Annotated in this window: 93 protein-coding genes and 1 tRNA gene (1 of these 94 cut by a window edge); 46 read left to right on the top strand and 48 right to left on the bottom strand. The window is 65.0% G+C overall.

The window, feature by feature from the left end:
- Positions 1 to 175 precede the first annotated feature (175 nt).
- The 3 genes from E5Z01_RS01330 (at position 176) to metK (ending at position 3,372) form a co-directional block, all read left to right on the top strand.
- Positions 176 to 655: a fasciclin domain-containing protein gene (locus E5Z01_RS01330; protein ID WP_135227712.1), complete on the top strand. Its 480-nt coding sequence runs from the start codon at positions 176 to 178 to the stop codon at positions 653 to 655.
- Positions 656 to 660: 5 nt separating this feature from the next.
- Positions 661 to 1,932 (top strand): VanW family protein, encoded by a 1,272-nt coding sequence (locus tag E5Z01_RS01325; protein WP_240738119.1) that lies wholly within the window; start codon positions 661 to 663, stop codon positions 1,930 to 1,932.
- Between the two features lie 228 nt (positions 1,933 to 2,160).
- Positions 2,161 to 3,372: a methionine adenosyltransferase gene (gene metK / locus E5Z01_RS01320; protein WP_135227711.1), complete on the top strand. Its 1,212-nt coding sequence runs from the start codon at positions 2,161 to 2,163 to the stop codon at positions 3,370 to 3,372.
- A gap of 78 nt (positions 3,373 to 3,450) precedes the next feature.
- On the opposite strand, the gene E5Z01_RS01315 is transcribed toward metK, so the two are convergent.
- The 7 genes from E5Z01_RS01315 to E5Z01_RS01285 all read right to left on the bottom strand — a co-directional run bounded on the left by E5Z01_RS01315 (position 3,451) and on the right by E5Z01_RS01285 (position 8,836).
- A complete protein-coding gene (locus E5Z01_RS01315) occupies positions 3,451 to 3,993 on the bottom strand; it encodes a DUF402 domain-containing protein (RefSeq protein ID WP_135227710.1) in 543 nt (180 codons plus the stop codon).
- A 118-nt stretch (positions 3,994 to 4,111) separates the two neighbouring features.
- Entirely contained in the window at positions 4,112 to 4,675 is a 564-nt protein-coding gene (locus tag E5Z01_RS01310; RefSeq protein ID WP_135227709.1) for a ribonuclease FAU-1 family protein, read from the bottom strand.
- Entirely contained in the window at positions 4,672 to 5,250 is a 579-nt protein-coding gene (gene purN / locus E5Z01_RS01305) for a phosphoribosylglycinamide formyltransferase (RefSeq protein ID WP_135227708.1), read from the bottom strand. The genes E5Z01_RS01310 and purN overlap by 4 nt, the downstream gene beginning before the upstream one ends.
- On the bottom strand, positions 5,247 to 6,608 hold the full coding sequence (locus E5Z01_RS01300) for a dipeptidase (RefSeq protein ID WP_135227707.1): 1,362 nt from the start codon (positions 6,606 to 6,608) through the stop codon (positions 5,247 to 5,249). Before E5Z01_RS01300 ends, purN begins: the two co-directional genes overlap by 4 nt.
- A 68-nt stretch (positions 6,609 to 6,676) precedes the next feature.
- Complete coding sequence (gene mobA, locus E5Z01_RS01295) at positions 6,677 to 7,237, bottom strand: molybdenum cofactor guanylyltransferase (RefSeq protein ID WP_135227706.1); 561 nt, start codon at positions 7,235 to 7,237, stop codon at positions 6,677 to 6,679.
- Between the two features lies 1 nt (position 7,238).
- Positions 7,239 to 8,066, bottom strand: a complete 828-nt coding sequence (locus E5Z01_RS01290) for an EamA family transporter (RefSeq protein ID WP_135227738.1) — start codon at positions 8,064 to 8,066, stop codon at positions 7,239 to 7,241.
- 212 nt (positions 8,067 to 8,278) lie between these two features.
- Complete coding sequence (locus E5Z01_RS01285; RefSeq protein WP_135227705.1) at positions 8,279 to 8,836, bottom strand: hypothetical protein; 558 nt, start codon at positions 8,834 to 8,836, stop codon at positions 8,279 to 8,281.
- A gap of 100 nt (positions 8,837 to 8,936) precedes the next feature.
- Between E5Z01_RS01285 and E5Z01_RS01280 the strand changes: the two genes are divergently transcribed.
- The 10 genes from E5Z01_RS01280 (at position 8,937) to E5Z01_RS01235 (ending at position 18,316) form a co-directional block, all read left to right on the top strand.
- Complete coding sequence (locus E5Z01_RS01280) at positions 8,937 to 10,007, top strand: branched-chain amino acid aminotransferase (RefSeq protein ID WP_167757702.1); 1,071 nt, start codon at positions 8,937 to 8,939, stop codon at positions 10,005 to 10,007.
- A gap of 139 nt (positions 10,008 to 10,146) precedes the next feature.
- On the top strand, positions 10,147 to 12,042 hold the full coding sequence (gene glgB / locus E5Z01_RS01275) for a 1,4-alpha-glucan branching protein GlgB (RefSeq protein ID WP_135227703.1): 1,896 nt from the start codon (positions 10,147 to 10,149) through the stop codon (positions 12,040 to 12,042).
- Entirely contained in the window at positions 12,039 to 12,296 is a 258-nt protein-coding gene (locus E5Z01_RS01270) for a hypothetical protein (RefSeq protein WP_135227702.1), read from the top strand. The genes glgB and E5Z01_RS01270 overlap by 4 nt, the downstream gene beginning before the upstream one ends.
- Before the next feature lie 131 nt (positions 12,297 to 12,427).
- Positions 12,428 to 13,378: an FAD:protein FMN transferase gene (locus tag E5Z01_RS01265; protein WP_135227701.1), complete on the top strand. Its 951-nt coding sequence runs from the start codon at positions 12,428 to 12,430 to the stop codon at positions 13,376 to 13,378.
- 49 nt (positions 13,379 to 13,427) lie between these two features.
- A complete protein-coding gene (locus E5Z01_RS01260; RefSeq protein WP_135227700.1) occupies positions 13,428 to 14,009 on the top strand; it encodes a DUF2271 domain-containing protein in 582 nt (193 codons plus the stop codon).
- On the top strand, positions 13,987 to 14,631 hold the full coding sequence (locus E5Z01_RS01255; protein ID WP_135227699.1) for a PepSY-associated TM helix domain-containing protein: 645 nt from the start codon (positions 13,987 to 13,989) through the stop codon (positions 14,629 to 14,631). The genes E5Z01_RS01260 and E5Z01_RS01255 overlap by 23 nt, the downstream gene beginning before the upstream one ends.
- Positions 14,632 to 14,826: 195 nt before the next feature.
- Entirely contained in the window at positions 14,827 to 16,248 is a 1,422-nt protein-coding gene (gene trpE, locus E5Z01_RS01250; RefSeq protein WP_135227698.1) for an anthranilate synthase component I, read from the top strand.
- Positions 16,249 to 16,397: 149 nt separating this feature from the next.
- Positions 16,398 to 17,036 (top strand): anthranilate synthase component II, encoded by a 639-nt coding sequence (locus E5Z01_RS01245; protein ID WP_135227697.1) that lies wholly within the window; start codon positions 16,398 to 16,400, stop codon positions 17,034 to 17,036.
- A 58-nt stretch (positions 17,037 to 17,094) separates the two neighbouring features.
- Positions 17,095 to 18,099, top strand: coding sequence for an anthranilate phosphoribosyltransferase (gene trpD, locus E5Z01_RS01240; RefSeq protein WP_119761872.1), 1,005 nt, complete (start codon positions 17,095 to 17,097; stop codon positions 18,097 to 18,099).
- A gap of 127 nt (positions 18,100 to 18,226) precedes the next feature.
- Positions 18,227 to 18,316: transfer RNA gene (locus tag E5Z01_RS01235), tRNA-Ser, on the top strand.
- Positions 18,317 to 18,396: 80 nt separating this feature from the next.
- Here E5Z01_RS01235 and E5Z01_RS01230 read toward each other — a convergent pair.
- Complete coding sequence (locus tag E5Z01_RS01230) at positions 18,397 to 20,232, bottom strand: alpha-amylase family glycosyl hydrolase (RefSeq protein ID WP_240738118.1); 1,836 nt, start codon at positions 20,230 to 20,232, stop codon at positions 18,397 to 18,399.
- A gap of 336 nt (positions 20,233 to 20,568) precedes the next feature.
- Positions 20,569 to 21,024 carry a universal stress protein gene (locus tag E5Z01_RS01225; protein ID WP_135227695.1) on the bottom strand — a complete coding sequence of 152 codons (456 nt, stop codon included), beginning with the start codon at positions 21,022 to 21,024 and terminating at the stop codon, positions 20,569 to 20,571.
- A 115-nt stretch (positions 21,025 to 21,139) separates the two neighbouring features.
- Here E5Z01_RS01225 and panD point away from each other — a divergent pair, with 115 nt between their 5' ends.
- The 3 genes from panD to E5Z01_RS01210 all read left to right on the top strand — a co-directional run bounded on the left by panD (position 21,140) and on the right by E5Z01_RS01210 (position 22,587).
- Complete coding sequence (gene panD / locus E5Z01_RS01220; protein ID WP_135227694.1) at positions 21,140 to 21,502, top strand: aspartate 1-decarboxylase; 363 nt, start codon at positions 21,140 to 21,142, stop codon at positions 21,500 to 21,502.
- 177 nt (positions 21,503 to 21,679) lie between these two features.
- Entirely contained in the window at positions 21,680 to 22,009 is a 330-nt protein-coding gene (locus E5Z01_RS01215) for an ArsR/SmtB family transcription factor (protein ID WP_135227693.1), read from the top strand.
- A gap of 80 nt (positions 22,010 to 22,089) precedes the next feature.
- A complete protein-coding gene (locus E5Z01_RS01210; protein ID WP_119761865.1) occupies positions 22,090 to 22,587 on the top strand; it encodes a LeuD/DmdB family oxidoreductase small subunit in 498 nt (165 codons plus the stop codon).
- A gap of 10 nt (positions 22,588 to 22,597) precedes the next feature.
- Here E5Z01_RS01210 and E5Z01_RS01205 read toward each other — a convergent pair whose 3' ends face one another.
- Positions 22,598 to 22,960 (bottom strand): hypothetical protein, encoded by a 363-nt coding sequence (locus tag E5Z01_RS01205; RefSeq protein ID WP_135227737.1) that lies wholly within the window; start codon positions 22,958 to 22,960, stop codon positions 22,598 to 22,600.
- A gap of 105 nt (positions 22,961 to 23,065) precedes the next feature.
- Here E5Z01_RS01205 and E5Z01_RS01200 point away from each other — a divergent pair, with 105 nt between their 5' ends.
- From E5Z01_RS01200 to E5Z01_RS01180, 5 genes are all read left to right on the top strand, one after another.
- A complete protein-coding gene (locus E5Z01_RS01200; protein WP_135227692.1) occupies positions 23,066 to 24,133 on the top strand; it encodes a DUF1517 domain-containing protein in 1,068 nt (355 codons plus the stop codon).
- A gap of 311 nt (positions 24,134 to 24,444) precedes the next feature.
- Positions 24,445 to 24,864 (top strand): DUF3197 domain-containing protein, encoded by a 420-nt coding sequence (locus E5Z01_RS01195; RefSeq protein ID WP_135227691.1) that lies wholly within the window; start codon positions 24,445 to 24,447, stop codon positions 24,862 to 24,864.
- Positions 24,865 to 24,960: 96 nt separating this feature from the next.
- On the top strand, positions 24,961 to 25,575 hold the full coding sequence (locus tag E5Z01_RS01190) for a septum site-determining protein MinC (RefSeq protein WP_135227690.1): 615 nt from the start codon (positions 24,961 to 24,963) through the stop codon (positions 25,573 to 25,575).
- A gap of 206 nt (positions 25,576 to 25,781) precedes the next feature.
- On the top strand, positions 25,782 to 26,666 hold the full coding sequence (locus E5Z01_RS01185) for an NAD(P)-dependent oxidoreductase (RefSeq protein ID WP_135227689.1): 885 nt from the start codon (positions 25,782 to 25,784) through the stop codon (positions 26,664 to 26,666).
- A complete protein-coding gene (locus tag E5Z01_RS01180) occupies positions 26,663 to 27,520 on the top strand; it encodes a DegV family protein (protein WP_135227688.1) in 858 nt (285 codons plus the stop codon). Before E5Z01_RS01185 ends, E5Z01_RS01180 begins: the two co-directional genes overlap by 4 nt.
- A 27-nt stretch (positions 27,521 to 27,547) precedes the next feature.
- Here the strand turns inward: E5Z01_RS01180 and E5Z01_RS01175 are convergent, their stop codons facing one another.
- Together E5Z01_RS01175 and upp are read right to left on the bottom strand one after the other, a co-directional pair.
- Complete coding sequence (locus E5Z01_RS01175) at positions 27,548 to 28,999, bottom strand: glycoside hydrolase family 3 protein (RefSeq protein WP_338069120.1); 1,452 nt, start codon at positions 28,997 to 28,999, stop codon at positions 27,548 to 27,550.
- 64 nt (positions 29,000 to 29,063) lie between these two features.
- The gene (upp, locus tag E5Z01_RS01170; protein ID WP_135227687.1) at positions 29,064 to 29,687 is read right to left on the bottom strand and encodes a uracil phosphoribosyltransferase; all 624 of its coding nucleotides are present in this window, start codon (positions 29,685 to 29,687) and stop codon (positions 29,064 to 29,066) included.
- 134 nt (positions 29,688 to 29,821) lie between these two features.
- Here upp and E5Z01_RS01165 point away from each other — a divergent pair, with 134 nt between their 5' ends.
- Positions 29,822 to 30,625 carry a [LysW]-aminoadipate kinase gene (locus tag E5Z01_RS01165; RefSeq protein WP_135227686.1) on the top strand — a complete coding sequence of 268 codons (804 nt, stop codon included), beginning with the start codon at positions 29,822 to 29,824 and terminating at the stop codon, positions 30,623 to 30,625.
- Positions 30,615 to 30,911: a hypothetical protein gene (locus tag E5Z01_RS01160; RefSeq protein WP_240738117.1), complete on the top strand. Its 297-nt coding sequence runs from the start codon at positions 30,615 to 30,617 to the stop codon at positions 30,909 to 30,911. Before E5Z01_RS01165 ends, E5Z01_RS01160 begins: the two co-directional genes overlap by 11 nt.
- A gap of 132 nt (positions 30,912 to 31,043) precedes the next feature.
- On the opposite strand, the gene E5Z01_RS01155 is transcribed toward E5Z01_RS01160, so the two are convergent.
- From E5Z01_RS01155 to E5Z01_RS01145, 3 genes are all read right to left on the bottom strand, one after another.
- Entirely contained in the window at positions 31,044 to 31,415 is a 372-nt protein-coding gene (locus tag E5Z01_RS01155) for a hypothetical protein (RefSeq protein ID WP_135227685.1), read from the bottom strand.
- 98 nt (positions 31,416 to 31,513) lie between these two features.
- The gene (locus E5Z01_RS01150; RefSeq protein ID WP_119761844.1) at positions 31,514 to 33,046 is read right to left on the bottom strand and encodes a B12-binding domain-containing radical SAM protein; all 1,533 of its coding nucleotides are present in this window, start codon (positions 33,044 to 33,046) and stop codon (positions 31,514 to 31,516) included.
- 203 nt (positions 33,047 to 33,249) lie between these two features.
- Positions 33,250 to 34,362: a Gfo/Idh/MocA family protein gene (locus E5Z01_RS01145; RefSeq protein WP_135227684.1), complete on the bottom strand. Its 1,113-nt coding sequence runs from the start codon at positions 34,360 to 34,362 to the stop codon at positions 33,250 to 33,252.
- A 79-nt stretch (positions 34,363 to 34,441) separates the two neighbouring features.
- Here E5Z01_RS01145 and E5Z01_RS01140 point away from each other — a divergent pair, with 79 nt between their 5' ends.
- Genes E5Z01_RS01140 through E5Z01_RS01130 form a run of 3 tightly spaced genes read left to right on the top strand, consistent with a single transcriptional unit; the run spans position 34,442 to position 36,167 of the window.
- Positions 34,442 to 35,005 carry a GNAT family N-acetyltransferase gene (locus E5Z01_RS01140; protein ID WP_135227683.1) on the top strand — a complete coding sequence of 188 codons (564 nt, stop codon included), beginning with the start codon at positions 34,442 to 34,444 and terminating at the stop codon, positions 35,003 to 35,005.
- 42 nt (positions 35,006 to 35,047) lie between these two features.
- Positions 35,048 to 35,590 (top strand): GNAT family N-acetyltransferase, encoded by a 543-nt coding sequence (locus E5Z01_RS01135; protein ID WP_135227682.1) that lies wholly within the window; start codon positions 35,048 to 35,050, stop codon positions 35,588 to 35,590.
- Between the two features lie 13 nt (positions 35,591 to 35,603).
- Positions 35,604 to 36,167, top strand: a complete 564-nt coding sequence (locus E5Z01_RS01130) for a hypothetical protein (RefSeq protein WP_135227681.1) — start codon at positions 35,604 to 35,606, stop codon at positions 36,165 to 36,167.
- 145 nt (positions 36,168 to 36,312) lie between these two features.
- Here E5Z01_RS01130 and E5Z01_RS01125 read toward each other — a convergent pair whose 3' ends face one another.
- Both E5Z01_RS01125 and E5Z01_RS01120 read right to left on the bottom strand, forming a co-directional pair.
- Positions 36,313 to 37,188, bottom strand: a complete 876-nt coding sequence (locus tag E5Z01_RS01125) for a phosphotransferase family protein (protein WP_167757701.1) — start codon at positions 37,186 to 37,188, stop codon at positions 36,313 to 36,315.
- A gap of 103 nt (positions 37,189 to 37,291) precedes the next feature.
- Entirely contained in the window at positions 37,292 to 38,512 is a 1,221-nt protein-coding gene (locus E5Z01_RS01120) for a toxic anion resistance protein (protein ID WP_119761833.1), read from the bottom strand.
- A 184-nt stretch (positions 38,513 to 38,696) separates the two neighbouring features.
- On the opposite strand from E5Z01_RS01120, the gene glgP reads away from it, so the two are divergent.
- From glgP to E5Z01_RS01105, 3 genes are all read left to right on the top strand, one after another.
- Positions 38,697 to 41,213, top strand: a complete 2,517-nt coding sequence (glgP, locus tag E5Z01_RS01115; protein WP_135227679.1) for an alpha-glucan family phosphorylase — start codon at positions 38,697 to 38,699, stop codon at positions 41,211 to 41,213.
- Positions 41,214 to 41,296: 83 nt separating this feature from the next.
- Positions 41,297 to 42,031, top strand: coding sequence for a peptidylprolyl isomerase (locus E5Z01_RS01110; RefSeq protein WP_135227678.1), 735 nt, complete (start codon positions 41,297 to 41,299; stop codon positions 42,029 to 42,031).
- A gap of 47 nt (positions 42,032 to 42,078) precedes the next feature.
- On the top strand, positions 42,079 to 42,771 hold the full coding sequence (locus tag E5Z01_RS01105) for a phosphatidylserine decarboxylase (protein WP_135227677.1): 693 nt from the start codon (positions 42,079 to 42,081) through the stop codon (positions 42,769 to 42,771).
- On the opposite strand, the gene E5Z01_RS01100 is transcribed toward E5Z01_RS01105, so the two are convergent.
- The 4 genes from E5Z01_RS01100 to E5Z01_RS01085 form a co-directional block, all read right to left on the bottom strand.
- Complete coding sequence (locus E5Z01_RS01100; RefSeq protein ID WP_135227676.1) at positions 42,752 to 43,357, bottom strand: hypothetical protein; 606 nt, start codon at positions 43,355 to 43,357, stop codon at positions 42,752 to 42,754. The two genes, E5Z01_RS01105 and E5Z01_RS01100, sit on opposite strands and share 20 nt — an antisense overlap.
- A gap of 174 nt (positions 43,358 to 43,531) precedes the next feature.
- Complete coding sequence (locus E5Z01_RS01095) at positions 43,532 to 44,839, bottom strand: Glu/Leu/Phe/Val family dehydrogenase (protein ID WP_135227675.1); 1,308 nt, start codon at positions 44,837 to 44,839, stop codon at positions 43,532 to 43,534.
- An 89-nt stretch (positions 44,840 to 44,928) separates the two neighbouring features.
- Positions 44,929 to 46,173 carry a Glu/Leu/Phe/Val family dehydrogenase gene (locus E5Z01_RS01090; RefSeq protein ID WP_119761821.1) on the bottom strand — a complete coding sequence of 415 codons (1,245 nt, stop codon included), beginning with the start codon at positions 46,171 to 46,173 and terminating at the stop codon, positions 44,929 to 44,931.
- A gap of 144 nt (positions 46,174 to 46,317) precedes the next feature.
- Entirely contained in the window at positions 46,318 to 47,307 is a 990-nt protein-coding gene (locus E5Z01_RS01085; RefSeq protein WP_135227674.1) for a polyprenyl synthetase family protein, read from the bottom strand.
- Positions 47,308 to 47,449: 142 nt separating this feature from the next.
- Here E5Z01_RS01085 and mqnP point away from each other — a divergent pair, with 142 nt between their 5' ends.
- Genes mqnP through E5Z01_RS01070 form a run of 3 tightly spaced genes read left to right on the top strand, consistent with a single transcriptional unit; the run spans position 47,450 to position 49,149 of the window.
- A complete protein-coding gene (gene mqnP / locus E5Z01_RS01080; RefSeq protein ID WP_135227673.1) occupies positions 47,450 to 48,334 on the top strand; it encodes a menaquinone biosynthesis prenyltransferase MqnP in 885 nt (294 codons plus the stop codon).
- Positions 48,316 to 48,633, top strand: a complete 318-nt coding sequence (locus E5Z01_RS01075) for a hypothetical protein (protein WP_240738116.1) — start codon at positions 48,316 to 48,318, stop codon at positions 48,631 to 48,633. Before mqnP ends, E5Z01_RS01075 begins: the two co-directional genes overlap by 19 nt.
- A 42-nt stretch (positions 48,634 to 48,675) precedes the next feature.
- The gene (locus E5Z01_RS01070) at positions 48,676 to 49,149 is read left to right on the top strand and encodes a hypothetical protein (protein WP_240738115.1); all 474 of its coding nucleotides are present in this window, start codon (positions 48,676 to 48,678) and stop codon (positions 49,147 to 49,149) included.
- 88 nt (positions 49,150 to 49,237) lie between these two features.
- On the opposite strand, the gene E5Z01_RS01065 is transcribed toward E5Z01_RS01070, so the two are convergent.
- From E5Z01_RS01065 to E5Z01_RS01050, 4 genes are all read right to left on the bottom strand, one after another.
- Positions 49,238 to 50,461: a Gfo/Idh/MocA family protein gene (locus tag E5Z01_RS01065; protein ID WP_135227672.1), complete on the bottom strand. Its 1,224-nt coding sequence runs from the start codon at positions 50,459 to 50,461 to the stop codon at positions 49,238 to 49,240.
- Positions 50,458 to 51,507: a dipeptide epimerase gene (locus E5Z01_RS01060; RefSeq protein ID WP_135227671.1), complete on the bottom strand. Its 1,050-nt coding sequence runs from the start codon at positions 51,505 to 51,507 to the stop codon at positions 50,458 to 50,460. The genes E5Z01_RS01065 and E5Z01_RS01060 overlap by 4 nt, the downstream gene beginning before the upstream one ends.
- The gene (locus E5Z01_RS20295) at positions 51,504 to 53,063 is read right to left on the bottom strand and encodes an HAD-IA family hydrolase (RefSeq protein WP_338069119.1); all 1,560 of its coding nucleotides are present in this window, start codon (positions 53,061 to 53,063) and stop codon (positions 51,504 to 51,506) included. Before E5Z01_RS20295 ends, E5Z01_RS01060 begins: the two co-directional genes overlap by 4 nt.
- Before the next feature lie 108 nt (positions 53,064 to 53,171).
- Complete coding sequence (locus E5Z01_RS01050; protein WP_135227670.1) at positions 53,172 to 53,852, bottom strand: phosphatase PAP2 family protein; 681 nt, start codon at positions 53,850 to 53,852, stop codon at positions 53,172 to 53,174.
- A gap of 60 nt (positions 53,853 to 53,912) precedes the next feature.
- On the opposite strand from E5Z01_RS01050, the gene E5Z01_RS01045 reads away from it, so the two are divergent.
- Together E5Z01_RS01045 and E5Z01_RS01040 are read left to right on the top strand one after the other, a co-directional pair.
- Positions 53,913 to 54,179 carry a hypothetical protein gene (locus E5Z01_RS01045; protein ID WP_135227669.1) on the top strand — a complete coding sequence of 89 codons (267 nt, stop codon included), beginning with the start codon at positions 53,913 to 53,915 and terminating at the stop codon, positions 54,177 to 54,179.
- Positions 54,180 to 54,286: 107 nt separating this feature from the next.
- Positions 54,287 to 54,493, top strand: a complete 207-nt coding sequence (locus E5Z01_RS01040; protein ID WP_135227668.1) for a hypothetical protein — start codon at positions 54,287 to 54,289, stop codon at positions 54,491 to 54,493.
- Here E5Z01_RS01040 and uvrC read toward each other — a convergent pair whose 3' ends face one another.
- Complete coding sequence (uvrC, locus tag E5Z01_RS01035; RefSeq protein WP_135227667.1) at positions 54,494 to 56,341, bottom strand: excinuclease ABC subunit UvrC; 1,848 nt, start codon at positions 56,339 to 56,341, stop codon at positions 54,494 to 54,496.
- A 299-nt stretch (positions 56,342 to 56,640) separates the two neighbouring features.
- Between uvrC and E5Z01_RS01030 the strand changes: the two genes are divergently transcribed.
- Positions 56,641 to 58,050, top strand: coding sequence for an aspartate kinase (locus E5Z01_RS01030; RefSeq protein WP_135227666.1), 1,410 nt, complete (start codon positions 56,641 to 56,643; stop codon positions 58,048 to 58,050).
- Between the two features lie 91 nt (positions 58,051 to 58,141).
- On the opposite strand, the gene tpiA is transcribed toward E5Z01_RS01030, so the two are convergent.
- From tpiA to aspS, 5 genes are all read right to left on the bottom strand, one after another.
- Positions 58,142 to 58,876, bottom strand: a complete 735-nt coding sequence (tpiA, locus tag E5Z01_RS01025) for a triose-phosphate isomerase (RefSeq protein WP_135227665.1) — start codon at positions 58,874 to 58,876, stop codon at positions 58,142 to 58,144.
- A gap of 1 nt (position 58,877) precedes the next feature.
- Positions 58,878 to 59,906: a GNAT family N-acetyltransferase gene (locus tag E5Z01_RS01020; protein ID WP_135227664.1), complete on the bottom strand. Its 1,029-nt coding sequence runs from the start codon at positions 59,904 to 59,906 to the stop codon at positions 58,878 to 58,880.
- A complete protein-coding gene (locus tag E5Z01_RS01015; protein WP_135227663.1) occupies positions 59,903 to 61,072 on the bottom strand; it encodes a phosphoglycerate kinase in 1,170 nt (389 codons plus the stop codon). Before E5Z01_RS01015 ends, E5Z01_RS01020 begins: the two co-directional genes overlap by 4 nt.
- A 68-nt stretch (positions 61,073 to 61,140) precedes the next feature.
- Positions 61,141 to 62,142 (bottom strand): type I glyceraldehyde-3-phosphate dehydrogenase, encoded by a 1,002-nt coding sequence (gene gap / locus E5Z01_RS01010; protein ID WP_135227662.1) that lies wholly within the window; start codon positions 62,140 to 62,142, stop codon positions 61,141 to 61,143.
- Between the two features lie 400 nt (positions 62,143 to 62,542).
- Positions 62,543 to 64,282: an aspartate--tRNA ligase gene (aspS, locus tag E5Z01_RS01005; RefSeq protein WP_135227661.1), complete on the bottom strand. Its 1,740-nt coding sequence runs from the start codon at positions 64,280 to 64,282 to the stop codon at positions 62,543 to 62,545.
- 181 nt (positions 64,283 to 64,463) lie between these two features.
- On the opposite strand from aspS, the gene E5Z01_RS01000 reads away from it, so the two are divergent.
- Positions 64,464 to 65,489, top strand: a complete 1,026-nt coding sequence (locus E5Z01_RS01000) for a hypothetical protein (protein WP_135227660.1) — start codon at positions 64,464 to 64,466, stop codon at positions 65,487 to 65,489.
- Between the two features lie 48 nt (positions 65,490 to 65,537).
- Here E5Z01_RS01000 and hisS read toward each other — a convergent pair whose 3' ends face one another.
- Positions 65,538 to 66,836, bottom strand: coding sequence for a histidine--tRNA ligase (gene hisS / locus E5Z01_RS00995; RefSeq protein ID WP_135227659.1), 1,299 nt, complete (start codon positions 66,834 to 66,836; stop codon positions 65,538 to 65,540).
- Between the two features lie 288 nt (positions 66,837 to 67,124).
- Positions 67,125 to 67,508 (bottom strand): IPT/TIG domain-containing protein, encoded by a 384-nt coding sequence (locus E5Z01_RS00990; RefSeq protein ID WP_135227658.1) that lies wholly within the window; start codon positions 67,506 to 67,508, stop codon positions 67,125 to 67,127.
- Positions 67,509 to 67,542: 34 nt separating this feature from the next.
- Between E5Z01_RS00990 and E5Z01_RS00985 the strand changes: the two genes are divergently transcribed.
- The gene (locus tag E5Z01_RS00985; protein WP_420810822.1) at positions 67,543 to 68,499 is read left to right on the top strand and encodes a diacylglycerol/lipid kinase family protein; all 957 of its coding nucleotides are present in this window, start codon (positions 67,543 to 67,545) and stop codon (positions 68,497 to 68,499) included.
- 109 nt (positions 68,500 to 68,608) lie between these two features.
- Here E5Z01_RS00985 and E5Z01_RS00980 read toward each other — a convergent pair whose 3' ends face one another.
- Positions 68,609 to 68,902 carry a hypothetical protein gene (locus E5Z01_RS00980; RefSeq protein WP_135227656.1) on the bottom strand — a complete coding sequence of 98 codons (294 nt, stop codon included), beginning with the start codon at positions 68,900 to 68,902 and terminating at the stop codon, positions 68,609 to 68,611.
- A gap of 52 nt (positions 68,903 to 68,954) precedes the next feature.
- Between E5Z01_RS00980 and E5Z01_RS00975 the strand changes: the two genes are divergently transcribed.
- Positions 68,955 to 69,995, top strand: a complete 1,041-nt coding sequence (locus tag E5Z01_RS00975; protein WP_240738114.1) for a tyrosine-type recombinase/integrase — start codon at positions 68,955 to 68,957, stop codon at positions 69,993 to 69,995.
- A 123-nt stretch (positions 69,996 to 70,118) separates the two neighbouring features.
- Here the strand turns inward: E5Z01_RS00975 and lnt are convergent, their stop codons facing one another.
- Positions 70,119 to 71,561, bottom strand: coding sequence for an apolipoprotein N-acyltransferase (gene lnt, locus E5Z01_RS00965; RefSeq protein ID WP_135227654.1), 1,443 nt, complete (start codon positions 71,559 to 71,561; stop codon positions 70,119 to 70,121).
- Between the two features lie 72 nt (positions 71,562 to 71,633).
- Here lnt and E5Z01_RS00960 point away from each other — a divergent pair, with 72 nt between their 5' ends.
- Positions 71,634 to 72,338: a metallophosphoesterase family protein gene (locus tag E5Z01_RS00960; RefSeq protein ID WP_135227732.1), complete on the top strand. Its 705-nt coding sequence runs from the start codon at positions 71,634 to 71,636 to the stop codon at positions 72,336 to 72,338.
- A gap of 21 nt (positions 72,339 to 72,359) precedes the next feature.
- Here E5Z01_RS00960 and E5Z01_RS00955 read toward each other — a convergent pair whose 3' ends face one another.
- From E5Z01_RS00955 to fsa, 8 genes are all read right to left on the bottom strand, one after another.
- Positions 72,360 to 73,523: an alanine--glyoxylate aminotransferase family protein gene (locus E5Z01_RS00955; protein WP_135227653.1), complete on the bottom strand. Its 1,164-nt coding sequence runs from the start codon at positions 73,521 to 73,523 to the stop codon at positions 72,360 to 72,362.
- Positions 73,524 to 73,632: 109 nt separating this feature from the next.
- Positions 73,633 to 74,409 carry an alpha/beta fold hydrolase gene (locus E5Z01_RS00950; RefSeq protein ID WP_135227652.1) on the bottom strand — a complete coding sequence of 259 codons (777 nt, stop codon included), beginning with the start codon at positions 74,407 to 74,409 and terminating at the stop codon, positions 73,633 to 73,635.
- A 23-nt stretch (positions 74,410 to 74,432) separates the two neighbouring features.
- Positions 74,433 to 75,167 carry an alpha/beta fold hydrolase gene (locus E5Z01_RS00945; RefSeq protein ID WP_135227651.1) on the bottom strand — a complete coding sequence of 245 codons (735 nt, stop codon included), beginning with the start codon at positions 75,165 to 75,167 and terminating at the stop codon, positions 74,433 to 74,435.
- A gap of 75 nt (positions 75,168 to 75,242) precedes the next feature.
- On the bottom strand, positions 75,243 to 75,851 hold the full coding sequence (gene pdxT, locus E5Z01_RS00940) for a pyridoxal 5'-phosphate synthase glutaminase subunit PdxT (RefSeq protein ID WP_135227650.1): 609 nt from the start codon (positions 75,849 to 75,851) through the stop codon (positions 75,243 to 75,245).
- 112 nt (positions 75,852 to 75,963) lie between these two features.
- A complete protein-coding gene (gene pdxS / locus E5Z01_RS00935; RefSeq protein ID WP_119761777.1) occupies positions 75,964 to 76,851 on the bottom strand; it encodes a pyridoxal 5'-phosphate synthase lyase subunit PdxS in 888 nt (295 codons plus the stop codon).
- Between the two features lie 85 nt (positions 76,852 to 76,936).
- Positions 76,937 to 77,329, bottom strand: coding sequence for a response regulator (locus E5Z01_RS00930; RefSeq protein WP_240738113.1), 393 nt, complete (start codon positions 77,327 to 77,329; stop codon positions 76,937 to 76,939).
- 31 nt (positions 77,330 to 77,360) lie between these two features.
- Complete coding sequence (gene rho, locus E5Z01_RS00925) at positions 77,361 to 78,635, bottom strand: transcription termination factor Rho (protein ID WP_119761775.1); 1,275 nt, start codon at positions 78,633 to 78,635, stop codon at positions 77,361 to 77,363.
- Positions 78,632 to 79,372, bottom strand: a complete 741-nt coding sequence (fsa, locus tag E5Z01_RS00920; RefSeq protein ID WP_135227649.1) for a fructose-6-phosphate aldolase — start codon at positions 79,370 to 79,372, stop codon at positions 78,632 to 78,634. Before fsa ends, rho begins: the two co-directional genes overlap by 4 nt.
- 693 nt (positions 79,373 to 80,065) lie before the next feature.
- Here fsa and E5Z01_RS00915 point away from each other — a divergent pair.
- The 3 genes from E5Z01_RS00915 to bshA all read left to right on the top strand — a co-directional run bounded on the left by E5Z01_RS00915 (position 80,066) and on the right by bshA (position 85,070).
- Positions 80,066 to 80,395: a DHCW motif cupin fold protein gene (locus E5Z01_RS00915; protein ID WP_135227648.1), complete on the top strand. Its 330-nt coding sequence runs from the start codon at positions 80,066 to 80,068 to the stop codon at positions 80,393 to 80,395.
- A 95-nt stretch (positions 80,396 to 80,490) separates the two neighbouring features.
- The gene (gene ileS / locus E5Z01_RS00910; RefSeq protein WP_135227647.1) at positions 80,491 to 83,685 is read left to right on the top strand and encodes an isoleucine--tRNA ligase; all 3,195 of its coding nucleotides are present in this window, start codon (positions 80,491 to 80,493) and stop codon (positions 83,683 to 83,685) included.
- 233 nt (positions 83,686 to 83,918) lie between these two features.
- Complete coding sequence (gene bshA / locus E5Z01_RS00905; RefSeq protein ID WP_135227646.1) at positions 83,919 to 85,070, top strand: N-acetyl-alpha-D-glucosaminyl L-malate synthase BshA; 1,152 nt, start codon at positions 83,919 to 83,921, stop codon at positions 85,068 to 85,070.
- 677 nt (positions 85,071 to 85,747) lie between these two features.
- Here the strand turns inward: bshA and E5Z01_RS00900 are convergent.
- The 3 genes from E5Z01_RS00900 to sucC all read right to left on the bottom strand — a co-directional run bounded on the left by E5Z01_RS00900 (position 85,748) and on the right by sucC (position 88,493).
- Positions 85,748 to 86,308, bottom strand: a complete 561-nt coding sequence (locus E5Z01_RS00900; RefSeq protein ID WP_135227645.1) for a cupin domain-containing protein — start codon at positions 86,306 to 86,308, stop codon at positions 85,748 to 85,750.
- Positions 86,309 to 86,425: 117 nt separating this feature from the next.
- A complete protein-coding gene (gene sucD / locus E5Z01_RS00895) occupies positions 86,426 to 87,331 on the bottom strand; it encodes a succinate--CoA ligase subunit alpha (protein WP_135227644.1) in 906 nt (301 codons plus the stop codon).
- 1 nt (position 87,332) lies between these two features.
- The gene (gene sucC / locus E5Z01_RS00890; RefSeq protein WP_135227643.1) at positions 87,333 to 88,493 is read right to left on the bottom strand and encodes an ADP-forming succinate--CoA ligase subunit beta; all 1,161 of its coding nucleotides are present in this window, start codon (positions 88,491 to 88,493) and stop codon (positions 87,333 to 87,335) included.
- Between the two features lie 282 nt (positions 88,494 to 88,775).
- On the opposite strand from sucC, the gene E5Z01_RS00885 reads away from it, so the two are divergent.
- The 4 genes from E5Z01_RS00885 (at position 88,776) to E5Z01_RS00870 (ending at position 91,667) form a co-directional block, all read left to right on the top strand.
- A complete protein-coding gene (locus E5Z01_RS00885; RefSeq protein ID WP_135227642.1) occupies positions 88,776 to 89,822 on the top strand; it encodes a M24 family metallopeptidase in 1,047 nt (348 codons plus the stop codon).
- Positions 89,819 to 90,190 (top strand): septal ring lytic transglycosylase RlpA family protein, encoded by a 372-nt coding sequence (locus E5Z01_RS00880; RefSeq protein ID WP_240738112.1) that lies wholly within the window; start codon positions 89,819 to 89,821, stop codon positions 90,188 to 90,190. The genes E5Z01_RS00885 and E5Z01_RS00880 overlap by 4 nt, the downstream gene beginning before the upstream one ends.
- Positions 90,191 to 90,306: 116 nt before the next feature.
- Positions 90,307 to 90,762 carry a YbjN domain-containing protein gene (locus tag E5Z01_RS00875; RefSeq protein ID WP_119761753.1) on the top strand — a complete coding sequence of 152 codons (456 nt, stop codon included), beginning with the start codon at positions 90,307 to 90,309 and terminating at the stop codon, positions 90,760 to 90,762.
- A 122-nt stretch (positions 90,763 to 90,884) separates the two neighbouring features.
- Positions 90,885 to 91,667: a nitroreductase family protein gene (locus E5Z01_RS00870; protein WP_135227641.1), complete on the top strand. Its 783-nt coding sequence runs from the start codon at positions 90,885 to 90,887 to the stop codon at positions 91,665 to 91,667.
- Positions 91,668 to 91,799: 132 nt separating this feature from the next.
- Here the strand turns inward: E5Z01_RS00870 and secA are convergent, their stop codons facing one another.
- Both secA and E5Z01_RS00860 read right to left on the bottom strand, forming a co-directional pair.
- Positions 91,800 to 94,409 (bottom strand): preprotein translocase subunit SecA, encoded by a 2,610-nt coding sequence (gene secA, locus E5Z01_RS00865; protein WP_135227640.1) that lies wholly within the window; start codon positions 94,407 to 94,409, stop codon positions 91,800 to 91,802.
- Positions 94,410 to 94,639: 230 nt separating this feature from the next.
- On the bottom strand, positions 94,640 to 95,048 hold the final stretch of the coding sequence (locus tag E5Z01_RS00860; RefSeq protein WP_240738111.1) for a S8 family serine peptidase. The gene runs 1,691 nt beyond the window's last position; 409 of the gene's 2,100 nt are visible here — the last part of the coding sequence; its start codon lies off the right edge, out of view; its stop codon occupies positions 94,640 to 94,642.

Raw genomic sequence — 95,048 nt, 5'->3', positions numbered from 1 at the left:
TGAACCTGAAAGGCAATCAGCGTTGCGGCCTGGGGGATGGGCATTAAACTGTAGTCGGGATGAGGCGTCAACACCTTCATCCCTTTGCCATTCTGGACACGAAATGTCAACCCCTAATCGCCGTGAAGAGCCTGTGCGCTTCCTGGGACACCCTGCACTTGCTCAAGGAGCCTCCATGAAACGTTTTGCACTGCTGAGCGCCGCCCTCCTGACCACCACTGCCCTCGCTGGTTCCGGCAGCATGGTGCCTGGGCGCACGACTATCGCCGGGATCGTGGCCAACGACCCCAACTTCAGCACCCTGCTGTCCGCCGTTCAGGCGGCCGGTCTGGTCGATACGCTGAACGGCGCCGGGCCGTATACCGTCTTTGCCCCCACCAACGCGGCTTTCGCCAAGGTGCCCCAGGATCAGCTGAACGCCCTGCTCAATGACCGGGCCAAGCTGCGTGACCTGCTGCTGTACCACGTGGTGCCGGGGCGCGTGACCTCGGGACAGGTGGTCAAACTCTCGAACGCCACGGCCGCCAACAACGGCACGCTGCGGATCAGCACCATGAACGGTAGCGTCATGATCAACGACGCGCGCGTGACCCGCGCCGACATCATGGCCCGCAACGGCGTGATCCACGTGGTCGACAGCGTCATCATGCCCTGAGTACATTGAGACACCTTCTGTACAAGTTGGTGCTGGCGAGCCTTCTCGTCAGCACTTTTAACTCCTGCCAGCGCCCCAGGGTTGTGACCGGGCCAGCGGGAACGACTCAGCCAGCCCCGGCGCAGATGGACGCGGCGCAGCTCGGCGCAGGGCAGGCTGTCTGGCAGCGTCAGGGCCGCCGCCTCTCATTGACCTGGGAAGTCCCGCACATCGTCGGCTTCGGGGGCCAGGTGGAGCGGCGTTACGTGGCCAGGGGGGCGACCCTCGACCTGTCACCGCCAACCCTGGCGGCCCTCCAAGACGGCACCTTAACGGCCCTGCGCCCGCAACTAAACGCGGTTTACCGGCAAATTGAGGCCCATCGACCACGCGACGCCCGTTTCGTGCGGGCCGAACGTGGTTGGGAGATTCAGGCCCATGCGGGTCTCATCGTCGATCGCCGCGTCACAGAAACAGCCTTGAAAAACGCGCTCCGAGGAGGTCGCCAGCGCGTTTTCCTTACTCTCAAACTCGTTGCCCCGGCGCAATCGGTGGCATCGCTTCAGGAAAAAGGGCTGGTTCACCTGGGCAGCGGCGAGACGACCTTTACCGGCAGCCCCGAGTTCCGTGTCCACAACATCGTCACCGGGGCGGCCGCGCTGGACGGCGTGTGGGTCGTGCCGTACCAGGCTTTCGACTTCAACCGGCTGCTGCGCCCGGCCCGCCTGAGCGGTGCCTTTCGGCCCGGTTACGTGATTAGCGGCGGGGGCCTGGCGACCGAGGACGGCGGCGGCATTTGTCAGGTCAGTACCACGGTCTTTCGCGCCGCACTCCAGGCCGGGCTGCCCATCCTGGAGCGTCACCCCCACTCGCATCAGGTCGCGTACTACGGTCAGCCGGGGCTGGACGCCGCGGTGTACGCACCGGTCAAGAACCTGCGGTTTCGCAATTCCGGCCGCCTGTCGCTGCTGGTGCAGACCGAGTGGGACGTCGGGCGCGAGGTGCTGCGCGTTCACCTGTTCGGGGCCCCGCCCGTGTGGCAGGTCAGCGTGCTGCCCCCGCAGCAGACGGACGTGCGCCCGGCGCTGGCGCCCCAGTTTCTGCTCGACCGCGGTCTGAAGCGGGGCGAGGCGGTGCGCATTGACATGCCGTCGGCGGGTTCCAGCGTCAAGGTGATCCGGGAACTGCGGGACGCGCAGGGCCGGGTGGTGCGCCGCGAGGTGTTCCGCAGCCGCTACGCGCCGTGGGGCGGGGCCTTCGCGGTCGGCCCAGGCGACCCGCGCCTGCGCGGCCGGTAGGCTTTCCGGTGGCCCAGGCGCAGCCCCGCCCCTCACCGCGTCGCCTGTTACCTTAGCCCCCGGTCTTCGCCCAGTCTTCGCTCGCCGACCCTGACCTTTGACTCTCTTGCCCCCAGACTCTACCCTTCACATGACGCCAGCGGCGTCGATGCGAGCGGGGACACAGTGCGGCACTCCTTTGCAGGTTTGTTCTGTGAAACGCAGCCCCACCATCTCGCAGGAGTAGGCATGAGGAAGTACTACACATCGGAATCGGTATCGGAAGGCCACCCGGACAAGCTGGCCGACTTCATCTCGGACAGCATCCTCGACGAGTTTCTGCGGCAGGAACCCACCAGCCGCGTAGCGGTGGAAACCCTGCTGACCACCGGCATGGCCGTGGTGGCGGGCGAGGTGACCGCAAAGAAGGCCCGCGTGGATGTTCAGAAGACCGTGCGTGACGCCGTGATGAAAGTCGGCTACACCCGCGCCAACTACGGCTTCGATGCCGAGTACAGCGCGGTGCTGGTCAGCCTGCACGAGCAGTCGCCGGAAATCGCCGGGGGCGTCAACCACAGTGAAGAATGGCGCGGCATGACCGACGCCGAACGGGCCGACCCCGCCAACAGGTACAGCGAAATTGGCGCGGGCGACCAGGGCCTGATGTTCGGGTACGCCACCAATGAAACGCCGGAACTCATGCCGCTGCCCATCTCGCTGGCACACAAACTGACGGGCCGCATCGCGGAGCTGCGCAAGAATGGCACCCTGACCTACCTGCGTCCCGACGCCAAAGCGCAGGTGACGGTGGTGCGTGACGGCGAACCGCACGAAGCCACCGAGACTTACGTGGACACGGTGGTCATCAGCACCCAGCACAGCGAGAACGTCATCAACGACGAGATTCGCGCCGACATGCTCGAACACGTCATCCAGGCCGTGATTCCCGCCGAGTACCTGCGCCCCGAAACCAAATACTTCATCAACCCCAGCGGCCGCTTCGTCATCGGCGGGCCACACGGCGATACGGGCCTCACCGGGCGCAAGATCATCGTGGACACCTACGGCGGGGCAGTGCCGCACGGCGGTGGGGCGTTCAGCGGCAAAGACCCCACCAAGGTCGACCGCAGCGCCGCGTACTACGCCCGCTACATCGCCAAGAACATCGTGGCCGCCGGCCTGGCGAAACGCGCCCTGGTGGAGGTCGCCTACGCCATTGGGCGCGCCAACCCCGTGAGCCTGCGCGTCGACACCTACGGTACCGGAACCGTCAGCGACGAGAAGCTCGCCGAACTGGTCACCCAGCATTTCGATGCCCGACCGCAAGCCATCATCGCGGAACTCGACCTGCGCCGGCCCATCTACGCGCAGACCGCCGCTTACGGCCACTTCGGCCGCCCCGAATTTCCCTGGGAACAGACCGACAAGGCCGAACGCCTGAAGAAAGCCGCGCAGGGCTGAGGGCAACCAGACAGGAGGCCGGGGATTTCACGTCCCCGGCCTTCTTCTGGCTGGAAAGGAGGGGTTTCAACTGCGGGCTCAACTGTGGGTCAGGTAACTCCGGATGATCTCCAGCGCTGGGAAACGCCCGGTGCTGAGCATGTCCACCACTCGCCGCGCCTCTGCCCACGCCGCCGCGTGCTGGTTAGGGGAGAGGAGGCCCGCTGCCAGCGCTTCATCCAGTTCGTGCTGGTCAACAATTTCCGGTTCACCCAATCGCCATTTGCCATCAGAGGTAAGTTCCACCCAGGCCAGCACATCCAGAAAAACGTCGTCTATGGCCGGAACCCCGTCCGGATCGAGGCGGTTGCCCTGCGTGATGTCCACGTAAACCTGGAGCGGCACATTCGCTGCGTCCAGTACCAGGATCACCGAGTGCTGCTGCGCCAGCGGCGTGAAGTATACCCAGCGGAACCCGACATCGAAAATCGTGCGCCCCTCGCCCCTTACCGTGGACACGAAAGGCGCATGCACTTCGGAAATGCGAAAATCCACGATCACCCCGTCCGGCACCTGCAACACCTGGAAGGAACCGTCCTTCCAGCGTTCCCAGCGCTGAAGTTCGTGCCGTCGCCACCTCATGGCTGAGACCACTTTGAAAACGAGAAGGTAAATTTCCTTCTGTTCCTCTGAGCGGACGCGAGTGAAAGCAAAGAGGGCTTTGAACGGCGCGCAGCGAATCGGGGTGATGTTCTCGGATTCATGGAGGAGAGTTCAAACCCCTCTGATCGCGCAGGTAGGCCCGAATGACGTCCAGGGCGGGAAAGGCATTCGCGTTCAACTGTCCTTCCACGCCTTTCGCTTCGGCCCAGGCCAGCTCAAACTGTGTTGGGGTGATTTTCCCGGCTGTCAGCGCCTCATCCAGCTCGGCCAGATCGATGATTTCCGTTGCCGTCACGTGCCACGTCCCGTCCGCCTGCACCTCGCACACGGCCAGGACATCCAGATACAGGTCATGCGTGAACGGCACGCCGTCCGGGTCGATGCCGTGGCCGTCGCAGATGTCGACGTAAATCTGAACGGGTTCAAGGTGCTGGTCTAGTTGCACCGTCACCGCGTGATTCGCGCTGACTGGCGCAAAGTGCAACCAGCGGTAGCCGCTGTCCAGAATACGGAGGGTGCGCCCACGAAACTCCACGTCGAGCGGCCGCACCACCTCGCCCGCCACGTAATCCACCATGACGCCACCGGGAACGTGAAGAACAAGTTCCTCATCCGACACGACTCTGGGCCAGCCCTTCCGACCGGCCCGCTTTAACTTCATGGCCGCGCCAGTTCCTGCAAGGCCCGCAGCATCAGGTCACCTTCCACCGCCTGCACGCGGGCTTTCAGGGAGGCGAGGTCATCACTGGGCAGGACGGGTACGCGCGACTGGGCCAGCATCGGCCCCTCGTCGATGCCGGCGGTGACGAGGTGAACGGTCGCCCCACTCTCCGTGTCGCCCGCCGCCAGCACCGCCTCATGAACGCGGTCGCCGTACATGCCGCGCCCACCGTGACGCGGCAGCAGGCTGGGGTGAATATTCACCAGTCGCCCCGCGAAAGCGTTCAGGACACGCGGGCCAAGTTCACGCATGTAGCCACTGAGCACCAGCGTGTCCGCGCCCGAATCCAGCAGGAACGAGCAGATCCTTTCATCGAGCTCGCCGGCGTCCGGGTATCGGGCGCTGCTCAGGTGGGCCGTCCGCAACCCCGCTGCCCGTGCCCAGGCCAGCGCCGCAGAGGTGCTGTTGTTGCTGACCAGGGCCACCGGCACGGCGTCCAGTGCCCCCTCGCGGCACGCCTGAACCAGATGTTTCGCGGCACTTCCACCATGTGAAGCGAGAAAGGCGAGTTTCACGAGTTCCCCAGTTCCTCCAGCAGGTACGCCGCCGTCAGGATGCCGTTGAAGTAGTCTTCCTGCGCGAAGCTCTCGTTGGGGCTGTGGGGGGCGTCCTCGTTGAGGCCGTAGTCCACGAACAGCACTTCGGTGCCCAGAATTTCGCTGAAGGCGGCCACAATGGGAATGCTGCCCCCGGTACGCGCGAAGGCGGCGTCACGCCCGTACACGCGGTGCAGGGCGCGGTTGGCGGCCTGAATGGCCTGGCTGTCGGTGGCGAATTTCACGGGTTGCCCGCCGTGGTGGTCGATGACTTCGACGCTCACGCCAGCCGGGGCGATTTGCGGCACGTACTCCTGAATCAGTTTCGTGATCTTCTCGGGGTTCTGGCCGGGAACCAGGCGCATGCTGACTTTCGCGCCGGCCTTGGCGGCAATCACAGTTTTGCTGCCCTCGCCCTGGTACCCGCCCCAGATGCCGTTCACGTCCAGCGTGGGCCGACCCCAGATGCGTTCCAGCGTGCTGTAACCTTCCTCGCCGGGCAGGGCCTTGACGCCGATGCTGTTCATGAAGTCCTGGTCACTGTGCGGCAGGCTGGCCCACATCTTGCGCTCGTCGTCGGTGAGGGGAATCACGTCGTCGTAGAAGCCGGGAATGGTGATGCGGCCCTGGTCGTCTTTCAGTTTGGCGATGATCTCGCACAGGGCATTGATGGGGTTGGGGGCGGCCCCGCCATAGCTGCCGCTGTGCAGGTCACGGTTGGCGCCCTGTACGTGAATTTCCACGTAGCTCAGGCCGCGCACGCCGTAGGTGATGGTCGGCACGTCCTTCGCGAAGCGGCTGCCGTCGGAAATCACGATGACATCGGCCTTCAATTCGTCCTTGTGGGCCTGAAGGTAGGGCACCATGCTGGGGCTGCCGATTTCCTCCTCGCCCTCGATGAAGAATTTGACGTTCACGGGGAGTTCGCCTTCTTGCAGCAGCAACTCCACGCCCTTGATGTTGGCGTAAGCCTGCCCCTTGTCGTCGGTGCTGCCGCGGGCGTAGATGCGGCCGTCACGCACGGTCGGCTCGAAGGGCGGGGTTTTCCACTCCTCGGCCGGCGCTTCGGGCTGCACGTCGTAGTGACCGTAAATCATGACCGTCGGCTTGCTGGGGTCGACCAGACGCTCGGCGTACACCACCGGGTGCAGCGGCGTCTCGTCCAGGCGCGCCGTGAAGCCCATGCCCTCCAGTTTCGCCCGCACCCACTCGCCGGCGCGGCGCACGTCGGCCCGGTACGCCGGGTCGGCACTGACGCTGGGAATACGCAGCAGATCAAACAATTCCGCCTGGGCTTGGTCACGGTTCAGCTTGCTGGACAGGTCACCTGTGGTCATGGGGCTGATGATAGAGGTTGTGGGGTGGGGATGGTCGGGGGTGGGAAAAGTGGGGTGGGAGGAGGTTTTCAGGATTGAAGGCTGTTCAGGTCGTCGGGGGTGTTCACATTCACGAAAGAGCGTTCAGAGAGGCCGGACACCAGGGCGGTGCGGCTGGGTGGGGCGGCCTGCCGTAACCGGCGCTCCCCGGCGTCGAGCATTCTCGTGAGATCCGGCAGCAGCGAGACGTGGTACAGCGCCGCCAGCGGCTGCGGGCCGCGCGCCGGGTGAACGGCCTGAACGCTCTGAGAGTCAGGCGTGCGCGCTTGCAGCAACGTTTCCCAGTAGGCGGGCGTCAGCAGCGGCAGATCTACCCCCGCAAACGCCACCCACCCGGTTCCGGCGTGCTTCAGGGCGGTTTCCAGCCCCGCCAGTGGCCCCTGGCCCGGACGCCCGTCGGCCACGGCCTCCCAGCCGGGCAGCAAGTATTTCCCCGGCGGCGCGATCAGAATCCGGCGCCCGGCACGGCTCAGGCTGCCGGCGACCCGCTCCAGCAGCGTCGACCCCGCCAGCACGGCCCGCGCCTTATCGGCCCCGAATCGCCGCGACTGTCCGCCCGCGGTAATGACGGCCGTGACCTCCGTCCACACCCTAATTCACCGGTTCCGGCTCGGCGTGCGGCTCGGCCTTGCCCGTCAGCGTGATGCCCGCGCTGGCGATCATGACCGCAAAAAGGCCCGCCCACTGGCCGGGGCTGAGGCGCTCGTGCAGGATCACCAGGCCGCTGAGGGCGGCGATGGCAGGTTCCATACTCATCAGCACGCCGAACACTTTGGCGTTCAGGGCGCGCAGCACCTGAAGTTCCAGGGTGTACGGCAGGGCGCTGGACAGCAGGGCCACTGCCAGTCCCGCGAGCAGCACGTCCGGTTGAAAGAGGGCGCTGCCCGCCGACACCAGCCCGAATGGCAGGCTGACGAGGGCCGCCACGAGCATGCCCGCGGTCACGGCCACGTTTGGAGGCAACCGGCGGCCCACGCGCCCGCCGATCAGGATATACGCCACCCAGAACGCGCCCGCCAGCAGCGCCAGCGCCGCCCCGGCCAGGTTGAAGTGGGCGCCGCCCGTGTGCGGCACCATCAGGAAAATGCCCAGCCCGGCCAGCGCGACCCACAGGTAATCGGCCGGGCGGCGCGACAGGTACAGCGAGAGCAGCAGCGGGCCCATGAATTCCAGCGTGACTGCCAGCCCCAGCGGCAGCAGGCGCAGCGACAGGTAAAACGACAGGTTCATGAGGCCCAGGGCCAGCCCGTAAGGTATGAGCAGTCGCCAGTCGGCCCGCGTCAGGGTGCGCAGATTCGGGCGAAACACCGCCAGCAGCATCAGGGCCGCCAGCGAAGTTCGGAGGGTGGTGGTGCCCAGCGGGCCGACCAGCGGAAACAGCGTCTTGGCGAAGGCTGCGCCCCCCTGAAGAATGACCATTGCCAGGAGCAGGGTCGGAATGGGCGGCAGGGTGGGGCGATCCGTCTTCACGTTGAGGCCGAGTATGCCGCAAGGTTCGTGGGCCGGCGCTCAGGTGTCTGAATCGGGTGTCCGCACGAAAAAACAGCCCGGACACGGGTGGTCGGGCTGCTGGAAGCTGTTGGCAGGTATGCAGGTGGCCGTGGCGCTTACTGCACCTACTTGTGCTGCACCTACTTCACCTTGACACGCACGCTGCATTCCCCGTTCTGACCGGCGGCCAGATCCGGCAGCAGCAGGCGCACTGCGGTGTAATCGGCGGGGGTGGCGTTCACTTCCTTCTTCACATTCGCGCCGTTCTCCTTCACAGTCACGGTCTTTTTCAGGGGCGCGTCGCCAAATTTCTTGAGGTTCATGTTGATGGCCTTCGTCTTGGCGTCATAGACGTGCGGGTCAATGCTGTACTGCGCCTTGAACCCCGTCGCGGAGCAGGTGTGAGACAGGTACGTCACCTGGGCTGGAATGGGTACGTTGATGCTCAGGCCCGGCAGCGGCAGCGAGCCGGGGTTCTCGATCCTGTAGCTGAATTGCAGGGTGTCGTTCGGCATCGCCCCCGCGCCCCCGACCAGCTTCTCCACGAGTTTGTCGCCTTCCTTGACCGTCACGACCTTGTAGGTGGCGGCCGTGAGTTGGGGAGATGCCGGTTTGGCAGGTGACTGGGCGGAAGATTGGGCGTAGGCGCTTCCGAAGGCGCAGGCGCTGAGCAGCAGGGCAATGTTCAGTTTGGTCATGGTCAACTCTCCTTTTGACCAGACCAGCCTAATGGATTCCTGTTACACAACTCTGAAAGCCGGGTTTTACATGCTCCCGCCAATGGGGGATAGTGAAGGCATGACCGTGAACACCGTGACCCCCGACGCCCGCAAGCGCAGCGAAGTCAACATCGACTGGGCCAGCCTGGGCTTCAGTTACATCCGCACCGACTACCGCTTTCTGGCGCACTGGAAAGAAGGCGCGTGGGCCGCGGGCACGCTGACCGAGGACAACATGCTGCACATCGCCGAAGGTTCGACGGCGCTGCACTACGGCCAGCAGTGCTTCGAGGGCCTCAAGGCCTACCGCTGTCAGGACGGCAGCATCAACCTGTTCCGCCCGGATCAGAACGCCGCCCGCATGCAGGCCAGTTGCCGCCGCCTGCTGATGCCCGAAGTCCCCAGCGAGATGTTTATCGAGGCGTGCCGGCAGGTTGTCCAGGCCAACGAGCATTTCATTCCCCCTTACGGCACGGGCGGCAGCCTGTACCTGCGGCCCTTCCTGATCGGCGTGGGCGACAACATCGGTGTGCGCCCCGCGCCCGAATTTATTTTCAGCGTGTTCTGCGTGCCAGTCGGCCCTTACTTCAAAGGCGGCCTGACCCCCATGAACTTCATCACCACGCAGTTCGACCGCGCCGCGCCGCATGGCACCGGGGCCGCCAAGGTCGGCGGGAATTACGCTGCCAGCCTGCTGCCGCACGAGGAAGCCGCTCACACCCGGGGCCGCACCTTCGCGGACGCCATCTACCTCGACCCGGCCACCCACACCAAAATCGAGGAAGTCGGGGCCGCCAACTTCTTCGCCATCACCAAAGACGGCAAGAAATTCATCACGCCCAAGTCGCCCAGCATCCTGCCCAGCATCACCAAGTACAGCCTGCTGCACCTGGCCGAAAAACGCCTGGGCCTGCAGGTCGAGGAAGGCGACGTGTACATCGACCAGCTCGACGGGTACAGCGAAGCGGGCGCGTGTGGCACCGCCGCCGTCATCACGCCCATCGGCGGCATTCAGCACGGCGAGCACTTTCACCAGTTCGGCGTAGAAGGTCAGCCCGGCCCCCTCACTCGCCGCCTCTACGACGAGCTTGTCGGCATTCAGTATGGGGATAAGGACGCGCCCGAAGGCTGGATCGTCAAGGTGCAGTAAGAGAGCAAACAGCTATCCCCTCAGAGACCAGCTCCCCTTCAATGCGGGGGCTGGTTTCTGTGCTGCTGTGCCTTCATCTCTCCTTTGCCTTCCTGGGCGTTCTCCGGTCGGCAGGAGGAGGGCCGGCTAGACTCGGTTCATGAGTGTCACTTTGCCGCTGGATCATGGTCATTTGCAGAAGCTGGTCACGGCTGACCTGGTGCGTCCCGATCAACTGCTGGGCGCCCACGTCACCACCGAGGGGGGCGCGGCGGGTGTGCGCTTCGCGGTGTGGGCACCCAACGCGCAGCACGTGAGCGTGGTGGGCGACTGGAACGGCTGGAATGGCTTCGACCACCCGATGCAGCGCCTGGAGTTCGGGTACTGGGGCGCATTTGTCGTGGGGGCGCAGCACGGGCAGCGCTACAAGTTCCGCGTGACCGGGGCGGATGGTCGCACGGTGGACAAGGCCGACCCCTACGGCGCGTTCTTCGAGACGCGTCCGGCCACGTCCAGCATCATCTGGGATCAGGACTATACATGGTCGGACGAAAACTGGATGAAGGGCCGCTCGCAGGGCTTTGATCAGGCGGTCAGCATCTACGAGTGCCACGCCCCCAGCTGGCGCCGGCGCGAGGACGGCTGGTTCCTGAATTACCGCGAACTGGCGCACGAGCTGGGCGAGTACCTGACCGACCTGGGGTACACGCACGTGGAACTGCTGGGCGTCATGGAGCACCCGTACGACCCGTCGTGGGGATATCAGGTGACCGGGTACTACGCCCCGACCTCACGCATGGGTTCCCCGGAGGACTTCAAGTATTTCGTGAACCACCTGCACTCGCTGGGGCTGGGCGTCATTCTGGACTGGGTGCCGGGCCATTTCCCCACCGACGACTTCGCGCTGGCGCACTTCGACGGCAGCCCCCTGTACGAATACGCCGACCCGCGCAAGGGCTACCACTACGACTGGAACACCTACATCTTCGACTACGGGCGCAACGAGGTGGTGATGTTCCTGATCGGCTCGGCGCTGAAGTGGCTTCAGGACTACCACGTCGACGGCCTGCGCGTGGACGCGGTGGCCTCCATGCTGTACCTGGATTTCTCGCGCACCGACTGGGTGCCCAACATTCACGGCGGGCGCGAAAACCTGGAAGCGGTGGCCTTTTTGAAGCGCCTGAACGAGGTCGTTCACCACATGGCCCCCGGCTGCACCATCGTCGCGGAGGAAAGCACCGCGTTTCCCGGCGTGACCACCCCCACGCCCTTCGGCCTGGGTTTCGATTACAAGTGGGCCATGGGCTGGATGAACGACAACCTGCACTACATCGGCCTCGATCCGGTGTACCGCAAGTTCGACCACCACAAGCTCACCTTCTTCAACGTGTACCGCACCACCGAGAACTATGTCCTGGCCATCAGCCACGACGAGGTGGTGCACGGCAAAAGCGCCCTGGTCAGCAAATTCCCCGGCGACTGGTACGCCCAGCGCGCCGGTTACCGCGCCTTCCTGGCGATGATGTGGACGACGCCCGGGAAGAAGCTGCTGTTCATGGGCCAGGAATTCGCGCAGGGCAATGAATGGAACGAGGCCGTGGGGCTGCCGTGGCACATGCTGGACATTCCCGAGCACCGGGGCGTGCTGAACCTGGTGCGCGACCTGAACCGCCTGTACCGCGAGCGCCCCGACTGGCACGTGGGCGACAACCGCGAGGACGGCATGCTGTGGATCAGCGCGGACGACACCGAGAGCAGCGTTTATGCCTACGTGCGCCGCGATTACCTCAGCAACCACTGGAGCCTGGTGGTCAGCAACATGACGCCGGTGTACCGTGAAAACTACACCATCGGCGTTCCGCAGGGCGGCGAGTACCGCGTCATCCTGAACACCGACGACGGCCAGTACGGCGGCTACGGCACCCAGCAGACCAGCCTCACCGCCGTGGAGGAAGGCTGGCACGGCCAGACCCATCATCTGTGCCTGAACCTCGCGCCGAATAGCGCCCTTGTCCTGGAGGCCGTCCGCGACGTTATCGTCAGCGAAGAAAGATGAACAACGGTCGACCCACGCCAGACCTGCCCACCATCCTCAGCTTCATGATGCTGGGCCTGCTGGGCGTCTTGCTGTTCGTGCCGATTCTCGGCGGGCCGCTTCCCAGCCCGTTCCTGATCGGCGGCCTTCTTCTCGTGCGCCTGGCCCTGCAAATCTGGCGCGCACAGAGGGACGAACGCCTCAAACGCCCCGCCAGCTGGGCCCTGGACATTCTCCTTATCGGGCTGATCTTCTACGTGGCCAGCAACCAGTGAAGTAGGGCGGTGAGGGATGGAGGGTCAGGCGTCATTGGAAAAAACACGGGTGGAATAGTCTTTTTCTCGACTTCTTGAGCCCTCAGTCTCCTTTAACCGTCGTCTCTCTCTCCTCGGGCAAAGTGGGCAGCATGTCTCTCGCTGCCCGGTTGCTGTCCCGGTTTCGTCCTTACCGTCTGCACAGTGTGTACGAGCGGCTGCTGGGAACGGAAGTGGAGCTTCAGGTGGTGGCCGGCAGCCGTCTTGAGGCGGAAGCGGCGGAAAGGGCGGCGCTGGGTGAGCTGGAACGCCTGACGCTGGTGCTGAACCGTTTCGACGAGCGCAGCGAACTCCGGCAGTGGCTGAGTTGCCCCGGGGAGCGCGTGCCGCTGGGCGCGGATCTCCGGCGGGTACTGCAACTGGCCGACGAGTGGCGCCAGGTTTCTGGCGGGGCGTTTCACCCCGGTGCGGATGCCCTGGGGGCGCTGTGGCAGCAGGCAGAGGCGGAAGGTCGGCCGCCCGGTGCGCGTGACCTCCAACTTGTGACCGCGCAACTCGAGGCTGAACCTTGGACGCTCCACGACGACGGCACAGGCACACTTCACACGACTTTGCCGCTGGGCCTGAATGCCCTGGCGAAGGGCTTCATCGTGGACCGCATGGCGGAAACGGCGCACGCGCAGGCGGGTGTTCAGGCGGTGCTGGTAAATGCGGGCGGTGACCTGCGCACGCTGGGCGGGAAAGGCGTCAACGTCACGGTCGCCAATCCCTTCACGGCGCGCGACGACGCCAGGCCGCTGGGCAGGGTTCACGTGAAGGACGGGGCGCTGGCCACCAGTGGCCGGGCTCACCGCGGCTACCGGGTGGGGGAGACGTGGTACTCGCACGTCATCGACCCGCGCAGCGGGCAGCCCGTGCAGGGCGTGCCTGGCGTGAGCGTCAAGGCGCCCACCTGCGCGGCGGCGGACGCCCTGGCGACGGTTCTGAGCGTTTTGCCCCTTCAGGAAGGCCTGGCGACCGTTGACCGCATGGCCGGTGCGGCGGCGTTGATCGTGACGGCGGACGGAGAACCGCACCGCTCGGGCCACTGGACTGCATTTTAACGTTGAGCTAACCCCTTGCCGGCAACATACCCTCAGAGGAGAACCCCCCATGCCCAACAACGACACCCGCAACGAAACCCGCCGCAGCTTCCTGAACAAACTGGGCCTGAGCGCCGCTGCCCTGACCGCCAGCCGCCTGCTGCCCGGCGGACTGGCAGGGGCCGCCGCCAGCACCGGCAAGAGCTGGACGAAAGGCATGGCCCTCGACATTCAGTTCACGGTGGCCACGCAGGCCTCCGGGCGTGTGAAACGCCCCTACGTGGCGGTGTGGATCGAGGACGCCAGCGGCAAAACCGTGCGCAATCTGGTGGTGTGGGTGCAGCAAAACCGCAGGAACCCCCGCTGGCTGGCCGAACTGCGCCGCTGGACGCGCGAGAACAGCAGCCTGCTGGATACCGTCAGCAGTGCCACGCGCAACCCCGGCACCTACGCCGTGGCCTGGGACGGCAAGAACGACAAGGGCACGCAACTGCCCCAGGGCGATTACTACGTCTGCATCGAGGCCACCCGCGAACACGGCCCGTACAGCCTGGTGCGCGAGAAGGTCAGCATCGGCAGCACCAGTTTCAAGAAAACCCTGACTGCCGACAATGACATCGAGGCCGCCCATGTCAGCTTCAACAAAGCCTGACGGTCCGGTGGTGACGCGCCCGGCGGCCCGCCCCCGCAGCGCCAGGGCGCAGTGGAACGTGTGGCTGCGCTGGCTGCACACCTACACCAGCATGATCAGCCTGCTGGTGGTGCTGTTCTTCGCCCTGACCGGGGTGACCCTCAACCACCCGGACTGGGTGTTCGGCACGAAAGAAGTGCAGCGGGAAGTGACAGGAACCCTGCCGGCCGGCTGGATCAGGAACGGCGAGGTGAACTGGCTGACCGTCGCCGAGGAACTGCGCGCCCAGCAGGGCCTGAAGGGCCGTGTGGGCGATACCCGCGCCGACACGCAGGAAGCCGACATCAGTTTCGCCGCGCCGGGGTACAGCGCCGATGCTTTCATCGACGTCAAGACCGGCAGCTACAAGGTCAACGTGCTGGAACAGGGCGGCGTCGCCATCCTGAACGACCTGCACAAGGGCCGCGACGCCGGCACGGGCTGGAAGTGGGTCATCGACCTCAGCGGCGCGGTGCTGACGCTGGTGTCCGTCACCGGCATCGGCATCCTGCTGCTGCTCAAGAAAACCCGCAGGCAGGCCCTGACGGTCATGGGCATCGCCAGCGTCGTCACCGTGCTGCTCGCGCTGCGGGCCATCACCTGAAGGCAACGTGGACTGGTGGCAGTGTAGTCAAGTTGTGAAGCGCCTCCCGGGGCGCGTTATTCTTCAGACATGATTGCTCACAGTGCGTGGTGGTGGCCTGGGTTCGCCTAGGGTCACGCACTGCTGTTGCTGTTTGAACGCTGGCGCCTGGGTGGACGAAAACCACCGGGTGCTTTTCTTTTTGCCGGGAGAACCATGACTGAAACGCTGCAACAAAACAAGACCGCCGTGGCCGTTCAGGAACTGAACGCCGACCTCGACACCCCCGTGACCGCCTACCTGAAAGTCTCGCAGGGCGAAGCGCTGTCCTTCCTGCTCGAAAGCGTCGAGGCCGGCGAGAAGCTGGGGCGCTACTCCTTTATCGGCGTGGGTGAACAGGGCAAATTCGAGTACCGCGCCGGGCAACTGACCATGAGCGGGGTGTTCGGCGAGTTTGCCGGGCCGGAAGCTGACCCGCTGGCGCGGCTTTTTCACGCCACGCGCCGCCCCGTGGACGTTCCCGCCGGACTGCCCGGATTTATCGGCGGCGCGGTCGGGTACGCGGCCTACGACATCATCCGCGCCTACGAGCATCTGCCGGAGAGCAATCCGGACGAACTGAACGTCCCCGACGCGCTGTTTATCGCCCCGCGCGGCATGGTGATCTTCGACCACCTCAAGCACCGCCTGATTGCCGTCGCCAGTGCTGAAACGCCGGAGCGGGCCGGGGCGGAAGTCGCCCAGCTCGTTCAGAAGCTGCGTGGCCCGCTGCCTGGCGTTCCCGGTCAGACGCCCGCGCCCACGCCGACCTTCACCAGCAATTTCACCCCCGAGGGCTTCAAGGCCGTGGTCGAGAAGGGCCTGAAGTACATCGGGGCCGGGGACGTGTTCCAGTTTGTGCCCTCCCAGCGCTTCTCCGCCGACCTGACCGTTCACCCCTTCGCGCTGTACCGCGCCCTGCGCCGCGTGAACCCCAGCCCCTACCTCGGTTACCTGCACCTCGGCGAGGTCACGCTGGTTGCCAGCAGCCCCGAAAGCCTGCTGAAAAGCGACGGCCTGAACGTCACCACCCGCCCCATCGCCGGCACCCGTGTGCGCGGCCAGACGCCCGAAGCCGACGACGCCCTCGCTACCGACCTGCTGCAAGACGAGAAGGAACGCGCCGAACACCTGATGCTGGTCGACCTGGGCCGCAACGACCTGGGCAAAGTCAGCGAGTACGGCAGCGTCCGCGTCCACGACGCCTTTTCCATCGAACGCTACAGCCATGTCATGCACATCGTCAGCGGGGTCAGCGGCACCCTGCGGGAGGGCCTCACGCCGCTGCATGCGCTGGCCAGCGTCCTGCCCATGGGCACCGTCAGCGGCGCCCCCAAAATCCGCGCCATGCAGATCATCGACGAACTCGAACCCGTGCGGCGCGGCCCCTACGGCGGAGCGTTCGGTTACATCGCCTTCGACGGCAGCATGGACATGGCCCTGACCCTGCGCACCATGGTCGTGACTGGGGGCCGGGTTCACATTCAGGCCGGCGCCGGCATCGTGGCCGACAGCGACCCGGCCGCCGAGGAGCAGGAAACCCGCAGCAAAGCTGCCGCCATGATGAAAGCTGTGGCGATGGCCGCCGAGGGACTGTAGGGGAGTTGGAGGTCGGGGCCTGCCCTCCTGGAATTTTCCTGCCGATCCAGGTTTACTGAACCACACCGAAGAGACGAGGGCTTGACTGCTCTGAAGCAACCCACGCGCCGACTCTCCAGCTTCATTCAACACCAGGAGAAAACCGTCAAATGACATTCCCTTCTTTGCCCACCCGCCACCAGCCACCCGCCGCCCGCCTCCTGCTGATCGACAACTACGATTCGTTTACCTACAACCTGGTGCAGTATTTCGGTGAACTGGGGTGCGAGGTGACGGTGTGGCGCAATGACGCGTTCTCGCTGGAGGACGTGCGGGCGCTGAACCCGGAGGCGATCGTGGTGTCGCCGGGGCCTTGCACGCCTTCCGAGGCGGGGCGGAGTGTCGAGGTGGTGCGCGAGCTGGGGCCGGAGATCCCGGTGCTGGGCGTGTGCCTGGGGCACCAGAGCATCGCCGAGGCGTTCGGGGGGCAGGTGGTGCGGGCGCGGCAGCCGGTGCACGGCAAAACCTCGCCGCTGCGGCACGCGGGCGCGGACCTGTTCGCCGGCCTGCCGGACGGGGTGCGGGTGACGCGCTATCACTCGCTGCTGGTGCGTGACCTGCCGCCGGAACTGCTGGCGACCGCCTGGACGACCGATCCCGAGGAGGAGGTCATCATGGCCCTGCGCCACCGCGATTACCCCATTTATGGTGTTCAGTTCCACCCCGAGAGCATCGAGACGCCGGCGGGTATGGACATGCTCCGCAATTTCCTGACGCTGGTGCGCGACTATCGGGGAGAGACCGCATGACCATGACCTGTCCCCGAGCCCCGAGCCCCAAGCCCCGTTCGCACTGCCGGATGCACCCATGATTCACGCCCGCCTGATGAACGGAGAGGTGCTGTCGGAGGCCGACGCCGAGGCGTTCATGAACGAGGTCATGACGGGAGAGATGAGCAGCACGCGCATGGCGGCGGCACTGGCCGCGTTGCGGGTACGCGGGGAAACCCCCGGCGAGATTGCCGGATTCGCGCGGGCCATGCGGCGCAATGCGCTGCGCCTGAACGTGCGCCCGCGTGAGGTGCTGCTGGACATCGTGGGAACCGGTGGGGACGGGGCGCACACCTTCAACGTGAGCACCACGGCGGCCTTCGTGATTGCCGGAGCGGGGGTGGACGTGGCCAAGCACGGAAACCGGGCCGCGAGCAGCCGGGCCGGCAGTGCGGACGTGCTCGAAGCGCTGGGCGTCAACCTGGATGCTGCGCCCGAGGTCATTCAGGACGCCATCGACGGCATGGGTGTGGGCTTCATGTTTGCCCGCAACTATCACCCGGCCCTGCGGTTTGCGGCGTCGGTGCGTTCCGACCTGGCGACCCGCACGGTGTTCAATATCCTGGGGCCGCTGGGAAATCCGGCGGGGGCCACCCACCTGGTCGTGGGCGTCTACAAGCCCGAGTTGACGCACGTCCTGGCCGAGGTCTTGCGCCTGCTGGGCGCGAAGGGCGCCACGGTGGTGTACGGTGACGGCCTGGACGAGTTCACGGTGTGCGGCCCCAACACGGTGTCGGGTCTGCGGGGCGGTGAAGTGATCGACCGCACCATGCACCCCGAGGACTTTGGCGTGAGCCTGCACCCGCGCCAGGCCATCGTCGGCGGCACGCCTGCCGAGAACGCCGAGATCACCAGGACGCTGCTGACGGGTGGGGGCACGCCGGCGCAGCGGGACATCGTGGCCCTGAATGCCGGGGCAGCCCTGCGCACGGCCGGGCGGGTTGCCACCATAGCCGAGGGGGTGTCGGTGGCCCGCGAGGTCATGAAGGGTGGACAGGGCTGGGAGAAATTGCAGCAGTACGCCGCTCTCACGCAGCGTTAGGCCCTGCACCCGGCGCGAGTGGCCCCGTCGGCTGATTTGGGCGGGAGCAGGCGCGTGGGATGGCCGGCGAGGTGCGGGCGCTCGCAGCTTGCTTTTCTTGGGGGTGTCCGCTAGTCTGTCTGCCGCTGGAACGGTGCCCGAGTGGTTGAAGGGGCACGCCTGGAAAGCGTGTGTACGGGCAACCGTACCGAGAGTTCGAATCTCTCCCGTTCCGCCAGCAGAAGCCAGTGCCCCCCGGAGTATTTGCCGGGGGGGCCGCTTTTTGTTCCCTGCTGCACTGGTTTTTGGGGCTGGACTTCAGGGGTGCAGGAGCAGGCGGCCGCCACAGGCGTCCAGCGTCACGGTGCCGCCGGGAACGGCTTCACCCGTCAAAGTGTCGCGCCACGGGCCGCCCGGAAGGTGCAGGGTAACGGGGTGGGTGTCGGCGCGGCGGCTGGCCAGGGCCACCGCCCGCTGGGGTCGACCCTGGGCATCGGTAGTTTCACGCAGGAAAGCGATGGCGTCGGCCTCCGCGTGAATGAAGCGCAGGGCCCCGCTGTGCAGCACAGGGGTGTCGAGACGCACGCGAATCAGGCGTTTTACCTGTTCAAGCAGAGGCTTGTCCCAGCGGCTTTCATCCCAGGGCATAGGTTCGCGGCACCACGGCATGGTTCCGGCACGGCTTTGCGTGACGCCCACCTCCGAGCCGTAGTATGTGCAGGGTACGCCCGGGTAGGCGCACAGCAGCGTGAAGGCCGCCAGAAACTTGCGGCGGCTTTCGCCCAGGCGCTGATGGGCGCGGCCGATGTCGTGCGATTCCAGCAGGTTGAACATACTCAGCGCCACCTGCGGCGGCAGGGCGTGGTAGGCGTCCCACAGGATGTCCACCAGTTCCTCGCCGGCCAGGCGGCTGGGTTCGCCGAAGATGCTCTGGCCGCTCAGCCACTGCATGACCGGCAGGCCGAACCCGTGGTAATTCATGCTGCCGTCCTCGCCCTGGCCGTCCAGCGCCAGTTCCGGGTCGTAGAAGCGCTCGCCGAACACGTAGGCGTCCGGGCGTTCCTGGCGGGCCGCGCTTTTCAGGGCGCGGTGCAAGGTCAGGTTCTCCTGATCCGTGCCGGACACGCCGATCATGTGCGCCACGTCCAGCCGCCAGCCCGCCGCGCCGCGCCGGAGCCAGTGGCGCACCACGCTTTCCTCGCCGCTCAGAAACTCCTGCACGGCAAATTCGTTGCCGTAATCTATTTTCGGCAGGGTCGGCACGTCGAAGAAGGAGTGGTAGGGGGGCTTGCCGGGTTCGTCGCGCCAGGTAAACAGCTGTCGTTCGGGGGCGTCGCCCTGGGCCAGCGCTGCCTGAAACAGCGCGTTCTCGTTGCCCATGTGGTTGAACACGCCGTCCAGCACGATCCGGATGCCGGACTGGTCGGCGTGCGCCACCAGTTCGTCCCAGGCCGCCTGACCGCCCAGGTGCGGGTCGATACGGCGGTAATCGGTGATGTCGTAGCGGTGGTTGCTGGGCGAAACGAAAACCGGCGTGAGCCATAGCCCCGTGATGCCCAGGTCGCGCAGGTACGGCAGGGCCTGCGTGACGCCGTTCAGGTCGCCCCCGTAATGCGCGTGAATATCCCCGCGCCGGTCGATAGGGGTGTCCCAGGCCACGTGCTCGACCGGGCGGCCCTGGTACAGATATTCGCCGGTCTGCACGTCGTTGGTCGGGTCGCCATTGCGGAAGCGATCCGGAAAGATCTGGTAGAAAAATGCTTCCCATGCCCAGGTGGGCGGCTGGCAGCCCGTCAGGTACTGAAACCAGTTGCGAAAGCCCCGGCGGCTGTGGTGCAGGCCCAGACTCGTGAAGTTGAGGTGGTCATCTGCAAAGTTCAGCTGCCAGGCGTAACGCATCCGCGCCTCGTGCAGGGGCAGGGTCGCCTCGAACCAGCGGCTCTGCCCGTCCAGACTGGCGATGGCGTGGGCCGGCACGGTCTCGATTTCGCCCACGTGGACGAACTTCAACTTCACGTCCGTCACGTCCAGCGTGGTGCGCAGGCGCACGCGCACGGTGTCGCCCCGTGGGGCACCCAGCTGCTCGGTGTAGGCAGGCGTGTGGTCGTGTTGAACTTCAGGGGTTATGCGGGCGGGCGGGGGGGTGGTAGGCACGGTTTTACTCCTGGGGGTATTCCGGCGGTCAACAGCCTTGCGGCACGACAGCTCCTGAACGTTTGACAAGACTTCCGGCCCCTCAGTTATGGAATAACTGGGCAACACGATTGGAAGGAGCAGGAACAAAAAGCGTCCCGGACGTGAAGTCAACCCTCCGGTGATCTGCCGGAGGGAGAACGCAACAAACAGGACGCTTATCAGGAAAGGTCGTGCCGCAATTCGGCAAGCGTTGCCTCCAGATTTAGGGGTCATTGTGCGGCCCGCCGGCCAGCCGGCTCAAGCCCCTGTGCAGGCAGCCCCCGGGGCCTGGCTGTTCTCTCGCCGGGCCACCGTTTATTCAGGCCACTGGGCCACAGGTTGCTCTCCTTTGACCAGCAGCACCGGAATGGTCGCACCGTGCACCACGGCCTCGGCCACGCTGCCCAGCAGCACGCGCCCCAGGCCGCTGCGCCCATGCGTGGTCATCACGATCATGCTGGCGCCCTCGGCCTGCGCGGCGTCCAGGATGGTTCGCGCGATGCTGCGCCCGCCGGCACGTTCGGTCATGACCCGCGTGCCCTCTGCCACCTGCTCCAGCGCCCGCTGCAACTCGCGGTCTTCCTGCTGCATTTCCTCGGCGGTCACGCTGACGGGCGCGTAGGCGAACTCACCGGCCATGCCCGCCGCTGGATCCGGTTGCACGCTCAGCAGCACGAGTTCGGCTCCCAGGGCGCGGGCCAATGCCCGGGCGTGAGGCAGGGCCGCGTCACCCAGCTTGCTGGTGTCGGTCGTCACGAGAATCTTCGTCATTTTCCCCTCCTTGAAGCTGACTGTACTGTCGTTCCAGGCCGTTACCGCCACATTACCGCGCGAGGGGGTTTGGCCCCGGCCACCCTTCAGTCAATTGCACGTACAATCCTAGGTTGTGGAACGCATCATGTTCAGGGCCAAAATTCACCGGGCCACCGTCACGCAGGCCGACCTGGATTATGTCGGGAGTGTCACCATCGACCAGGACTTGCTGGACGCCGCCGACATCCTGCCCAACGAGAAGGTCGACATCTGGAACATCACCAACGGCAACCGCCTGCACACCTACGCCCTGAGCGGCCCGCGCGGCAGCGGCGTGATCGGCATCAACGGTGCGGCCGCGCACCTGATGCGCCCTGGCGACATGGTGATCATCGCCGCTTTCGGCAACTTCAGCGAAGAGGAAGCCCGCACGCTGGAACCCAAAGTGGTGCTGGTGGACGCCAGAAACCGCCTGCTGGACTTTCAGCCGGTCTGATCCGGCGCTTGCCCCAGGCCAGGCGGCGCGCTGCGCAGGGGTAAAGAGCAGCGCGCCTCCGCTGAGGTCTGGTATTCACTGACTTTTGAACGGAACGATCTTTAAGAAATCCGCTCTGCATCTACACTTCAGCTCAGGTAAGGTGGTCTTCACGCTCAGCGAACGGAGAACCAGTCCATGAAGCAAGGAATTCACATCTACAAGGCCAACCTCTTCAAAGCCCTGGCCCACCCGCTGCGCCTGGCCATTCTGGACGCCCTGCGCGACGGCGAAAAGACAGTCACGCAACTTCAGGAACTGACCGGCGGCGAGCAGGCCAGCATGAGCCAGCACCTGAAAGTCCTGCGCAACCACCACTTTGTCACGTCGCGCCGCGACGGCACCCTCAGCTACTACCGCAACGAAGACCCGGACGTCTACAAGTTCCTGGATCTGGGCCGCCAGATCTACGAGCAGCAGGTCACGCGCCGCAAGCACGAGCTGGACACCATCAGCCAATTCGAGTAAACCGCAAGACCGCCAACTGGCCGGGAAACTTTTGGTTCCGGGCCTGTCTTTTGTGCGGGTCTTGCGGCACAATTCAGGGTATGGCCCGCATCTGGAAGTTCGGCGACAGCGTCAACACTGACGATATTCTCCCCGGCAAATTCGCCCCCTTCATGGCGGGCGAGGACGTGTTTCAGACGTTCGCGTTCCATTATCTGCGTCCGGAGTTCGCCGCGCAGGTGCAGCCCGGCGACGTGCTGATCGGTGGGCGCAACTGGGGCCTGGGCAGCAGCCGCGAATACGCTCCGCAGGCCCTCAAGAAACTGCGCGTCGGGGCCATCGTCGCGCCCAGTTTTGCCCGCATTCACTACCGCAACCTGTTGAACCTGGGTATCCCGGCCTTCGAGTACGATCTGACGGCCCTGCTGCAGGACGGCGATCAGGTGGAACTGGACGTGAACTCCGGCGTCCTGCGCCACGCAGGCGGCAGCGTGCAACTGCCCCCGCCGCCGGAATTCCTCCGTGAGGCGCTGGCCGAAGGCAGCATCCTGGCCTTCTTCAAGAAGCACGGGCGTTTCCCCGGCGAGAAAACCAGCTGAGGGGACGCCCTCAGAGCAGCTGCAGGCGCCGGGCCAGGTCTTCGCCCACCAGCCACTCCTCGCGCTCGTCGGTGCCTGTGACCTGAATCAGGACGCAGCCGCGCTCCAGGTAGAAGGCCACGATCTTTTGCCAGGCTTCCTCCTCGTTCCCGGCACTCTCCTCGATGTCTTCCAGCGTGCCCCACACGTCACCGTCCACCTCGGCGCTGTGCATGGCCTCGGCATGGGCGCTGAATCCGTAGGCGTCCACATCCTCCAGGGGCGGATAGGTTTCGCCCGCCCGGCGAAGCTCCAGCCGGTCATCCCGCTCGTACAGCCCGGCCAGGAACGCCTCCCAGTCTGCGGCGCTCAGTTGCTTGACGGCTCCATGCATGTTCACGTCCGGCAGTGTACGACGCCCACCTGCTGCCCTCATGGAAGGCTGACGTGAAGTTCATGCGTGGACCCCGCCCGGCCCCGCACCGTACACTTGGGGGACATGCAGCGTGACTTTTTCCCCCATCCTTCCAGCGCGCTCCGCTCCGCCGTGCGCCCAGCTCGATTGCGCCGTGCGGTGACCACGTTGGCCCTGCTGGGCCTGCTGAGTGCCGGCAGTGTCCACCTGCCCCAGCCTGGCTTTGCCATGAGCGACTTCTCGCTGGGCAGTGTGGCCTCGGCCCAGTCGGGGGGCGGCTTCGGCGGGCGCAGCTCGGGCAGTTCCGGCGGGGGCCGCTCGGGTGGCGGCTACAGCGGGGGCGGGTACTCCGGTGGGGGCTACAGTGGCGGTGGGTATTCGGGCGGCGGGTACAGCGGCCCCATCATCATCAACAGTGGGGGGTACGGGGGCGGGTACTACGGCGGAAGCGGCGGATTCGGCCTGGGCCTGCTGCCGCTGCTGCTGTTCGGCGGCGTGATTTTCCTGGTGGTCATGAGCATGCGCCGGTCTATGCTGGGCGGCGGCCTTCAGGGCAGCAGGGCGCTGGGTGGCCTGAGCGGCACGGCCCAGGCGGTCAACGTGCAGATCCTGATGGCCGAGGGCGATGAGGTCAAAAGCGCCCTCCAGCGTGTGGCGCAGACCGGCGATCCGGACACCAACGAGGGCCTGACGCGCATGCTTCAGGAAGCGGCGCTGGTGGCCCTGCGCCACCCCGAGCGCTGGGTCTACGCCAACGTGGAACGCGCCCAGGGCGCTGCGAACGCCGCCGACAGCCAGGTGGGGGCCTGGGCCACCGAGGCCCGCGCGGCCTTCAGCACGCAGACCACCAGCAACTACCAGAACAAAGACCCGAACAGCGGGTACAACCGCAATACCAACTACTCGTACAGCAAGGACACCGGGGACATGTATCTGGCCGTGACCATCGGCGTGGCCGCCTATGCCCTGGGCAACCTGCCGCCCGCCGGCGTGACCAGCCAGGCCGAGGTGCGCGGGGCCCTGGGCGCCATCAGCAGCGTCAGCCCCGACGACCTGATCCGCGCCGAGGTGATCTGGAGCCCCGACGTGGAAGGCGAATTCCTGTCCGAGGACGAAGCCATCATGAAGTACCCCAAACTCACGAAACTGTGAGGCGACCGGCTCAACGAGCCTGAAAGAGAAAAAATAGCGGCTGGGCGGGCTCATCTCCATGATTGCCCGCCCCACGCGTTTGACAGAGAGCTTTTCACGACCCCCCTTGACCCTTTCCTGCTTTTCCGGCGGGTCATAAGCATTCCGAACCCTCCGTGATGCAGTCACTGGGAAGGGTCGAGCGGACTTGCAAAGCTGCAAAGCAGAGCGAACAGGAGCCACAAGTTTCCCGAACGTGGAGTTCTCCCGCTGGCGTTTTTCTGGGGAAGAACGAAACCAACGGCAGGCGGATAAGTCGCTACACTGACGCCATGAAGATTGATGAGCCGCTGGGCGTTCCCGGAGCGCCGTTCGACACGTTACAAGCCGTTCAGGAGGTGTTCACCAGTGAAAAGGTGGCTGGGGGGCAGTTGATCATGATCACCGATCAGCACGGGCGGCGGGATCAGGCGCAGTACGCCGCGCTGATTCGTGTGCCGGGCCACGCGGCGGAGTTGACCGCCCCGGCCTTCGGGCCGCAGTTCGGGGAATCGGGGGTGCTGGCCCTGCGCGACCTGGCGCTGTGGGCCGACACGCACGGGCTGGTCATCAAGGAAACGGTGCTCAGCCCGGGGGATTTCACGCGTCTGGTCGGCGAACCGGACGAGGCCGAGGTGATGCGCCTGATCGCGGCAGCCAACCCCTCGGACGTGGGCATCTACACCACGCTGCCGAAAAAACAGGACGACTGAACGCGGCTTTTGGGGGCCAGGCGGCAGCTCGCCTGGCCCTTTTCGTGTGTCGCCCGGCGTTGCAGTGTCGGCGCATGATTTTGTTAGCATGCCTTCATGAAGCTTCGCGGCACGTTCGGTGGCCTGAATATCCTGCTGGAACCGGGCGACACGCCCGCCAGCGTCAAGCGTGCCCTGACCCTTCAGGCCGAGCGGCTGTCGGACAGCGTGACCATCGAAATCAGCGGGGACACCCACCCGGGGGCGCTGGAAGTCGCCATGAACGAGGTGCGGGCGAGCGGCGGCACGCTGGGGCGCGTGCGGGCTCCACGTGTCACCGTGAATGCCGGGAGCAGCCCGGCGGAACCGGAGCCTGCCGCCCTTCCCGAAGAGCAGACCGTGATCATTCCGCACACCGTGCGGGCCGGTTTTCGCGGCGATTACCAGGGCAGCGTGGTAGTGCTGGGAGACGTGAACCCCGGCGCAGAACTGGTGGCCAAAGGCGACGTGATCGTCACGGGAGCCCTGCGCGGCCTGGCGCACGCCGGCTTCGGCGGGCACGAGCATGCCATCGTGTGGGGGCGGCCCATTGCCAGCCCGCAGATTCGCATCGGCGACGCGCTGGCCCGCTCGCCGGAAGGCAACAGCAACATGAAGAAAATGGAAGGCAACGAACGCGCCGAACGGGCTTTCCTGCGCGACGGCCAGATCGTCATCGACGCGCAGCGCTGAGCTTAAAGTATTTGACAAAAGAACGAAGTGCCTTTTGTCCGACCAAAGCGAGTGAATTCAGACGACAGGACGAAGAATAGAGCGATTCAGGGCGCCCTTCCACGTCTGACGGAATTCGGAGACCTGCTCTGGGCGCCGGGGCCCGGAAAACTTAAACCCGGTTCAGTTTGAGACTGTGGCGGGTGGTCATGCCCTAGCCTGACAGCATGACGACCACTGCATTCATCGGATTAGGCGCAATGGGCTTTCCCATGGCCGCTCACCTGGCGCGGCAGGCCCAGCAGCAGGGGGGGGCTGCCCTGGTCTGGAACCGCACGTCCGGCAAAAGCGAGGCCCACGCCGCGCAGTACGGCACAGTGGCCGCCAGCCTGCCCGAAATTGCCCAGGCCGACCTGCTCTTTACCTGCCTGCCCACCAGCGCCGAGGTGGACGAGGTCATGGCGCAGCTGACCCCCCACCTGAAACGCGGCCTGATCTGGGTGGACTGCACCAGCGGTCATCCGGACGCTGCCCGTCGCCAGCAGGCGCAGCTGGCCGAGCGGGGCGTGAGCTTCCTGGATGCCCCGGTCAGCGGCGGCACCGGCGGCGCGGAGGCTGGAACATTGACGGTGATGCTGGGCGGCCCCGCCGGGGAGGTCGAGGCTGTGCGGCCCCACCTGGCATTTGCCGGAAAGGCCGTGCATGTGGGCGATACCGGCGCGGGCTTCGCGGTGAAAGCCATCAACAACGTTCTGCTGGCCGTGAACCTGTGGGCGGCCGGCGAGGGCCTGGCCGCGCTGGCCCGCCATGACGTGAACGTCAGCGCCGCGCTGGAGGTCATCAACGCCAGCAGCGGGCGCAGCAACGCCAGCCAGAACCTGATTCCGCAGCGCGTGGTCACGCGCGAGTTCCCCTGCACCTTCGCGCTGGGCCTGCTCGCCAAGGACTGCGGCATCGCCGTGGATGTCGTGAATGGGGTGGGGGGAAGCACCCCGCTGCTGGCCCAGACGGCAGCCCTTTTCCGCGCCGCCGCCACCGCCATCGGGGCTGGGGAAGACCACACCGCCGCCCTGAAACTGATCGAGCAGATGAATGCACAGGAGATCAAATGACCGCCCCCCAGTTTGCCGTGGTCACCGACGGTGGCCTCGACGCCTACACCGGCCTGAAGAACAACGTCCCGGTCGCACCCTTCTCGGTCATTTTCGGCAGCGAATCGTTCCGCACGCACGACATCGCGCGCACGGAACTGTACCGCCGTCTGGAGGCGGGCGGCCCGCACCCCACCAGCGCCCAGCCCACCCCGCAGGACTGGTTGCAGGCCTACGAGCAGGCTGCTCAGCGCAACGTCCTGGCGGTGACCATCAGCAGCGGGCTCAGCGGCAGCCTCAATTCCGCCGAGCAGAGCCGCCGCCTCTTTCCAGGGAAACTGACCATTCACGACTCGCGCACCCTCAGCGCCGCGCAGGCTTTTCAGGTGCACGCCGCGCAGACCGCCGCCGAACGCGGCGAGAGCCTCGAGACGGCCCTGCAGTGGATCAAGCAGGTGGCCGACGAAACCGAGCTTTACTTCACCATCGACACGCTGGAGTACCTGCGCCGGGGTGGCCGCATCGGGCGGGTGGCGGCCACCCTGGGGGGCCTGCTGAACCTGAAACCGGTCATTCACGTGGACAAGACCACCGGCACCTACGAGAACGTGGGCCGCGCCCGCAGTTACCGCGCCGCCATCGAGGCCGTGGTCGCGCAGATCACCCGGAAGTACGGCGAGGGCACGCCCCTGCGTGTGGGATTCCTCTACGGCAACATTCAGCAGGACGCCGACGTGGCCCGTGAACTGGTGGCGGCCCATCACCCCCTCCTCTGGGACGGCCAGGCCCCGGTGAACCCGGTGCTGAACATTCACACCGGCCCGCGCGCGCTGGGCATCGCGGCCGCGCCCGGCCCCTGGCCCTGGGAGAAGTAAACCTGCCAGGACTCAGAAGGCTGGAGCTCAGAAGGGCCGCTGACCGGCCAGGGTTCGGTGGCCCCTGAGCCAGTCCAGCAGGGCCGTTCTGGCCTCGGGGCGAAAGCCGTAGGTGATGACGGCCGGCGCGTCCACGTCCAGCACGGCGTAAGGGTTGTACAGCGCCAGGTGCAGGTCAGGCGCCACGTCCCTGAAGGCGGGCTGGCGGTGGCGGAAGGTGGTCGCCAGAATGACTGGCCGGCCCCACGCTTTCAGGCCCGGCCAGTCGATGTCCTCCGGTTGCTCGAAGGCCACCAGCTGCACGTCGTACACCTGGCCCAGTTCCCGCGCCAGGGTGTCGGCATCGGCGGCGGCCTCGCTGACCGTTTCGCGCTGCGGGGTGCGGTGGGCCACCAGCACCACTTCTGAACCGGGCGCGGGGGCCACAGGATCGCGGTAAGCGGTCAGGCCGCGTGCCCAGGCATCCACGCAGGCGGCGGTGTCAGCTGCTGTATCCACCACTGCATCCGGAACCGACGGATAACGCTGCGCCAGGTTCTCCAGCCGCTGTACGCTGGCCTGCACGTCCAGCGTGGGCAGCGCAGCCTGGATGGCCTGCAGGGTCGCCTCCTGCGCTTCAAGGCGGCCCAGCGCCATCACCAGGTCGGCGCCGGCCCTCAGCGCCAGGACGCCCGCCTCGCCGCGCCCGTAGTGGTCGTCGATGGCTTTCATGCCCATGCTGTCGGTCACGATCACGCCGCCGTAGCCCCACTCTTCCCGCAGCAGGCCCCCGAGCACGGCGGGCGAGAGGGTCGCCGGATGCGCGGCATCGAACGCCGGGTAAACGATGTGGGCGGTCATCACCGCGGGCGTCAGCGGCAGGTTCTCGCGGAAGGGCCGCAACTCGCCGCGCTCCAGTTCGGCGCGGGTTTTCGCCACCTGCGGCAGGTCGTGGTGGCTGTCCAGCGCGGTGTCGCCGTGACCTGGAAAGTGCTTCACGCACGCGGCCACGCCTTCCCGGTGATGCCCGCGCAGGGCCGCCGCTCCGTGCCGACTGACCAGCGCCGCGTCCGCCCCGAAGGCCCGCTCGCCGATCACCGGGTTGGCCGGGTTCACGTTCACGTCCAGCACCGGAGCGAAATTCCAGTTGATGCCCACCGAGCGCAGTTGCCGCGCCAGCACCGCGTTCATCTCCTCGGTCAGGTTCACGTCGTCGGCCGCGCCCAGGCTCATGGCGCTGGGCACGAAGGGCCAGAAGGTCGGGCGAATGATCGCGCCTCCCTCGTGGTCCAGCGCGATCAGCGCGTGCGAACCCATCACTTCACGCAGATCGACGCAGAGTTGCCGCAACTGCTGCGGCGACTCCACGTTCTTTCCGAACAGGCACACGCTGCGAATGCCCCAGCGTTTCAGATGCGCGGCAGTGTCGGCGTCCAGCACCGGGCCGGGAATGTCCACCATTACGAGCGCCCCGGCGGAAACTTCAGGCAAGTTGGTCACGGCGTCAGGGTAACGCAAAGGCCCCCGGCGAATGGCCGGAAGCGGACTTCTTTTTGCAGTTCGCTTACTTCGTGCCGTAAATCCGGTCGCCGGCGTCCCCCAGTCCCGGCACGATGTAGCCGTGGTCGTTCAGCTGCTCGTCGACGGCAGCCACCACGATGCCCACATCCGGATGATCGCGCTCGATCACGGCGATGCCCTCGGGCGCGGCCAGGATGCTCATGAGTTTAATGCTGGTGGCCCCGGCATCCTTGAGGCTCTGAATGGCGACGCTGGCACTGCCGCCGGTCGCCAGCATGGGGTCGGTCAGGAACACGCGTCGCTCGGCGATGTCGCTGGGCAGTTTGTTGTAGTACGCGACAGGTTGCAGCGTCTCAGGATCACGGTACAGGCCGATGTGCCCGACTTTCGCGGCAGGAACGAGGGTGACCATCGACTCGGCCATGATCAGGCCCGCCCGCAAAATGGCCACCAGCGCCAGTTTGCGCCCGCTCAGCACCGGGAAGTCCCCCTCCTGAATGGGGGTGCGCAGGCGCAGCGGTTCGGTTTCCAGGTCGCGCATGGCCTCGTAAGCCAGCAGCAGGCTCAATTCGCCCGCCAATTCGCGGAATTCCTTGACTCCGGTGCGTTCGTCACGCATGATCGAGAGCTTGTGCTGCACCAGGGGATGAGAAACGACCGTGACCATGGTTCAACCATAGCGGATGGCCGGCGCTTCAGGCTGGAGCTGACGTCCGGACACCGGGAAAACCGGCCCACTCCAGCTTTTTCCGCCTTCCACGCGCTGCGCTCCACGCTCTTTTTTCCGCTAGCATGGCGGTCATGATTGTGGTGAAGGTGGGCGGAAGTGCGGGGATTGACTACGACGCGGTGTGCGCGGATATCGCCGGGCGCCACCAGGCCGGCGAGCGACTGATTCTGGTGCACGGCGGCAGCGGCGAGACGAACCGCGTGGCCGAGGCGCTGGGCCACCCGCCGAAGTTCGTGACCAGTCCCAGCGGCTACACCAGCCGCTTCACCGACCGCGAGACGCTGGAAATTTTCGAGATGGTGTACTGCGGCAAGATGAACAAGGGCATCGTGGAGCGCCTGCAACGCCTGGGCGTGAACGCGGTGGGCCTGAGCGGGCTGGACGGGCGAATTTTTGAAGGCAAACACAAGGACAGCGTGCGGGCGGTGGAGAACGGCAAGGTGAAGGTGCTGCGCGGCGACCACACCGGCACCGTGGAGAAGGTGAACACCGGCCTGATCGAGTTGCTGCTCTCGGCCGGTTACCTGCCGGTGCTGACGCCCCCCGCCAGCAGTTACGAGGGCGTGGCCATCAACGTGGACGGTGACCGCGCCGCCGCCGCGCTGGCCGTGGCGCTCAGGGCCGAGGCGCTGCTGCTGCTCTCCAACGTGCCGGGCCTGCTGCGCCACTACCCCGACGAAAGCAGCCTGATCCGCGAGATTCCCGCCGATGACGTTGAACGTTACCTGGAGTTCGCGCAAGACCGCATGAAGAAAAAAGTGCTGGGGGCCGCCGAAGCGGTTCGGGGCGGAGTGCGCCGCGTGATCTTCGGGGACGCCCGCGCCGGGAAGCCCGTCAGCGAAGCCCTGAACGGTGCGGGTACGGTTGTCTCCTGACGCCCACCTGGGTACCGCTGAACTCCTAGCCTTCCTGCGGGGCCGCGGCGGGCAGGAGTTCAGTGCCGTGGCCTGCCTCACGCACGGCCAGGGAAAAAGGCAGCGCGTCACCGATCAGGGCCTGTACCACTTCACGGCGCGCGGTGAGGTCATCGAAGCCACCGGCCCGAGTGGGCAGCCCCGCACCCTGACGCCCGCTCGCTTTCAGGAAGTGTTCGGCAGCCACCAGTTTCACAGCCTGCGCCCCACCGGACGCCTGACCGATTTGGGGCCGCTGTTCGCCTGACGGGCGCTGTCGCGGCTGTTTTTTCCTGTCATCCAGGGTAGCCGAGTCAGGCCGGCTTCATCCGATTCTTGCACAGCCAGAATAGCGCTGCAGTTTCCTTCTCTGTTGTCGTCGGCTCACCACTCTCCGGGGTCAAGTGGCGAGGAAAACCCGCGCGATCAGCAGGACAGCAGCACAACAGGCAGAGGCCAGCCAGGAAATCAAAACGGCATTCCAGGGCAGGGGTTTTTCCTGCACCTCGGTGGCCCTACTGTAAATCGCACCGTAAGACCGCTCATTGAACTGACCTGTGCCCAGCCCGAAGGTGAGCAGTAGCGCCACCCCCAACAGCGCCCAGGTTCCCCACGTCAGCCCGTCCAGCGCGGCGGCTAAAGTTCGCGTCCCCAGGGCATACCCGGCCCCGGCGGCCAGCACACTGCCCAGCAGCCCCCACCCCAGCCCGAATCCCAGCACCTGCAGCGTCACGCTGGCGCGGGACTGCACCTGCACCTTTCTGTCCGGCATGTTTCCTCCCTTGGTGTTCTGTACGGGATTTCGGGCCAAAAAGTTGCGAACGCCGGGTGGGCGTCCGCCTGATTGCAGGTTGTCGTGATGAAGTGGGTTTAGACCGCCAGGCCCTGGGCGTGGGCGCTGACTTCCCTCGACTCGTACTGGCCGGGCGGCAGGCCAATGCTGGGAACATTCGCCTCGAACTCGTCCGTCCAGCCGACTTCCTCCAGTGCCTTTTTCCACGCCCCGATGCTCTCGTTGCGGTAAATCTGGTACGCCGCCAGGCCGACTTCCGGGCCGCCCCGCGCGATCACCGACTCCACCCAGGCCCACTTCGCTGACACGTTGCGCAGCTCGGCGGTGGTGCGCAGTTCCTTCTGGATGCGTTTCAGGCGCTTCTCGATGGTCTGCACCCCCGCGAAGGGGTCGGCGAAGTGCGGCGTATGGCGCTTGGGCACAAACGGAGAAATCCCCAGCGCGATGCGGTTGATCTTCGCCAACTCTTTGGTAAAGGCGATCAGCTCGGTGATGTCGTCGTCCGTTTCGGGCCCCAGGCCGGTCATCATATAGACCTTGAGGCCGCTGAAGCCCAGGTCGCGGCTGATGTGCGCGGTTTTCAGCAAGTCCTCGGTGGTGATGCCTTTCTTCAGCCAGCGGCGCAGGCGTTCACTCGGCGCGTCGGACGCCACCGTAAAGGTGCGCAGGCCGCCTGCTTTCAGGATCTCGGCCAGTTCCTCGTCCACCGTGTCGGCGCGGATGGAGCTGACGCCCAGCTTGATTCCGCGCTCGGTCAGGGTGCGGCCCACGAACTTGGTGTGCGGAAAGTCCGACAGCGCCGCGCCCACCAGGCCCACTTTCTCCACCCACTCGGGAATCACGTCCAGCAGTTCCTGGGCCTGGTTATTGCGGTTGGGGCCGTACATGGTGCGGGCCAGGCAGAAAGTGCAGGGGCGCGGGCAGCCGCGCTGCGCTTCGACCAGGAACATGTTGCTCAGTTCGCTGTGCGGCGTGACGATCTGGCTGTAGGCCGGCAGCAGTTCCTTGGGAGCGGTGGCCCAGTGCGGCTCGTGGGTATGGCGCGAGGGCAGGAAAATGCCCGGCATTCCGTCCACCAGATCGTAAAATTCCTCGCGGGTGGCCGACTCGCGCAGCGCCTCGCTGACCACCGGCACGATCTGCTCGCCGTCCCCGATGATGATCACGTCCGCAAACGGCGTCAGGGGATAAGGGTTGGAACTGGTGAACGGCCCGCCGATCATCACCAGTGGGTCGGTGTCGTCGCGCTCTTCGCGTAACGGGCGCATGCCGGCCACGTCCAGCAGCCGGATGATGTTGGTCAGGTCAAGCTCGAAACTGACGCTGATGGCAAAGAGTTCGCAGTCGCCTGCCGCCCGCCCGGACTCGACCGTCGGCAGGGCCTGTCCCGCCTTCTCGAAGGCTTCCACGTCATCCGGCAGGAAGGCCCGCTCGCACGCCACCCCGTCCTCCTGGTTAAACATGCGGTAGATGACCTGGTAGCCCAGCGAGGCCATGCCCACGCTGTAGCGGTTGGGAAAGGCCAGCGTCACGCGCACCGGGGCCTGTTTGAAGAGGGTGCCCGTCTCGGCGTCCAGCAGCGGTTTCAGTTGATTGCGCCAGTAACTCAAAGTTCCTCCGGGCAACGCGGTGGCCCGGTGAAATTCCCACTGAAGTTCAAGGGGTGGCCTGGCGCGTCACAGCCACCCAGTGTACTGCAAAACAGGAAGCCAAATGCGGGGTGGGTCACGTCGGCGAGGCTCCCGGGGTGGGGGCCTCCAGCCTTGGGGCGGTGGTCATGACTGGCGGCCCTGGCGGTTTGGACGGCAACAGCTTACTTCCCCTGCCCAGGCAGTCTGGGTTTTTCACCCCGGAAGGCGTCCCGTTTCTTTTGCGGTTTCGGCAATTTGACGACCTGTCCTGAGCGCGCACTCTGGTAGAGGGCGTCCATGATCACATGATCCTGCACGCCCTCCTCGCCGGGCGTCCAGGGGGTCTTGTCCCGACGAATGCACTGCGCAAAATGGTCGAATTCCAGCCCGAACTGGTCGTAGTGGGGGAAACTGGGCGTCGTCTCGCCCCGCTCGTCGGAAACCGTGAGCTTCAGGCCCTCGTAAGGAAAGGCCGGGTCCATCAGCAGTGACCCCTTGTTGCCCATGACGCGCAGGCTGGTGGTCTTGAAGGCGTCGTAACTGGTCAGGGCGTTGGCCATCACGCCATCCGGGAAGCCCAGCATGAAACTGACGGACTCCTCGACCTCCCTGAACCGCGGGTCGTTCTTGGGCTGGTGCTGCTGCGCGAATACCCATTCGGGTTCCTGGCCCAGCACGAAGCGCAGGATGTTCAGGCTGTACAGGCCGATGTCCGGCAGGGGGCCGCCGCCCGCGTACTCCTTTTTCAGGCGCCAGGCGGTCGGGTCTTCCTCGACCTGCACGTGAATGCTGTCGAGCACCTTCACGTCCCCGAGTCTGCCGCCCTGCACGGCGTCCCGCGCGGCCCAGTGGTGCGGGGTGTACTGGCAGCGGTAGGCGGTCATGAGTTTCACGCCGGCTTCGCGGCAGGCGTCCACCATCGCCTGCGCGTCCTCGGCGTTCACGCCCAGCGGTTTCTCGCACAGCACGTGCTTGCCCATCTTCGCGGCGCGTTCCACGTACTCGCGGTGCAGGGAGTTGGGCAGCACGATATACACCGCTTCCACATCCTCCCGCTCGCCCAGCTGCTCGAATTCGTCGTAACTGTAGACGTCCTGGTCGGTCAGGTCGAAGGCGCGGGCAAACGCCTCGCCCTTGTCCTCCTCACTGGTCACCAGCGCCGCCACGTAGGCGTCCTCACTGGTGCGCGCTGCCGGAATGAGTTGCTCGGCGGTCAGTTTCCCGATGCCCACCAGGGCGAACCCCACGCGGCGGGCCTCGGATTTGGGTTGGTCGATCTTCGGTTTCAGCGGCATGCCTCACCGTAAGCCGCGCCGGCTCGCCGGGGGCTCGGACGGTCTTCAACTGTTCTTCACCAGCGGCCATAATGCGCGGGTGTCCGTCACCGTTCGCCCCGCCCAGGTTTTCGACGCCGGTTTCGCCGCGCCCCTGATCCAGCAGACCATCGGGGCCATCGGCCAGGCCCTCACCGGCAGCGCCAGCGACGACGAGGCCGCGCACGTCATTTCCCAGTTTTTTCCGCTGCGCGGCCACCGCCTCAGTTTCACGCAGACGCTGATTGCCGAGCTTGATGGTCGGCCCGCCGGCCTGGCGGTGCTGTACCCCGGCGAGTTCGCGGTGCACCTCGACCAGCCATTCCGCGACTTCCTGAAGTCCCGCGGCCTGCCGGATCAGGTCGTCAGTGAGGGCCTGCCCGGCGAACTGTACCTGGACACCCTGGCCACCCTGCCTGATGTGCGCGGGCAGGGCGTCGGAACAGCCCTGCTGCGGGCCTGTTCCGAGAAAGCCAGGCAGCAGGGCTTGCCGCTGGGCCTGCTGGTCGAGGAAGGCAACCCGGCGCAGCGCCTCTATGTCCGGCACGGGTTTGCCGCCGCCGGGCAGACGCAACTGGCTGGGCACCGCTACCTGCGCCTGCGCCAGCCCTTGCCCGAACTTTAACGGGGCCGCGCACGCCGCCTGCCGTTCTGGCATACTCGCGCCGTGCCCGACCTGAAGACCCTGCCCGTGGTGCTGCGTGACCGTCAACCGGGCGACCTTCCCGAAATGGCCCGCTGGCTCACCGACCCGCAGGCCGCGTGGCGCCATTGGGACTCTCCCTACATGCCCGCCGAGCAGACCACCCAGACCATGCAGGCTTATCTCCGCTTTCTGGAAGCGACCCCCCCCGAAGCAGACGAGCGGGTGATCGACGTGAACGGCATAGTGGTCGGTATGGTCAACCGCGACGAGGAGGAGCCGGGCGGGGGCGGCTGGTGGGACCTGGGCATCCTGATTTTCAACCCGGCGTACTGGGGGGGCGGTGTAGGGGGCCGCGCCCTGAAACTGTGGGTGCAGGACACGCTGGACTGGACCGACGCGCACACCCTGACCTTCACCACCTGGAGCGGCAACGAGCGCATGATCCGCGCCGCCCTGCGCCTGGGCTTCCGCGAGTGCGCCCGCGTGCGCGAAGCCCGACTGGTGGGCGGTCAGCGCTTCGACAGCGTGCGTTTCGACCTGCTGCGCCGCGAGTGGCACCCGTGAACAGGGCGGGGGGGTGAACCGGGGCACGGCCCTCAACCCGCCGGGGTTCCTGGCCACCCAGGATCTGAAAGACCGGGGCTGGACGCCGGCCCTGATTCGCCGCTTTCTGGGCGAGCACGATTCCACCCGCCCCAACGGCCTGAAGATGGGCCGCCGGCGCCTGCCCCCGGTCAAGCTGTACCGCGAAGAACGCGTGCACGAGGCCGAATCCGACGACACCTTTCTGGCCGCGCAGGCCAAAGCCGCCGACGCCCGTGAACGCGCCGAGCAGACCAGGGCTGCCCGCCTGGCCAGACGCCAGGCACAACTACAGGACGCGGTAGACAGCTTCACGCCCATCATCGACCCCGTGCCGCTGCGCAAGGGAGCCACCCGCAAGGCCCGCGAGCCCTACCTGCGCCTGCTGGAGCAGGTGCAAGAACGCCTGGAACGTGAACTTGAGAACGTGACCGAAAAGGAATCCGAGCAGCTCCGCGAAGGCCTGCTGGAGCGCCTGGACGCCGCGCTCTCGCAGGTGTACGCCTGGTTCCCCGCGCCGGGCCGCCACGACAGGGAAAAAGGCAGCGGCAAAAGCTAGGCCAGGCCCAGCGACTGGCGCACCTGGGACTGGGACTGATCCGGCTTTCAATACGCTGGTGGTCGGCGCTTTCTTCGGGAGAATTCTTGGAGCAATGCCGGAGTGTGCAGGGCGCTATGGCAGGCGTTGCACAAGCGCAAGGTCGTCAGCAGGGCGAATCTTCCAGGCGTTCCAGGCACGAACGGGCAAACGCAGCCGCTTCATCGGTGCGTTGTGGGTGGTTGTCTCTGGCCGCGCGACTGGCGCGGTGAAAGGCCAGCAGCAGCCCGAACAGCGCCACTTCCCGGCCCAGTGGCGCACCGGCCAGTTCCGTCGCCTGCGGCCAGCCGTGAAAATACGCCAGGCTGGCCCAGTCCCACGCCACCGGGCCGACGCTGGCGTCCCCGAAATCCAGCAGGGCGACCAGTTCGCCCCGCCGCCACAGCCACTGGTTGAGGTGCAGGTCGGTGTGACACACGCAGGTGGGCAGTTCGGCCAGGCTCAGCAACTCATCTTCGAGGGCCGCCAGCGCCCCTTGCAAGTCCGGCGCGGCCCACACCAGCGGCTGGGCCGCGAGTGGCCCCTCTGCGAAAGGCCAGGGCTGGTGCAGGCGAGAAAGCACCCCCTCGGCCGGCGTCCGGCCCGAACCGCAAAGACTGTCCGCCCGGTCTTCCAGCAGGCCGAATCCGCAGCATTCCAGCGTGTGCAGCGCCTTGATCGCCCTTGAAAGCTGCCGGACTCCCTCGGGGGTGGGCGGCAGGTCGTCCCCGCGGATCAGCGCCTCGATGCTGTAAGCCCGCCCGTCCGGCAGCACGCCCATGTCCTCGGTCAGCGGCGTGGGCACACCCAGGGCATGCAGTTTTCGCCGCACCTGGGCATCCACCCGGAAGCGCGACGCTTTGGCGGGGTCCGGGTCAGACAGGCGCACCACTCGCGCCCCATTGGTGAACACCGTGCAGGTGGCCCCCCGCGCCAGAAAGCGCACCCGACCATCCAGAAGCGTGGCGGCGAACGTCTGGTCGACGGCAGTCGGATTGGTCATGAGAGGCGCATTGTACGTCATTGCCCAGCAGGAAACGCCAGCCGCTCCGGTTTTCCACAGAGTGACTGACGTTCTCTCTTCAAATGCTGCTGAATCCCATCCCTTACAGCTTCAGTTCGCCTTCCTGCGTGACTTTCACATTCTGCGCGAGTTCGCGCGCGGTGCTTTCCCGTTCGCGGTCGAGGTACGTTTCGGCCTGCGCGACTTCGCGGTCGAGCACCTGAATGGTGTCGTTGAAGCGTTCCAGCGCCTGGGCGCGGTAGGTGCTGATGGCGTCCAGTGCGCCGTACACCTCGCGGAAGGCCGCCTGAATAACCTGCGGGTCGACGGTGGCGCTGCCGGCCTGCTGCTGAATCTGCGTGGACTGCTTGTTCAGCAGTTGCGCGGTGCTGGAGATCATCTTGCCGGTGGTTTCGTTCACGGCGTTCACCTGCCCCAGCACCGCCTGCTGGGTGCCCAGCGCCTGGCTGACCATCAGGGCCGTTTTCAGGGCGCTGACGGTGGTGGTGGTGGCGCGGTCGACGCCCTTGATCAGTTCCAGGTTGTTGCGACGCACCAGGTCGAGTGCCAGGTAGCCCTGAATGCTGACCGCCAGTTGCGTCAGGATGTCGGTGACGCGCTGGCGCACCGCGAACAGCAGTTCCTCACTGACCACACGGGCTTTTTCCGGGTCAGTCTGCTGGAGTTGCGCCAGTTCCGCCGTCAGCGCCGCGTCCACCGATTTGCCCACGTGCGCGTACTGCCGCAGCTTCTGCATGGTGTCCCACAGGTGAACTTTCTCGGTTTCGATGGTGGCGTTGTCACGGCGCAGTTCGTCCTGGCCGCGGTACAGGCTCTCCAGAATGCCGTTCAGGTGCGCGTTGGCGCTCTGGTACTTGTCCATGGCGTTTTGCACTTTCTTGGCGCCGGGCAGCATGCCGAAGAAACGGCGCGGCGTGGGCGTGCGGTTGGGGTCGAGGTCTTCCACGGTGCGGCGCAGGTCGGTCAGGCCCTTCAGGATATCGCTGCCCTCGGCCAGGGCGCCGATCTTGGTGGCCCGCAGGGGCCGGTCGAGCATGCGGTTGCTGCTCTGGGCGGCGGCCCGCTGCTCGGGCAGGCCCAGGTCGTGCACGGCGTCGAGTTTGCGCCGGAACTCGGGGCTGTTGGTGCCGGCGCTCAGCACGTCCTGCGCGAAGCTGCGGGCCATCTGTTCCAGGCGCGTCTGTTCCTCGGGGGTCAGCGGCACCATTTCCGGGGCTTCCTGCGCCCGCACGGGCTGAACGGCCTCCGGCGCTTGCAGGGTGGACTCGGGCGGGGTCAGGTGCTGGAGTTTGCCATCAGTCATGCCCCTTATTACGCAATAAAAACATGAAGAGTTGCATCCGGCGAAAGGGGGAGAAGGGCCAAGCGGCCCTCACCTCTTCCATAACCGGAGTTAAGCGACCAATTTTGGCGGATAAGTGGTCCTAAAAGGACTGTGCAAATGAGCTCATCCCCCCATTTCACCGGCTGCGCTAAGCTACCTGACGATGAACATCATTGGTAAAGTCACCGTGCTGCCGCAACTTCCACCGGAGATTGCGCGGCTTTCCGAACTGGCTTACAACCTGTACTGGTCGTGGACGCCCCACGCGCAGAGCCTCTACCAGGAACTCGATTCCGAAATTTGGGAGCGCTTCCAGCATAACCCGGTGCGTACCCTGCTGGAAGTCTCGCAGGAGCGCCTGAACTCGGCTGCCGTCGACCCCACCTACCTGGCGCGTTACCGGCAGGTCATGGCCGACTTCGATGCCTACATGTGCCAGAAGGACACCTGGGTCAGCAAAAATGCCTCTAGCATGCAGCCGGTGGCTTACTTCAGCATGGAGTACGCCTACCACGAATCGCTGCCCATCTACTCCGGCGGCCTGGGCGTGCTGGCGGGCGACCATTGCAAAAGTGCCTCCGACCTGGGCCTGCCCTTCACGGCGGTGGGCCTGCTGTTTCACCAGGGCTACTTCCGGCAACTGTTCGACAAGGACGGCTGGCAGAACGAGGCCTACGATGAACTCGACCTGACCACCCTGCCCATCACCGTGGCCCTCAACAGCGCCGGTGAGGAAGTGCGCCTCAAGGTCTGGATCGGGGATCACGACGTGCAGGTGCGCGTCTGGAAACTCCAGGTGGGCCGCATTCAGGTGCTGCTGCTCGACACCAACCTCCCCGAGAACACCGAGGACGACCGCAAGCTCACCGCCCGCCTGTACGGCGGCAACCAGGAACTGCGGGTGCAGCAGTACGTCCTGCTGGGCGTCGCGGGCATTCGCGCCCTGCGCGCCCTGAACGTTCCCGCCAGCGTGTACCACATGAACGAGGGCCACGCCGCCCTGATGAGCCTGGAACGTATGCGCGAGTACGTGGCGCAGGGCCTGGACTTCAAGACCGCGCTGGAAACGGCGGCCAGCAGTACCCTCTTCACCACGCACACACCGGTGGCTGCCGGCAACGACGCTTTTACCTTCGAGCTGATGGACCGCTACATCGGCCGCTGGCCCGGCGTGCTGAACACCACCCGCGACGACCTGTACGCCCTGGCCCGCCACGACCAGAACTGGGACGGTCAGGTGGTGCCGGCCTTTTCCATGACCGTGTTCGCCCTGCGCATGAGCCGCGCCGCCAACGGCGTGTCCGAACTGCACGGCGAAGTCAGCCGCAAGATGTGGAACTTCCTCTACGAGGGCGCCAACCCCGAGGAAGTCCCCATCGGGCACGTGACCAACGGCGCGCACAACCTGACGTTTACCAGCCAGCCCATGCGCGACCTGCTTTCCACCGTGCTGCCGCAAGGCTGGACACAGCGCCTGGAAGACGAGGAGATGTGGAAGGCCGTCGAGAACCTGACCGAGACGCAGCTCAGCGACGTGCAGCGCGAAATGAAGCGCCAGATGATCGCTTTCGTGCGCGGACGCATGAAAGAACAGCTGCTGCGCAACGGAGCCAGCGCCGCCGACGTCGCCCACACCGACACCCTGCTCGACGAGAACGCCCTGACCATCGGCTTCGCCCGGCGCTTCGCCACCTATAAACGCGCCACGCTGCTGTTCCGCGACAAGGCCCGCCTCAGCAAAATTGTCAACAACCCTGAGCGCCCGGTGCAATTCGTGTTCGCCGGCAAGGCCCACCCCGCCGACAACCCCGGCAAGGCCCTGATTCAGGAGATCTTCCGCGTCAGTCAGGAGCCCGAATTCCGCGGCAAGATCGTCATTCTGGAAAACTACGACATGAACGTCGCGCGCCACCTGGTGCAGGGCGTGGACATCTGGCTCAACAACCCCCGCCGCCCGCTTGAAGCCTCCGGCACCAGTGGCATGAAGGCGTCTTTCAACGGCAGCCCCAACTTCAGCGTGCTGGACGGCTGGTGGCGCGAAGGCTACGACGGCGACAACGGCTGGAGCATCGGCGAGGAACGCGAGTACGCCGACCTGAACGTGCAGGACGACGCCGACGCCTACAGTCTGTACTCCACCCTGGAAACCCAGATCGTTCCGCGCTACTACGGCGGCGCTGCCGGTGAGGCCAGCTGGGCGCACACTGTCCGCGACAGCATCGAGACCGTCAGCCCGCGCTTTTCGATGCAGCGACAGGTGATCGATTACGTGCAGCAGTACTACCTGCCCATCGCGCAGCGGGCCGCCCGCGTCAGCCAGGATCACTCCAGGGAAGCCCGGCAGATCGCCGAGTGGAAAACCTGGGTGCGCCAGCAGTGGCCCTACACGCAGATCAGCGCGCAGGCCAATATGCCCACCACCGCCCACCCCGGCCAGACCGTGACCGTGACCGCCAACGTCAACCCCGCCGGCATCAACCCCGAAGAACTGAACGTCGAGGCCGTCCTGATGCGCGGCGAGCACCAGACCCGCGTGCCCCTCCGGCACCAGCAGGGCAACGTCTACAGCGGCGAAGTGCCGCTGGCCGACAGTGGCCTGTACTCGCTGGGCGTGCGCATGATTCCGGAGATTGACGGCCTCAGTCACCCGCTGGAGACCGGACTGATCAAGTGGGCGTGAGCGGGATGCAGTTGGTCTGCCACTCACTTGCCGCTGCGTCTCGTCGATCCCACGCCTCATGTCAGCGTGGGATACTTGAGCACATGAAAAAAAGCCTGAGTTTGCTTCCTGTGACACTGCTGCTGTTCTCGTGCGCCCCGGCCGCCCAGACCACGAAAACGCCTGCTCAACCTGCCCCTGTCGTCCCCGCTCCAGCCCCCGTTCCCGCCAGGGCGCCCGCCGCGCCCGCTGGGTACACGCTCATGGCGCCGCTCAGCACCGCGCCTGTGCGTCAGTTCGATAAGGCCGCGCAGATCATCGACCCCGCCAGGTCCTACCGCGCGGTCATGAACACCAGCAAAGGCACGATCACCATCGACCTGAACGCCAAGGCCGCGCCGGTCGCCGTGAACAACTTCGTGTTCCTGGCCCTCAATCACTTCTACGACGGCACGCGCTTTCACCGCGTGATCGATGGGTTCATGGCGCAGGGCGGCGATCCTGGCAGCGCCGATCCTGCCCGCAAGGCCGAATGGGGCACCGGCGGGCCCGGCTACCGCTTCATGGCCGAGAACAGGAATGGGCTGAAATTCGACCGCCCCGGCGTGCTGGGCATGGCCCGCGCCGCCAGCCTGGATTCGCAGGGCAGCCAGTTTTACCTGACGCTGGCCGCCGCCGACTTCCTGGACGGGCAGTACACCGTGTTCGGGCAGGTCGTGGACGGCATGGCCGCCCTGAACAGCCTCACCAAGACCTCGCAGACCGGGGCGTTCGGGGAGCAGCCCATTTCCGGCGCGGAGGCGGACGTGCTGAACTCCGTGCAGATTTACGTGAAGTAACCGGAGGCGCAGTCACCGGAGCGCCGGGCAGGGCTAGACTGGGGGACATGAGAGTCCCCCGCCGTCTGGCCCTGCTTGCCCTTGCCGGAGCGGGCACCGCTTATCTGCGCAAAGTCCACCGTTACCGCGACCCGGTGCGCTTCAGTGACCCCCGGCCCGGCGAACTCTTGTGCCCGGCCGACGGCCTGGTGTCCTTCGTGCGGCGCATTGAGTGGGGGCAAGTCGTGCAGGGGCAAGCCTCGCACGGACATACCGAGGAGCTCGACTGGCCTGTCAGCGAACTGTTCAGGGATGAGGTGCCGCAAGAAGGCTGGCTGGTGGGGCTGCTCGTCAGCCCGCTGGACGTGCTGTACACCTCTGCGCCCGCCGAAGGTGAAGTCAGGGCAGTGCGGCATGTTCCCGGCAGCCGGCTTCCCCTGGGCGGCAGACACCTGCTGCAAATGGCCGCCCGGCAGCCCGTCGACCTGCTGGGGGCGCCCGGCACCCGGGCCAACGAACGCCTGATGCTGACCTTCCAGACACTTGCAGGAGACATTCATGTGGCCGCCATCGGCTCGCGCCGGGGCCTGCAAGGTACGGCTTACCTGAACCAGGGCGACACCGTCCGCGCCGGTCACAAGGCCCTGTTTCTGCCCGAAGGCGGCCTGGTGGTCGTCTATTTCCCCCTCAGCGTCCTGCCGCAAGTGGGCGTGGGAGATCGGGTACAGGGCGGACAGACCGTCATGGCCCGGTCAGCGTGAAAGTCACTATCTCCGCCTCCTGTACGGCGACACGCGACTGATCTGGCACACTGACCAGCAGGGGAGAGGAAGCGAGTTCCGCCGCCGCGTTCAAGAGCGGCACGTCCACCGCGCCGTCCAGGGTGCCCCATAAGTGCGCCTGCCCCTCGCGCCAGAGCAGCGCCCCCAGCGTCTCTGAAGCGCCGTAAGCCAATAGCAGCACGCTCTGAATGTCCCCTTCGAGTTTCTGACCCAGGTGCCTGGCGATGGGCCCGGCCCACGCCGGTGTATCGTACGCCTCCGCCAACACGCCCGCCCAGGTGGCGAATTGCAGGCGCGACACCTGCTCGACCACGATCTTCGAGTCCTCTGGCCGGGGTTCGTAGACGCCCACGCGCAGCCCACCCACATCCCGACCCGGCAACACCTGCGTCCCCACCAGCAGGGGCGAACGCGGCTGGGCCGGACAGCTGGCCTCACAGTAAGTCGCATTCAGCGCCAGAATGTTCGTCTCCGGCGTCAGCAGCGTCACCCCCCCGGCGTCACGGTGAACCTCCGAGGCCAGCGGCGTGAAGTAGGCGAGCAGGCTGGACAGGGCGCGAGACATCACCCGCATTCTGGCAAAAGAAAGCCTGAAAACCAGGAGGTCGCGGCTCGGAATGGAGCCGGTCTACGGTTAATGATCGCTCCACGGGGCCTCTGAGAGGGCCACCTCTGATTTTCCTCTTCTGATCCATAAAAAAGGGCCACCACACGGGCAGCCCTCTTGTTATCTGGTTGCTTAAGGGTACAGACCACGCAGGGCGCGGGCTTCCAGCACGCGGGTGCACGAGACGATGTACACGGCGGTGCGCAGCGTCACGTTGTGCCGTTCCTTCACGTCCCACAGGCTCAGGAACGCTTCACGCATGATGCGGTCGAGGCGGTTGTTGATTTCCTCTTCGGTCCAGAAGAAGGAGGAGAAGTCCTGCACCCACTCGAAGTAACTGACGGTGACGCCCCCGGCGTTGGCCAGCACGTCCGGCACCACCGTGACGCCCTTCTGCGCCAGCAGGTCGTCGGCGGCGGGAATGGTGGGGCCGTTGGCGCCTTCCACCACCAGTTTCGCCTTGATCTGGTCGGCGTTGGCCAGCGTGATCTGCTTCTCCAGGGCGGCGGGAACCATCACGTCGCAGTCCACGCTCCAGAATTCGTCGCGCTGGATTTCCTCGGTGCCTTCCAGGCCGGTGATTTTGCCGGTGGTGCGCAGGTGCGCCAGGGCCTGCGCCGGGTCGATGCCGCGCTCGCTGGCAATGGTTCCGGTCACGTCCTGAATCGCCACGATCTTCGCGCCGTGGTTGTGGAAGATGCGGGCGGCGGCCTCGCCCACGTTGCCGAAGCCCTGCACGGCGATGCGCGCGCCTTCCATGGGCATGTTCAGCTTCTTCATGGCCTCGGCCCCGGTCACGAACACGCCGCGCCCGGTGGCGTCACTGCGCCCCAGCGAACCGCCCAGGCTGATGGGTTTGCCGGTCACGACGCCGGTGGCGGTGCGGCCCACGTTCATGGAGTAGGTGTCCATCATCCAGGCCATGGTCTGCGGGCCGGTGTTCACGTCCGGCGCCGGGATGTCCTTTTCCGGCCCGATGATCAGGCCGATCTCGCTGGTGTAGCGGCGCGTCACGCGTTCCAGTTCGCCCTGGCTGTACTTGCGCGGGTCGATGCGGATGCCGCCCTTGCCCCCGCCGTAGGGGAGGTTCACGGCGGCGTTCTTGACCGTCATCCAGGCCGAGAGTGCCATCACTTCGGAAAGGGTCACGTCCTGGTGGTAACGCACGCCGCCCTTGGCCGGGCCGCGCGAGGTGTTGTGCTGCACGCGGTAACCCTCAAAGTGCGCGACCGTGCCGTCGTCCAGGTGCACCGGCACGTCCACGATCAGGATGCGTTTGGGCCGCTTGAGGGTTTCGGTCCAGTAGGCCAGCTTGCCCAGGTATGGCGTGACGCGGTCGACCTGTTCCAGAAAAATCTCGTAAGGGCCGATGTTGTTGGGATCGAGGTAGGTGGGGATTTCGTGAGCGACTTTGTTTCCGCTGATCGGTTCGGCAGTCATGATGGGGGACTCCTTGGGAGGGTTGGTGGGCGGTCGGGCTGGAGTGGCCGGCAGGGCAGATGAGCTCAGAGCTTTGCCGGCGACTGGTCTTATGGGTACACGCCGCGCATGGTCGTGGCGTTCGTCAGGCGATTCAGGGCCACGGCGTAAGCGGCGGTGCGCATGTCCACCTGGCGCTCATGCATGAAGGCCAGTACGCCGTCCAGCGCAGCATTGACGCGCACGTCGATGGCCTTCAGGATCTCCTCTTCGGTCCAGAAGAAGTTACTGGCATCCTGCACCCACTCCAGGTAATTCACGATCAGGCCGCCCATACTGGCCACCAGGTCCGGCAGCACCTGCACGCCCTGCTCCTTGAGGAAGCGTTCGGCTTCGGGCAGCACGGCGCGGTTGGTGGCTTCCACCACGTAGCGGGCGCGCACGGCGTGGGCGTTACCGGCATTGATGGCCCCGTAATCGTAGGCCAGCATCAGCACCTCGACGTCCAGTTCCAGCAGCTCGTCGGGGCTGATGGGCGTGCCGACGCCCGCCAGCGTCCCGTGCTGCTGGCGGTGCGCGTCGAGCGCGTCCAGATCGAGGCCGCCGCTGTCGTAGATGGCGCCCTGCGCGTCACTGACCGCCACCACCAGGGCGCCGGCCTCGGCCAGGGTGCGGGCGGCCTTGCGGCCCACCTCGCCGTAGCCGTGCACCGCCACCGGGGCGCGGTTCAGGCGGCGTCCGCTGCCTTCCAGCACGCGCTGGGCCACCAGCGCCGCCGTGCGGCCACGGGCGTCCTTGCTGCCGTAACTGCCGCCCAGCGGAATGGGCTTGCCCACCACCGCGCCGTTCTCGGTTTCACCGACCATCTCGCTGTAGGCATCGAGCGTCCAGGCCATGATCTGCTGGTCACTGCCCACGTCCGGCGCCAGGATGTCCTGCTGCTTGCCGATCAATTCGACCAGCCCGGCGGCGTAGCGGCGCGTCACGCCCTCCAGTTCGTGCGGGCTGAGGGTCGCGGGGTCGACGTCGATGCCACCTTTCGCGCCGCCCAGCGGCAGGTCGGCCACCGCCGCCTTGAGCGTCATGATGGCGGCCAGCACCTCGCATTCGTGGGCGTTCAGGCCCGCTTTCAGGCGCAGGCCGCCCATGCTGGGACCACGCGCGGTGCTGTGCACGCAGCGGTAGCCCTTGAACACGCGAACCGTCCCGTCGTCCATGCGAACCGGCAGGTTCAGGCTGACGGTGCGGGCCGGGTACTTGAAGTAAGCCAGGGACGAGTCCGTCACCTCGGCGTAAGGAAGGGCCTGATGAAGTTGTTCCATCAACCCCTGCCAGTTGAGTCCTGATGCCCTCATGAAATTCTCCTTGCTGAAAAGACTTTTGTCATGCCGAGAATACACGCATAGACAGGACAAAGGCACCCCTACTCCGGCTCGTCTTTGCGCATTGGACAGCGTGCGTCAGGGGTTGACTTTTCAGCCTTTTGTTGCTTGGTCGCTTCAGGCGTCGCGGGTCGCCAGCACTTTCATGGTCTGTAACAGCGCCTCGGTTGCGTGCTGGTTCGGTGCCCCGGCCAGTGCCTGTGCCAGCGCCGCCAGCCCCCGCTGCGCCTCGCGGTTCGCGAACTCCTGCGCGGCCCGGACACTGCCACTCTCCCTCAGCCATGTCAGCAACTCCTCCATCTGCCCGGCATTCTTTTCGGTTCGCGCCCGGTTCATGCGCTCCAGGAAGACTGTTCTCTGTTGCGCTGAGGCGCCCGCCAGCCAGTGCAGCACGATCAGCGTCCGTTTGCCTTCCAGCAGGTCCCCGCCAATTTCCTTGCCGTACTTCGCCGGGTCGCCGATCAGGTTCAGGACGTCATCGCGGATCTGAAAGGCCGTACCCAGCGCCAGCCCCGCCGCCTCGAACTCCGCCGACGGCTCATGCCCTGCCGCCAGCGCCCCCAGTCTCAGCGGGTAGATCACCGTGTAGTACGCCGTTTTCAGGCGCACCATACGCAGATAGTCCTCGGGCGTCAGGTTCCATTCCCGCGTCTCAACCCAGGCCAGGTCGAGGTGCTGCCCCTCGGCGGTCTTCAGCACCATAGTCATGAATTCGTCCAGTGCCGGGTCGACCCTCGAACGCCGCACCGCCATCCACATGTAGACGTGCAGTGCGTCGCCCGCGTTAATGGCCAGCGGCACGCCGTGCAGGCGGTGCAGGGCCGGCCGGCCGCGCCGCTCCTCGCTGTCGTCCTCGATGTCGTCGTGGATCAGCACCCAGTTCTGAAACAGCTCCAGCGCCGCCGCCAGCCACAGCGCCCGCTCCCACTCCGGCGAACCCTCGGCCACGCCGTAGGCCCGCGCGGTGCCCAGCAGCAACTCCGAGCGCAGCCCCTTGCCGCCGCGCTGCGGATAATCCCTCAGCATCGCCGCGTAGCGCTGCAGTTCCGGCAAGTCCCCCCCCGTGGGGAGCAGCGATTCGATCCGGGCCAACAGTTCAGCGCGCATGCCGCACAGTCTAGGCAGGAATGCGGCGGGGTGCGCGTCGGAAGGGCTGAAGTCTGTTCGGAGAGGGGGTCGGGTGCCTCAACCGAACCCGCTTCTGTGCATTTCCGTACCGCCCACCGCCGCCGCGCTATCCTGACTTCTCGTGAGTTTCGCCGCCCGCCTGAAAACCTATTACGACCTCGTGAAATTCGAGCACACCGTGTTCGCCCTGCCGTTCGCCTACGCCGGGATGCTGCTGGCCAGCATGCAGCACAGCGGCAGCGGCTGGCCGGGGTGGCCTGTGCTGTTCTGGGTCACGGTGGCGATGGCCTCGGCCCGCACAGCGGCGATGGGCGCCAACCGCGTGATCGACCGCTTCATCGACGCCCGCAACCCGCGCACGGCCAGCCGCGAGGTGGCCAGCGGCAAAGTGACGCCCATGCAGGCCTGGACACTGGTGGTCGTGAGCCTCGTGGTGCTGGTGGTCGCGGCGGCGCAGCTCAACCCGCTGTGCCTGGCGCTGCTGCCGCTGGCGGTGGTGTTCCTGATCGGGTATCCGTACACCAAGCGCTTCACCTGGCTGTGCCACGCCTGGCTGGGCATCACCGACGGCGCGGCGGCGGCGGGCGGCTGGATCGCGGTGACCGGCCACTTCGCGCCGGCCACCTGGGCCCTGTGGGCGGTCGTCATTTTCTGGATGATCGGCCTGGACGTGATCTACGCCACCATGGACTACGGCTTCGACCTCAAGAACGGCATCAAGAGCATCCCGGCGCGCTTCGGCATTCCGCGTGCCCTGAAGATCGCGGCCGTCAGCCACGCCCTCACCTTCGCGCTGCTGCTGCTGGTCGGGTGGCTGTCTGGCGCAAGCATTTTCTACTATCTGGCGGCGCTCGCCATGGGCGGCATCCTGCTGTACGAGCACCGCCTGGTGAACCCCAACGACCTGACGAAAGCGAACGTGGCGTTTTTCGACGCCAACATGTGGTTGGCCCTGACCATGCTGGCGGGTGTGGTGGTGGACGTGGCGTGGCGCACCCTGACCTGACCCCTGATTTGACCCCTGGCCTGAACTTTGTGCCGCTGGAGGCCGCCCGGGCGTTTGCCGATGGGCAGGAGTTCCAGGCCTTGACCCTGCTGCGCCGCGCGCAGGTGGCCTACAGCGACCAGAGCGTAGCGTGGGCGCAACTGGAACGCCTGATCGGCCTGGTGCTGATTCATGTGCAGCGCGAGGTGGAAGGCACCTTCTGCCTGGAACGCGCCGACGCCCGACTGGACGCCCTGAACGCCTTCAAACCCGACCTGTTTCACCTGGCCGCGCGGGCGGAACCGGGCACACTAGAATGACGGGAATGAAGCCCCCGTCCCCTTGCCGCCAGGATAAGCGCCTTGACCACTGAAAATGCCCGCGCCGCCCGCAGCCCTGAACGCCGTTCGCTGGAGAATTCGGAGCAGGAGTTTCTGACCCGCTACGCCGAGTTTGCCGCTTCCGGCACGCTGCATCCACAGATCGAGGGCAGTCCGCTGATGGAATTCGCCGCGGCGGGCCGGGTGCTGTACCTGTTCGACCGCACCGGGCCTTACCGCGCTCACCCTGGCCCGGCGCGGGTGCTGGTGCACGGGGTGGTCGAGGCGTCTGCCTGGGAGGCCCTGCCTGGCGAGTCCCAGCAGACCTTCACCATGCTGGGCGCATCCGAAGCTGAGGGAGTGGGGGAGATCATTCATGTCTCGCGCCGCTCGTGCGTGGTGCAGGCGCGGCTGCCGATCGTGCTCTCGTCCTTTGAGCCCCTGCCGACGCTGCGGGTGGGCGACTGGGTGAAGTTCCGCACCTTGCCCCCACTGCACGGCTTTTTACTTGAATAAAGGGAAACAAAAAATTCACGGGCGGATTTAATCGTGAATATTTTCACTTACCCAGTAACATAAGCAGGTTCCTTTTCCACCCTCCGCCTCACAGCGGAATCTTCACCCCACCCAGGCGTGATTTCTCCGCTGCAAAAGCCATCCGGTGCGAATCCAGCGACTCGGCCAGCGGCGTCGGTACCGGCGCTTCGCCGCGCAGTGCAGCCGCCCACCCGGCCACCAGGGCAACGTCCCCGCCCCCGTGGTTGCCGGCCGTGTCCACCCGAATGACCTCGCGGCCGCCGGTGCGGAAATCATGCACTTCCACCTCGCCGTGATCCAGATGCCCGCGCAGTTCCCCGTGCGACCCCATGATCTTCAGGGTGCGGGTGTTGTTGTGGGTAAAGGCACTGACGGTCAACTCGGCCTGCAGGCCAACCGCGAACTCCACCGTGACCACCTGGTGATCCGGCACGTTGTTTTTTCCCAGGTACACGCATTCGCCGTAAGGGCCGTCCTCCAGCGCCTGCTCCAGGGTGGAACCTCCAGCCATGAGCACCGTCAGCGGCCACTGGCCCGGCGGACGCGAACGGTAGATGCTCCGCGCGTCGAAGGGACAGTCCGGCACGGGGCAGGTCACGCACCGCTGCGCCGCGCCGGGCGGGGCCTGTTCCGGGCGAAAGTGATGCAGCCCGCCGGAACTGCTGACCCTGATGGGCGGGCGGCCGGCGAACCAGCGCAGGACATCCAGGTCGTGACAGCTTTTGGCCAGAATGAAAGGAGCTGCCGGGGGAGAGGCGCGCCAGTTGCCGCGCACGTAGGAGTGCGCGTAATGCCAGAACGCCACGTTCTCTACCAGGTTGATGCCCACCAGTTGCCCCAGTCGCCCGGAGCTGAGCACCTCGTTGACCGCCCGGAAAAACGGTGCGGCCCGCAAGACGTGACACACGCTCACGCGGCCAGTGGAGGCGGCCTCGGCCCTCTGTAGCACGTCCAGTTCCTCCTCATGCAGGCAGATGGGCTTCTCCAGCAGCACGTCGTATCCCAGTGCCAGCGCCTGCACCGCCGGGCCGATGTGCGCGTCGTCCGGCGTGGCGATCACCACCGCGTCAGCCACCCGCCCCAGCGCGAAGAAGTCGGCCCAGTGCGCGAACTGCGCCTCGGCTGGCACGCCGTGCTGGGCGGCCACCTCGGCCAGCCGCGCCGGCCTGGGCTCTACCAGGTGGCTGACCGTGACCCCTACCTCTGCCCCCAACTCCGCCAGATGCCGGGCGTACACGTCCGCGCCCCGGTTGCCGCACCCGATGATCGCCACACGCAGGTCACGCTTCACGGCGTCGCACTCCCCAGGCGCTGCATCTCCAGACGCTGTACCCCCCAACCCAGGCCCGCCGGCTGTGCCAGCTGCCCGGCCTGCCACGCCAGCCCGCCGAAAGGGTCGTCGGCCAGCAGCAGTGCCCCGTCCAGGTCGGCCCAGTCGCACAGGCCCGCCAGGTGAGCGGCGGCGCTGATGCCCAGGCTGCTCTCGATCATGCACCCGATCATGACCTGCATATGGTGCGCCCGCGCCAGCCGCAGCGCCTGCAAGGCCTGTAGCGGGCCACCCAGCTTGGCCAGTTTCAGGTTCACACCGTCGAAAGCCCCGGCCAGGGCAACGACATCCCGGACGTGGTGCAGGCTCTCGTCCGCGACCACCGGCACTTTCGAGACGGCCCGCAGCGCCGCGTGCCCTTCAAGGTCACCCGCAGCCAGGGGTTGCTCCAGCAGCTCGACCCGCGCGGCGTCCAGCACGTCCAGCATGCGCCGGGCCTGGGAGCGCGTCCAGGCGGCGTTGGCATCCACCCGCAGGGTCACCTCCGGCACTTCCTCACGCAGGGCCGACAGGATCGCCTCGTCGCGCTCAGTCCCCAGTTTTACCTTCAGCACCTTGTGTCCGCGCCCCACGGCTTCACGGGCGTCGGCGCGCATCCGGTCCAGTTCGCCCAGGCTCACGGTGTAACTGCTTTCCGGCAGCGTGGCGGGGGAGAGGCCCAGCAGCCGCCACACCGGCACCCCCGCCCGCAGGGCGCACCACTCCAGCGCCGCCATCTCCAGGGCGCACTTCACGCTGGGGTGGTCGTGCGGCATGCGCGCCTGCAGGGCACGCTGCAACCCTTCCCAGTCCCAGGGGTCTTGCAGCGCGCCTTGCAGCAGCGGCAGCACCGCCTCCACCGTGCCGCGCGTCTCGCCGTAAAAGGCGTTCGGTGCCGCCTCGCCGCGGCCCGTGAGGCCGCCCTGCGTGAAAGTCACGAAGGTACGCGGGTACACGCTGTGCGTCCAGCGGGCAATCCCGAAAGGCTGCGCGGTGTGCAGCTCCAGCGTCTCCCAGACGACGCTCACTGCACCCTCCCGAACCCGATCCGGGACGCTGCCAGCCGCTCTCCGTATTCGCCCTCGCCCAGCGTCTCGATGGTCACGCGCATGCCCGTGGCGTTGGCGTGAATCATGCGCCGGTCATCCAGCATCAGGCCCACGTGACCGGGGAAAAAGGCCAGGTCGCCTGCCCGCGGCGACTCGACCGGCCGGGTGGCCACCTGCTGCTGATCGGCGTCCCGTGGCAGGGCCTGGCCGAACGCCGCGTACACCAGCTGCGTAAAGCCCGAGCAGTCCAGCCCCCACGCCGAGCGCCCGCCCCACACGTAGGGCGCTTCCAGAAAACGCAGGGCCAGCTCGGTTACGCTTGCGCTGGGCTGCACGAAGCACGCCTGGCTGACCCACGCCGCCTGGCCGCCCGGCAGCGTAACCGGCACCCAGCCCGGCGTTTCCGCGTTGCCCTGAGCCTCCCCATCCGCTTCACGTCGCTGCAGGGCCGCGCCCAGGCACAGCTCGGCCACGATCCGGCTCGACACCTTCGGCCCTTCAAAAGCGTGCGCCCTCAACGCCTGCACGGTCAGATCCGGCGTCCAGTTCGTGGCCTCGGTCAGGTCGGCCTCCTTCACCCAGCCCAGGTAAGCGTCGTGCGTTCCGCGTGCCCGCCACCATTCGCCTTCGCGCCACAGCAGCTCCAGCACCTCGCCGGGCAGCGCCTCGGAGACCTGCGTGGCCCCGGCGTCCGGGTCAGCTTTCAGGGTCGTGCGCCGCGTGGTGAGGGCGCGGCGCGGCGTGACCCACTGCCACCCTTCCCCCGGCAACTTCCCCTGAAGCGTGATGTCGGCGCGGCGTTGCTGCGCATCGTAAGCGTGCGTGCGGGTGTCCAGTCGAGGCCCTTCTTGCAGTTCTTCCTGGGCGCCCGGCAGCTGCGGCAGTGCCAGCAGCTCATCCAGCGAGTGAAGGGCCTCCCGGTGCTGGCCCCCGAGGTCGATCAGGTAAGCGTGCATGCCCACCTGGCGGGCGGCGTCCACGTTCTCCTGCCGGTCATCCACGAACAGCACTTCGCTGGGGTGCACCTGCATGGCCTGCGCCGCCAGGGTAAACGCCTCCAGCTCCGGTTTGTGCACGCCCAGCGTGCAGGTCGCCAGCGCCACATCCACCACGTCCCACAGGCCGATCGCCTCCAGCGTCCGTTCGATGCTGGGCAGGGTGTTGCTCAGCACGCCTATCTTCAGGCCCCGCCCACGCAGCGCCAGCAGCACCGCGCGGGCGTTGGGCACGGCCTTCAGGTACTTCTCGTAGGGATACTGCTCGGCCAGTTCCTGCGCCTGCTCGCGGTGGATGTTCAGTTTGCAGGCCAGCTCGTCGGAGTAGCTGCTCCAGAAGGCCCGTTCCTCGTCGTGGCTGCGCAGGTGCCACCAGGCCTGCGCTTTCCCTCGCCAGTGCTCGGCCAGGGTGTTCAGCGCGTGCTGTGCGGGCGTTCCCCACTGGCTTTCCATCCACTGCGCGGCCTCCTGGTACACACTGAAATCGGTGGTAGACAGGGTGTCGTCTCGGTCGAACAGCACAGCCTTCACGGAATCCATGCGCCGAGTGTAAACCGATTCAGACCACCACGCGGCCACGAGGCTATACGCAGCGAAGGGGGTGCTGGCACCGTGCGGTTCGCGTCAAAGTCCTGCCGGACGGGGCGGCTACCGGCGCCTGTTCCTGTAGTGGCTGAACAGGGCCGCCAGACCGAACACCCACGCCAGGCTGGTCAGAAAACCCACGCTGACATCCGTGGGGTAGTGAACCCCCAGGTAATTCCGGGTGACCGGCACCAGAAAGGCCCACGCCCAGCCCAGCGCCATGACCCAGGGGTTCCCGCGCCACAGCACCGCCACGGCCAGACCGAACGCCGCATTCGACATGGCGTGACCGCTGGGGAAACTGAAGCCCGGCTCGACCAGCACCGCGCCCAACTCGTCCGGCCTGGGCCGATGAAACACCACCTTTGCCGAGATGTTCAGCAGAATGGCCCCGTACACGCTGAGCAGCAGGAAGAGGGCTGCCATGCGCCGCCCCGCCCACGCCAGCCCACCCGCCAGCGCCGCCGTAACCAGCGGCAGTACGCTTAATCCGCCTAGCACCCCCACGCCCCGCGCCAGCGCCGTCAAGGTAGGTGTGCGGTGCGCCCGGTACCAGTCCAGAATCGCCTGATCCCACGGAAAGCCCCCGCGCCGAAAGACGCCCACCGTCAGCAGCAGCGCCAGCACCAGGCACACGAACACCACCGCCAGCAGCAGCAGGGTCAGGCGCGGCGGTGGGGCCGGCTGGCCCTCGCGCACGGGTGGCGCCGCCGCCCCCGGACCCGGATTTTCCGTATCCCGCATCAGGCCATTACACGTCAAACCTGACCGTCCGGCTTACGGCGGCCCTTCACGCTACGCCAATTGACGCACGCGCCGCTGCGTCACCCGGCGGATGTGGCGTGTGGGGGCGTCCTGGCATCATTTAAGGCAGGTGAACGCCACATGCGCGAACCCAAAGGAGCCGACATGAACCCGAACCTCAACTGGGGTCAACACCGCGCCGCTGACCTCCTGGCCGAAGCCGAGCGCGACCGTCAGGCCCGCCAGGCGCAGCGTCAGGCCCGCCAGCCCGCCGCCTGGAACCTCCTGCGCTTCCTGTTGCCCGCCAGGCGCCCCCGCCTGATCTGAGACCATGACCAGCCAACCGAATTTTTCACCGAGGCCCGCCATCTGAACGAGTGCGGGCCTCAACCTTGATGTGGGGACAGGTCGTCGGCATTCTCGGTACTTCGACGATGCGATGGGGAGACACCTGCTGCGGAGCCAGCTCAACGCACCGCGTGGGCAGTGTCCTGATGGCCGACCGGATTCTCGTCATGAAAGCGGGCCGCCTGATTGAGGACGGCACCCACACCGAACGGCTGGCCCAGGGCGGGGATTGTGCCCAGTTATGGCGACTTCAGGCGGATCAGTACCGAGAAGACAGCCGCGCCACCGTCTGATCAGAGTGGGGTCTGGTTCGCGGCCCGCTGCGTCAGGAATTCCTTGACACTCTGGGCGGCGCGGGCATTCATGCCAGGCACGGCGGCAATCTGCTCGACCGGCGCGCTGGCCAGGTCTTCCAGACTGGTGAAGTGCTCCAGCAGAGCGTCCTTGCGTTTCTGCCCGATGCCGGGCAGGTCGTCGAATACGCTCTTGAGCATGTCCTGCCCGCGCAACTTGCGGTGGTACGTGACGGCGTACTGGTGAACCTCATCGCGCACGCCGATCAGCATGCGCAGGGCCGGGTGCGTGTGTGGCAGCAGCAGTTCGCGGTTCACGCCGATTTCGGTGCCATTTTCCAGCCACCACTGCGCACCGAAGCGTCCCGGCAGAATGAGGCGTTCCTCGCGCTTGGCCAGGCCCACCACCGGAAGGCGCAGGTTTGCTTCTTTCAGGGCGTCGAGCGCCGCGTTTACCTGCCCGCGTCCCCCGTCGATCAGCAGCAGGTCGGGCAGCGGCAACTTGTCCGAGAGGCTCCCGGTGAAGCGCCGCAAGATGGTCTGTTTCATGCTGGTGTAATCGTCCGGGTGATCCAGGCCCCTGACCTTGAAACGCCGGTGTTCGCCACGCCGCGAGCGCCCGCCCTCGAACACCACCATGCCCGACACGATATTGTTGCCGAACAGGTTCGAGTTGTCGTAGCCCTCGATGCGCCAGGGCCTGTCCGGCAGCGCCAATACCTCGCGCAGCGCGTCCAGGCCGGGGTGGTCGCCACGCCGTTCCAGCAGCGCCAGTTCGGACTCCAGCCCGTTATGCGCGTTGCGCTGCGCCATCTCGACCAGATCGACCTTGTCGCCGCGCTTGGGGGTACGCATCTCGATACGCCGGCCCGCCTGCTGGCTCAGGAATTCGCTCCACACCGGCGTATCGTCGAAATCGGCGGGCAGCAGGATCAGCGGCGGCACGTGTGTGGCCTGGGTGTAGTAATCCTGCACGAACGCCTCGACAATCTCACCCAGCGTGCTGTCCTCGGCATTGGTCAGGAAGCGCTTGTCGCGCCCCACCACACGCCCGCCGCGCATGCGGAACAGCTGCACCATGGCAAATTCCCCGGCCTGCGCCACCCCCAGGAAATCCAGATCGGTCTCGTCGCTGACAAAGGCGTGTTGCTCGGTGCCGAACAATTTTTCAACCGCCTGTACCCGGTCACGCAACCTCGCGGCCTGCTCGAAGTCCTGCCCCTTGGCGGCGGCGGCCATGTCGGTCTTCAACCGCGCAATTACGGGCGCGGCGCGGCCCTCCAGCAGGGCTTTCACATCGTCCACCACCTGCCGGTACTCGCCCGGGTCGGCCCGGTCGACGCACGGCCCCAGGCAGCGCCCCATGTGAAAATTCAGGCACGGACGCGGCTTTTTCTGCAAGGGCAGCCCGCTGTTCTTGCGCAGCGGAAACATGGTGTCGATCAGATGCTTGACGCGCCGCACCGCCGAGGCATCCGGGTAGGGGCCGTAGTAACTCGCGCCGTCCTTCAGCACCCGCCGCGTCACGACCAGCATCGGGAATTCCTCGTTGGTCAGCTTCAGGAAGGGGTAGTGCTTGTCGTCTTTCAGCAGCACGTTGTAATGCGGGCGGTGCTGCTTGATCAGGTTGGCTTCCAGAATCAGCGCCTCGACCTCGTTGCGTGCCGAGATGAATTCCAGTTCCTCGGCCAGCGCCGTGAACTTGCCGCTTTTGCCACCGACCTTGAAGTGCTGCGAGACGCGCGAACGCAGGTTGTTGGCCTTGCCGATGTAAATGGGCAGGCCGCCTTTGCGGAACAGGTAAACGCCGGGCGTGGTGGGCAGCACGGGCAGGTCGTCGAAATGCACACCACAGCATAGGGGAGATGCCGGCAGCCGCGCAGGAACGCCGCTCACCGTTTCGTTGTCCCGGTGCTTATGGCATACCTGCTGATGGATCTGGAAGGCGACTCGAACTCGTCTACGTGCACGGCCTGGCAGGCGTGATTACCGGACTTTTCTTGAACCCGGCCGAAGCTCCTACAAGTAGAGAACAAAAATTTCACGGCTCGTTTCAATCGTGAAACTATTCACTTATAGATATTCAACCCCGACTGCTCAGACAGTCCAACCCAGACCTGACGCCAGGACGGCATACTGCTCATGAGATGACTTACTCCCTACTTGTCATGAAGTTCGGCGGCACCAACATGGGCGACGCGGGCGCCATCCGCCACAGCGCCAGCCTGGCAGGCCGCAGCATCAAGGAAGGCATCAAGGTCGTGGTGGTGGTGTCCGCCATGGCCGGCGTGACCAATCAACTGCTGACCCTGGCAGACGCCGCGCAGTCCGGTGACATCGCCAGGGCCAACGACGAGATCGCCGCCATGCGCACCCGGCATTTCAGCGCCGCGCAGGAACTCGGCGCGGCCCCCGATTCCGAGACCGTGCGAGAAATCCGCGAGATGCACGAGACGCTGCGCCAGGCGGTGTACGGCGTGTACCTGCTGCGCGAACTCACGCCGCGCAGCCGCGACCTGATCGTGGCCTTTGGCGAGCGCCTGAGTGCGCCCCTGATGAGTCTGGCGCTGGAGCAGCAGGGCCTGCGGGCCAAGCACCTCACCGGCGGCGAGGCCGGCATCCTGACCGACACGCACTTCGGCAACGCCCGCCCCACGGCGCACACCTACGAACGCGTGAAAGACCGCCTGACCGGCGTCATGAGTGCCGGCGTAACGCCCGTGGTCGCCGGCTTCATGGGCGAAACGGAACGCGGCGTGGTCACCACCCTGGGGCGCGGCGGCACCGATTTTACCGCCACGATTATCGGCAAGGCGCTGGGCGCAGACGAGGTATGGGCCTGGAAGGACGTGGACGGCGTGATGAGCGCCGACCCCCGCGTGGTGAAAGACGCCCGCAACATTGAAGTCCTGAGTTACGGCGAGGTGATGGAACTGGCGTACTTCGGCGCGAAAGTCCTGCACCCACTGGCGGTCACGCCGCTTCAGGACAGCCAGATTCCGCTGCGCCTCAAGAATTCCACCGACCCGGATTTTGCCGGCACCCTGGTACACGCCGACACTGCCAACGAACCCGGCCGCCCCGTCAAGGCAGTCACCGCCATTCGCAGCGTCAGCCTCATCAACGTGCAGGGCGCGGGGGTGCTGGGCGTGCCGGAAGTGGTCGCCAGCGTCTTTACCGCCATCGCGCGCGAGAACATCACGCTGCTGATGGTCTCGCAGAGCAGCTCCATGAGTAACGTCTCGCTGGCGGTGCCCAGCACCGACGCTGAACGCGCCCTGCGTGCGCTGCGCGAGGGCATCACCGGGGAACTGAAGGTCGAGGAGCAGCCCGGCGTGGCGGTGCTGGCCATCGTGGGCAGCGGCATGCGCGGCCAGCGCGGCGTCTCGGCCAAGATGTTCACTGCCCTGGCGCAAAGTGACGTGAACGTCCTGATGATCTCGCAGGGCAGCAGCGAGTTGAACATCTCGGTGGCCATCGACGGCGCGGCCGTGGATACCGCCACCGCCGCCGTCCACCAGGCCTTCAACCTCGGTCAGGCCGTCGCCGCCGACTGACAAGCCACGTTCCAGCAGAAAGAGACATAAGGAGAAGGTCACGGCTTATCAGGCCCGTGACCTTCTTCATTGAGGAGCTTCTGCGGACGGCCTACTTCAGCGCGTCCTGCATGCCCAGCACGTCCGGCACCTTCAGACTCGCGCCGCCGACCAGGGCGCCGTTCACGTTCGGCTTCCCGCAGATTTCGGCGATGTTGTCCGGTTTTACGCTTCCGCCGTACAGCACGCGAATGCCGGCGGCTTTCTCGCCGTACTGATGTTTCAGCGCGTTACGGATAGCGGCGGCCAGTTCCTCGGCATCGTCCGCCGTGGCGGTCTTGCCGGTGCCGATGGCCCAGACGGGTTCGTAGGCGATCACCACGTCCGCCCCCACACCTTCCAGGCTGCCGGCCAGTTGCGCGAGCGTAAACGGCACGTGCTCGCTTTTTTCGCGCACCTCCAGTTTCTCGCCCACGCACACGATAGGAATCAGCCCATTTTTCTGCGCCTGCCGGGCTTTGGCGGCCACCTGCGCGTCCATTTCCGCGTGGTACTCCCGGCGTTCGCTGTGCCCGACCACCACGTAACCCGCACCAGCGTCCTTGAGCATGGCGGCGCTCACTTCACCGGTGTACGCGCCGGACTCGTGTTCGGACACGTCCTGTCCGCCAAACGCCACACCCGCCGGCAGGTTGGCCGACAGGGCAGACAGGTCAAGGGCCGGGGCCATCACGGCCAGTTCTACGCCGTCCACCGGTGCGTACTTCTCGCTCAGTTCCTGCGCCCAGGAACGCGCTTCGGTGGGGGTTTTGTTCATCTTCCAGTTCAGGGCCAGCAGGATAGTCATGTCAGTGCTCCTTCAGGTGATTCAGGGTACCGGCCGTGTCGCCCTGCCAGACGGTAGAAGCCATAAACGGGCGGAATCCCAGCTCGGTGTTGATGTGCAGCATGGGGCCGTTGCTGTCTGCATTCTGCGTGCGGATCTCCCGGGCCTGCGGATTCAGGGTGAGGAGGCGCTGCACGTTGGCGGCCTTCAGCCAGCGGCCCAGGCCTCGGCCGCGGTGGGCGTCCAGCACCCCCGTGTTGCCCTGCGTCACGATCTGAGGCTGGGCCGCGCGCCAGGACAGGTCGGTCATACCGGCCAGCGTGCCGTCCGGCGCGCGGGCCGCGACGATCAGCGAGGTGCGCCCACCCGCCGCCGCGAGCCGTTCGAGGGCCCGCACTTCCTCGGGGGTGATATGGCTGTCCTCGACATCCAGGTCGTCGGTAGGGGCGCTGTTCATGACGTCCAGCAGGCTGGCATAGGCGTTCAGGTCGGCTTCAGGCACGGCGTCCTGCCAGAACTCCAGGGTGTACCCGTCGTCAGGCCGGGCCATCCAGCGATCCAGCAGATCGGCCGGCAGGTCGCTGAGCAGCAGCCGGTTGATGTGAGTGGACTGCGCCGGCTGGAAACCGTGCCAGCGGGCAAACCGCTCACCAGCCGGCACACAGTCGTGCGTGGTTCCCACCAGCAGGGTTCGGCCTTCGGCTTGCATGGCGCGGGCGGCGTGGCCGAGCAACTGCCGGCCGAGGCCTTGCCCGCGCCGATCCGGAGCCACCATCAGCTCGATATGCGCGAGGTGCTGGTTGTCCGGGCCGCGCATGTACTGGGTACGGGCATGCGCGTGAATGCCCGCCTCATCCTCTACCGTCCAGAACCGCAGGTCTACTGTGGCCGGGAGATGTTGCATCTGGCCCCACACGTTCCCCGGCAGAACTGGCGGATCGTCGGGCTGGCTCTCGCGGCGCATCAGGTTCAGGTGGGCGACGAGGCGCTCGGCAAATCCTTCGGTGAATTGGCTGGCATCCCGGTCGGTCACAGTGGCGGCGTGGGTCACTTCATCGCCAGGACGCCGGGCAGAGCCTTGCCTTCCAGCAGTTCCAGGCTGGCGCCGCCGCCGGTGGAAATATGGTCGATCTGGCTGGCCTTGCCGCTCTTGTTGATGGCGCTGACGCTGTCCCCGCCGCCCACGACGGTGTACGCCTGGTTCTTCAGACTGCCGACAGCGGCGGCCACGGCGTTCGTTCCGGCCGCGAACTGCTCGAATTCGAAGACGCCCATCGGGCCGTTCCAGAACACCGTCCTGGCGCCTTTCAGGGCTTCGGCATACGCCTCACGGCTGTCCGGGCCGATGTCCAGGCCCATCCACCCTTCCGGAATCTGGTCGGCAGGCACGACCCGACTCTCGGCGTCCTTGTCGAACCTGTCGGCGGCCACGGCGTCGCTGGGCAGCATGATCTTGTCGCCGTACTTCTCCAGCAGTCCACGCGCCAGGTCAAGTTGATCGTCCTCGACGAGGCTGTTGCCGATCTGGCCGCCCCTGGCCTTGATGAACGTGAACATCATCCCGCCGCCGATCAGCATGCGGTCTACTTTCGGCAGCAGATTCTCGATGACCTTGATCTTGTCGCTGACCTTCGCCCCGCCGATGATGACCACGTAGGGCCGCTCGGGGTTGGTCAGGAGCTTGCCGAGCGCGTCCACTTCCGTCTGAAGCAGGCCGCCCGCCGCGTGGGGCAGCTTCCCGGCCACGCCACTCACTGACGAATGGGCGCGGTGCGCGGAACCGAAGGCGTCCAGCACGAAAGCGTCCCCCAGCCGGGCCAGTTTCGCGTTCAATTCGGCGTCGTTCTTTTCCTCGCCTGCCTCGAAGCGCACGTTTTCCAGCAGCGCCACCTCACCGGGTTTCAGGGCCTGCACGGCCTGCAGCGTTTCCTCGCTGCCCGGCAGGCTGGGAATGAACTTCACTTCCTGGCCCAGCGCCTTTTCTGCCGCGGCCGCCACGGCCCTCAGGCTGTACTTGTCCTCCGGGCCGTTCTTGGGGCGCCCGAAGTGACTCATCAGCACCACGCTGGCCCCGCCGTCCAGCAACTTCTGAATGGTGGGAAGGCTCGCCTCGATGCGCGTGGCGTCCTCCACCTGGTCACCCTTTACCGGCACGTTGTAATCCACGCGCACCAGCACGCGCTTGCCCTTCACGTCAAGATTCGACAGGTTCTGCATGTTGTCTCCTTTTCATGGCAGAAAGCAGAAGGCACCGTTCTCCGCCTTCTGCCTTCAGTGCTTGGCTTTTAGCCCTTCTGCTGAACGAGTTCCACCAGATCCGCGATGCGGTTGCTGTAGCCCCACTCGTTGTCATACCAGCTGAAGAATTTGACCAGGTTGCCCATGGTCATGGTCAGGCCGCCGTCGATGATGGCGCTGTGCGGGTCGCCCTGGATATCGGTCAGCACGATGGGGTCCTCGGTGTAGGCGATCACGTCCTTGTACTGGCCTTCGGCGGCCTGCTTGAAGACCGCGTTGACCTCTTCTTTCGTCACGTCGCGTTTCACGATAACGACCACGTCGCTGATGCTGCCGGTGGGCGTGGGGACGCGCAGCGAGGTGCCGTCGAACTTGCCTTTCAGGGTGGGGTACACCTGAGACACCGCCTTGGCGGCCCCGGTGCTGGTGGGGATGATGTTCACGGCGGCGGCGCGGGCGCGGCGCAGGTCGCGGTGCGGCAGGTCGAGGATGTTCTGGTCGTTGGTGTAGCTGTGGACGGTGGTCATGATGGCTTTCTCGATGCCGAACGCTTCATCGATGAGCTTCATGGGCAGGCCCAGGCTGTTGGTGGTGCAGGACGCATTGGAAATGATGTTGTGCTGGCTGGGGTCGTACTGGTCTTCGTTCACGCCCAGCACGATGGAAACGTCCTCGTTCTTGGCCGGCGCGGTGATGATGACCTTCTTGGCGCCGCCCTGGAGGTGCTTGCTGGCCCCCTTGTCACCGTCGCGATCCGTGAAGATCCCGGTGGACTCGATCACGATGTCCACACCCATTTCGCCCCACTTGATGTTGGCGGGGTCGCGCTCCGAGAGGGCGTGGATTTTCTTACCATTTACAGTCAGATACTCGTCGTCGTACTCGACGGTGCCGCTGAAGCGTCCGGCAGTGCTGTCGTACTTCAGCAGGGTGGCCAGGGTCTTGTTGTCGGTCAGGTCGTTGATGGCGACCACGTCGACGCCACGGTCGACCAGGATGCGGAACACCAGGCGGCCAATGCGGCCAAAACCGTTAATACCTACTTTCATGCTGTGCCTCCAGTCTTGAGGGTCAACCTTCCCTGGGTTGAGCCACTCGCATGTCCCAGTGTACTCGCAATCGTCAGAATTCAGTTCGTGTCATATGGACACTAACGCGCTATCTGGAGGTCTTTAGGGGAAGCGTCTGGCGGATGCGAACGGGTTCAGCCGTTCCTGTACTCTCCAGGGAGCATGAAGATCCTGTCCACGGCGCCAGTTCGCGCCCCAGGCTAGCGCTGTTGCTTTTGAAAGCTGGCGAAGTCATTACGACTTGAGAGAGCGAGAGAATAGAAAATTCACGCTCCATTTTAATCGTGAATTAAATCACTTGCCTGTATTCCAGCCTCTGCCACACCAACAGAAAAGAAACCATCCTGGGCTCAGGATGGCCTCTCCTCGTTCATATCGCTCAGTCACTGGTTCCAGACGCCACGGCAACGCTCAGCTCAGCCAGTTGCCGTTCGTCGACAGGGGAGGGCGCGAGGGCCATCAGGTCGACGCCCCGGTTGTTCTTGGGGAAGGCGATAACTTCACGGATGGAGTTCGCGCCGCTCATGACCATGATCAACCGGTCGAAGCCCCAGGCGATGCCGCCGTGCGGGGGCGTGCCGTATTCCAGCGCGTCCATGAAGAACCCGAACTTTTCGCGGGCCTCTGCTTCGGTAAAGCCAATGGCCTGGAACATCTGGGCCTGCACGCCAGGCTGGTGGATACGCACGCTGCCGCCGCCCACCTCGTAGCCGTTCAGCACCAGGTCGTAAGCCTGGGCGCGAATTTCACCCTGCCGCTCGGTTCCGAAGAGGGGGATGTCCTCGGGGTGCGGGGCGGTGAAAGGATGGTGCATGTACGTCCAGGCGGCGTTGTCCTCGTCGTATTCCAGTTGTGGGAAGTCCACCACCCAGGAGACGTGAAACTGCGGCCCGGCCTTCGCCAGGTCGAACAGGTCACGCACGGCGAGGCGCACCGCCCCCAGGGCACCGACCGCCTTCTTCCATTCGCCGGCGGCAAACAGCAGCGTTCCGCCGTCCGGCACACCCGTTTTCTCGATCAGTTGGGCCGTGATGCTGCCCACGAACTTGCTGATGCCGCCGGTGAAGGTATCCCCGTCACGCTTGAGCCACGCCAGGCCGCCCGCACCGTTCTGCTTGGCAATGCGTTCCAGTTCGTCGATCTGTTTGCGGGTCAATTCCGGCGCAGCGATGACTTTTACCGTCTGGGCAGACGCGAATGCCTTGAATTCGCCCCCCTTGAAGAGTTCGGTCACGTCCACGAACTCCAGACCAAAACGCAAATCCGGTTTGTCCGAACCGAATTTGTCCATGGCATCCTGATAGGACATGCGGGGGAAGGGGAGAGGCAACTCCACGTCCAGCACCCGCCCAAACACGTGCGCCATCAGGCGCTCCTGCACCTCCAGCACATCGTCCTGCGTGACGAAGGACATCTCCATGTCCAGCTGCGTGAAGTCCGGCTGGCGATCGGCCCGCAAGTCCTCGTCGCGGAAACAGCGCGCCAGCTGGTAGTACCGGTCATACCCGGCGATCATCAGCAGCTGCTTGAACAGTTGCGGCGACTGCGGCAGGGCGTAGAACTCCCCGGCATTCAGGCGCGAGGGCACCAGGAAATCCCGCGCTCCCTCCGGCGTGGACTTCGTGAGCATGGGGGTTTCCACCTGCACGAACCCCTCAGTGTCCAGGAATTCGGTAATGGCCGCCACCGCCTTGCTGCGCAGCAGCAGGTTTTTCTGCATTTCAGCGCGGCGCAGATCCAGGTAGCGGTACTTCAGGCGCACGTCCTCGGACACGCTGTCACCCTTGTCCAGCTCGAATGGCGGGGTTTTCGCGCTATTCAGCACAGTGACGCGTGAGGCCAGCACCTCGAAGTCGGCCAGGCCGCCCTTGCGCTGGCTTTCGGGGCGACGCTGAAACTGGCCCCCAATCTCCACCACGTACTCGCCGCGCAGGGTGTCGGCCTCCGCGAAGGCCGGAGAATCCGGCTCGACCTGCACCTGCACCAGCCCGCTGCGGTCCCGAACCTCCAGGAAAATCAGGCCCCCCAGGTCGCGGCGGCGGTTCACCCACCCCTGAATGGTCACAGGCTGGTCGAGGTGCGAGTCGTTGAGGTGGCCGATCAAAGCGGTGCGTTTCATCGCTCCCGATTATGCGTGATGAACAGGCCAGGCAGCGTGCGTGCGATGGGCCAGCCGTACCGTGTCAGTCGTGAAACTCCCCGTGGTAAGATCTCTTATCATCATCCCCCCAAGGACGTTCGCTGTGGGCTTTGTGCTGCTACGCCGCAGTTTGCCCCTTTCTCTTGCACGCGGAGGCCACATGTTCCGTCCCCTGCTCCTGACGCTCGTCCTCAGTGCCCTGAGCGGCCCCGCGCTGGCCGGCCCGCCATCCTCGCTGGTCAACGCCAGTTTCATCGACGGAGCCGAGATCGTGACCAACACCCCGGCGCTCGCGCAGTTCGCGGCCTCGTTGCGTCAGGTCGCGGCCAACGTCAACGGACAGTGCAAGCAGAGTGAGTATGTCGTCTGGCCCAGCCGGGACGGCCTGGAAACACAGTTTCGCCAGGGCCTGGAGAGTCTGAACTACCGTTTCGGGGTACTCACGACCGATAACGAGAACGGTTATGTCATGGCTTTCCAGGCAAAGGGTGCCCAGACGACTCTTGTCGGTCTGTGGGTGGATGTGGACGGCACCACAGTTCTGGGCTGGTGCAGTCTCGCTGCCCTGGCAGCCAACACCGGGGCCCCCTCCACAACTCCGGCGACCTGGCCGGCTTTCGGCACTTTTCAGGTGGGAGACACTGTGCAGTTCTACACCTCCATCGGCTGGAAGCAGGGGATCATCAAGGAGGTCGGGCCGGGGCCAGGGCAGCCCGCCGGCGACCGCTGGCACGCGGTGAAGAAGTACCTGATCACACGCACGGATATCAACAGTGACGGCTGGGAGGAATGGGGCAGCGTGGCCCACCTGAAGAGTGCTCCCTACTGGACTGGATTTTTTGTCGGCGACTGGAAACTGGGGGAGATGATGGCCGTCAACACCAGCGTGAGCGGCAGCACCGAAACCACCACCTTCTCCTACATGACGGCCAGCGACGCGCTTCGTGTGAATGCCGACGGCACTTACGAGTGGAGAAGTTCCTTCGCGGCCACCGTGAAAGGCCGCTGGACGCCCGCCCCGGACGGCCCTGGCATCGTCGTCAAGGACTCCAAAGGCCGCACCTGGACGCTCCGCAATGAGACGAACGAGACCACCGAGCGCATCCGCAAGCTGGAAAGCGCCCGGCTCTACCCCAGTGACCGCAGTGAGATGTCCCAGGTCGCCACCCGTCCCCTGAAGCGCTGAGTCGCCGATGCGTTTCAGGGGACGGGCAGGTTGGGTACAGGGCCTCTTTTATTCTTTCCCGTGCTCCGCGAGGAACGCCACCAGGTCTGACGTCTCGACGAGCGTCTGCTCTCCGGATACCAGGTTCTTCAGGGTAATACCCCCCTGCGCGACCTCATTCGAGCCGATCAGTGCGACCAGGCGAGCGCCCCGGCGTTCGGCGTCCCGGAAGGCGCTGGCGGGTTTCATCGCGCGGTAAGCGAACTCGGCGCGGGCCACACTGCGGGCCGACATGGCGAGCGAAGCGGCGTAAGGCACGTTCTCCTCATCCAGTGCGGCCACGTATAGCAGCGGGCCTTCGGGTGCGGGCAGCTCCACCCCTTCCGCTTCCATGGCCAGGAGAAGGCGCTCGACGCCGAACGCCCAACCGATGCCCGGCACGGCGGCGCCACCCAGTTGCTCGGCCAGGCCGTCGTAGCGGCCCCCGCCCCCCAGCGCGGATTTCGCGCCGACACCCTCGTGGTGCAGTTCCCAGGCGGTGCGGCGGTAGTAGTCCAGACCCCGCACGATACTGGGGTCGATGTCGAATTCGACGTTCCAGTCGCTCAGATACTTCTGCACCTGCTCGAAGTGCGCCCGCGCCTCCTCGCCCAGGAAAGCCAGCATGGGTTTCACGCTCAGCTCAGCGATGAGGTGCTGGTCGCCCTCGCTCTTGCTGTCCAGAATGCGCATGGGGTTGCGTTCCAGGCGGTCTTGCGAGTCGCCGGACAGGCGTTCCCGAACAGGGGAGAACAGGTCACGCAGATACTGGTTGTAGGCCTCGCGGTCTTGCGGGTCGCCGATGCTGCCCAGCTTCACACGCACCTGCTTCAGGCCCAGCGTTTTCACGACCTCGACCATCAGGGCAATCGCCTCGGCGTCCACCAGGGCATCCGTGGAACCCAGCACCTCGTAATCCACCTGGTGGAACTGGCGCAGGCGGCCGCGCTGCTGGCGTTCGGCGCGGAACATCGGGCCATGCAACCACAGTTTCAGCGGCGCGGGCAGTTGCTTGAGGCCGTTTTGCAGGTAGGCGCGGACGATGCCGGCGGTGCCCTCCGGGCGCAGGATGTACCCGCCGTGATCCCCGAAGTAGTACACCGTGAACATCTCCTTGCGGACGATGTCGGTGCTGCCGCCCACGCCGCGCTTGACCAGGTCGGCTTCCTCGAACAGCGGCGTGTCGATGCGCTGAGCGCCGGCGCGCTCCAGCACTGTTCGGGCGGTGTTCACGAGGTGCGCATGCGCCTGGGCGCTCACGTCGAGGGTGAGTTTCGGACTGCCGGCGGGTAAGTGATCTTCAGTGCCTTTCGGGCGGTTAATCGCCATAACCCAGGAAGTCTAAGCGCCAGCAGGGTAAAGGGTCAAAAGGCTTAAGCCAGTCAGCCGTCCTGAACCGTTGCAAAAGTCGCCAAAAAAAGGGAAGAGGCGACCTGGTTTACAGGCCACCTCTTCATCTGATGCAATCTGAAACGACTTATACGGTGCTGCCCTTTACTCCACAAATCCGAAGACGACACCCGAATTTGCTGCGCATTGTCCAGCACCGTATTTTCTCTTACTCACCTCTAGCCCGAAAGAAGAGAACGGCTAACCATTCTCTTCTTCAGAGCCGTATTATTTCTGCGCCTGCTTGATGCTGAACGGCAGACCGTTGGCGGACTGCATGCCGCCTACCACCACGTACAGCCACGAGCCGCCCACCGGGGCGTCGACCGGCACCACGAAGTTGATCTCACTGTCCGTCCAGGACTTGATGGCGGTGTTCGGTACCTTGTACCCGCCGGTGCCTTCCGGGGTGGCCCCCAGCAGGACGTAGGCGGTGTTCATGCCGCCCAGGTAACGGCCCTGCACCGTGACCGTCTCGCCGATCGCGGCGGCCTGAGAGACCTTCACCAGGGTGGGCGGCTGCGTGACGCCCGCCACCGCCGCCTGATTCCGAGGAGCGCACGACGCCAGGCCACCGATCAAAAGTAAAGAAGCAAAGAAGAAACGCTGCATAAGAAGCCTCCGGTAAAGCAGTGTAATGAGTGCAATGACACAGGGTCAAACTCCCCCCGGCCATCTTGACGCACGCCAAACAACACGAATCTTACTGATTATCAACCCCAAAAGTGGTAACGGCGACAGTGGGTTGCCGGAATTCAAGGCATTGCTGCGCCAGGCGGGGGTGGACATCACCGAGCGGGAGCTGGGTTCCGACACCCCTATGGGGGAGTATGTCAAGGATGTCACCTCCTTTCAGGCGGTGGTGGCGGCGGGGGGGGACGGCACCGTCAGCAGTGTCGCCTACGCGACCCGCTACAAGAATGTCCCGCTGCTGGCGTACCCGGCCGGCACTGCCAACCTCATCGCGCAGAACCTCGATCTGCCCAGAGACCCCGCCGAACTCGCCCGCATCCTGCAGGAAGGCCACGCCCTGCGCGTCGATATGGGTGAAGTGGAGGTCAAAGGTGAAAAAAGCGGCTTCTGCATGCTGGCCGGAGCTGGCGCAGACGCCACCATGATCCGTGACAGCGAAGAGCTGAAGGAAAAATTCGGGGCTCTGGCTTACGTCATGAGCGCCATGAAACAGCTCAATCCCAAGAAAACCACCTTTCACCTCGTCATCGACGGTGAAAAGCGCGAATTCGAGGGCATCGGCGTGATGGTCGCCAACTTCGGTATGGCCAACTACCGCCTGCCTATCACCAGCGACATCAACCCCAGCGACGGCCAGTTCACGGTGATTCTCCTGAAAGCCGGCAACATCCTGCGCCTCGTTCCGAACCTGATCGACTCCGTGCGCGCCAAACTGAACCTGGGCGACCCGCTGTTCAGCAGCAACCTCGACACCCTGCAGGCCCGCACCATCGAGGTCGACGCCGTGGAACCTTTCCCGCTTCAGTACGACGGAGAACTGCACGTCGAGACCACGCCCTTCAGCGCCCGCATCCTGCCCGGTGCCATTCGTTTCCTGACGCTGGCCCAGAAGCCCGATCTGGAAACCTGACCCAATCGGCAACAGGCTTATAGAAAGGTCAACAAGGCCTCTCGAAATCATTTCGAGGGGTTTTATACCTGCCGAACGAAATCCAACCAATCCCGGAACTCAGATTCACTCAAGCCCCCTTGGCGCGGTTGCACAACTGACACGCCATAACGAGATTCTCGGCTGATGCAGACAAAATCAACGCTGTCAGTTCATCAACCGTAATATCCACTTTGGCCTGACCACGTGAGCGCCGCTCAATGCTCAGGTTTATGGAACGTGCAGCCTGAGCAGCACGAGCCTTTGGATCGGCTTGATACTTTTTCTTTGCTTGCCTGGCGTAGCAGTCTTTGGCCCTGGGAAACCTAGACAGCGGTTGCTCTTGACCGCACTTCTTACAGCAACGTAATTCAGAGTCAAGCATAAGTGATTATATGTTCTATAATTTCACTTATGGAACATACAGGAGCGCTGAAGTGACCGGGGCGATGGTGCTGGCCTCCAAGTGGTCGAATGCCGCAAACCGCAGGCGCGAGGGCCTGCGCGCCGCCCATGTGCAGGATGCCGCCACGCTGATTGACCTGCTCCACACATTCATGCGCCTGAAGTCCAGCCGGGGTGCTCGGGTCAGCCCGCTGACGCTGGAGCACTACGCAGAATCGGTTCGGCGGTTCCTGACCTTCACCGGCCCGCCCGAGTCACCCACCCGTGCCTTGAATCAACTGTCTGCCGAGGACTTCGAGATGTGGCTGCTGCAGATGCAGTCCGAGGATCTGTCGGCGTCCAGCATCAAGCGCCACCTGTACGGCGTGCGCAACTTAATGAAGGCGCTGGTGTGGGCAAATGTGCTGGACGCCGACCCGTCCGCCGGCATTCGCCCACCTTCCGAGGCGACGCCGGCACACGCCAAGAAAAAAGCCATTCCTGTGGCGAAGTATGCCGAATTGCTCGCCCTGCCCACCAGCCTCCACGCTGAGAACTCCATCCGCGCAAACCGGGACGCGCTGCTGCTGGCGCTGGGCGGCACAGCCGGCCTGCGCGCGGCGGAAATTGTCGGCCTGAATGTTCAGGACGTGGATTTCAGCCTGGAGCAGTTGACCGTTCGGGGCAAGGGTGGCAAACAGCGTCTGGTGCCACTGAGTGGCAGTGTCCTGAAGCTCGTCCGCGCCTGGATAACGTCCAGACAGGCCGTTTCTGCCGAGGGTATCCTTCGTTCGGAGGCGCTGCTGGTATCGCTGACCCACCGAAATTACGGTGGGCGACTCACCACGAAGGGCGGGCGGGATATCGCCAGCACGTATTACCAGGCGCTGGGCCTGCCGCCGGAGATGTGGGGCCTTCATACCTTGCGGCGCACGGCAGGCACGCACCTGTACCGCGCCACACGGGACTTGCACGTGGTGGCGGACTTGCTGGGGCACTCGTCGGTAACGACCTCGGCCATCTACGCGAAGATGGACAGCGAGGTGCGGCGTGAGGCGGTCGAGGCGATGGAGAGATTGCGAGACGACGCTTAGAGCATTTGCCAAAAGAACAGAGTGCTTTTTGTCCGAGCGGCGCGAGTGAATGGAGACGAGCAGGACGAAGAATGGAGTTAGGCGGGGTGCCCTGCCCCGCCTGACGGAATTCGGAGAACTGCTCTAAGCTGTGCGGCGGTACATGAAACCGAGCAGCAGCATGAGCCCGGCGGCCAGCAGCGCCGGGAAGTCGCCCACGCGGTTATAAATGGTCGCGCCACGGAGTTCCCTGAAGCTGACCTGCATGGCGCCCTCTCCCCTGCCGAGCGTGCGGCGTGGGCGGCCCAGGTCGTCAATGCTGGCGGCGATGCCCTGGTTGACGCTGCGCAGCACCCAGCGGCGGTTTTCAATGGCGCGGACGCGGCCCATCATGAAGTGCTGCTGCACGCCCCACCCGGCGTACCAGCCGTCGTTGCTGATGTTCACCAGGACGTTCGCGCCCTTGTTGGTCAGTTGCCGGGCCACCCACGGAAACACGCTGTCGTAGCAGATATAAGCCCCGTAGTTGACGCCGCTGAGCGGCAGGATGTTCAGGGTCTGTGCGGGGGACAGGCTATCGAGAGAAAAGCCCACGGCGTTCTCGATCAGGCGCCAGACGGGGCGCAGGGTGCTATGCAGAGGAAAGAATTCCCCGAAGGGCACAGGGCGGGCCTTGTCGCTCTGGGCGGTGATCTGCTGCCCATCCCAGGCCACGGCCTTGTTGCCTTTGGGGAGCGGAGTGTAAAGGCCGTAAATCCCAGGGCCAGGCACCTGGGGCAATAAACTCTCGTCCAGCACGGCGGTTTCGGGCAGAAAGACGGGAACACCTTCGGGAAGAGGAACTTGTTTCAGTGGACGCAGGTAGACATCGAAAAAATCCTGGGCGCTCCTATTCTCAGCGGCCTTGGAGAACACGTCCACGGTGCTGCGCTCCACGATGGCCTGTCGGGTGGGGCCTTCTCCGGCCGTGCGCGTGACGCCGTAGGCGAGGGCCGCGACCCACAGAACAGCCATGACCCACAGCGGCGCGGCGCGGTGGCGCCAGAAGGTGACGAGGGCCGCCGCCGTCGCCGTGACCAGGGCGCTGGCGAGCAGAACGCCGCCCAGGTCGGCGATCTGGATCATGGGGGTAGGCAGCAACGAGTAGCCCAGCGTGGGCCACGGAAAGGCGAACGGCCCCAGAAACCGCAGGGCTTCGAGCAGTACCCAGCCGCCCGCCAGCAACCACACGCGGGCCAGCACGCTGGAACCGGCCAGGCGGGCCGCGACAAGGGCCATCAGGGCATAGAAACTGCCTTCCAGTGCGAACAGCGCCAGCGCCAGCAGGCCCAGCACCGGCGTCTGGAAAAGGGTGCCCAGGAAGGCGCTGAGCCACCACAGGTGCACGGCGCACAGGCCGCTGGCGGCCCAGAACATGCGCCCGGCGACCTGCCGCGTGTCCCGCCCGTGTGCGACGTGCCACAGCAGCGCCGCGAGGGCCACGGCACTGAGTGCCCCGGTCTGGAGGGGCGGCAGAGTCAGGGCCAGCGCGGCCCCCAGCACCAGGCAGGTCAGGGCGTCGGGAAGGCGGGCGGTTCGCGGCGGCATGCCCCGCATGATACGCAGGCGTGGGGGGAGGGGGTGCGCGGCGGGGGGTTTTCGTTTAGCATGGGCAGCACTTTGAGAGTGGCTTTCATCAGTGACCTTCACGGAAACATTCACGCCCTGACGGCAGTGAAGCGCTTCCTGTCCGAGAACATCGTGAATCAGGTCATCGTGGTGGGCGATCTGGTGGGCTACGGCGCGAGTCCCGGCCCGGTGATCGATTTCGTGCGGCGTGAGGGCTGGCCGGTGGGGCTGGGCAGCAGTGACCTGCGCGTGGCGATGGAGTTCGGCGAGCGCGAGAGCCGCAAGGGCATTGCCGATCAGGTGTTGCAGTGGACGAAAAAGACCCTGGCCCCCGAGCAGTTGGAGTACCTGCGCCGCCTGCCCCCGGGCGGCCGGCTGATGACGCCGGTCGGCAAGGTGCGGTACTTTCACGGCAGTCCGCACGACCCCGAGCAGCGCCTCGACCTGATGGCCAGCGAACGTGAACTGGAAGACCTGGCCGAGCAACTGTCGGCGCGGGTGATCGTGGTGGCCGGGTCGCACGTGCCGTTCATGCGGATGATCGGGGACACGACATTCGTCGATCCGGGCAGCGTGGGCCTCAGTCTGAACCACGAGCCGGGCGCGGACGTGGCGATTATCGATTGCATCGGCCGCAAGCCGAAGGTGATGCTGCACAAGGTGCCTTACGACTACTCCTCCAGCGCCTTCGACATCATGGCCTGGAACCTGCCCGCCGTGATCGCGGACGTGATCCGTACCGGGCGCATGAGCTGAGCGCCCGGGTCATGCGGCGGTTTATACGCTGACGAGTTCGCGTGTCTCCTCTTGCAGATGGTGCTCGTAGCGGTCTGCGAGGTCGCGGTCGCCCAGCAGGTCTCCCAGCGCCGTCATCAGCCTGCGGTAGGGCTCCGGGCGGGCGCTTTCGCCCATCAGGCCCAGGCGCCATATCACGCCGGCAGTTGGCCCCAGGCCGCCGGTGACGCTGATGTCCCGTTGCCGCAGTTGCCCGCGGATTGCCGCGTCGTCAAAGCCTTCGGGGAGGCGCAGGGCCAGCACGGTGGGCAGCCGCTCCTCGGGTCGGCGGACATAGGGGCTAAAACCCAGGGGCTCGAGGGTGCGGGTGATCACGCGGCCCATCTGGCGCACGCGGCGCTGGCGGTGTTCCAGGCCCTCCTCCAAGGCGGCACACAGGGCAGCCTGGAAGGCAAAGTGCAGATTCACCGGGACGGTGTGGTGGTAGGTGTGATCCACCCAGTAGTCGCGCAGGCCGCCCAGGTCGCCGTACCACAGCGGCGTGGGGGTACGCCTGGCCCCGAAGCGGGCGAAGGCGCGTTCACTCACGGCGATGGGCGCCAGGCCAGGAGGCGCCGAGAGGCACTTCTGCGCGCCGGTGTAGGCGTAATCCACCCCCCAGTCACGCATGTGAAAGGGTTCCATGCCGGCCGTGGTCACGGCGTCCACCGTGAAAAGGGCGCCACTTGACCTGACCAGCTCGGCAATTTCCGGCACCGGGTTCAGCACGCCGGTGCTCGTCTCGCCATGAACGACGGCGACCATCCGCACGTCGTCCGTGAGCTGCGCGGCCACGTCCTGGGGCCGGATGGCCTCGCCCAGGGGAGCGGTCACCAGCCGGACTTTCGCGCCGTAACGGGCGGCCATTTCGGCCATGCGCCGTCCGAAACTGCCGTTGGCGCACACCAGCACCTCGTCGCCGGGTTCGACCAGGTTGGCGAATCCGGCTTCCATGCCCAGGCTGCCAGTACCGGCCAGCAGGGCGGTGAAGGTCTCCGGTTCAGTGCCGTACATGACGCGCAGGTCGGCCTGAATGTCGCTGTTCAGGGCGAACACTTCGGGATCCATGTGGCCCAGCATGGGGCGCGTGAGGGCCTGCATGGCGCGGGGGTGGATGGGCGTGGGGCCAGGGGTGAGCAGCACGTGTTCCGTCGGGAAATCACTCATGTCTCCAACAGTGTAGTCCCACTGGAAACACTTTGGCAATTAAGTTGCGTTCTGGACTAGACAGAAGTTATTGGCGTAGATTATATGGCTGGATCTGCAGAAAATATGATCAATTATTGCGTAAGGACTCAAGACGCTTCAGGAAGTCGAGTGTGACCCGGGCCACTTCATGCGGACAGGCATCCGTGAGGGCGTGCGGCGCGCCAGGGATGATCTGCACCTCGGCCTGCGGGACGTGCCGCTGAATTTCACGAATCGTCCAGGCGTGAACCACCGGATCGCGGCCAGCACTGACCAGCAGGGTGGGTAGCGTGACGTTCCCCAGCAGGGGCCCGGTCAGGTGACGGCGCTGATCGTAGGCCAGCAGAAAAAGGCGGCGCACCCCGGGCACCGAGTAGGCATGAAATCCCAGCCGCAGCAGCTCCAGCCGTTCGCGGGGCAGATCGGACAGCAGGCGCAGCAGTTGAATGGGTACGCTGGGGTTCTCGGGGATGCCCGTCGGGGCGCAGGCCACCAGCGCTCCGGCCACACCGGGGCAACGCACTGCCAGGTCGAGGATCACTTCCCCTCCCAGCGAGTGCCCCAAAAGCGCCGCGCCGCTCAGGCCCATCTGCCGCAACCAGGCGGCCAGGTGAGCGGTTAGGTGCTCGATCCGTGTGGGGTAGGCCCACGTTCCCGCACTCCAGCCGTGGCCGGGCGGGTCGTAAACGTAGACCGTGCGTTCCTGCGCCAGTTGGCCCGCCAGGCGCGTGTACATCCACGACGCGCACCCCAGGCCCGGCACGATCACCAGCGGGTCGCCCGCGCCGCCCACCAGTGCGTGGGTGCGCAGGCCATTGACCTCGGTGAAATGAGACTGCCCGAAACAGGAAGACCCGTTCCCCAAGGGCCTCTCCTCTGAAAGCCAGGTCAAGACTCTTGACCTTCATGCAGGAATGTCAGCACCGCGCGGTTGAACTGCCTTGGCGCGTCCACCATTACCACATGCCCCGCGCGGGGAATCTCCAGGTACCGCGCTCCCGGAATGCCGTCTGCCAGGGCGCGGCCCAGGCGGCTGGGAATCACGACGTCCCGCTCTCCCCAGATCACCAGCGTTCGCGCCTTCACCTGCGCCAGGCGAGGGCGCACGTCGTCTGCCAGCACGCCCACGCCACTGCGCCACAGGTTCGGCAACCCCGCCCGGCCCGAATCGAACAGGATGCGCGGCAGGAACGAGGGCCGGCCCGTCAAGCCCGCCTGGGGCAAGCGTAGCGCCATACGCCAGGGCGGGCCTTTGAGCAGGCCGCTCGCACACGCCAGCACCAGGTGAGACACCCGCTCGGGCTGCTGCTCGGCCAGTCTGAGCGCAAGGTGACCGCCCATGCTGTGCCCGATCAAGGCGGCGCCTTGCAGGTTCAGCGCCTCCATCCAGGCTGAGAGCAATTGCACATCTCCTTCGACCCCCAGCGCCTTTTGCCGCCGCCCGTGGCCGTACCCCACCAGGTCGAGCAGGTACACCCGGCGCTTCAGCGCCAGCACCGGCACGTTGTAGCGCCACCAGCCCGCCGAGCCACTCAGGCCATGAATCAGGACGATGGGGTCTCCCCTGCCGGTGCTGCGGTAATGAAGCTTCATCCCGCCCTGCTGAAAGGAATGAACTTCCATCCCTGCAAGATAACCTAAGGTCGGAGGGTGTCTGGTAGAGCAAAAAGTAATGTTACTAAGTGAAAAGATTCATGATTATACCGGCATGTGAGTTTTTTGTTTCTTTGAGCAAAGCTCGAAAAAGACTGCATGCAGTCGCGCATCCTCGCTCAGTTCTGGGTGAAACGAGGACGCCAGTACCCGTCCCTGACGCACCAGCACGGTTTGCCCTTCCCAGTCGGCCAGCACTTCCACATCCGGGCCAACCCGCGTGAAAACCGGGGCACGAATGAACACTGCCGGGAAGCATCCCTCCAGGCCCTTTACCGAAATGTCCGCCACGAACGAATCCACCTGTCGCCCGAAGGCATTGCGCTGAATGGTCACGTCCAGCACCGCCAGGCTGGGTTGAGCGCCCAGGTGAGGACTCACACCCTCCACCGTGTTCGCCAGCAGGATGGCTCCGGCACAGGTGCCCCACAACGCTCCACCAGACGTGTGAAACGCCCGCACGGGTTCCCACAGGTCAAAATCCGTCATCAGACGGCACATGGTGGTACTCTCTCCACCCGGCAGGATCAGCCCATCCAGGCCGTCCAGTTCACCCGCCAGACGTACCTCACGGGTCTCTGCGCCAAGAGAACGGAGCATCTGCACGTGCTCCCGAAACGCCCCCTGAAGGGCCAGAACGCCTATTTTGGTCATTGTTGCTCCTGAGAATAAGGTGCGGGTGGCAGGTTGAAGGTGACTGGAAACCCGGGCTTTGAGCCGCCCCCAGCACTTCTTGGCAACCTGCCACCCACTTTCTGGGTTCCTCTTACCACCCGCGCGTGGCGAGGCGTTCTTCGGGGATGAGTTCGTCGATGTTGATGCCGGTCATGGGGGCGCCCAGGTCTTCACTGACTTCGGCGAGAATGTCGGGGTTCTGGTAGTGCGTGACGGCCTTGACAATGGCCTGGGCGCGGCGTTCGGGGTTGGCACTCTTGAAGATGCCGCTGCCGACGAATACACCGTCCAGCCCCAGTTGCATCATCAGCGCGGCGTCGGCAGGCGTGGCGATGCCCCCGGCAGCAAAGTTGACGACCGGCAGTTTGCCGTGCTCATGCACGTACTTCACGAGTTCGTAGGGGGCCTGCAGGTCACGGGCCACCGTCATGAGTTCCTCGGCGGGGCGCGACTGGATGGCGCGGATGTCGCCCAGCACGGTGCGGGCGTGGCGAACGGCCTCGATGACATTGCCGGTACCGGCTTCGCCCTTGGTGCGGATCATGCTGGCCCCTTCGCCCACGCGGCGCAGGGCTTCGCCCAGGTTCTTCGCGCCGCACACGAACGGCACCGTGAAGCCGTCCTTGAGGATGTGGAACTGCTCGTCGGCGGGCGTCAGCACCTCCGACTCGTCGATGAAATCCACGCCGATGGCCTGGAGAATCTGGGCCTCCACGAAGTGACCGATACGGACTTTGGCCATGACGGGAATACTGACGGCCGCGATGATCTCTTTGATCATGCTGGGGTCGCTCATGCGGGCCACGCCGCCGTCCTGACGGATATCGGCGGGCACGCGTTCCAGCGCCATCACGGCGGTGGCGCCGGCAGCCTCGGCAATGCGGGCCTGGTCGGCGGTCACGACGTCCATAATGACGCCGCCCTTGAACATTTCGGCGAACCCTTCTTTGACGCGGGGAGAACCAGTCTGTGAAGTCATGCAAGCAGAATAAAAAAGAAGCGGCCCTCTGATAAGGGCCAGTTTCTCGACGGAAAAGGGGTCAACTTTTTCAGGATTCTGTTTTTCAGGATTCTGGCGCGGCCTGCTCGCGGATCAGGGCGACCAGTTGAGCCGGGCGAAACGGCTTGACCAGGAAGGCGCAGCGGTGACCGGGAAAGTGCGGCACGTCCTCCTCGCGGTTGAGGCCGGAGAGGTAAACCACTGGCGGCAGGGCCTCCCCCAGGATGTCGTGCAGGCATTTGACGGTCTCGAAACCGTCGAGCGGCGCCATCAGCACGTCCATGACGATCACGTCGAAAGGCTGACGCTGGCGGGCCAGTTTCAATGCCTCGTTACCGCTGATGGCGGTGGTCACACTGAAGCCCTGAAGGCTGAGGCTCAATTCCAGCAGGTCAAGGATCTGGCGGTCATCGTCCACCACTAGCAACTGCAATGCAGAGGCGGGAAAAGGCGTCACCTCCGGCCCCTCCCGCGGCTTGCCCTCACGGTCACCCGCCAGTCAGCGAGGCCAGGAATTCCACATTGTTGCGCGTCTTGCCCATGCGCGTGAGCAGCATTTCCATGGCGTCGGCGGGATCCATGTCGGAAATGACCTTGCGCAGCAGCCACATTTTCTTCAGCACCTCGGGTTGCAGCAGCAGTTCCTCGCGGCGCGTGCCGGACTTCAGGATGTCCAGCGCCGGGAAAATGCGGCGTTCTTCCAGGCGGCGCGAGAGAACCAGCTCAGCATTGCCGGTGCCCTTGAATTCCTCGAAGATCACGTCGTCCATGCGGCTGCCGGTCTCGACCAGCGCGGTGGCGAGAATGGTGAGGCTGCCCCCCTCGCGGATATTGCGGGCAGCCCCTAGGAAGCGCTTGGGCCAGTGCAGGGCGTTGCTGTCCAGACCACCTGAGAGCGTGCGGCCAGTCGGGGGCGTCACCAGGTTGTTGGCGCGGGCCAGGCGGGTGATGCTGTCGAGCAGAATGACCACGTGGCCGCCCTCCTCCACGATGCGGCGGGCACGTTCGTGCACGAACTCGGCCACGCGCACGTGATGCTGCGGCGGCTCGTCGAAGGTGCTGGCAATGACCTGCGCGCCCTGCACGCTCTCGCGGAAGTCCGTGACCTCCTCGGGGCGCTCGTCGACCAGCAGCACCATGACGGTCACGTCCGGGTAGTTCTTCACGATGCTGTTGGCGATTTTCTTGAGCAGCGTGGTTTTCCCCGCTTTAGGCGGCGCGACGATCAGCGCACGCTGGCCCCGGCCAATCGGCACCAGCAGGTCGACGACGCGCAGGCTCAGGCCGTCGTCCATGCCCGGGTCTTCCAGCACAAGTTGCGCGTCCGGGAAGGTGGGCGTCAGGTCATCGAATTTCGGGCGCTGGCGGGCGGCGTCCGGGTCGAGACCGTTGACCGCCTCCACCCGCACCAGCGAACCGAAGCGCTCGTTCTCGCGCGGTTTGCGGGCGCGGCCGATGACCTCGTCGCCGGTGCGCAGGTGAAACTGCTTGATCAGGCCCGCCGTGACCAGCACGCTGCGGCTCTGCGGATCGAGGAGGTCGGCCTGCAGGAAGCCGTAGCCGTCGGGGCTGATGTCCAGGTAACCCCGCGCCAGGATCTGCCCTTCGGCGTCGGCCTGGTGCTTCATGATCGCCAGCGCCAGCGCGTCCTTCCTCAACTTGCGGTAATTCTCGATGCCCAGCCCGGCAGCGATCAGGTGAAGCTCCGGCAGGATCTTCTGCTGGAGTTCGTGGAAGGGCAGGGTGTCTCGGGTGTCGGTCACTGCTTCGAGCCTCCCTGCGTGGGTTGCCCCTGCGGGGTGACGCCGCCGGCCTGCGGGTTGGTGCCGGCTTCACTGGCCGGCGTTTCGGGGCTCGCACCTGCACGTTTGGCCCAGTCCTTCATGAAGCCGTCCAGGCCGGCCTGGGTCAGCGGGTGCTTGATCATCTGCGTGAACACCTTGTAAGGGATGGTCGCCACGTCGGCCCCTGCCAGCGCGGCCTGCTGCACGTGCATGGGGTGGCGGATGGACGCGGCCAGCACCTTGGTCTGAATGTCGCCCAGCACGTAGGCTTCCTTGATCTGGCGGATCAGTTCGATGCCGTCCCAGCCGATATCGTCCACGCGCCCGGCGAAGGGGCTGATGTACGTCGCGCCCGCACGCGCTGCCAGCAGGGCCTGAGGCACGCTGAAGCACAGGGTGACATTCGTTTTGATGCCTTCGCGTGTCAGGGCCTTGCACGCCTGCAAGCCGGCGGGTGTCAGGGGCAGTTTCACCACCACGTCCTTGTGCCAGGCGGCGACCTCTTTACCTTCTTTGATCATGCCCGCCGCGTCCAGCGAGGTGACTTCGGCACTGATCGCCCCGCCCACCATCTCGGCGATTTCCAGCACCACCTCACGGAAGTCGCGCCCGGAAGCCACGATCAGGCTGGGGTTGGTGGTCACGCCCGACAGCACGCCCCACTCGTTGATTTCGCGGATTTCGTCGACGATCGCCGTATCGATAAAAAATTCCATGTCACACGTCCTTTTCAGCAACAGGCGGAAAGCCGGTTACGCGCTCACCCACCCGTCGGCTGTCCTGAGTCCCTCCAGCATACCCCTTCATGTCACGAGGACGCCAACCGAATTGCCCAGTCAAAACCGGGCTGCACCGTCAGATCAAAGAGCCAAACAGGTTGCTTCCCAGGAGGCTTGAACTGTCTCGCACCCGGTGCCGTTGCCCGGCCTTTCCATCAACACGCCTCAACTGTCTGCGGGCTGTTGACATGGACAACTCAGCCAGCCGAACATTGACCCGCACGGCCCGAAACCCTACGATGGAAGAAGCCCTGAAATTCGGGGTGAACAGTTTCAAGGCGAACGCGAGGACAGTAAGCCTGGAACCGGTGCAGCAGCGAGTCAGGGACGGTGAGAGCCTGACGCATACGGCCAGAGCTGAACATCACCTCCCGCGCCGACGGAAGAAAAGGCCCCTGAGTAGACCCGTCCGTACACCCCGCGACAGAGGGCCGCAACGAGACCCGCAAGGGTGAAGTTGGGTGGTACCACGCAAAGCAGACATGCCGCGTCCCAGCAAACAGGCTGAGGCGCGGCTTTTTTTTATTCCTTTTTCGTTCGACTCCCGTTCTGGCCGCCAGTCCGCCTTGCCACCATGCGAATGACACGGCCCTGGCCTGCGCCGACCACCTGCTCACCGGAGTTCCACCTATGAAAATGACGGATATTCCCTTCGGCACAACCCACTGGGATCGCATTCCAGTGACCGAACACCCCGGCGAGACGGGCCGGGCTTTCTGGCGCACCCGACACTTCGGCGAAATTCGCGTCCGGATGGTGGAGTACACGCCCGGCTACCTCGCCGATCACTGGTGCAGCAAAGGCCACATCCTCCTGGTGCTGGAAGGCGAACTGGTCACGGAATTGCAGGACGGACGGGAATTTACCCTGACGCCTGGAAGCAGTTACCAGGTCGCCGACGGCGCTGAACCGCACCGATCAAGAACCGCGACAGGAGCGAAGTTGTTCATCGTCGATTAGATACGCCGACTGAACAGCGCAGGTTCCCGGATGACCTCCCCTTGGCGTGACCGCCCCTTTTTTCTTGAACCCTCAACCCCCTAGACGGAGGAGATATGACTTCAACCACCACGCTTTTTAAGCCCGTGCAGCAGAATCCCAGTTTTCCGGAGATGGAGCAGGCCACCCTGAAGTGGTGGGCTGACCACAAGATCTTCGAGCGGAGTCTGGAGCAGACCCAGGGCGGGCCGCTCTACACCTTCTACGAGGGGCCACCGACCGCCAACGGTTTGCCGGGCATTCACCACGTGGAAAGCCGCAGCCTGAAAGACCTGTTCCCGCGCTTCAAGACCATGCAGGGGTATCACGTGCCGCGCAAGGCCGGCTGGGACACGCACGGCCTGCCGGTCGAGCTTCAGGTGGAGAAACTGCTGGGCCTGGCCAGCAAGCGCGACGTGGAGGCTTACGGCATCGAGAAATTCAACGCGCAGTGCCGCGAAACGGTGTTCGAGTACGAGGCGGAATGGCGCAAGTTCACCCAGCGCATGGCCTTCTGGGTCAACCTGGATGAGCCTTACATGACACTGCACCGCGACTACATCGAGAGCATCTGGTGGAGCGTCAAGGAACTGGACAGGAAGGGCCTGCTGTACAAGGGGTTCCGCGTGGCCCCGTACTGCCCGAAGGACGGCACGACCCTCAGTAACGCCGAGGTTTCGGACGGGTACAAGGACATCCAGGATCCCAGCATCTATGTGACGTTCGACCTGAAGGAACCCGAGAAACTGGGATTGCCGCAGGACACGGCGTTTCTGGTGTGGACGACGACGCCGTGGACGCTGCCTTACAACGTGGGCGTGGCGATTCACCCGGAGTTCGAGTACGTGGCCGCGAAGGACAAGGACGGCAGGACGCTGATCCTCGCATCCACGCTGAAAAACGAGGTGCTGGGCGAGGAAGCCGAAGTGGTCGACACCTTCAAGGGAACCGAACTGGAGGGGCTGACCTACTCTCCCCTGTTCACCGAGGCGTATGAAGCCGAGGGGGAAGGGAAACCCGTTTACGCCGCTGGTTTAGACACCTACGTGAGCGATTCGGACGGGACGGGCATCGTTCATACCGCGCCCAGTTTCGGTGAGGACGACATGCGCCTGGGCCGCAAGTACGGCTGGCCGGTGCTGGTGGGCGTGGACAGTGAAGGGAAGCACCGTTTCGGCCCTTGGAAGGGCGTGTTCTTCCGGGACGCGAACACCGACATCATCCGTGACCTGCGTGGGCGGGGCTTCATGTGGAAGGAAAAGAATTTCGTCCACAGTTACCCGCACTGCTGGCGCTGCGGCACGCCGCTGATGTACTACGCGACGGAAAGCTGGTACATCAACAACACCAGCAAGAAAGAACGTCTGATCGAACTGAACCAGACCATCGACTGGCACCCGGAGCACATCAAGAATGGACGGTACGGCGGGTGGCTGGAGAACCTGATCGACTGGAACATCAGCCGTAACCGTTACTGGGGCACGCCGCTGCCCGTGTGGGAGGCCGAGGACGGCGAGTACCGGGTCATCGGCAGTTACGAGGAACTGGCGGAACTGAGCGGGCGCGAGGACGTGCGCTCCGAGGCCTTCGACCCGCACCGGCCGTTCGTAGACGACGTGACTTTCGAGCAGGGCGGCAAGACCTTCAGGCGCGTGCCGTACGTGATGGACGTGTGGTACGACAGCGGCTCGATGCCCTTCGCACAGCACCACTATCCCTTCGAGAACAGGGAAATGTTCGAGAACGGGGGGTTCCCGGCGGATTACATCAGCGAGGCGATTGACCAGACGCGCGGGTGGTTCAACAGCCTGCACCAGATCGGCACGATGGTGTTCGACTCGGTGGCCTACAAGTCGGTGATCTGCGCGGGGCACTTCCTGGACGAGAAGGGCCTGAAGATGAGCAAGAGCAAGGGCAACATCCTGAATCCCTGGGAGGTATTCGACGCGTACGGCGCGGACGCGGCCCGCTGGTACACCTACGTGTCCGCGCCGCCCGAGCTGTCCCGCCGCGTCGGCGTGAACGTAATCGGGGAAGCCTTCCGCTCTTACTTCCTGACCCTGTGGAACACCTACAGCTTCTTCGTGCTGTATGCGAACCTGGATAAACCTGACCTGAGCGCGGCGCCCCCCGTCAGCGAGCGCCCCGAGGTGGACCGCTGGCTGGCCGCGCAGACGCAGACGCTGATCGTGGCGGTCACGGACACCCTGAACAACTACGACCCGACCGGAGCCAGCCGGGCCTTGCAGGAGTTCGTGGTGGAAGACCTGAGCAACTGGTACGTGCGCCGCAACCGCCGCCGCTTCTGGACGGGCGACGGCAACGTGGATTTGAGTGCCTACGCCACCCTGCACTCCGCGCTGGTGACGGTTACGCAACTGACTGCGCCGTTCACGCCGTTCCTGGCCGAGGAGCTGTACCAGAACCTCGTTCGCAGCGTGGACGCAGGTGCGCCGCAGAGCGTTCACCTCAGCCAGTGGCCGGCCCTGGACAGTGCTCTGGCTGCCCCGACGCTGGTGGATGAGATGAGTGCGGTGCTACGCGTCGTTTCGCTGGGCCGCGCGGTTCGCGGACAGACGGGCCTGCGTCAGCGTCAGCCCCTGCCGAAAGTGCTGCTCAGGGCACGTACCGCCGGGCAGACTGCCAGCCTGGGCCGCTTCGCCGAGCAGATCAAGGAAGAATTGAACGTCAAGGAAGTCGAATTGCTCGATCAGTACGCGGAACTGGTGACTTACCAGCTGCGCCCGAACCTGCCTGTGCTGGGCAAGAAGTTCGGCAAGGAAGTCCCGAAGGTGCGTGCCGCGCTGCAGGCCGCCGACGCTTCCGAGGTGGCCCGCTTCGTGCGTGACGGGAAATTCTTTGAAGTGGTTACCGAAGCCGGTGAACGCTTCGAACTCGGGCCGGATGAAGTGCTCGTGGACGCCAAATCCCCTGAAGGGTATGCCGCGCTGGAGGAAGCCGGGTATCTGGTGGCCTTCGACACGGCGCTTACCCGTGAACTGGAACTGGAGGGCCTGGCCCGTGACTTGGTGCGCGGCATTCAGGACGGACGCAAGAAAGCCGGGTTCGAGGTCTCCGACCGCATCACCCTGCACCTCGACCTGAGCGGGGACGCCCGCGCCGCCGCCGAGGCGTGGCAGGAGTACATCATGTCCGAAACGCTGGCGGAAGTCATGGAATTCGGTCAGGCAGGCGGTTTCGCCGCTGAAGTCGAGGGCGGCGCGGCTTACCTGGCGAAACTGGAACGCGACGGCAGCACCACCGGCATCTGAAACTCAAGCTGAGCGGGGAGGGGAAGCGTCCTCTCCCCTTTTTCGTCCTGATGGCTGTCAATGTCCACACCGACGATGGCCTTTATCAGGCACCATCGTGACTGACGATACCAAGAATGATCCAACAATTATTCGTAAGTGAATATTTTCACGATTAAACCTTCCCGTGAACTTTTTGTTTCCTCTTATAAAGCTGAAGTGCAACTGACGCCTGGCACCTATACTCGGCATTCATGACGTCTGATTCACTCAAAATCGCAGTGCTGTGCCACACGGGCGCGGGGGGCTCCGGGGTGGTCGCGACGGAACTGGGCCTGCAAATTGCCGACGCCGGACACGAGGTACATTTTGTCGGAACCGCCATGCCCTTTCGGCTGATGGGGCATCATGGCGGCTTTCGCGGGCCTTACTTTCACCAGGTGAGCGGCTACGCTTACGCCCTGTTCGAGCAACCCTTCCCGGAGTTGTCGGCGGCCAACACGCTGACCGAAGTCATTCTGGAACACGGCATTCAACTCACGCACGCCCACTACGCCATTCCGCACGCCACGGCGGCGAACCATGCAAGGGCCATCACCTGCAAAACGCGGGTCATGACCACGCTGCACGGCACGGATGTCACCCTGGTAGGCGCCGAACCCACTTTCAAGCACACCACACGCCACGCCATCGAACGCAGTGACCACGTGACTGCCGTTTCTCAGTTTCTGGCGAACGAAACGCGGGAAGTGTTCGGCGTCGACCGGGACATCGAGGTGATCTACAACTTCGTGGACAGTGACCGCTTCGTGCGGATTACTGATCCGGCGGTGCGGGCAAGATTCGCGCACCCAGACGAGGCGTTGATCGTTCACGTGAGCAACTTCCGCCCGGTCAAGCGCGTAGAGGATGTCGTCAAGGTGTTTGCTCGGGTGTCGAGCGAAATTCCCGCCCGCTTGCTGATGATCGGGGACGGCCCGGAGCGTCCCAGGGCCTTCGACCTGGCGCGAGAACTGGGCGTGATCGGCCGCACGGCCTTCCTGGGTTCCTTTCCGGACGTGCAGACCATCCTGGGGATCAGCGACCTGTTCCTGCTGCCCAGCAGCAACGAGAGCTTCGGCCTGGCGGCGCTGGAGGCCATGTCCTGTGAAGTGCCGGTGGTCGCCTCCAGTGCCGGGGGCATTCCCGAGGTGGTCGAGCACGGCGTGACCGGCTTCATGACGGATGTAGGCGACGTGGACGCGATGGCGGACGCGGCGCTGAAAATTCTGCGCAGCCGCGACGTCTACCAGCGCATGGGACAGGCCGCCCGTGAGGCCGCCATCACGCGGTTTCACCCGCGCCTGATCGTGCCACGTTATCTGGAGGCTTACGTGAAGACCATTGCCCAGCGGCGCCCGTGCTGAAAGGTTCGTAGAAAAGGATGAAAGGCTGCGACTTCCTCTGAATCGAGGGAGATTCGCAGCCTTCAGCTAATCAGTGGCTTAGCGGGTTACTTTTTGGGGCCTTTGGGTGGCGTGGTGGGCTTGTCCGGTTTATTGCCGGGGTTTTCACTGGGCTTCCCACCTTTGTCGTCCTTATCCGCCTCGTCTGTCGGGAGTCTCGGCTTTGCCATCTTTGGGCTGAGCCTGGCCATTCTGAGTGTGCGCCTCGGCCTGACGGTTCACCACGGCAGCAAGCGGGGGCGAGGCCACTCTGCCACTGTTCAACGGGAATTCTATCTTCACGGCGTCCGGCGTTGACTGTGCTGGGCACGGCGCCAGCAACCTTCAGCAGCTGCACCGTTCCACCGGCTTTCAGAAACTCCTGAAGGACAGGCAGGCCTTTGTCCGTCACAGTCTGCGGCACTTTCACGGTGGTGGTCGTGGGCGCGGGGGCAGTCTGGGCAAGGCCTGTACCGAACAGCATGGCTCCAGTCAGTAGCAATGGTTTAAGCATTTTTATCCCTCCGCTGCTCAACTTAGGTGGCTTTCTTGACATGCACCTGACACCAAAATGAGTCTGGCGCAGGAAAATGTTGGCAGGAAAGCCTCATGGCAACAAAAAATCCCCACGAGGGGGAGTGAGAGCGACCATTCATGGTTTACTGAATATTTAAAGAAATGCTCGTTTTGGCATCCACCGGTTTAACGACCACCGCACCGCGAACTTCCACCATCATCACATTCCAGCCTTTATTGAGGTCGGCACTGTAATTCCGGCTGGCCGTCACCGTCACGGGCGCGCTGGCCCACACCACGAACAACTCCCCTTTGCCCACCTGAGCGCGAACTTCCTTGAGGGGCTCATTTTCCTGGCGTTTGCCGTCGCCGTTCACGTCGCGGTAGGTGAACAGTTTCAGCTCGGCAGCCTGAGCACTGGCCGTGGCCTTCCCGAAGTCGATGAGGCCCGGCCACGACAGGCGGTTGTCCACCGGCACCAGAGCGCGGGCCGGGGGCGCAGATTCAGGTAAGACCAGCTGAAAGGTCTTTCCGTTCACGGGGGCGCTGACCAGTTCCGCCACCGGCTGCCCGAAAGCCGTGACAGCCCACGCACTCACGCGCAGATCGGCGGGGGCACTTCCCTGCACGGAACCAGCAATGCTGATTGCCGAGGCCGAAGCGGCAAGAAGCAGGGTACTGAGGGCAAGGAGACGACTCTTCATACCTTTATTGTAAGAGTTCGGCTGATGCCGATGTGACGTTAAGTGACGATCGGTTCATGAAGCGGTGAATAAAGAAAGGACGCAGCCGAAGCCACGTCCCACCGTGAGAGCCAGCTTTTACTTGTTCAGTGCGGCTTTGACCATGTCGATCATCTCGGGCATGGTGTCGGCCACAGGCACGTTCGCGGCCTTGAAGGCAGCGAGTTTGCTTTCGGGGGTGCCCACGTCGCCCATGATGATGGCGCCGGCATGGCCCATGCGTTTGCCCTTGGGGGCACTGCGACCGGAAATGAAGGCCACCACGGGCTTCTTCATGTTCTGGGCAATGTACTCGGCGGCAGCTTCCTCGTCGGCGCCGCCGATTTCGCCGATCACCAGCACGGCGTCGGTGTCGGGGTCGGCCTCGAACATGGGGAGCACGTCCGCGAAGGTCGTGCCGATCACCGGGTCACCGCCGATACCGACGGTGGTGCTGGTGCCCATGCCGGCGTCGTTCAGCAGTTTGGCGGCCTCGTAGGTGAGAGTGCCCGAGCGGCTGATCAGGCCGATGCGGCCTTTGTTTTCATAAATGCGGTTGGGCATGATGCCGACCTTGCACTCGCCGTTGGTGACCAGGCCGGGGCAATTGCCGCCGATCAGGCGGATGCCCTTGCCGCCCTGGGCGCGGCTGAGTTCGTCAAGGTCGCGGATTTCCTGCACGGCGCGCATCATGTCCACGGTGGGCACGCCCTCGGTGATCAGCACGATCAGCGGAATGCCGGCGTGGGCGGCTTCCAGCACGGCGTCGGCGGCCCCGGCGGGCGGCACGAAGATGATGCTCACGTCCGCGCCGTGTTTCTCTTTGGCCTCGCGCACGCTGTTGTAGATGGGCCACCCCTCGAAGGTCTGCCCGCCCTTGCCGGGCGTGACGCCCGCGACGACCTGGGTGCCGAACTCCTTCATGGCGCGGCTGTGCTTGGCGCCTTCACTGCCGGTCATGCCCTGCACGATGACTTTGCTGTCCTTGTTGACGAGGATGCCCATCTTATTTGCCCTCCGCAGCGTTGGCTTCTCTGGCGGCCACTTCGGCGGCCTCGAACATGGTGGGGTACATCTTGATCAGGTCGCTGTTCTTCTCGGCCAGCAGCGCCTTGGCTTCGTCCTCGGCGGTGCCGGCAATACGCATACGCACGGGCTTGGTCAGGATGCCTTCTTCGAGGGCCTGGATCACGCCTTTGGCCACCTCATCGGCGCGGGTGATGCCGCCGAAGACGTTGATGAAGATGGCCTTCACATCGGGGTCTTTGTTGACGATCTTCACGGCGTTGTACACAATGTCGGCCTTGGCGCCGCCGCCGATGTCGAGGAAGTTGGCGGGTTTGGCCCCCGCGCGGTTCACCACGTCCAGCGTGGTCATCACGATGCCGGCGCCGTTGCCGAGCACGCCCACGTTGCCGTCTTCCAGCTTCACGTAGGCGAAGCCGTGCTGGCTGGCTTCGATTTCCAGGGGGTGCTCCTCGGACAGTTCGCGGTAGCTGGCGAGGTCGGCGTGGCGGTACATGGCGTTGTCGTCGATCTCGAACTTGGTGTCCAGCGCCACGGGCACGCCGTCCTCACCGACGAACAGCGGGTTGATTTCGACCAGCACGGCGTCACGCTCGAAGGCAGCCTTGCTCATCTTGACCATCATGTCGGCGATCTTGTTCAGGTTGCCCTGAAAGCCGGCCTGCAGCGCGATCTGGCGGGCTTCGTAGGGTTGCAGGCCCTTCACCGGGTCGACGCGGTACTTGATGATCTTCTCGGGGGTGGCGGCGGCCACTTCCTCGATTTCCATACCGCCCTCGGCGGAGGCCATCAGCGTGTAGCTCTGCACGTTGCGGTCGACGATCATGCCGACGTAGTACTCTTTGCCCTTATCGATGTCCACGGCCTTGGTGACCAGCACCTTGTTCACGGTGAGGCCCTTGATGTCCATGCCCAGGATGTTCTGTCCGTTCTCGTAGGCTTTCTCGACGGTGGGGCTGAATTTCACGCCGCCCGCCTTGCCGCGCCCGCCCACGTGAACCTGCGCCTTGACGACGACCGGCTGGGCATACTCCTGCGCGATGTTGCGCACTTCCTGGGGGGTGTAGGCGACCTTGCCTTCCTGGACGTTCACGCCGAATTGGCGCAGCAGTTCCTTGCCCTGATACTCGTGAAGTTTCACGGTCTTCTCCTCCTTGAATGGGTCGCCACTAGGTGGCAGTTCAACTTTTTTCCCGAGTTCAAAGTATAAGCCGCCCCTCAAGCCCGCTGGCATTGTTCCCAGCGTGGGAACAGACTGGGCATAAGGGGTAGCGCTCAACGGCGGCGTATGGCCGGGATTCACCGAGGCGGCCACTTCCGCGGGGGATGACCTCTGATGAAGTTCACATCTGGCCCCTTGCTAGACACGCTTTGGCCAACAGGGGCATGCCACGCGCTCCAGGCCGCATGCTAGTTTCCTTGCATGACCATCAATGCTTTGCGGGAGGCCATGCAGCGATCCGGTGTGGACGCCATGTGGATCAGTGGGCCGTCGAATGTCCGGGCCATTTCGGGCTTCACGCACCCCAAAGACGGCAAGGTGCTGGTCACGGCGCAGGAGGCCACGCTGTTCACCGACGCGCGCTACACCGTGCAGGCGCGCGACGAGTCTCGCTTGCCACAGCTCATTGCCCGCCCGCCGGAAACGTACGAGCTGGCGGCGCAGAGCGTCAAGGGGCAGCGCGTGGGCTTCGAGGCCGAGCACCTGACGGTGGCGAATCTGGAAGACCTGCGCAAGTACTGGGCGGACGCGACCCTGGTGCCGCTGCGTGGCGTGATCGAGGGCCTGCGGGCCGTGAAGAGCAAGGAAGAAATCGCGGCGGTGCAGGCGGCGCAAGATCTGGCCGACCGAGCGTTTGCGCACGCCCGCCCGATGATCAAGGCGGGGGTGCGCGAGTGGGACGTGGCCCTGGCCATCGAGGCTTTTCTGCGCCAGGAAGGAGCAGAGAATGCGTTCGACGTGATCGTGGCGAGTGGCCCGCGTGGGGCCATGCCGCACGGCGCAGCGTCCATGCGGGTCATGCAGGACGGCGAACTGGTCACGGTGGATATGGGCGCGAGGCTGAACGGATACCACTCCGACATGACGCGCACGGTCGCCATCGGCACGCCCTCGGGCGAGATGCGCCGCGTCTATCATGCCGTGCTGGAAGCCGAGGAAGCAGCCGTCAAAGCGGTGAAGCCGGGCGTGCGGGCCGCCGACCTCGACCAGCTGGCCCGCGACATACTGACTGGGCATGGACTGGGCGAGGCATTCGCGCACTCGCTGGGGCACGGGGTGGGGCTGGACGTTCACGAGGCTCCGGGCCTGCGCGGCAGCAGTGAGGACGTGCTGAAACCGGGCATGATCATTACCATCGAGCCGGGGGCGTACCTGCCGGACGTGGGCGGCGTGCGCATCGAGGATCTGGTGCTGGTCACCGAGGACGGCTACCGCGTAATGAGCCACTCGCCCAAGGAGAACGTTTGAAAGGGGTCATGCTGGCCGTGCTGGCCTCGGGCGCGCTTTTCAGTTCGGGCTCCGCGCAGCGGGTCAGCGCGAAAACCATTCCGGCCACACCCCAGTCGGTCTTTCAACGGGGCTACGCCGTGTTCTACGGCGGGCGGGCCGACCGCGCCACGCGCATGACGGCGGCGCACCGCTTCCTGCCGTTCGGCACCTGGGTTCGGGTCAGGCATACGGCCACCGGGCGCAGTGTGGTGGTCAAGATCAATGACAGGGGGCCGTTCAACGGTGGCGGGCGGATCATCGATCTGTCGACCACGGCGGCGCGGGCGCTGGGCATCACGCGCCAGGGCGTCGCGCCGGTCAGCCTCACGGTGCTGCCCCGGCCTTAATGCTCGCTGGGGTGTACCGCGCTTGTCAGGTGCCTTGAGTCCAGTGGTGTTAGAATTGTTCGGGTTTGTACCACACTCAGCTCCACTGAAGTGTTCTGATCTTAGGAGGATCGATAATGGAAACTGCTCTGCTTACCCTGGATACCCTGGCCAAATACCTGAAGGAAAAAGAAGTCCAGCTGGACATGGAAGAGAACAACGGCCAGCGTTTCATTCGCATGGGCTGGCGCTTCGAGATGGGCGACGCCGCCGTGCTGGTGTCGGTCAACGACGGCCCGAACAACACCAGCCGCCTGGAAGTCACCTGCGTGACCCAGAAGCAGTACCAGGATCGCCGCAATGAAGTGGCCATGATGCTGAACGACCGCAACCGCGAGCGCGCCTTTGCCCGCAGCATCGACACCGACGGCAACGTGTGGCTGGAGTACGTGGGCTTCTACCCCACCCTGGCCGAAATGCCGCAGGAAACCTTCGACACGCTGTTCGGCGGCGTCCTGATGCACTTCCAGGACGACTACGCCACCCTCGAAGGCTACGTGCCTGGCCCGCAACTTCAGCAGCCCCAGGCTTAATCGGAATGGGCGGCCTCAGCGCCGCCTTTTCCTCTGTCTAATAAGTGAATAGCTTCACGATTAAACCCTGGCGTGAATTTTTTGTTTCTTATAATTTTGATCGAACTGTCATGATGCTCGGTATGGCGGATTATCTGAGTCCCGAAGCCGTTCGCGCTTTTTATGATCATCACCGCACCACCCGCCATTACCTCACAAATGCGGACGGTACGCCCCTGCGCATGCCCGGCGAACACCTTGACGCGGTGCTGTACGCTGCGCAGCGCGCCCCTACCGACGCCACCGCGCAGCTGTACTCGTTCATTCACCTAGATGACCAGCCTCTGCGGCAAACCGTGGCCGAATTGACGCTGAATGCCCATATTGCCAGTTCCTCGGAGGCTTTCGTCGTATGTGCCGACGGGAGGCGTGTCAAGAAGATTCTGGAAGCCAACGCCATTGCTCCCGGTAGCTGGCCTGCCATCGCCGTTCACTTCGGCATTGGGGACGCTGTGATGGCCGGGCAGAACCTGTTGACCGCCGCAGAAATGCTGGGCTACCAGGGCTGCTGGATCGGCGGAGTTATGAACAACCTGGACGCTCTATGCGATGTGCTGAAGCTGCCCGAGGGTGTTCTGCCCTTCGCCGCCCTGACAGTGGGGCGCTCGGCAGAAGACACGCCGCTCAGGCCACGCTTGCCCCGGCCGCTGGTTATTCACCGCAACACGTACAGGGACGGCACGCCCGAAGAACTCCGCGCCGCCACCGAGATCATGAATCCCATTGCCCACCGGCCCGGCAGACCCGGCCAGTGGGCCAGATTGCTGAAAAGTTACTTCGCTGAGGGCGGCAGCATGGAAAAACGCGAGCCGCATCTGCTCGCGGTGATGGAGCGTCAGGGGTTGAAGCCGGAACGCACGGAATGAAGCTCGAAAGATTGTTGGCACTCAATGGGGAAATCCCCCCCTTTAAATGCCGACAATCTTGTTTGTTAACTCCAGTTATCAAAGGTGGTATACAAAAACCAGCACCTTCACCCTAGATGCTGGTCGTAAGTTTTAGCCGGTCTGGCCGAACTGCATGCGGAAGATGTACTTGGTGACTTCCGTTTTGAGGTTGTCGATCATGTCGTTGAACATGTTGGTAGCCTCGAACTTGTACTCGGTGAAGGGGTCGCGCTGGCCGTAGCCACGCAGCCCGATGCCCTGGCGCAGCACGTCCATGCCGTGCAGATGCTCTTTCCAGTGCTGGTCGACGGTTTGCAGCAGCACGTAACGGCTGAGGCTGTTGAGCATGGTGGGGCCCAGTTCTTCCTTGCGGGCGTCGAAGGCGTCGGCCACCGCCCCCAGCAGGCGATCCTGCGCCTCGGCGGGCGTGTTGCTGCGCAGCGAATCGAAATCGAAGCCCTCCAGTTGCGGAACGGCGTCTACCATAGCGGCCCTCAAGCCATCAATGTCCCACTGTTCGTGCGGCAGGTCGATGGGCAGGAAGTTCGCCAGCTGGAAGTCCACGAAGTCCGCGATCATGCCCTCGGTCGATTCCTCGACGTCCTCGTCAGGCCCCAGCAGCACCTCGCGGCGCTGGGCGTACACCGTGTCGCGCTGCTTGCTCATGACGTTGTCGAATTCGAGCAGTTGCTTGCGGGTGCCGAAGTTGCGGTCTTCCACGCGGGCCTGCGCCTTCTCGATGGCCCCGGTGACCATCTTGGCCTCAATCGGCACGGTGTCGTCTGCGCCCAGGCGGCCCATCATGTTCACCACGCGCTCGTTGGCGAAAAGGCGCATCAGGTCATCCTCGAACGACACGAAAAAGCGGCTGCTGCCGGGGTCGCCCTGACGCCCGGCGCGGCCGCGCAGCTGGTTGTCGATGCGGCGCGACTCGTGGCGTTCGGTGCCGATGATGTGCAGCCCGCCGAGTTCCTGCACGCGGGCGTGGTCAGCGATGGTGTCGGCCTGAAGCTGCTGGGCCTGCTGCACGAACTGAGGGGTGATGCCGGGGATTTTCAGGCCCAGTTCCAGCGCCGCCGGGTCTTGCCGGCTGATGGCCTTGAGGAACGCCTCGGCCTCCGGGGCGAAACGGCTGATGCCGAGCTGTTCTTCCAGCGCCTGACCCAGCACGAATTCGGCGTCCCCACCGAGTTTGATGTCGGTGCCGCGCCCGGCCATGTTGGTGGCGATGGTGACGGTGCCGCTGCGGCCCGCCTGCGCGATGATGGCGGCCTCCTGTGCCTCGAATTTAGCGTTCAGGACGCTGTGAGGAATGCCCGCTTCGTTGAGTTTGGCACTCATCTGTTCGCTGGTCACGATGCTGGCGGTGCCGATCAGGATGGGGCGGCCCTGCGCGTGAACCTCCTGCACGTCTTTCACCACGGCGTTGTACTTGCCCTCGCGGGTCATGAACACCTGATCCTCGGCGTCCTTACGCACCACCGGGCGGTTGGTGGGAATCACCAGCACGTCGCTGCCGTAGATGTCCAGGAATTCCTTTTCCTCGGTCTTGGCGGTGCCGGTCATGCCAGCGAACTTGTCGTACAGGCGGAAGAAGTTCTGGTAGGTAATGGTGGCGAGGGTCTGATTCTCGTTCTCGATCTTCACGCCTTCCTTGGCCTCGATGGCCTGGTGCAGTCCCTCACCGAAACGGCGGCCCGGCATGCTGCGCCCGGTGAACTCGTCCACGATGATGACCTCGCCCTCGGCGTTCACGATGTATTCCTTCTCGCGGTGGTACAGCTCCTGGGCGCGAATGGCCTGGGTGATCATGTGGGCCTTGTCCATCGCCTCAGGGCTGTACAGGTCCGGAATGCTGAGCAGGCGCTCGATCTTGCTGATGCCCTGCTCGGTGAGGTGCACGGCCTTGTTTTTTTCCTCGATGGTGTAGTCGCCGGTGGGTTCGGTGCGCACGCCCGGTTCGGCGGGCTGGCCCTTCTGAAGACGCCGGATGAGTTTGGCCATGACGTAGTACTGGTCGGTGGCTTTTTCCGCTGCGCCCGAGATGATCAGCGGCGTGCGGGCTTCGTCGATCAGGATGCTGTCGACCTCGTCGACAATGGCGTAGTGCAGCGGGTGATCGGCACGCAGCACCAGCGCCTCCCGGCTCTGGGCCATGTTGTCGCGCAGGTAATCGAAGCCCAGTTCGCTGTTGGTGACGTAGGTGATGTCGCAGGCATACTGTTCCTGCTTCTGCATGGGCTGAAGGTCGCGGGTCGACAGGCCCACCGTGAGGCCCAGGGTGCGGTACAGCAGCCCCATTTCCTCCTGACCCACGCGGGCCAGGTAATCGTTCACCGTGACCAGGTGGCAGCCTTTGGCTTCCAGCGCGTTGAGTGACAGCGCCAGTGAGGCCACCAGGGTCTTGCCCTCGCCGGTTTTCATCTCGGCGATGCGGCCCTGGTGCAATGCGGCCCCGCCCACGAGCTGCACGTCGTAGTGGCGCTTGCCGATAGACCGGCGGCCCGCCTCGCGGATCAACGCGAAGGCCGGGACGATCACGTCGTCCAGGGACTCGCCGCCCTCCAGCACGCGGCGGCGCAGGGCCATGAAGGCCTCGGCGAGATTCTCGACTTTCATCGTCTCTTCTTCAAGGGCGTTGACGGGATTCACGATCGTTTTAAAGATCCTCTCCACGTCACGCTTGTTGGTATCGAACATCTGGTTGAGAACACGGAACATGACACGCGAGTATACCCTGCCAGACCGGCAAAAGTGCTGACCCGCACAGTGCCGAACAGCCTGCCCAACACAGTGCCGAATTCCCCACCCCGGCGCTTTGGCCGATGCCGCCGGGCTTCAGCTTCCTGTCCGCGCGGAACTGGAAGCCCCGCGTGCAGACGCCAGATCAGAACAACAAAAAGACGGGCGGGCGGCCTTGCAGCCCACCACACCCGTCTTGCAGAGAAAGCTCAGTTCTTGACGAGTTTCAACTGGTACTTGTTGAAGGGGTTGTTGTCGTCTTCCGGGGCCTCGGGGTTGCACGAGATGGCGCAACTGGAGACCAGCAGGTAGTACGTGCCGTCCTTGGCGATGGTGTAGCTGACCGCCGAGTCCTGATCGATGCGCGGGTCGCCACGGTCATCGTTGTCGGCCAGCACGGTCTTGCCGTCGGGGCCGAGCAGGAACAGGTAGGAGTCCAGCGTGCCGCCGAGGCGCGCGCGGGCCAGCACGTCGGCCGTGATCTTGTCGCCGGCCTTGGCCTCGAACTTGAAGTAGTCGGCGTCCTGCGGCTTGCCGAACAGGTAGGCGGTCTGGGTGGTCTGGCCGTACTTGATGGGCGTGGCCGTTTCGGGCGTATCGTTCGGCTCGTAAGGATCG

The organism is Deinococcus fonticola, from assembly GCF_004634215.1.
Classification (GTDB): domain Bacteria; phylum Deinococcota; class Deinococci; order Deinococcales; family Deinococcaceae; genus Deinococcus; species Deinococcus fonticola.
This window is presented reverse-complemented; position numbering and strand designations above follow the sequence as displayed.

Bases quoted from the DNA above. Each gene is read 5' to 3' on its own strand.
- E5Z01_RS01330 (WP_135227712.1), top strand. From the start codon at position 176: ATGAAACGTTTTGCACTGCTGAGCGCCGCCCTCCTGACCACCACTGCC.
- metK (WP_135227711.1), top strand. From the start codon at position 2,161: ATGAGGAAGTACTACACATCGGAATCGGTATCGGAAGGCCACCCGGAC.
- E5Z01_RS01315 (WP_135227710.1), bottom strand. From the start codon at position 3,993: ATGAGGTGGCGACGGCACGAACTTCAGCGCTGGGAACGCTGGAAGGAC.
- E5Z01_RS01310 (WP_135227709.1), bottom strand. From the start codon at position 4,675: ATGAAGTTAAAGCGGGCCGGTCGGAAGGGCTGGCCCAGAGTCGTGTCG.
- E5Z01_RS01300 (WP_135227707.1), bottom strand. From the start codon at position 6,608: ATGACCACAGGTGACCTGTCCAGCAAGCTGAACCGTGACCAAGCCCAG.
- E5Z01_RS01290 (WP_135227738.1), bottom strand. From the start codon at position 8,066: ATGGTCATTCTTCAGGGGGGCGCAGCCTTCGCCAAGACGCTGTTTCCG.
- E5Z01_RS01285 (WP_135227705.1), bottom strand. From the start codon at position 8,836: ATGACCAAACTGAACATTGCCCTGCTGCTCAGCGCCTGCGCCTTCGGA.
- E5Z01_RS01280 (WP_167757702.1), top strand. From the start codon at position 8,937: ATGACCGTGAACACCGTGACCCCCGACGCCCGCAAGCGCAGCGAAGTC.
- glgB (WP_135227703.1), top strand. From the start codon at position 10,147: ATGAGTGTCACTTTGCCGCTGGATCATGGTCATTTGCAGAAGCTGGTC.
- E5Z01_RS01270 (WP_135227702.1), top strand. From the start codon at position 12,039: ATGAACAACGGTCGACCCACGCCAGACCTGCCCACCATCCTCAGCTTC.
- E5Z01_RS01265 (WP_135227701.1), top strand. From the start codon at position 12,428: ATGTCTCTCGCTGCCCGGTTGCTGTCCCGGTTTCGTCCTTACCGTCTG.
- E5Z01_RS01260 (WP_135227700.1), top strand. From the start codon at position 13,428: ATGCCCAACAACGACACCCGCAACGAAACCCGCCGCAGCTTCCTGAAC.
- E5Z01_RS01255 (WP_135227699.1), top strand. From the start codon at position 13,987: ATGTCAGCTTCAACAAAGCCTGACGGTCCGGTGGTGACGCGCCCGGCG.
- trpE (WP_135227698.1), top strand. From the start codon at position 14,827: ATGACTGAAACGCTGCAACAAAACAAGACCGCCGTGGCCGTTCAGGAA.
- E5Z01_RS01245 (WP_135227697.1), top strand. From the start codon at position 16,398: ATGACATTCCCTTCTTTGCCCACCCGCCACCAGCCACCCGCCGCCCGC.
- trpD (WP_119761872.1), top strand. From the start codon at position 17,095: ATGATTCACGCCCGCCTGATGAACGGAGAGGTGCTGTCGGAGGCCGAC.
- E5Z01_RS01225 (WP_135227695.1), bottom strand. From the start codon at position 21,024: ATGACGAAGATTCTCGTGACGACCGACACCAGCAAGCTGGGTGACGCG.
- E5Z01_RS01215 (WP_135227693.1), top strand. From the start codon at position 21,680: ATGAAGCAAGGAATTCACATCTACAAGGCCAACCTCTTCAAAGCCCTG.
- E5Z01_RS01210 (WP_119761865.1), top strand. From the start codon at position 22,090: ATGGCCCGCATCTGGAAGTTCGGCGACAGCGTCAACACTGACGATATT.
- E5Z01_RS01205 (WP_135227737.1), bottom strand. From the start codon at position 22,960: ATGCATGGAGCCGTCAAGCAACTGAGCGCCGCAGACTGGGAGGCGTTC.
- E5Z01_RS01200 (WP_135227692.1), top strand. From the start codon at position 23,066: ATGCAGCGTGACTTTTTCCCCCATCCTTCCAGCGCGCTCCGCTCCGCC.
- E5Z01_RS01195 (WP_135227691.1), top strand. From the start codon at position 24,445: ATGAAGATTGATGAGCCGCTGGGCGTTCCCGGAGCGCCGTTCGACACG.
- E5Z01_RS01190 (WP_135227690.1), top strand. From the start codon at position 24,961: ATGAAGCTTCGCGGCACGTTCGGTGGCCTGAATATCCTGCTGGAACCG.
- E5Z01_RS01185 (WP_135227689.1), top strand. From the start codon at position 25,782: ATGACGACCACTGCATTCATCGGATTAGGCGCAATGGGCTTTCCCATG.
- E5Z01_RS01180 (WP_135227688.1), top strand. From the start codon at position 26,663: ATGACCGCCCCCCAGTTTGCCGTGGTCACCGACGGTGGCCTCGACGCC.
- upp (WP_135227687.1), bottom strand. From the start codon at position 29,687: ATGGTCACGGTCGTTTCTCATCCCCTGGTGCAGCACAAGCTCTCGATC.
- E5Z01_RS01165 (WP_135227686.1), top strand. From the start codon at position 29,822: ATGATTGTGGTGAAGGTGGGCGGAAGTGCGGGGATTGACTACGACGCG.
- E5Z01_RS01155 (WP_135227685.1), bottom strand. From the start codon at position 31,415: ATGCCGGACAGAAAGGTGCAGGTGCAGTCCCGCGCCAGCGTGACGCTG.
- E5Z01_RS01145 (WP_135227684.1), bottom strand. From the start codon at position 34,362: ATGCCGCTGAAACCGAAGATCGACCAACCCAAATCCGAGGCCCGCCGC.
- E5Z01_RS01125 (WP_167757701.1), bottom strand. From the start codon at position 37,188: ATGACCAATCCGACTGCCGTCGACCAGACGTTCGCCGCCACGCTTCTG.
- E5Z01_RS01120 (WP_119761833.1), bottom strand. From the start codon at position 38,512: ATGACTGATGGCAAACTCCAGCACCTGACCCCGCCCGAGTCCACCCTG.
- glgP (WP_135227679.1), top strand. From the start codon at position 38,697: ATGAACATCATTGGTAAAGTCACCGTGCTGCCGCAACTTCCACCGGAG.
- E5Z01_RS01110 (WP_135227678.1), top strand. From the start codon at position 41,297: ATGAAAAAAAGCCTGAGTTTGCTTCCTGTGACACTGCTGCTGTTCTCG.
- E5Z01_RS01105 (WP_135227677.1), top strand. From the start codon at position 42,079: ATGAGAGTCCCCCGCCGTCTGGCCCTGCTTGCCCTTGCCGGAGCGGGC.
- E5Z01_RS01100 (WP_135227676.1), bottom strand. From the start codon at position 43,357: ATGTCTCGCGCCCTGTCCAGCCTGCTCGCCTACTTCACGCCGCTGGCC.
- E5Z01_RS01095 (WP_135227675.1), bottom strand. From the start codon at position 44,839: ATGACTGCCGAACCGATCAGCGGAAACAAAGTCGCTCACGAAATCCCC.
- E5Z01_RS01090 (WP_119761821.1), bottom strand. From the start codon at position 46,173: ATGAGGGCATCAGGACTCAACTGGCAGGGGTTGATGGAACAACTTCAT.
- E5Z01_RS01085 (WP_135227674.1), bottom strand. From the start codon at position 47,307: ATGCGCGCTGAACTGTTGGCCCGGATCGAATCGCTGCTCCCCACGGGG.
- E5Z01_RS20295 (WP_338069119.1), bottom strand. From the start codon at position 53,063: ATGGATTCCGTGAAGGCTGTGCTGTTCGACCGAGACGACACCCTGTCT.
- E5Z01_RS01050 (WP_135227670.1), bottom strand. From the start codon at position 53,852: ATGCGGGATACGGAAAATCCGGGTCCGGGGGCGGCGGCGCCACCCGTG.
- E5Z01_RS01040 (WP_135227668.1), top strand. From the start codon at position 54,287: ATGCGATGGGGAGACACCTGCTGCGGAGCCAGCTCAACGCACCGCGTG.
- E5Z01_RS01030 (WP_135227666.1), top strand. From the start codon at position 56,641: ATGACTTACTCCCTACTTGTCATGAAGTTCGGCGGCACCAACATGGGC.
- tpiA (WP_135227665.1), bottom strand. From the start codon at position 58,876: ATGACTATCCTGCTGGCCCTGAACTGGAAGATGAACAAAACCCCCACC.
- E5Z01_RS01015 (WP_135227663.1), bottom strand. From the start codon at position 61,072: ATGCAGAACCTGTCGAATCTTGACGTGAAGGGCAAGCGCGTGCTGGTG.
- gap (WP_135227662.1), bottom strand. From the start codon at position 62,142: ATGAAAGTAGGTATTAACGGTTTTGGCCGCATTGGCCGCCTGGTGTTC.
- aspS (WP_135227661.1), bottom strand. From the start codon at position 64,282: ATGAAACGCACCGCTTTGATCGGCCACCTCAACGACTCGCACCTCGAC.
- E5Z01_RS01000 (WP_135227660.1), top strand. From the start codon at position 64,464: ATGTTCCGTCCCCTGCTCCTGACGCTCGTCCTCAGTGCCCTGAGCGGC.
- hisS (WP_135227659.1), bottom strand. From the start codon at position 66,836: ATGGCGATTAACCGCCCGAAAGGCACTGAAGATCACTTACCCGCCGGC.
- E5Z01_RS00990 (WP_135227658.1), bottom strand. From the start codon at position 67,508: ATGCAGCGTTTCTTCTTTGCTTCTTTACTTTTGATCGGTGGCCTGGCG.
- E5Z01_RS00985 (WP_420810822.1), top strand. From the start codon at position 67,543: ATGACACAGGGTCAAACTCCCCCCGGCCATCTTGACGCACGCCAAACA.
- E5Z01_RS00980 (WP_135227656.1), bottom strand. From the start codon at position 68,902: ATGCTTGACTCTGAATTACGTTGCTGTAAGAAGTGCGGTCAAGAGCAA.
- lnt (WP_135227654.1), bottom strand. From the start codon at position 71,561: ATGCCGCCGCGAACCGCCCGCCTTCCCGACGCCCTGACCTGCCTGGTG.
- E5Z01_RS00955 (WP_135227653.1), bottom strand. From the start codon at position 73,523: ATGAGTGATTTCCCGACGGAACACGTGCTGCTCACCCCTGGCCCCACG.
- E5Z01_RS00945 (WP_135227651.1), bottom strand. From the start codon at position 75,167: ATGGAAGTTCATTCCTTTCAGCAGGGCGGGATGAAGCTTCATTACCGC.
- pdxT (WP_135227650.1), bottom strand. From the start codon at position 75,851: ATGACCAAAATAGGCGTTCTGGCCCTTCAGGGGGCGTTTCGGGAGCAC.
- pdxS (WP_119761777.1), bottom strand. From the start codon at position 76,851: ATGACTTCACAGACTGGTTCTCCCCGCGTCAAAGAAGGGTTCGCCGAA.
- fsa (WP_135227649.1), bottom strand. From the start codon at position 79,372: ATGGAATTTTTTATCGATACGGCGATCGTCGACGAAATCCGCGAAATC.
- E5Z01_RS00915 (WP_135227648.1), top strand. From the start codon at position 80,066: ATGAAAATGACGGATATTCCCTTCGGCACAACCCACTGGGATCGCATT.
- ileS (WP_135227647.1), top strand. From the start codon at position 80,491: ATGACTTCAACCACCACGCTTTTTAAGCCCGTGCAGCAGAATCCCAGT.
- bshA (WP_135227646.1), top strand. From the start codon at position 83,919: ATGACGTCTGATTCACTCAAAATCGCAGTGCTGTGCCACACGGGCGCG.
- E5Z01_RS00900 (WP_135227645.1), bottom strand. From the start codon at position 86,308: ATGAAGAGTCGTCTCCTTGCCCTCAGTACCCTGCTTCTTGCCGCTTCG.
- sucD (WP_135227644.1), bottom strand. From the start codon at position 87,331: ATGGGCATCCTCGTCAACAAGGACAGCAAAGTCATCGTGCAGGGCATG.
- E5Z01_RS00885 (WP_135227642.1), top strand. From the start codon at position 88,776: ATGACCATCAATGCTTTGCGGGAGGCCATGCAGCGATCCGGTGTGGAC.
- E5Z01_RS00875 (WP_119761753.1), top strand. From the start codon at position 90,307: ATGGAAACTGCTCTGCTTACCCTGGATACCCTGGCCAAATACCTGAAG.
- E5Z01_RS00870 (WP_135227641.1), top strand. From the start codon at position 90,885: ATGGCGGATTATCTGAGTCCCGAAGCCGTTCGCGCTTTTTATGATCAT.
- secA (WP_135227640.1), bottom strand. From the start codon at position 94,409: ATGTTCCGTGTTCTCAACCAGATGTTCGATACCAACAAGCGTGACGTG.